General features: G+C 66.5%; 108 protein-coding genes and 1 pseudogene (2 of these 109 running past the window's edge). 59 read left to right on the top strand and 50 right to left on the bottom strand.

Annotated features, from left to right (window positions below):
* On the bottom strand, positions 1-332 hold the 5' portion of the coding sequence (locus tag EOHIBHHM_RS16945; RefSeq protein WP_497252670.1) for a VOC family protein. It extends 418 nt beyond the left edge of the window; the window shows 332 of its 750 coding nt (coding positions 1-332); it begins with the start codon at positions 330-332; its stop codon lies beyond the left edge, outside the window.
* A 211-nt stretch (positions 333-543) separates the two neighbouring features.
* Here EOHIBHHM_RS16945 and EOHIBHHM_RS16940 point away from each other — a divergent pair, with 211 nt between their 5' ends.
* Together EOHIBHHM_RS16940 and EOHIBHHM_RS16935 are read left to right on the top strand one after the other, a co-directional pair.
* A complete protein-coding gene (locus tag EOHIBHHM_RS16940) occupies positions 544-1,233 on the top strand; it encodes a hypothetical protein (protein ID WP_497252668.1) in 690 nt (229 codons plus the stop codon).
* Between the two features lie 96 nt (positions 1,234-1,329).
* Complete coding sequence (locus EOHIBHHM_RS16935) at positions 1,330-3,387, top strand: hypothetical protein (RefSeq protein WP_497252666.1); 2,058 nt, start codon at positions 1,330-1,332, stop codon at positions 3,385-3,387.
* Positions 3,388-3,429: 42 nt separating this feature from the next.
* Here EOHIBHHM_RS16935 and EOHIBHHM_RS16930 read toward each other — a convergent pair whose 3' ends face one another.
* On the bottom strand, positions 3,430-3,564 hold the full coding sequence (locus EOHIBHHM_RS16930; protein WP_497252664.1) for a DUF7503 family protein: 135 nt from the start codon (positions 3,562-3,564) through the stop codon (positions 3,430-3,432).
* Positions 3,565-3,761: 197 nt separating this feature from the next.
* On the opposite strand from EOHIBHHM_RS16930, the pseudogene EOHIBHHM_RS16925 reads away from it, so the two are divergent.
* A pseudogene (locus tag EOHIBHHM_RS16925) lies at positions 3,762-4,172 on the top strand (JAB/MPN domain protein-containing protein); the annotation flags it as partial.
* 49 nt (positions 4,173-4,221) lie between these two features.
* On the opposite strand, the gene EOHIBHHM_RS16920 reads toward EOHIBHHM_RS16925, so the two are convergent.
* Positions 4,222-5,559, bottom strand: coding sequence for an RNA-guided endonuclease InsQ/TnpB family protein (locus EOHIBHHM_RS16920; RefSeq protein ID WP_497252662.1), 1,338 nt, complete (start codon positions 5,557-5,559; stop codon positions 4,222-4,224).
* Positions 5,560-5,730: 171 nt separating this feature from the next.
* On the bottom strand, positions 5,731-5,940 hold the full coding sequence (locus tag EOHIBHHM_RS16915) for a ribbon-helix-helix domain-containing protein (protein WP_497252660.1): 210 nt from the start codon (positions 5,938-5,940) through the stop codon (positions 5,731-5,733).
* An 86-nt stretch (positions 5,941-6,026) separates the two neighbouring features.
* On the opposite strand from EOHIBHHM_RS16915, the gene EOHIBHHM_RS16910 reads away from it, so the two are divergent.
* On the top strand, positions 6,027-6,356 hold the full coding sequence (locus EOHIBHHM_RS16910) for a DUF5789 family protein (RefSeq protein ID WP_497252658.1): 330 nt from the start codon (positions 6,027-6,029) through the stop codon (positions 6,354-6,356).
* Here EOHIBHHM_RS16910 and aglJ read toward each other — a convergent pair.
* Complete coding sequence (gene aglJ / locus EOHIBHHM_RS16905) at positions 6,353-7,354, bottom strand: S-layer glycoprotein N-glycosyltransferase AglJ (protein ID WP_497252656.1); 1,002 nt, start codon at positions 7,352-7,354, stop codon at positions 6,353-6,355. The two genes, EOHIBHHM_RS16910 and aglJ, sit on opposite strands and share 4 nt — an antisense overlap.
* 93 nt (positions 7,355-7,447) lie before the next feature.
* Here aglJ and EOHIBHHM_RS16900 point away from each other — a divergent pair, with 93 nt between their 5' ends.
* Both EOHIBHHM_RS16900 and EOHIBHHM_RS16895 read left to right on the top strand, forming a co-directional pair.
* Entirely contained in the window at positions 7,448-8,590 is a 1,143-nt protein-coding gene (locus EOHIBHHM_RS16900; RefSeq protein ID WP_497252654.1) for a glycosyltransferase, read from the top strand.
* Positions 8,587-9,684: a glycosyltransferase family 4 protein gene (locus EOHIBHHM_RS16895; RefSeq protein ID WP_497252652.1), complete on the top strand. Its 1,098-nt coding sequence runs from the start codon at positions 8,587-8,589 to the stop codon at positions 9,682-9,684. Before EOHIBHHM_RS16900 ends, EOHIBHHM_RS16895 begins: the two co-directional genes overlap by 4 nt.
* Positions 9,685-9,697: 13 nt before the next feature.
* On the opposite strand, the gene EOHIBHHM_RS16890 is transcribed toward EOHIBHHM_RS16895, so the two are convergent.
* Together EOHIBHHM_RS16890 and EOHIBHHM_RS16885 are read right to left on the bottom strand one after the other, a co-directional pair.
* A complete protein-coding gene (locus tag EOHIBHHM_RS16890) occupies positions 9,698-11,143 on the bottom strand; it encodes a lipopolysaccharide biosynthesis protein (protein ID WP_497252650.1) in 1,446 nt (481 codons plus the stop codon).
* Between the two features lie 3 nt (positions 11,144-11,146).
* Positions 11,147-12,580, bottom strand: coding sequence for a sulfatase-like hydrolase/transferase (locus tag EOHIBHHM_RS16885; RefSeq protein WP_497252648.1), 1,434 nt, complete (start codon positions 12,578-12,580; stop codon positions 11,147-11,149).
* Between the two features lie 143 nt (positions 12,581-12,723).
* Between EOHIBHHM_RS16885 and EOHIBHHM_RS16880 the strand changes: the two genes are divergently transcribed.
* Positions 12,724-13,743 carry a phosphatase PAP2 family protein gene (locus tag EOHIBHHM_RS16880; RefSeq protein ID WP_497252646.1) on the top strand — a complete coding sequence of 340 codons (1,020 nt, stop codon included), beginning with the start codon at positions 12,724-12,726 and terminating at the stop codon, positions 13,741-13,743.
* A gap of 90 nt (positions 13,744-13,833) precedes the next feature.
* Here the strand turns inward: EOHIBHHM_RS16880 and EOHIBHHM_RS16875 are convergent, their stop codons facing one another.
* Complete coding sequence (locus tag EOHIBHHM_RS16875; protein WP_497252644.1) at positions 13,834-14,739, bottom strand: alkaline phosphatase family protein; 906 nt, start codon at positions 14,737-14,739, stop codon at positions 13,834-13,836.
* A gap of 156 nt (positions 14,740-14,895) precedes the next feature.
* Here EOHIBHHM_RS16875 and EOHIBHHM_RS16870 point away from each other — a divergent pair, with 156 nt between their 5' ends.
* The 7 genes from EOHIBHHM_RS16870 (at position 14,896) to EOHIBHHM_RS16840 (ending at position 25,033) form a co-directional block, all read left to right on the top strand.
* Positions 14,896-16,272, top strand: a complete 1,377-nt coding sequence (locus EOHIBHHM_RS16870) for an arylsulfotransferase family protein (protein ID WP_497252642.1) — start codon at positions 14,896-14,898, stop codon at positions 16,270-16,272.
* Between the two features lie 60 nt (positions 16,273-16,332).
* Entirely contained in the window at positions 16,333-17,319 is a 987-nt protein-coding gene (locus EOHIBHHM_RS16865) for a hypothetical protein (protein ID WP_497252640.1), read from the top strand.
* A gap of 1 nt (position 17,320) precedes the next feature.
* Positions 17,321-18,817 carry a sulfatase gene (locus EOHIBHHM_RS16860; RefSeq protein ID WP_497252638.1) on the top strand — a complete coding sequence of 499 codons (1,497 nt, stop codon included), beginning with the start codon at positions 17,321-17,323 and terminating at the stop codon, positions 18,815-18,817.
* Positions 18,818-18,932: 115 nt separating this feature from the next.
* Positions 18,933-19,610, top strand: coding sequence for a hypothetical protein (locus tag EOHIBHHM_RS16855; protein WP_497252636.1), 678 nt, complete (start codon positions 18,933-18,935; stop codon positions 19,608-19,610).
* A 108-nt stretch (positions 19,611-19,718) separates the two neighbouring features.
* Positions 19,719-20,639: a glycosyltransferase family 2 protein gene (locus EOHIBHHM_RS16850; protein WP_497252634.1), complete on the top strand. Its 921-nt coding sequence runs from the start codon at positions 19,719-19,721 to the stop codon at positions 20,637-20,639.
* 123 nt (positions 20,640-20,762) lie between these two features.
* Entirely contained in the window at positions 20,763-24,065 is a 3,303-nt protein-coding gene (locus EOHIBHHM_RS16845) for an oligosaccharyl transferase, archaeosortase A system-associated (RefSeq protein WP_497252632.1), read from the top strand.
* A complete protein-coding gene (locus EOHIBHHM_RS16840) occupies positions 24,065-25,033 on the top strand; it encodes a DUF368 domain-containing protein (protein ID WP_497252630.1) in 969 nt (322 codons plus the stop codon). Before EOHIBHHM_RS16845 ends, EOHIBHHM_RS16840 begins: the two co-directional genes overlap by 1 nt.
* 43 nt (positions 25,034-25,076) lie before the next feature.
* Here the strand turns inward: EOHIBHHM_RS16840 and EOHIBHHM_RS16835 are convergent, their stop codons facing one another.
* Together EOHIBHHM_RS16835 and EOHIBHHM_RS16830 are read right to left on the bottom strand one after the other, a co-directional pair.
* A complete protein-coding gene (locus EOHIBHHM_RS16835) occupies positions 25,077-25,232 on the bottom strand; it encodes a rubrerythrin-like domain-containing protein (RefSeq protein ID WP_497252628.1) in 156 nt (51 codons plus the stop codon).
* A gap of 152 nt (positions 25,233-25,384) precedes the next feature.
* A complete protein-coding gene (locus EOHIBHHM_RS16830) occupies positions 25,385-25,945 on the bottom strand; it encodes a class I SAM-dependent methyltransferase (RefSeq protein WP_497252626.1) in 561 nt (186 codons plus the stop codon).
* Positions 25,946-26,086: 141 nt separating this feature from the next.
* Here EOHIBHHM_RS16830 and EOHIBHHM_RS16825 point away from each other — a divergent pair, with 141 nt between their 5' ends.
* From EOHIBHHM_RS16825 to EOHIBHHM_RS16810, 4 genes are all read left to right on the top strand, one after another.
* Positions 26,087-26,593 (top strand): GNAT family N-acetyltransferase, encoded by a 507-nt coding sequence (locus EOHIBHHM_RS16825; protein WP_497252624.1) that lies wholly within the window; start codon positions 26,087-26,089, stop codon positions 26,591-26,593.
* A 50-nt stretch (positions 26,594-26,643) separates the two neighbouring features.
* Positions 26,644-26,850, top strand: coding sequence for an HEWD family protein (locus EOHIBHHM_RS16820; RefSeq protein ID WP_089824561.1), 207 nt, complete (start codon positions 26,644-26,646; stop codon positions 26,848-26,850).
* Positions 26,851-27,045: 195 nt separating this feature from the next.
* A complete protein-coding gene (gene cutA, locus EOHIBHHM_RS16815) occupies positions 27,046-27,351 on the top strand; it encodes a divalent-cation tolerance protein CutA (protein WP_497252622.1) in 306 nt (101 codons plus the stop codon).
* A gap of 122 nt (positions 27,352-27,473) precedes the next feature.
* Entirely contained in the window at positions 27,474-28,034 is a 561-nt protein-coding gene (locus EOHIBHHM_RS16810; protein WP_497252620.1) for a hypothetical protein, read from the top strand.
* A gap of 13 nt (positions 28,035-28,047) precedes the next feature.
* Here EOHIBHHM_RS16810 and EOHIBHHM_RS16805 read toward each other — a convergent pair whose 3' ends face one another.
* Positions 28,048-28,719: a phosphoglycolate phosphatase gene (locus tag EOHIBHHM_RS16805; protein WP_497252618.1), complete on the bottom strand. Its 672-nt coding sequence runs from the start codon at positions 28,717-28,719 to the stop codon at positions 28,048-28,050.
* 144 nt (positions 28,720-28,863) lie between these two features.
* Here EOHIBHHM_RS16805 and dhaK point away from each other — a divergent pair, with 144 nt between their 5' ends.
* From dhaK to dhaM, 3 genes are all read left to right on the top strand, one after another.
* Positions 28,864-29,859 (top strand): dihydroxyacetone kinase subunit DhaK, encoded by a 996-nt coding sequence (dhaK, locus tag EOHIBHHM_RS16800; RefSeq protein ID WP_497252616.1) that lies wholly within the window; start codon positions 28,864-28,866, stop codon positions 29,857-29,859.
* Positions 29,860-29,924: 65 nt separating this feature from the next.
* A complete protein-coding gene (dhaL, locus tag EOHIBHHM_RS16795) occupies positions 29,925-30,623 on the top strand; it encodes a dihydroxyacetone kinase subunit DhaL (RefSeq protein WP_497252614.1) in 699 nt (232 codons plus the stop codon).
* Positions 30,623-31,012 (top strand): dihydroxyacetone kinase phosphoryl donor subunit DhaM, encoded by a 390-nt coding sequence (dhaM, locus tag EOHIBHHM_RS16790; RefSeq protein ID WP_497252612.1) that lies wholly within the window; start codon positions 30,623-30,625, stop codon positions 31,010-31,012. Before dhaL ends, dhaM begins: the two co-directional genes overlap by 1 nt.
* A gap of 85 nt (positions 31,013-31,097) precedes the next feature.
* Here dhaM and EOHIBHHM_RS16785 read toward each other — a convergent pair whose 3' ends face one another.
* The 6 genes from EOHIBHHM_RS16785 to glpK all read right to left on the bottom strand — a co-directional run bounded on the left by EOHIBHHM_RS16785 (position 31,098) and on the right by glpK (position 36,673).
* Positions 31,098-31,523, bottom strand: coding sequence for a DUF7539 family protein (locus EOHIBHHM_RS16785; protein ID WP_497252610.1), 426 nt, complete (start codon positions 31,521-31,523; stop codon positions 31,098-31,100).
* A gap of 81 nt (positions 31,524-31,604) precedes the next feature.
* Positions 31,605-32,402 carry a DUF7537 family lipoprotein gene (locus EOHIBHHM_RS16780; RefSeq protein WP_497252608.1) on the bottom strand — a complete coding sequence of 266 codons (798 nt, stop codon included), beginning with the start codon at positions 32,400-32,402 and terminating at the stop codon, positions 31,605-31,607.
* 44 nt (positions 32,403-32,446) lie between these two features.
* Positions 32,447-32,719 (bottom strand): phosphocarrier protein HPr, encoded by a 273-nt coding sequence (ptsH1, locus tag EOHIBHHM_RS16775; protein WP_497252606.1) that lies wholly within the window; start codon positions 32,717-32,719, stop codon positions 32,447-32,449.
* Between the two features lie 57 nt (positions 32,720-32,776).
* A complete protein-coding gene (locus tag EOHIBHHM_RS16770) occupies positions 32,777-33,946 on the bottom strand; it encodes a Cdc6/Cdc18 family protein (protein WP_497252604.1) in 1,170 nt (389 codons plus the stop codon).
* Positions 33,947-34,061: 115 nt separating this feature from the next.
* On the bottom strand, positions 34,062-35,132 hold the full coding sequence (locus tag EOHIBHHM_RS16765) for a DUF7973 family transport facilitator (protein ID WP_497252602.1): 1,071 nt from the start codon (positions 35,130-35,132) through the stop codon (positions 34,062-34,064).
* A gap of 2 nt (positions 35,133-35,134) precedes the next feature.
* The gene (gene glpK, locus EOHIBHHM_RS16760; protein WP_497252600.1) at positions 35,135-36,673 is read right to left on the bottom strand and encodes a glycerol kinase GlpK; all 1,539 of its coding nucleotides are present in this window, start codon (positions 36,671-36,673) and stop codon (positions 35,135-35,137) included.
* Between the two features lie 301 nt (positions 36,674-36,974).
* Between glpK and glpA the strand changes: the two genes are divergently transcribed.
* From glpA to EOHIBHHM_RS16745, 3 genes are read left to right on the top strand one after another with little or no spacing between them, the layout of a single operon-like run.
* The gene (gene glpA, locus EOHIBHHM_RS16755) at positions 36,975-38,765 is read left to right on the top strand and encodes an anaerobic glycerol-3-phosphate dehydrogenase subunit GlpA (protein ID WP_497252599.1); all 1,791 of its coding nucleotides are present in this window, start codon (positions 36,975-36,977) and stop codon (positions 38,763-38,765) included.
* Positions 38,752-40,017, top strand: coding sequence for a glycerol-3-phosphate dehydrogenase subunit GlpB (glpB, locus tag EOHIBHHM_RS16750; protein WP_497252597.1), 1,266 nt, complete (start codon positions 38,752-38,754; stop codon positions 40,015-40,017). Before glpA ends, glpB begins: the two co-directional genes overlap by 14 nt.
* Positions 40,014-41,291, top strand: coding sequence for an anaerobic glycerol-3-phosphate dehydrogenase subunit C (locus EOHIBHHM_RS16745; RefSeq protein WP_497252595.1), 1,278 nt, complete (start codon positions 40,014-40,016; stop codon positions 41,289-41,291). Before glpB ends, EOHIBHHM_RS16745 begins: the two co-directional genes overlap by 4 nt.
* A gap of 29 nt (positions 41,292-41,320) precedes the next feature.
* On the opposite strand, the gene EOHIBHHM_RS16740 is transcribed toward EOHIBHHM_RS16745, so the two are convergent.
* Both EOHIBHHM_RS16740 and EOHIBHHM_RS16735 read right to left on the bottom strand, forming a co-directional pair.
* On the bottom strand, positions 41,321-41,713 hold the full coding sequence (locus EOHIBHHM_RS16740) for a DUF2267 domain-containing protein (protein ID WP_497252593.1): 393 nt from the start codon (positions 41,711-41,713) through the stop codon (positions 41,321-41,323).
* Positions 41,714-41,777: 64 nt separating this feature from the next.
* A complete protein-coding gene (locus EOHIBHHM_RS16735; RefSeq protein ID WP_497252591.1) occupies positions 41,778-42,998 on the bottom strand; it encodes an FAD-dependent oxidoreductase in 1,221 nt (406 codons plus the stop codon).
* Positions 42,999-43,223: 225 nt separating this feature from the next.
* Here EOHIBHHM_RS16735 and EOHIBHHM_RS16730 point away from each other — a divergent pair, with 225 nt between their 5' ends.
* Both EOHIBHHM_RS16730 and EOHIBHHM_RS16725 read left to right on the top strand, forming a co-directional pair.
* Positions 43,224-43,811, top strand: a complete 588-nt coding sequence (locus EOHIBHHM_RS16730; RefSeq protein ID WP_497252589.1) for a LemA family protein — start codon at positions 43,224-43,226, stop codon at positions 43,809-43,811.
* Between the two features lie 9 nt (positions 43,812-43,820).
* Positions 43,821-44,576 (top strand): hypothetical protein, encoded by a 756-nt coding sequence (locus tag EOHIBHHM_RS16725; RefSeq protein WP_497252587.1) that lies wholly within the window; start codon positions 43,821-43,823, stop codon positions 44,574-44,576.
* Here EOHIBHHM_RS16725 and EOHIBHHM_RS16720 read toward each other — a convergent pair.
* The 3 genes from EOHIBHHM_RS16720 to EOHIBHHM_RS16710 all read right to left on the bottom strand — a co-directional run bounded on the left by EOHIBHHM_RS16720 (position 44,558) and on the right by EOHIBHHM_RS16710 (position 49,371).
* Complete coding sequence (locus EOHIBHHM_RS16720; protein WP_497252585.1) at positions 44,558-45,625, bottom strand: hypothetical protein; 1,068 nt, start codon at positions 45,623-45,625, stop codon at positions 44,558-44,560. The two genes, EOHIBHHM_RS16725 and EOHIBHHM_RS16720, sit on opposite strands and share 19 nt — an antisense overlap.
* An 84-nt stretch (positions 45,626-45,709) precedes the next feature.
* Positions 45,710-48,847 (bottom strand): isoleucine--tRNA ligase, encoded by a 3,138-nt coding sequence (ileS, locus tag EOHIBHHM_RS16715; RefSeq protein WP_497252583.1) that lies wholly within the window; start codon positions 48,845-48,847, stop codon positions 45,710-45,712.
* Between the two features lie 65 nt (positions 48,848-48,912).
* On the bottom strand, positions 48,913-49,371 hold the full coding sequence (locus tag EOHIBHHM_RS16710) for a DUF7992 family protein (RefSeq protein ID WP_497252581.1): 459 nt from the start codon (positions 49,369-49,371) through the stop codon (positions 48,913-48,915).
* Positions 49,372-49,491: 120 nt separating this feature from the next.
* Here EOHIBHHM_RS16710 and EOHIBHHM_RS16705 point away from each other — a divergent pair, with 120 nt between their 5' ends.
* The 3 genes from EOHIBHHM_RS16705 (at position 49,492) to EOHIBHHM_RS16695 (ending at position 51,507) form a co-directional block, all read left to right on the top strand.
* Positions 49,492-49,647 carry a hypothetical protein gene (locus tag EOHIBHHM_RS16705; RefSeq protein ID WP_497252579.1) on the top strand — a complete coding sequence of 52 codons (156 nt, stop codon included), beginning with the start codon at positions 49,492-49,494 and terminating at the stop codon, positions 49,645-49,647.
* A 48-nt stretch (positions 49,648-49,695) separates the two neighbouring features.
* Positions 49,696-50,784, top strand: coding sequence for a S1C family serine protease (locus EOHIBHHM_RS16700; protein ID WP_497252577.1), 1,089 nt, complete (start codon positions 49,696-49,698; stop codon positions 50,782-50,784).
* 69 nt (positions 50,785-50,853) lie between these two features.
* The gene (locus EOHIBHHM_RS16695; RefSeq protein WP_497252575.1) at positions 50,854-51,507 is read left to right on the top strand and encodes a helix-turn-helix domain-containing protein; all 654 of its coding nucleotides are present in this window, start codon (positions 50,854-50,856) and stop codon (positions 51,505-51,507) included.
* 27 nt (positions 51,508-51,534) lie between these two features.
* Here EOHIBHHM_RS16695 and EOHIBHHM_RS16690 read toward each other — a convergent pair whose 3' ends face one another.
* Positions 51,535-51,921 (bottom strand): hypothetical protein, encoded by a 387-nt coding sequence (locus EOHIBHHM_RS16690; protein ID WP_497252573.1) that lies wholly within the window; start codon positions 51,919-51,921, stop codon positions 51,535-51,537.
* Between the two features lie 12 nt (positions 51,922-51,933).
* The gene (locus EOHIBHHM_RS16685; RefSeq protein WP_497252571.1) at positions 51,934-53,073 is read right to left on the bottom strand and encodes an aromatic ring-hydroxylating oxygenase subunit alpha; all 1,140 of its coding nucleotides are present in this window, start codon (positions 53,071-53,073) and stop codon (positions 51,934-51,936) included.
* A gap of 233 nt (positions 53,074-53,306) precedes the next feature.
* On the opposite strand from EOHIBHHM_RS16685, the gene solA reads away from it, so the two are divergent.
* From solA to EOHIBHHM_RS16665, 4 genes are all read left to right on the top strand, one after another.
* Positions 53,307-54,449, top strand: coding sequence for an N-methyl-L-tryptophan oxidase (gene solA / locus EOHIBHHM_RS16680; RefSeq protein WP_497252569.1), 1,143 nt, complete (start codon positions 53,307-53,309; stop codon positions 54,447-54,449).
* Positions 54,450-54,518: 69 nt separating this feature from the next.
* Positions 54,519-57,023 carry a GcvT family protein gene (locus EOHIBHHM_RS16675; protein WP_497252567.1) on the top strand — a complete coding sequence of 835 codons (2,505 nt, stop codon included), beginning with the start codon at positions 54,519-54,521 and terminating at the stop codon, positions 57,021-57,023.
* 52 nt (positions 57,024-57,075) lie between these two features.
* Positions 57,076-58,314, top strand: coding sequence for a threonine ammonia-lyase (gene ilvA, locus EOHIBHHM_RS16670; RefSeq protein WP_497252565.1), 1,239 nt, complete (start codon positions 57,076-57,078; stop codon positions 58,312-58,314).
* Positions 58,315-58,547: 233 nt separating this feature from the next.
* On the top strand, positions 58,548-60,257 hold the full coding sequence (locus tag EOHIBHHM_RS16665; protein ID WP_497252563.1) for a BCCT family transporter: 1,710 nt from the start codon (positions 58,548-58,550) through the stop codon (positions 60,255-60,257).
* 51 nt (positions 60,258-60,308) lie between these two features.
* On the opposite strand, the gene EOHIBHHM_RS16660 is transcribed toward EOHIBHHM_RS16665, so the two are convergent.
* A complete protein-coding gene (locus tag EOHIBHHM_RS16660) occupies positions 60,309-61,283 on the bottom strand; it encodes a hypothetical protein (protein ID WP_497252561.1) in 975 nt (324 codons plus the stop codon).
* A gap of 109 nt (positions 61,284-61,392) precedes the next feature.
* Positions 61,393-62,637, bottom strand: a complete 1,245-nt coding sequence (gene glyA / locus EOHIBHHM_RS16655) for a serine hydroxymethyltransferase (RefSeq protein WP_497252560.1) — start codon at positions 62,635-62,637, stop codon at positions 61,393-61,395.
* Positions 62,638-62,799: 162 nt separating this feature from the next.
* Here glyA and EOHIBHHM_RS16650 point away from each other — a divergent pair, with 162 nt between their 5' ends.
* The 4 genes from EOHIBHHM_RS16650 (at position 62,800) to EOHIBHHM_RS16635 (ending at position 64,897) form a co-directional block, all read left to right on the top strand.
* Positions 62,800-63,180 carry a Rid family detoxifying hydrolase gene (locus tag EOHIBHHM_RS16650; RefSeq protein ID WP_497252558.1) on the top strand — a complete coding sequence of 127 codons (381 nt, stop codon included), beginning with the start codon at positions 62,800-62,802 and terminating at the stop codon, positions 63,178-63,180.
* Between the two features lie 116 nt (positions 63,181-63,296).
* The gene (locus EOHIBHHM_RS16645; RefSeq protein WP_497252556.1) at positions 63,297-63,824 is read left to right on the top strand and encodes a hypothetical protein; all 528 of its coding nucleotides are present in this window, start codon (positions 63,297-63,299) and stop codon (positions 63,822-63,824) included.
* Positions 63,825-63,864: 40 nt separating this feature from the next.
* A complete protein-coding gene (locus EOHIBHHM_RS16640; protein ID WP_497252554.1) occupies positions 63,865-64,320 on the top strand; it encodes an acyl-CoA thioesterase in 456 nt (151 codons plus the stop codon).
* Between the two features lie 127 nt (positions 64,321-64,447).
* Positions 64,448-64,897: a hypothetical protein gene (locus tag EOHIBHHM_RS16635; RefSeq protein ID WP_497252552.1), complete on the top strand. Its 450-nt coding sequence runs from the start codon at positions 64,448-64,450 to the stop codon at positions 64,895-64,897.
* 4 nt (positions 64,898-64,901) lie between these two features.
* Here the strand turns inward: EOHIBHHM_RS16635 and EOHIBHHM_RS16630 are convergent, their stop codons facing one another.
* Positions 64,902-65,378, bottom strand: coding sequence for a bifunctional nuclease family protein (locus tag EOHIBHHM_RS16630; protein WP_497252550.1), 477 nt, complete (start codon positions 65,376-65,378; stop codon positions 64,902-64,904).
* An 82-nt stretch (positions 65,379-65,460) separates the two neighbouring features.
* On the bottom strand, positions 65,461-66,084 hold the full coding sequence (locus EOHIBHHM_RS16625; RefSeq protein ID WP_497252548.1) for an ArsR/SmtB family transcription factor: 624 nt from the start codon (positions 66,082-66,084) through the stop codon (positions 65,461-65,463).
* Between the two features lie 125 nt (positions 66,085-66,209).
* Here EOHIBHHM_RS16625 and EOHIBHHM_RS16620 point away from each other — a divergent pair, with 125 nt between their 5' ends.
* Entirely contained in the window at positions 66,210-66,440 is a 231-nt protein-coding gene (locus EOHIBHHM_RS16620; protein ID WP_497252546.1) for a hypothetical protein, read from the top strand.
* On the opposite strand, the gene EOHIBHHM_RS16615 is transcribed toward EOHIBHHM_RS16620, so the two are convergent.
* Positions 66,437-67,777, bottom strand: coding sequence for a glycerate kinase type-2 family protein (locus EOHIBHHM_RS16615; RefSeq protein WP_497257028.1), 1,341 nt, complete (start codon positions 67,775-67,777; stop codon positions 66,437-66,439). The genes EOHIBHHM_RS16620 and EOHIBHHM_RS16615 overlap by 4 nt on opposite strands.
* 180 nt (positions 67,778-67,957) lie before the next feature.
* On the opposite strand from EOHIBHHM_RS16615, the gene EOHIBHHM_RS16610 reads away from it, so the two are divergent.
* Both EOHIBHHM_RS16610 and EOHIBHHM_RS16605 read left to right on the top strand, forming a co-directional pair.
* Positions 67,958-69,619, top strand: a complete 1,662-nt coding sequence (locus EOHIBHHM_RS16610; RefSeq protein WP_497252544.1) for a TraB/GumN family protein — start codon at positions 67,958-67,960, stop codon at positions 69,617-69,619.
* Positions 69,616-70,233, top strand: a complete 618-nt coding sequence (locus EOHIBHHM_RS16605; protein ID WP_497252542.1) for a zinc metalloprotease — start codon at positions 69,616-69,618, stop codon at positions 70,231-70,233. The genes EOHIBHHM_RS16610 and EOHIBHHM_RS16605 overlap by 4 nt, the downstream gene beginning before the upstream one ends.
* Positions 70,234-70,412: 179 nt before the next feature.
* Here EOHIBHHM_RS16605 and EOHIBHHM_RS16600 read toward each other — a convergent pair whose 3' ends face one another.
* Complete coding sequence (locus EOHIBHHM_RS16600) at positions 70,413-70,664, bottom strand: hypothetical protein (protein WP_497252540.1); 252 nt, start codon at positions 70,662-70,664, stop codon at positions 70,413-70,415.
* Between the two features lie 413 nt (positions 70,665-71,077).
* On the opposite strand from EOHIBHHM_RS16600, the gene EOHIBHHM_RS16595 reads away from it, so the two are divergent.
* Complete coding sequence (locus tag EOHIBHHM_RS16595; protein ID WP_497252538.1) at positions 71,078-72,463, top strand: NAD-dependent succinate-semialdehyde dehydrogenase; 1,386 nt, start codon at positions 71,078-71,080, stop codon at positions 72,461-72,463.
* Positions 72,460-74,067: an acetolactate synthase large subunit gene (locus tag EOHIBHHM_RS16590; protein ID WP_497252536.1), complete on the top strand. Its 1,608-nt coding sequence runs from the start codon at positions 72,460-72,462 to the stop codon at positions 74,065-74,067. The genes EOHIBHHM_RS16595 and EOHIBHHM_RS16590 overlap by 4 nt, the downstream gene beginning before the upstream one ends.
* A gap of 19 nt (positions 74,068-74,086) precedes the next feature.
* On the opposite strand, the gene EOHIBHHM_RS16585 is transcribed toward EOHIBHHM_RS16590, so the two are convergent.
* Positions 74,087-74,326: a DUF8028 family protein gene (locus tag EOHIBHHM_RS16585; RefSeq protein WP_497252534.1), complete on the bottom strand. Its 240-nt coding sequence runs from the start codon at positions 74,324-74,326 to the stop codon at positions 74,087-74,089.
* 350 nt (positions 74,327-74,676) lie between these two features.
* On the opposite strand from EOHIBHHM_RS16585, the gene purM reads away from it, so the two are divergent.
* On the top strand, positions 74,677-75,651 hold the full coding sequence (gene purM, locus EOHIBHHM_RS16580; protein WP_497252532.1) for a phosphoribosylformylglycinamidine cyclo-ligase: 975 nt from the start codon (positions 74,677-74,679) through the stop codon (positions 75,649-75,651).
* On the opposite strand, the gene EOHIBHHM_RS16575 is transcribed toward purM, so the two are convergent.
* The 3 genes from EOHIBHHM_RS16575 to EOHIBHHM_RS16565 all read right to left on the bottom strand — a co-directional run bounded on the left by EOHIBHHM_RS16575 (position 75,652) and on the right by EOHIBHHM_RS16565 (position 77,096).
* The gene (locus tag EOHIBHHM_RS16575; RefSeq protein WP_497252530.1) at positions 75,652-76,071 is read right to left on the bottom strand and encodes a hypothetical protein; all 420 of its coding nucleotides are present in this window, start codon (positions 76,069-76,071) and stop codon (positions 75,652-75,654) included. It lies immediately after the preceding gene.
* Between the two features lie 65 nt (positions 76,072-76,136).
* On the bottom strand, positions 76,137-76,676 hold the full coding sequence (locus tag EOHIBHHM_RS16570) for a CBS domain-containing protein (protein ID WP_497252528.1): 540 nt from the start codon (positions 76,674-76,676) through the stop codon (positions 76,137-76,139).
* A gap of 51 nt (positions 76,677-76,727) precedes the next feature.
* A complete protein-coding gene (locus EOHIBHHM_RS16565) occupies positions 76,728-77,096 on the bottom strand; it encodes a DUF555 domain-containing protein (RefSeq protein WP_497252526.1) in 369 nt (122 codons plus the stop codon).
* A 325-nt stretch (positions 77,097-77,421) separates the two neighbouring features.
* On the opposite strand from EOHIBHHM_RS16565, the gene EOHIBHHM_RS16560 reads away from it, so the two are divergent.
* Together EOHIBHHM_RS16560 and psmB are read left to right on the top strand one after the other, a co-directional pair.
* Positions 77,422-77,595, top strand: a complete 174-nt coding sequence (locus EOHIBHHM_RS16560) for a hypothetical protein (RefSeq protein WP_497252524.1) — start codon at positions 77,422-77,424, stop codon at positions 77,593-77,595.
* 154 nt (positions 77,596-77,749) lie between these two features.
* Positions 77,750-78,475 carry an archaeal proteasome endopeptidase complex subunit beta gene (gene psmB, locus EOHIBHHM_RS16555; protein WP_497252522.1) on the top strand — a complete coding sequence of 242 codons (726 nt, stop codon included), beginning with the start codon at positions 77,750-77,752 and terminating at the stop codon, positions 78,473-78,475.
* 32 nt (positions 78,476-78,507) lie between these two features.
* Here psmB and EOHIBHHM_RS16550 read toward each other — a convergent pair whose 3' ends face one another.
* Entirely contained in the window at positions 78,508-80,052 is a 1,545-nt protein-coding gene (locus EOHIBHHM_RS16550; RefSeq protein ID WP_497252520.1) for a glutamate-cysteine ligase family protein, read from the bottom strand.
* Positions 80,053-80,153: 101 nt separating this feature from the next.
* Here EOHIBHHM_RS16550 and EOHIBHHM_RS16545 point away from each other — a divergent pair, with 101 nt between their 5' ends.
* From EOHIBHHM_RS16545 to EOHIBHHM_RS16525, 5 genes are all read left to right on the top strand, one after another.
* A complete protein-coding gene (locus tag EOHIBHHM_RS16545) occupies positions 80,154-80,327 on the top strand; it encodes a rubrerythrin-like domain-containing protein (protein ID WP_497252518.1) in 174 nt (57 codons plus the stop codon).
* Positions 80,328-80,396: 69 nt separating this feature from the next.
* Complete coding sequence (ligA, locus tag EOHIBHHM_RS16540) at positions 80,397-82,181, top strand: ATP-dependent DNA ligase LigA (RefSeq protein WP_497252516.1); 1,785 nt, start codon at positions 80,397-80,399, stop codon at positions 82,179-82,181.
* 63 nt (positions 82,182-82,244) lie between these two features.
* The gene (locus EOHIBHHM_RS16535; protein WP_497252514.1) at positions 82,245-82,478 is read left to right on the top strand and encodes a hypothetical protein; all 234 of its coding nucleotides are present in this window, start codon (positions 82,245-82,247) and stop codon (positions 82,476-82,478) included.
* A 56-nt stretch (positions 82,479-82,534) separates the two neighbouring features.
* Positions 82,535-83,257 carry an MBL fold metallo-hydrolase gene (locus EOHIBHHM_RS16530; RefSeq protein ID WP_497252512.1) on the top strand — a complete coding sequence of 241 codons (723 nt, stop codon included), beginning with the start codon at positions 82,535-82,537 and terminating at the stop codon, positions 83,255-83,257.
* A gap of 47 nt (positions 83,258-83,304) precedes the next feature.
* Complete coding sequence (locus tag EOHIBHHM_RS16525) at positions 83,305-84,132, top strand: zinc ribbon domain-containing protein (protein ID WP_497252510.1); 828 nt, start codon at positions 83,305-83,307, stop codon at positions 84,130-84,132.
* Between the two features lie 6 nt (positions 84,133-84,138).
* Here the strand turns inward: EOHIBHHM_RS16525 and EOHIBHHM_RS16520 are convergent, their stop codons facing one another.
* Both EOHIBHHM_RS16520 and EOHIBHHM_RS16515 read right to left on the bottom strand, forming a co-directional pair.
* Positions 84,139-85,233 (bottom strand): DNA topoisomerase IV subunit A, encoded by a 1,095-nt coding sequence (locus EOHIBHHM_RS16520; RefSeq protein WP_497252508.1) that lies wholly within the window; start codon positions 85,231-85,233, stop codon positions 84,139-84,141.
* Position 85,234: 1 nt separating this feature from the next.
* The gene (locus EOHIBHHM_RS16515) at positions 85,235-87,655 is read right to left on the bottom strand and encodes a DNA topoisomerase VI subunit B (protein ID WP_497252506.1); all 2,421 of its coding nucleotides are present in this window, start codon (positions 87,653-87,655) and stop codon (positions 85,235-85,237) included.
* A 215-nt stretch (positions 87,656-87,870) separates the two neighbouring features.
* Here EOHIBHHM_RS16515 and gyrB point away from each other — a divergent pair, with 215 nt between their 5' ends.
* Entirely contained in the window at positions 87,871-89,805 is a 1,935-nt protein-coding gene (gene gyrB / locus EOHIBHHM_RS16510) for a DNA topoisomerase (ATP-hydrolyzing) subunit B (RefSeq protein WP_497252504.1), read from the top strand.
* A 77-nt stretch (positions 89,806-89,882) separates the two neighbouring features.
* Complete coding sequence (gyrA, locus tag EOHIBHHM_RS16505) at positions 89,883-92,414, top strand: DNA gyrase subunit A (protein WP_497252503.1); 2,532 nt, start codon at positions 89,883-89,885, stop codon at positions 92,412-92,414.
* 3 nt (positions 92,415-92,417) lie between these two features.
* Here the strand turns inward: gyrA and EOHIBHHM_RS16500 are convergent, their stop codons facing one another.
* From EOHIBHHM_RS16500 to rocF, 4 genes are all read right to left on the bottom strand, one after another.
* Positions 92,418-92,777, bottom strand: coding sequence for a group I truncated hemoglobin (locus tag EOHIBHHM_RS16500; protein WP_497252501.1), 360 nt, complete (start codon positions 92,775-92,777; stop codon positions 92,418-92,420).
* Positions 92,778-92,883: 106 nt separating this feature from the next.
* On the bottom strand, positions 92,884-93,558 hold the full coding sequence (locus EOHIBHHM_RS16495; RefSeq protein WP_497252499.1) for a helix-turn-helix domain-containing protein: 675 nt from the start codon (positions 93,556-93,558) through the stop codon (positions 92,884-92,886).
* 82 nt (positions 93,559-93,640) lie between these two features.
* Positions 93,641-94,990 carry a TIGR00341 family protein gene (locus EOHIBHHM_RS16490; RefSeq protein ID WP_497252497.1) on the bottom strand — a complete coding sequence of 450 codons (1,350 nt, stop codon included), beginning with the start codon at positions 94,988-94,990 and terminating at the stop codon, positions 93,641-93,643.
* A 90-nt stretch (positions 94,991-95,080) separates the two neighbouring features.
* Positions 95,081-95,989 (bottom strand): arginase, encoded by a 909-nt coding sequence (rocF, locus tag EOHIBHHM_RS16485; RefSeq protein WP_497252495.1) that lies wholly within the window; start codon positions 95,987-95,989, stop codon positions 95,081-95,083.
* 115 nt (positions 95,990-96,104) lie between these two features.
* On the opposite strand from rocF, the gene EOHIBHHM_RS16480 reads away from it, so the two are divergent.
* The gene (locus EOHIBHHM_RS16480) at positions 96,105-96,473 is read left to right on the top strand and encodes a hypothetical protein (RefSeq protein WP_497252493.1); all 369 of its coding nucleotides are present in this window, start codon (positions 96,105-96,107) and stop codon (positions 96,471-96,473) included.
* On the opposite strand, the gene EOHIBHHM_RS16475 is transcribed toward EOHIBHHM_RS16480, so the two are convergent.
* On the bottom strand, positions 96,396-97,784 hold the full coding sequence (locus EOHIBHHM_RS16475; protein ID WP_497252491.1) for a DUF389 domain-containing protein: 1,389 nt from the start codon (positions 97,782-97,784) through the stop codon (positions 96,396-96,398). The genes EOHIBHHM_RS16480 and EOHIBHHM_RS16475 overlap by 78 nt on opposite strands.
* Positions 97,785-97,894: 110 nt before the next feature.
* Here EOHIBHHM_RS16475 and EOHIBHHM_RS16470 point away from each other — a divergent pair, with 110 nt between their 5' ends.
* Positions 97,895-99,211, top strand: coding sequence for a TIGR00341 family protein (locus EOHIBHHM_RS16470; RefSeq protein WP_497252490.1), 1,317 nt, complete (start codon positions 97,895-97,897; stop codon positions 99,209-99,211).
* Between the two features lie 3 nt (positions 99,212-99,214).
* Here EOHIBHHM_RS16470 and EOHIBHHM_RS16465 read toward each other — a convergent pair whose 3' ends face one another.
* On the bottom strand, positions 99,215-100,129 hold the full coding sequence (locus EOHIBHHM_RS16465) for an NAD-dependent epimerase/dehydratase family protein (RefSeq protein WP_497252488.1): 915 nt from the start codon (positions 100,127-100,129) through the stop codon (positions 99,215-99,217).
* A 181-nt stretch (positions 100,130-100,310) separates the two neighbouring features.
* Here EOHIBHHM_RS16465 and EOHIBHHM_RS16460 point away from each other — a divergent pair, with 181 nt between their 5' ends.
* Positions 100,311-100,844, top strand: a complete 534-nt coding sequence (locus tag EOHIBHHM_RS16460) for an Rrf2 family transcriptional regulator (protein WP_497252486.1) — start codon at positions 100,311-100,313, stop codon at positions 100,842-100,844.
* A gap of 202 nt (positions 100,845-101,046) precedes the next feature.
* On the opposite strand, the gene EOHIBHHM_RS16455 is transcribed toward EOHIBHHM_RS16460, so the two are convergent.
* The 3 genes from EOHIBHHM_RS16455 to cdd all read right to left on the bottom strand — a co-directional run bounded on the left by EOHIBHHM_RS16455 (position 101,047) and on the right by cdd (position 103,637).
* Positions 101,047-102,228, bottom strand: a complete 1,182-nt coding sequence (locus EOHIBHHM_RS16455) for an NAD(P)/FAD-dependent oxidoreductase (RefSeq protein WP_497252484.1) — start codon at positions 102,226-102,228, stop codon at positions 101,047-101,049.
* Positions 102,229-102,353: 125 nt separating this feature from the next.
* Entirely contained in the window at positions 102,354-103,175 is an 822-nt protein-coding gene (locus EOHIBHHM_RS16450; RefSeq protein ID WP_497252482.1) for a nucleoside phosphorylase, read from the bottom strand.
* A 48-nt stretch (positions 103,176-103,223) separates the two neighbouring features.
* Complete coding sequence (cdd, locus tag EOHIBHHM_RS16445; protein ID WP_497252480.1) at positions 103,224-103,637, bottom strand: cytidine deaminase; 414 nt, start codon at positions 103,635-103,637, stop codon at positions 103,224-103,226.
* Between the two features lie 87 nt (positions 103,638-103,724).
* On the opposite strand from cdd, the gene EOHIBHHM_RS16440 reads away from it, so the two are divergent.
* Positions 103,725-103,976, top strand: a complete 252-nt coding sequence (locus EOHIBHHM_RS16440) for a DUF7520 family protein (RefSeq protein WP_497252478.1) — start codon at positions 103,725-103,727, stop codon at positions 103,974-103,976.
* Between the two features lie 50 nt (positions 103,977-104,026).
* Positions 104,027-104,263, top strand: coding sequence for a DUF8142 family protein (locus EOHIBHHM_RS16435; protein ID WP_089824684.1), 237 nt, complete (start codon positions 104,027-104,029; stop codon positions 104,261-104,263).
* A gap of 16 nt (positions 104,264-104,279) precedes the next feature.
* Here the strand turns inward: EOHIBHHM_RS16435 and EOHIBHHM_RS16430 are convergent, their stop codons facing one another.
* Positions 104,280-104,861: a GNAT family N-acetyltransferase gene (locus EOHIBHHM_RS16430; RefSeq protein WP_497252476.1), complete on the bottom strand. Its 582-nt coding sequence runs from the start codon at positions 104,859-104,861 to the stop codon at positions 104,280-104,282.
* A gap of 112 nt (positions 104,862-104,973) precedes the next feature.
* Here EOHIBHHM_RS16430 and EOHIBHHM_RS16425 point away from each other — a divergent pair, with 112 nt between their 5' ends.
* Positions 104,974-106,989 carry an AMP-binding protein gene (locus EOHIBHHM_RS16425; protein WP_497252474.1) on the top strand — a complete coding sequence of 672 codons (2,016 nt, stop codon included), beginning with the start codon at positions 104,974-104,976 and terminating at the stop codon, positions 106,987-106,989.
* 74 nt (positions 106,990-107,063) lie between these two features.
* Here the strand turns inward: EOHIBHHM_RS16425 and EOHIBHHM_RS16420 are convergent, their stop codons facing one another.
* The 3 genes from EOHIBHHM_RS16420 to EOHIBHHM_RS16410 all read right to left on the bottom strand — a co-directional run bounded on the left by EOHIBHHM_RS16420 (position 107,064) and on the right by EOHIBHHM_RS16410 (position 109,861).
* A complete protein-coding gene (locus EOHIBHHM_RS16420; RefSeq protein ID WP_497252472.1) occupies positions 107,064-108,371 on the bottom strand; it encodes a dicarboxylate/amino acid:cation symporter in 1,308 nt (435 codons plus the stop codon).
* A gap of 107 nt (positions 108,372-108,478) precedes the next feature.
* Positions 108,479-109,084 (bottom strand): GNAT family N-acetyltransferase, encoded by a 606-nt coding sequence (locus EOHIBHHM_RS16415; protein WP_497252470.1) that lies wholly within the window; start codon positions 109,082-109,084, stop codon positions 108,479-108,481.
* Between the two features lie 48 nt (positions 109,085-109,132).
* The gene (locus EOHIBHHM_RS16410) at positions 109,133-109,861 is read right to left on the bottom strand and encodes an acyl-CoA synthetase family protein (RefSeq protein WP_497252468.1); all 729 of its coding nucleotides are present in this window, start codon (positions 109,859-109,861) and stop codon (positions 109,133-109,135) included.
* A gap of 212 nt (positions 109,862-110,073) precedes the next feature.
* Between EOHIBHHM_RS16410 and EOHIBHHM_RS16405 the strand changes: the two genes are divergently transcribed.
* Positions 110,074-110,785, top strand: the 5' portion of a protein-coding gene (locus tag EOHIBHHM_RS16405; RefSeq protein WP_497252466.1) for a glutathione-independent formaldehyde dehydrogenase. 449 nt of this gene lie beyond the right edge of the window; 712 of the gene's 1,161 nt are visible here — the first part of the coding sequence; the start codon lies at positions 110,074-110,076; the stop codon falls past the right edge of the window.

Raw genomic sequence — 110,785 nt, 5'->3', positions numbered from 1 at the left:
ATGCCGCCGATCTCGACGCAGTGATCGTCGGGGTCGTCGACGTACAGCGACCGGTAGGTTCCGAACGTGTACTCCTCCGGGTCGAGATCAGCGAGGTCGGCCAGCCAGTCGTCGTACTCGTCGGCGGGCGTGGTGAACGCGAAGTGCGTGTGGAGACCGCCGCGCGGGACGCCCGACGGTCGGCGGAGCACGAGGCTCGTCTCTCCGACGGTGTACGTGACAGCCGTCTCCGAGACGTCGGCGGGGTCGAGTCCGAGGCGATCCTCGTAGAACGCGCGCGCTCGGTCGAGATACTTGACCTCGAGCCCGAGCCGGTCGAGCGCAGTGAGCATAGTGGGGGTACGGGGCGGCCGACGTATAGTAGCTCGTGCAACTGTTCACACACCCGACCGCACGACATCGATCGGTCAGGTGTGTGATGACGTGCACTCGTTACTATGAAGCCCGTGTGTGGCGTCGACGTCCCCGTCCGTGAGCGCCCCAGACCCGGAGGGATACACCGGGAGACCGCCTTTTAAGCGAACTCCACCCCTACGACCGGTCATGCCGATGAAAGGCTCGGGTCAGAGCGAACTGCGCGAGATCGACCGCTGGGAGGACGGCGTCGGGTGGATCGCCTACCCCGACGAGGGGATGCAGCGGGCGAGTCACGCGTTCGTCGCCGACGACGGCGGCGTGTGGGTGGTCGATCCGGTCGACACCGACGGCGTCGACGACCTGCTCGCGGAGCTCGGCGACGTCGACGGCGTCGTCGTGATGCTCGACCGACACAAGCGCGACGCGGCCGACGTCGCGAACCGCCACGACGTGTCGGTGTACGTCCCCGACTGGATGGCCGGCGTCGCCTCCGAGATCGAGGCACCGGTCGAGCGGTTCGGTCGCGAACTCGCCGACACCGGCTATCGAGCCATCACCGTCCGTGACTCTGCGGTCCCGCCGTGGCAGGAGGTCGGACTGTACCACGAGGAGAGCGGGACGCTCGTCGTCCCCGAGTCGGTCGGGACGGCGGACTACTTCCTCGCGCCGGGCGAGCGTCTCGGCGTCCACCCCATGCTCCGGCTGTTCCCGCCGGAGCGTCAACTGGGACGACTCTCACCGGAGCGCATCCTCGTCGGACACGGCGAGGGTGTGACCGACGACGCGACGTCGGCGCTCCGGGACGCACTCGACGGTGCACGCCGGCGAACGCCCGCGCTGTACGGGAAGACGCTCCGAACGTTGATCTCGGGATAGTTTCAGTCGTCGGAACATTTTTGTGAAGCGAGTGGAAACGGTTGGGCATATGAACACTGTGTCGGTCGACGCCGGACGCGACGGAGGTGCGGAACGGTGACAGTCTCCATCGCGACACGAGAGACCGACACGGGACTCACGGTGTCCGACGCCGTCGAACGCCGCCAGTTCGTCCTCGAGACGCCGACGGACCCGAAGCCGGTCGCAGTCGACACCGACCGGTTCTGGTTCCCCGTCGACCAGGCAGTCGGCGTCGAGACGACGTCGCTCACGCTGCCGAGCGTCGTCGCCACCTACGTCCGCACGGGGGACGGCGAGATGCTCGCGGAGGTCGACCACTTCGACAGTCACGACTTCCCCGCCGGCGAGTACAGCGTCGAACTCTGCGCGCCGATCAAACTCTACGTCTACACGGACGGACCGTTGACCGTCGAGTCGATGGCCGACCGGATGGAACTCCGCTTCGACGACGACGCGGAGGTGCTCGTGGGTGCGCGCTCCCACCACAAGCGACCCGAGGCGACGATCACGACGACGGCGGACCCCCGAGACCAGATGGCGGCCGTCTCGGCGCTGTCGTCGGCGCTGAAGACGACGACCTGCGAGCGCTCCTATCCGACCCTTCGGGGGCATCCGCCGACGATCGAACTCGGCGACGAACTCGACGTTCCCGAGGAACTGTCGCCGCCCGACACCGGCGTGCGTATCGAAATCCCGCCGACGCGTCGCTACCTCTACCCGGCCGCACCGCTGGCGTACTATCTCGGTGCGACCGTCGAGGCCGGTCCGGTCCCACGGATCGTCACGGACAGCGGATTCGAACACCCGCTGGACTCGCCGCGCGGGTACGAAGCGGAGGTCGAGCGCGTCCTGAAGCAGACGTTCTTCTTCGACTGTGTGACGCGGACGGAGGGGTACTACAAGGTCGACCTCCACGAGCGGGCCGCAGTCGAGGAGTTCGTCGCGCTCGACTTCGCCGACCTCTACGACCGTTCGCTGGCGGAGCAGCTGGAGGCGTACCTCGACGTCCCCTACGCCGTCGTCGAGGATCACGTCCCGGAGTGGAAACTGACGACGCACGTCGACCCGACGCCCGAGAACGCCGAACTACTTCCGTTCCTCGTCAACGACCTGGCGGTCGTCCGCCTGCCGCAGGGGCAGTCGGTGTCGCCCTCGGAGGCGCAGATGGCCGCCATCGACGACTTCACGCGCGACGACTTCACCCGGAGCGCGACGGACGGCGGCACCGGCGCACCGGCGCTCGTCCAACCCGAACAGACCGACTCGCTCGAACAGGCGTGGGCCGGCGAGGACGCGCCGGTCGGCGCGAGCAAGGCGTCGGTGCAGGCGTTCCGCAACCGCCTCGACCGCACCGCCTCCGACGGCGACATCGACATCACCGTCGTCTGCAACGACGACGCGATGGGCGAGGAGGGGAACCTCGCCGAGGCGGTGTACGGCTCGCGCGACGATCTCCCGTTCGACGTCACCATCTACCGGAACCTCTCGACGGTCGCCCTCCGGGCAGTGCTGGAGACGGAGATGGACTTCCTGCACTACATCGGTCACATCGACGACGAGGGGTTCGACTGCACCGACGGAAAACTCGACGTCGACGACCTCGACACCGTCGGCGTCGACGCGTTCCTCCTGAACGCCTGCCGCTCCTACGACCAGGGGATGGCGCTCATCGAACGCGGTGCCATCGGCGGCGTCGTCACGCTCACCGACGTCATCAACAGCGGCGCGGTGCGCGTCGGCAAGACGATGGTCCGACTGTTGAACCAAGGGTTCCCGCTGCGAGCGGCGCTCGACATCGCGAAAGACCAGTCGATCGTCGGCGGGCAGTACATCGTCGTCGGCGACGGGAACATGGACGTGGTGCAGGGAGAGAGTCAGATGCCGGTGCTCATTGAGATAGAGACAACCGAGGAAGCGTACCAACTGACACCTCGGATATATCCCAACAGCAGTCACGGGATGGGTGCGATGACGAGCACCTTTATTGGTGACTCACAATATCTGGCATCTGGACGTCTGAGCAAGTGTGAAATCACGGAGTCGAAACTACGGCAGACATTAGCTATCGAGAATATGCCCATCTACTTCGACGACGAGTTTGCTTGGAGCGATGACGTTCTCAATTCGTTGTAGGATATTATCTCACTTGTATCGTCCTGTTACTGATTCCTGAATTCACGGTCCAGCAGTTGCAGTAAGGAACCCTGCCGATGCGTTCCCCGCCTGCGTCAGCAGCAGCATCATCGTGAACAGTGCGCCGATCATTCGTGGGTTCTCCGCCAGGTACGCTTTGAGCGTTGCGTCGGACATTACAACTGGTACGATGCGCCCCAATACTATAAAATTTCCTACACTTTTCTGACAGTATAAAGTAGAATTATACTCGGCCGAGTTGGGGGACACAGGGGTTGTACCTAAGTAAGGGGCGATTACGGGGGGTTCAGGCGGAGTGAGGCGTGCAGAACCGCCGACGGGGTTATGCGGGAGAGTCCCGTAGCTGTGGTGTGGTTTACGTGACACGCGGCCTGCTCGACGTGCTCCTCGACCTCGCGGAGGACGCAGAGCCGAAGGAGTTGGACGTCACGCTCTCGTCGACGCCGGCCGGGAAGTTCGACGCTGACCTCGGACTCGACCCCGAGACGCCGGTGCTGACGCACTTCGACCTCCCCGAGGCGGGGTGGCCCGTCTCCGCGGTGTTCGGGATGGACATCGGCACGCCGGCGGGCCGTGGCCGCGCGCGGTTCATCACTCACCCGCAGGGTCGACTCGAAGTCACCCAGCGCGACCATCTCGCGGCCGTGATGCTCGTGGCGGTACCGCCGTGGGACGAACGGTCCTACGCCGCCTTCGACCGTTCTGGACGACGGCTGGAGCTCGTCGTCCTCGATGTCGAACCGCCACAGGAGTCGTTGGCATGACATCCTCCTCGCCGTGAACGGCGAGGTTTCCTCGCGCTGGGGGTATCGCTTACCGACCCACGGAGGCAACTTGCGGGTTCGTATGCTCCTCGTTGGGAACTGAGCGTGGTGACTCTGACCAATCATGGTCGTCCCACTTGAGGCATACAGGCCGTGCCATCGACCGTGTTACCGTCGTCTGCCGTTGACGAGACACGGAGTGTCTCGTTCGCCAATCAGAACTCTCTGAGTTCTGATGACGTCTCAAGAACGTCTCTGATGCTGTGAGGTCTGCGTGTCCCTCGAAGCCACACGGACACGTCAGCGTATCTCTGTGACGCGTCGTATCCTCTGTCGACCCACAGCTCGGACACTCCTGGCTCGTCCACGCCTCAGACCGAACCTCGACCGAGATGCCGTATTCCTCGGCAGTACACGCCAGCCTGTTCACGAATGCTCGGAACGCCCAGAAGTTGTGCGTCTTCGCGTTCGTCTCCACTGACCAGTGTGTCTCGAGTACGTCCGTTAACGCTCCGACGTACACCGTGGAAACGCCATCATCATACAGGCGCTCGATAAGGTCACGAGCGAGCGCGTCCTGTGCGTGATCACGTCGCTTGGTACGTCGGTCATACATGCGTCGGATACGGTGGCTACTGTATCGACCTTCTTCCAACAGTGATTGGAGTCGAGCTATTTCTCGCGTTGTCTCTCGGAACCGCTCGAACAGATTGCGTCCTTCGTACAGGTATCGCTTTCCGGTCGTGGTTGTACATGCGACGAGATTGTTCGCACCAATATCCAGAGCGGATTCTTCCGAACCCAGTGGTTGTGCCAGTCGAGAATGGTCTTCGCCGATCGTGACTGGCTGAAAGGCTCTGAACGTCTGTGCTTGCTCGTCGTAGAATAACTCCAACCGTCCCTGTTTCTCGTACTCCGTCCAGTTTGGTTCGCCTCGAACTTCGAGCCGGAGACGTTCGTGGTATCCAAGACCGTACTCGTCTTTCAGGTCTTTACCGACGAGAATTTCGAGTCGGGAGTGTTCACCCCACTCGACGGAGTACGACGTGTTTCGGATGTACGTGCGAAGGTCGCGTCCATCTTCTGAGTTGCCCCAGAATCCGGGTTTGCCGTTGGCTTCGCCTTTCTCTTTGAGTGCGAAGAACGATTTCCATGCTTCACGGTTTTTGCGTTCGATTTGTTGAACCGTCGAAGCCCCGAGAACACCACCGTAGCGACCTCGATACTCGCTGATTTCCCACACATCATCGCCAGGGTCGGCGTAATGTTCGCGTCGCTCGTAGTTGATCTCGTTCCAGAGAGCAGCAGAAGCGTCCAACAGGCGTCGAAACAACTCCTCGTCCTCGTCGGACTGAGGAACTACCTCGAACGTATTGGATCGCTTCATGAATCATACGAGTAACTGAACAATTGTAAATCGATCTACACTATGGCATTGATACCCCGGCGTATTAGTCCTCGATGATTGTGACTAGTATGTCGGATTCACGCCCGCGCTAAAGGGCGGGACTCTCTCCTTGTATCAGGTAGGAGTCGTCTCGGCGACGTTCCTGCTCAGCTACTCTAGGTAGCCGAGGTCGGTCAGCTGGTCTGCGATCTCCTCGAACTCCGCTTCGGTGAGCCGACCGGACCGCTGGTGCTGGATGACGATGCTTCGGAGGAGAAAGCGGACGAGGTCGCTCGTGCTGGAGAAACTCGTCCCCTCGATCGTGTCGTCGACGCGTTCGGCGAGTTCCTTCGGGATCGAGACCGTCGTGTACTCGGTCATAGTCGGCCGGAAGGTGTCGTGCGGGATAAGTCCTGCTTCCGGCGGTCACAGGGGGTTTTTGTCGGTCGAGTTCATATCCGGGAGCGATGGGAGTCAGGCCGCCGCAAGGAGGGGACGACTCAGCCCCCGACACGATCGAGTTCGGTATCGCTGCCGTGAACGCCCGCCTCGACGAGACGCAGCTCACGTTCCCTGCGACACGCGAGGAGATCCTTCGGGCCGTCGACGACACCGCCGTCCCGTGTGACGCCTCCGGAAACACCCTCGATCTCGCGAAGGCGCTCGACGAACTCCCGAACGACCGGTTCGACACGGAGACGGAGCTCCTCAACCAGCTGCATCCGGTGTTCGAGGAACACCGCACGACGACTTCGACGAGCGTGGTCGGTCGACTCCGCGGGATGCTCCCGTTCTAACGCTCGTCGTCGGAGAACGTCCCACTTCTCTCGGCCGGCCCCGACGCTTCGAGTTTCTCGAGTCGGTCGACCTGTTCGCGGTGGAGGCTGAGTATCATATCCGAGAGCACGCCGAACATCAACAGCTGGACGCCGAACAGCACCGCGGCGGCCGAGACGACGGCGAGCACTTCGTGTGAGACGCGCGGGACGCGGACGAACCACTCGTAACCGACGTAGCCCGCCACCACGAGACCGGCGAGCGTCGACGCGAGACCGACGCTCCCGAAGTAGAAGAGCGGGTTGTTCGTCTTCGCCCGACGGTAGAGTTCGAGGAAGATGATGCCGCCGTCGCGGATGGGGTGGAGGTTCGTGTCCGACCCGTCGGGTCGCGGGCGGTAGGTGATGGGGACGACCGCCGTCCGAACGTCGTGTTTCGCGCACTCGACGGCCATCTGCGTCTCGATGCCGAACCCGTCTGCGGTGAGGTTCAGTCGCTCGAACGACTCGCGGGTGAACGCCCGGTAGCCGCTCAGGATGTCGCCGTAGTCGTCGCCGTGGATGAGCGAGAACGCCCGGTTGGTGAAGCCGTTGCCGACCTTGTTCAGCCGCGTCATCGCGCCCGCCTCCATGTCCGCGAAGCGGTCGCCGATGACGTGGTCGTACCCCTCCGCCAGCGGTTCGAGCATCCGGATCGCATCCTCCGGACGGTACGTCCCGTCGCCGTCGACCATCAACACGTAGTCGAGGGCGACGTGGGCCATCGCCTCACGGACCGCCTGTCCCTTCCCCGTCCCCGACTGGACAATGACCTGTGCGCCGTGTTCGTGGGCGATGTCGCGCGTCCCGTCGGTCGACCCGCCGTCGACGACGAGGACGTTCGAGAACCCCTCGCGACGGAAGCCGGCGATGACGCCGCCGATCGTCTCGGCCTCGTCGTAGGTGGGAACGAGGACGCACACCTCGTCGGGAGAGATGCTCGTCGCTTCGGCCGCGACCACGGTCTCGACGGGGTCCATTGGCGGCAACTGGACGCGGCGACGGTAAAAGGGCTTCTGAACCACACGAAACATTCCACGGCCTTTATCGCCCGGTGTGATACACTCACCCGCATGAACGTACTCGTCGCCGTCGCGGCACTGTCCGTCGGCGTGACGGCGCTGCCGTATCTGGGGTACGTCGCCCTCTACGCCCTGGTCCGTCCCTCCGGTTCGCCGGCGACGAAACGCGCCTGCGAACCGACCGTCAGCATCGTCCTCCCGACGTACAACGAGGCGGCCATCGTCGAACGGAAACTCGACGACCTCCTCGCGCTCGACTACCCCACCTCGAAACTCGAACTCGTCCTCGCGGACGCGAGCGATGACGGCACCGCCGACGTCGTCCGGTCGTACCTCGCCGACCGCGACGGTCCGTCGCTCGTCGTCCTCCACGACGACGAACGCCGCGGCGTCGCACCGGCGCTGAACGAAGCCTTCCGGAAGGCGACCGGCGACGTCGTCTTCCGTACCGACGCCGACTCCGCGCTCGCGCCCGACGTGCTCCGCGAGGCCGTCGCCAACCTCGCCGACGCCGACGTCGGTGCCGTCACGGGCCAACAGACCGAGGTGCTCGGCGACAGCGAGGTCGAAGCCGACTACCGGGGGATACTCGCGAAGCTCCAGAGTCTCGAGTCGCATCTCGACTCGACGTTCATCTTCCACGGCCCCTGTTTCGCCTTCCGCCGCGAGGCGTTCGACCCCATCGACCCCGAGTCGCTGGCCGACGACACCGAGGTCGCACTCCGCATCCGTCGCGGCGGGTGTCGCGTCGTCATGGACCCGGCGCTGCAGTTCACCGAGTCGGGCGTCTCGGAGTTCCGGAAACGTCGCCAGCGGAAAGACCGCCGAGCGATGGGGCTGCTGAAACTGCTCGTCCAGCACCGCGACATGCTCGGGCGGTACGGCCCGTACGGTCGCGTCGTCCTCCCGTTCAACTGGTGGTTCATGATCGTCTCACCGTGGCTGTTCGTCCTCGACGTGCTCCTCGTCACGGCGGCGGCCGTCTCGCTCGTCGGCCCGTTCGGACTGTTCGTCCCGCTGGCCGTCCTCGGCTTCGGTTACCTCGGCCAGCGCGACGGGCTCGGCCCGCTCCAACCGCTCTACGCCGTCGTCGACTCGCAGGTGTCGCTGCTCGTCGCGAGCGTCAAACTCCTCCGCGGCGAGGGTAGCGGCGTCTGGGAGATCGACCGCGAGTCGCGGGAGGCCTTCGAGTGAGAGTTCTGCAGGTCACGACGCGGTATCCGCCACACACCGGCGGCGTCGAGACGCACGTCGCCGAACTCGCCGAGCGTCTCGTCGCCCGCGGCCACGAGGTGACCGTCCTCACCGCCGACGCCCGGTCCGTGGACGCCCCGCGTCGCCAGCGACGGAACGGCGTCCGCGTCGTACGCCACCGCGGCGTCGCCCCCGGCGGCGCGTTCCACGTCGCTCCGGGCATCGTCCGGTCGGTCCGAGACAGCGACGCCGACGTCGTCCACGCGCACAACTACCACTCGCTGCCGCTGCTGTTCGCCGCCGTCGGCGACGAACTCGGGACGAACCGACGACGCGGCGACGGCGACCGCCCGCTCGTCGCCACCCCCCACTACCACGGGGCGAGCGCCTCGGACCGCCGCGACCGACTGCTCTCGCTGTACCGACCGCTCGGCGGGTGGGCGCTGCGCCGGGCCGACGCCGTCGTCGCCGTCAGCGACTGGGAACGACGGGCGTTGCGACGCGACTTCGGCGTCGACGCCCGGGTGGTCCCGAACGGCCTCGACGTCGAGCGGTTTGCCGACGCGACGCCGGGCGACAGGGAACGGCCGTACCTCCTCTCGGTCGGTCGACTGGAGGCGTACAAGGGCGTTCAGCACGCGATTCGAGCGTTGCCCGCGCTCCCCGACTACGACCTCGTCGTCGCCGGGAGCGGTCCCGGCGCGGACGACCTGCGGCGCGTCGCCCGCGAGGCCGGCGTCGCCGACCGGGTCGAGTTCCTCGGCTACGTCGTCGACGCCGACCTGCCGGGACTGTACGCCGGTGCGTCCGCGTTCGTCACGCTGTCGGGGTTCGAGGCGTACGGGATGACCGTCGCCGAGGCGCTGGCCGCGGGCACGCCCTGCGTCGTCCGCGAGGCCGGTGCGCTCGTCGACTGGGTCGAGCGAGCGGACGTCGTCGGCGTCGCCGACGGAGGGCAGACGGACCCCCGGACCGTCGCCGACGCGGTCCAGCAGGCCGTCCCGCTCGACGCACCGAGCGAACCGTTGCCGACGTGGGAGGACGTGGTCGCGGAGATCGAAGGAGTGTACGAGTCGGTGGTCGCATCGCGGTAGCACTCCGAGCCCGTCACGGCTCGACCGGTTCCAGCATCGGCAACGTGTGTCGGAGCGTCTCGCGGAAGTGCGGACTGACGGCGAGCAGCGTGAGGAAGTAGACCGCCGCCCCGAGGCCGACGTCGACGAGGAGCAGCGGCCACCCCGTGACCGGGAGCAGCGTGCGTTCGACGCCGAAGACGACGAGACACATCAGCGCCCCGGCGGCGAGCTGGTCGGCGATGGGACGGGTGAGGACGACGCCGCCGTAGTCGGTGCGGGCGACGTACTGGTAGGCGACGAGACGGGTCGCTTCGGCGACGACGGTCGAGGCGATGACGCCGACGAGCTGGTACCGGAGGCCGAGGACGACCGCGAGCGGGAGATGGAGGAGGACGGTGCCGACGTTGACGCGGAAGACGACCGCCGGTCGGTCGGTCCCCTCGAGCGTCGCCTCGAACGGGAGCCGATAGACGTTGAACAGCTGGTAGAGCGTGAGGCCGACGAGCGCCGGCGCGGCCCCCCGGAACGACCCCGAGAGCAACGTGACGACGATCTCGGTCGGCATCGCGAGCGACCCGAAGAAGAGGGGGACAGCGATCAGCCCCGCGTAGGAGACGGAGTTCGCGAGGTCCGCGCGGACGCCTTCGCCGACGGAACTCAGCCCGCTCGATTTGACCGTCAGGGCGTCGCGGATGCTCCCCGCGAACATCGCCGCGGGCATCGCCAACTGCGCGCCGGCGCTGTAGAAGCCGACGGCGGTGCTGCCGGCGACCCACTGGACGATGAGCACGTCGGCGCTGTCGTAGAGGTTCTTCAAGAGGGAGTTGGGAACGCTGAACCGCGCGAAGTCGTAGACGCGCTTCGCCGAGCGGACAGTCGGCATCGACGGCGTCACCTTCGCGAGGACGGCGGAGAAGACGCCCGTCAGCAGCGTCGCCGTCGCGAGCCCGAGCGTGAGCCCGAACGCGCTCAGGTTCAGGAGGACGAACCCGAGTTGGAAGCCGAAGGTGAGGACGCTCCGCGCGCCGTCGACCCACGAGGCTCTGGCGGGGTAGCCGATACCGGCGTAGAAGCGGTTGGTGATGTCGAACAGGCCGAGGGAGACGCCGATGGCGACGACGCCGGCGGCGAGTTCGAGCGTCCCGAAGTAGTCGGCGGCGAACGGCCGCAGGAGGACGAACCCGACGACGACGAGCGCGGTGAACCCCAGGTGGACGAGTAGCCCGACGCCGAGATACCCCGAGGGGTCCGAGTCGACCTCGCTGACGCGCTTGCGAAGCGCGAGACCGACGCCGGCAGGGATCTGCACCAGGACGAACGCGGCGGCGACGACGGTCTTGTAGTCGCCCCAGATCTCCGGGCCGAGCCAGTTAGCGAAGAGGAGGAAGCCGCCGAAGCCGACCGCCGCCATGATGGCCTTCGACCCGACCGACAGCAGCGTCTCCCGACCGATGCTCAGCGACTGGGTCTCCTTCATCGCTCAGAGGTAGCCGAGGTCCTGCAGTCGGTCCTGTGTGGCCTCGTCGACGTCCGGACCCTCCCCTTCGGCCTCCTCTCCCCGCCCCGCCCGGCGCTTGTACGCGGCGATCTCCTCGTCGAAGAACTCGGCGTCGAGGTCGGCGTAGGGGACGCCCTCGTCGACGCGCCGCTGCCAACACGGGCGGTCGGGGTCGAGTTCGTAGCGGTCGCTGTCGCCCAGCGAGTCCCACTCGACCTTCGATTCGGCGTCGTCGACGCCGTAGACGCAGCGGAGCATCCGGTTCCAGTACTCGGGGTTCTCCGGGGGACTGGCGATGCTGCTGCCGATCAACTCGGCCGGTATCTGCTCGTCGAAGACGTCCGGCGTCTCTCCGTTGGCGAGGCCGACCACGAGTTCGCCGAGGCGGAGCTGCGAGAAGTAGCCGTGCTCCTCGGCGTCGTAGTCGCACTCGGCGGGCGGGTCGACGAGGAGCAGCGGGACGTGTTGGAGCCCCTCGGAGAGACTGGAGTCGTGACCGAACAGGTAGTCTTCGGCCTCGTAGCCGAGGTTCTCGCCGTGGTCGGCCGTGATGACGAACGTCGTCTCCTCGTCGGTCGCGGCCTGGACGTCGTCGACGAACTGGACGACCTTTCGGTCGAGGTAGTCGATGGCCGCGCCGTAGAGGCCGCGGTGAGTCTGGACGTCGGCCATGTTGCGTTCGAGGCCTTCGCGCCCGTGGAGGTTCAGGTCCCACTTGTCGTAGTCGCCGGAGGACCACGTGTTCGAGGCGTCGTGCAGCGAGCGGTCGTAGCCTCGGACGTGTCGCAGCGGTGCGTGGGCGTCCATGAAGTTCGTGAACAGGAAGAGCGGTTCGGGACTCGTGGAGACGGTCTTGACGCCCTCGCGGGCGATGACGCTCGCGCCCTCGTCGAGCAGTTTGGGGACCGGAAGTTTCGCGAGCGCTTTGTCGAGTTCGACGGCCGCGCCGTTGGCGAGGCTCTTCAGCGGGTGGTCGTGTTCGAGACAGGCCTTCGCGAACGCGACGAACTTCTTCGCGCCCTCGCCTTTGTGTTCGTAGCCGAACCGACCGACGTGGATCCCCTCGGGGAACCGCCGGTCGGGAGAGACGTCGCAGAAGTCGTCGAACATGCGGTCGAAGCCGAACCCCGAAGAGGCGTAGACGTTCGCGGAGACGCCGGTGGCGAAGTGCTCGGGCAACTCCGCGAGGAACGTGTCCTCCTTCGCGATGCCGGAGAAGTCGCGGTTGTGGTCGTGGACGCCGTGCTGGTGGGGGAGCTCCCCGGTCATCATGCTGGCGTGACTCGGGATGGACCACGAACTCGCGGCACGGCACTGCTCGAAGGAGACGTCGGCACGCGCCTGGAGGCGGGGGGCGTACTCGTCGAAGAAGTCCTTGCGGACCGTGTCGAGACAGATGAGGACGACGTTACGCATTACGCGGAGGGTCGGCAGTCGGGCGTATAAATCGCTTGGACCGCGGGTCGGCGTCGACGTTCGGCGGACGGCGTCGCCCGCCACACGCCTCAAGGGGGAGACGGCCGTAGACGAAGATACGGAAACAGCGAGCTTCCCAGACAATGATAGGACGCGAACTCTCCGGCCCCGACGACCCGATCCAACGGCATTGGAAAGCGATCACGGGACTCGCGACCACCACGGTCGTCCTCCTCGTCGCGCTGGTGGTGCTGTTCGACGTCGCGGTCCCGCAGCGTGGTCTCGGTCTGTTCCGGGCGATCTCGGCGCAACTCGGGAGCGTGCTGACGGCCGCGGGGCTGGTCACACAGTTCGGCGATCCGTGGTTCCTCCTCTTGGTCGCCACGCTCGTCTATCTCGCCGGTGTCGACCGCTCGCTCGTGGAGGGGATTCGCGGCGGCGCGTTCGTCCTCGGCGTGACGTTCAGTGCGTTCTCGCTGACGGACCTGCTCAAGAACTTCTTCGCCGCTCCACGACCTCCCGGAGCGGGTACCGCCACCGTCCCGGAGTGGCTCCCGGGTGCTCTCGGTGGCGTGTTCAGGAGTATCACGACCGGAACCGGGTACGCGTTCCCGAGCGGGCACGCTATCGGAACGACAGCCGTCGTCGCCGCGCTGGCGTACACGCTGAACGTCGGGTCGCGAGCCAGCCGGTGGGCCGTGGGAGCCGTCGTCGTCGCGTCCGTCACGGCGTCCCGTGTCGTCCTCGGCGTCCACTTCCTCGTCGACGTCCTCGCCGGTGTCCTCGCGGGACTGAGTCTCTTCGCCGTCGCGGCCGCCGTCGGCACCAGAGAGCCGTCCCGCGTGTTCGCTCTCGGGGTCGGAGTCGGGGTCCTGGCGGTGATCGCGAGTGCGACGTCGCCGGCCGGTGAACTCTGGAAGGCGGGTCAGTGGCTCGGTGCCTCGCTCGGGGCGGGGGCCGCGTGGTACGTCGCGCGCCCGTCTCTCACGCTCGACTTCCGCGGCACGGTCGTCGCCGGCGTCCCCATCGCTGCGCTCTGGATCGGGATCTACGTCACTGAACCGCCGCTCGTCGTGACGATCGTCGGGACCGCACTCGCGGCCGCGACGACGATCGCAGCGCCGACGCTCGTCGGTCGGCTTCGGGGTTCGACGACCGCTTGAACGCCGGACGTGAGCCTCGGCGATCGAAGGCGTCGGTGCCCGCTCGGTCGTCGGCGCGAGCGTCCGCCTGGCGGTCGGTGAGAGAGGCGGTTACTCCATGTAGCCGAGGTCTTTCAGATGTTGGACCGGCGTGTCGGAGGAGGCGGCCGTATCGTCGACGTCGCTCTGACTCGTGTCGTCGAACTGCGCTTCGAGCCACTCGCGGACGTCGTACACCGAGTCGGGGAGCGGGCCGTCGACGCCCTCGGCGGCGACGAGCGCCTCGAAGCTGTGCGTTCCCGGGTTCTCGTCGCCGAGCCACCCGACCTGCATCCCGTGGTCCGAGAGGACGACCAGTCGGTCGACGCGTTCGCGGAGGAACCCGACTTCCCGGTCGATCCACTCGTACGTCTCGCGCAGGCGTTCCTCGCGTTCGGCGTAGGTGTGGCCCATGATGTCGACGACGTGAGAGTGAACGCCGGCGACGGGGACGTCCCACTCGCTGGCGACGGTCAGCCAGCCGAGTTCCTCGCCCGCGAAGCCGACCAGTTCGCGTCGGAGTCGCTCCTCGGTGACGTCGCCGCCGCTGGCCATCGCCATCAGTCGCCACGCCTCGCGGACGTGGTCGGCGGGGGTGATCCCCGGCCAGTAGCGGACGACGCCCGACTCGAAGAGGTGACTCGCGTCGGTCTGCGCCATCGAGCGTTCCTGCCCGGCGCGTTGGAACGGTCGACCCAGCGTCGAGCGAACCTCGCGCGGGAGATACTGCGTCAGCTTGCTCGCGGCCCGGAGCGCCGGATGCTCCCACTCGTTGGCGTCGCCGACGACGCCGTGGTCGTCGGGGCCGAGGCCGGTGGCGACGGTGGGCCAGACCTCCATCGTCCGCGGGAACTCGAGGGTGTAGGCGTACGTCTCCAACTTCGCGTGGTCGTCGAGGAGGAGGTTCGTACAGTCCCACTCGCGGGCGAGACGCACGTCGGCCGCGTCGAGCGCGAGGACCGCGATGGTGTCGGTCATTGCTCGGGGTTCGCCCGCCCGCGGTGTTATATCGTTCGTTCGTCCTCGCCGACCCGAGTCCGTCGCTGCGACCGGCCCTGTCGAGGGGGACGTTCCTTCCGACGGGCAGAACGTCAATCACAACCTACAATTGTCGGTAGCAGAAGGTTCAGGACGATGCCCTCCAGACGCACTTACCGACTCGTCTTCTTGGCGCTCCTCGTCGTCTCCTCGGGGTTCCTGCTCAACGGCTATCTGACCTCCACCGCACGCGGCGGGGAAGCCGAACTCGCCCGACAGGCGTCGCTTCCGGCCGGAGAACGGACGCAGGTCGCTGCCGAACGCGACGGGATGACGGTCGTCACCACCTCGTCGCGACCCGGCAGTCAGGCGGAGCTCGTCGCGTTCAACCCGAACGGGACCGTCGCGTACTACAACAGTTCCTTCCGGAAGTTCTTCGACGTCGACCCGGTCCCGGGCACAGACCGAACCGTCGAGTACGTCGCCTCACGGAACCTCCCGAGTGCCGAGTGTCCCATCGAGGCCGACCGCGAGCAGTGCATCCTCAACGCCGTCGTCCGGGTGAACGTCTCGACGGGCGAGACGAGTCACGTCTACGAGCGCGTGACGCACAAAGACTGGCACGACGTCGACCGTCTCGGCCCGCATCGACTGCTCGTCGCCGACATCGCCGAGGACCGCGTCTTCGTCGTCAACACGACCACGGGGATGCAGGACCTCGCGTGGGACGCACAGGCCGACTACCCGATTCAGGGCGGCGGCTTCTACCCCGACGACTGGACGCACATGAACGACGTCGAGCGACTGGACGACGGCCGCATCATGGTCGGCCTCCGAAATCAGGATCAGGTCGCGTTCCTCCACCCCGAGCGGGGACTGCAGGAGAACTGGACGCTCGGAAGCGAGGACGACCACTCGGTGCTCTACGAACAGCACAACCCCGACTACATCCCTGAGTCGCAAGGTGGTCCCGCCGTCCTCGTCGCCGACTCGGAGAACGGCCGGGTCGTCGAGTACCAGCGGTCGAACGGCGAGTGGACCGCGTCGTGGGCCTGGGCAGACAGCGAACTCCAGTGGCCGCGTGACGCCGACCGCCTGCCGAACGGCCACACCCTGATTACGGACTCCAACGGGAACCGCGTGCTCGAGGTCGACCGAGCGGGCGACGTCGTCTGGAGCGTCGCCGTCGACACCCCCTACGAGGCCGAGCGGTTGAACACGCCCGACGAGAGCGGAGGCGGCGAGAGCGCCCAGCGACTCGGTCTGGACTCCCGCGGCGACACGGGAACGACAGCGTCGACTGGTGAGGAAGAGAACCGTCACACCGACCCCTCGCGGCAGTTGTGGAACCTCATTCAGGGACTCGTCCCGAGTCTGCTGGTCAACGGTGTCGTGTTCGTCATGCCCGCGTGGGTCGGCTTCCGCGACGTGTTGACCGTCGTCGGCATGGGAGCCATCGCGTTCGTCTGGGCGGTCGCCGAGTTCCGGTGGTCGGCGTTGGGGCTCCGGTCGCCGCTCGAGCGCCGCCGATGAGTCAGAGATAGAAGGCTTTTATCCTCACGTCGTGGCCTGTAGAACAATGAGAGGGTCTCGATGGGTCTGACAGACACCGCCTCCTACGTCCTCGACGGCCTGCGCGAGAGCTACGACGACCCGTTCTGGTGGCGAGAGCGCGTCTTCGAGTTCCTCGTCGGCCCGTTTCACACGAACGTCTACCCCACCCGGAAGGGGTCGGTCAGCGTCATGGACGAAGACTGGGACACGCTCGTCGTCCTCGACGCCTGCCGGGCGGACCTGTTCGCCGAGCGGGCGGCCCTGACCGACTACGACGACTACCGAACCGTCACCAGTCGCGGGAGCACCACCCGCGAGTGGGTGCGACAGAACTTCGCCGGCGGCGACTTCGGCGACACGGTGTACGTCACCTCGAACCCCTACGTCTCCCGCGAGGCCGGCGACGCCTTCCACCGACTCGTCGAGTGCTGGATCGACGAGTTCGACGACGAGCGCAAGACCGTCCCGCCGGAGGCCGTCGTCGAGGCGGCCAAGCGCGCCCACGAGGAGTACCCCGACAAACGCGTGATCGTCCACTTCATGCAACCGCACCACCCCTTCGTCGGCGAGCACGAACTCTCGTTCGCCGGGTGGCAGATCGAGGGCGAGACGCACGGCGACGGCGGCGACGGCATCGAACCGGACCACTCGACCGACCGGCAGCGCCCCTACACGCCGTGGGACGCCCTCTGGATGGGAGCGGTCACGAAGGGCGACCTCTGGCGGGCCTACGGCGACAACCTGACGCTCGCGCTCGACGCCGTCGACGACCTGCTGGCCGACGTCGAGGGTCGCGTCGTCGTCACGAGCGACCACGGCAACATGCTCGGCGAGCGGACGTTTCCGCTCCCACTGCGGGTGTACGGCCACCCGAAGGGGATCAGAAACCGCGAACTCGTCGAGGTGCCGTGGGCCGTGAGAGACGTCGGCGAGCGCCGGACGGTCCGGGCCGGCGAGACGCGTTCCGTCACCGACTCGGACGCCGACGACCTCGAAGACCGACTCGCCGACCTCGGGTACGTCTGAGATGAGCGAGAACGACTCGACGCCCCCGACGCGACCGAACGTCCTGCTGGTCGTCCTCGACAGCGTCCGCGCGAGCAACACCTCGCTGCACGGCCACGCCAACGAGACGACGCCGTTTCTCGACGAGTTCGCTACCTCGGCGACGCGGTACGACCAGGCGCGGTCGCCGGGATCGTGGAGCCTCCCGAGTCACACGAGCGTCTTCACCGGCCTCCACGTCGCCGAACACGGGGTGACGGAGCCGACGCACCGACTCGAAGCCGGCAACACGATCTTCGAGGAACTGCAGAGCGAGGGGTACGAGACGGCCGTCTTCTCGGAGAACCCGTGGCTCACGATCATGGACGTCGGGCTGGACGCCGGGTTCGACACGGTCTCCGGCGCACAGAACGTCCTCTTCCCGGAGGCGGCGAACCCGACGGAGTTCACGGCCGCCGAGGGGCAGGGTCAGTACGTGGCGTACCTCAAGCGTTGTCTCGACGACGACCACCCGGTCAAGTCGCTGCTCAACGGGGTGGGGACGAAACTCGCGTGGGACCACCCGGAGTTCGTCCCGGACTGGCTGATGGCGTCGGCCCCGGCGAGCGCCTACGTCGACCGGTTCGTCGACTGGCACGGCGACCGCGAGGGGTCGTGGGCGGCCTGCATCAACCTCATGGACGGCCACGCCCCCTACGAACCCGCGCCGGAACACGACCTGTGGGGCGGCGAGCGGTTGAGAAAGCTCCAGGCCGACCTCGAGAAGCACGTCTGGTCGTTCCACGGCGGCGACGCGCCGTGGTGGCAGTGCCGGGCGTTCGAGGCGCTCTACGACGGTGCGATTCACCAGATGGACGCACAGATTCGGCGAGTCGTGGAGGTGCTGAAACGGCGTGGCGAGTTGCAGGACACGCTGCTCGTGATCACCTCCGACCACGGCGAAGGGTTCGGTGAACTGTCCCGACTGAAGGGAACGAGGCTGGTGGGACACGTCGAGGGAGTCCACGAGTCGCAGTTGCACGTCCCGCTCGTCGTGAAGCGTCCGGGGCAGGAGACGGGCGAGCGGGTGTCGGCTCCGGCCTCGCTGACCAACTTCCCCGACGTCGTTCGGGCCGTCGTCGACGGCGACGACGAGCGGGCGCGAGGCGGGTTCGCCGAGGGGCCAATCGTCGCGTCGTCGGCCGGGTTGACGGAGCCGAACGTGAAGCTGGCGCGGGAGTACTGCAAGGAAGAAGAGCTCTGGCAGTTCCGCGGCGAGATGCGCGCGGTGTTCGAGGCGGATGCAGAGTCCGACGTCGACGGCGCGGTGCTGAAGTACGCCGACTGGGCGGACGAGTCGGTCGGCGTTCGAGTAATCGATTCCCACGCGTCGTACGTGCGCGAGCGGAGTGATGGCGGTCGGGTCGGCGAGGTGTTTGGGACCTTTTCGGATGCTGGTGTTCGCGAGACGGGGACCGACGTCGACGACGTCGACGACGCGACGCGACAGCGGTTGCGGGATCTCGGATACGCCGAATGAGCGAGACGCTGCCGAATACGTCATAGTGAGCGAGACGCCGTCGACGTGACACCGTCGACCGCTGTTGTTTGTCTCGGGCGACGGGACTAAACGAACGACGTGCGAACGGAGGGATATGTCGGAGAGTACGTCCGACGAGCCCGACGTCGAGGCCCTGCGAGCCGCGCGAGAGGAGGCACGGGAGACGCTCGACGGCCAGCTGGCGACGCTCGACGACATCGACGCGAAGGCGCTGTCGGTGTTCCGGTTGAACGTCGCGCTCGTCGGCGTCCTGCTCTCGGCGCTGTCGGTCGCGGCGGTCAGCGACGTCGCCGCGACGGCAGCGCTCGTCAACCCGGCCGTCGGGACGAGCGTCGCGCTGTTCGTCCTCTCGGCGGCGACGGCGGGGCTGACGTACACGACCGCCGGCCGACAGGTCGGTACCGGACCGGCGGGGCTGGAGGACGCCCCCGACCGCTCGGAGCGAGCGTTCCTCGTCTGGCTCGTCGACAGCTACGCCGACTGGATCCGGTACAACGAGCGGGCGAACGTCCGGAAGGCACTGCTTGCGACGCTCGCGGTGCTGGGGACCGTCGCGGGCGTACTCGCGTTCGGCGTCGGCGTCCTGGCCGCGGTCACGGGCGAACTCCTCCTCCCGGGGCTGGCCGCCGTCGTCGTCCTCGCCGTCCTCGCGGCGCTCGCGAACGTTCCGGGACAGCTTCGTCGGCTGGCCAGCGAGCGGGTGACGCGGCAGTCACACGAACTGACGACGACGGGCCAGCGGACGTTCACGGGCGGCGACCACGAGCGGTAGACGCGTTCGAGGGCGGCGACTCGACCCGGACGACCCGATCCGTCTCGCACCGTCCGTTTCGCCCCGGTTCCGTCCCGTTTATCAGGCCGCCGCGACTCACGACGAGTAATGCCGCGGTACAGCGTCGCCGTCTGTAGCTACAACATGGCCGAGACGGTCCAACCCTCCCTCCGGAGTCTGCTCGAACAGGTCGGCGACGACTTCGAGGTCGTCGTCGTCGACGGCGGGTCGACCGACGGCACCGTCGAGCGACTCCGCGAACTCGAAGCCGAAGACGACCGGGTTCGTGTCGTCGCACTCGACCCGGACCCCGACCGGCGACTCGGCGCAGACCGCCAACGCTCCATCGAGGAGTGCGACGGCGAGTACGTCCTCACGCAGTTGGACGTCGACGACGTCTACGAACCCGTCGTCGAGGACTTCGTCTCCATCTACCACGATCTGGAAGAGGGAGTCGACCACGAGTTTCTCCTCTCGGGGACCGGCATCAACGCGGCTCCGAAGTCGCTGTATCTGGAGTTCCCCTACCGTAACCTCGCCAGCTCCGAGGACCGGGACCTGTGGCGACGGCTGTTCGCCGCCGACGCCGTGCTGTGGCTCGAGCACGCGCAGATCCGCGAGCAGATCGGCTACGAGAAGTCGCTCGCGGATCAGCTCCGCCGCGACTGGAGCGGGAAGGTCGCCGACGCACAGGTCGGCATCGACTTCCTGTCGTGTCTGCGCTGGAGCGTGAGCCACCCGCGCTACTACATCCTCGAGGAGCGGCGCGGCCCGCTCGGTCGGGCCGCCAAGAGTCTCTACGACCTCGTGACGTATCCGCTCGCGTACTACACCGCACGTGACCTCCCGCAGTTCGAGACACCGCCCGGACTGCGACGACGCGGGACCGTCGAACGCCTCGTCGCCGAGGCACGAAAGCCGCTCGCCGAGTTGGAGGCCGAGTACGGGGCGTCGGTCGACCGCGAGGCGCTCTCGACGCGCGGTCGACAGCTGTTCTGTCTCGGGGAGTCGTCCCGGACCGACGGGTAGTTCTTCCCGCGAGGACGTCGTCCGCAACGAGGCCAGATATGGCCCAGAGAGCGTCAGACGCCTAAAATCGGCCCCAGTGCGGTTTCACAAGGCTTATGGAGTTTTTTCGAGTCTGTCCGCCCAATGAGTGAGCGTAGCGAGAGTGCCGACGAACGCTCCGTCCTGAACACGGACGGGTCGTTCGTCGACGTTCTTCGAGAGAAGTATCACGTCCCCGCCCTCCTCGCCGTGGTGGCGGTCATGTTGTACGTGCGTCTGATCCCCTACGAGAAGTTCATCGTCGACGGCGAGGTGCTCTTCTCGGGGAACGACGCCTGGTACCATCTCCGCGAAGTGCAGTACACCGTCCGGAACTGGCCGAGCACCATCCCGTTCGACCCGTGGACCTACTTCCCGTTCGGGACGAGCACCGGCCAGTTCGGGACGCTCTACGACCAGATCGTCGCGACGGTCGCGCTGATCCTCGGACTGGGCAGTCCCAGCGAGACGCTCGTCGCACAGACCCTGCTCGTCGCGCCGGCCGTCTTCGGTGCGCTGACCGCGATCCCGGTCTACCTCGTCGGCAAGCGACTCGGCGGGCGGTTCGCCGGCGTCGTCGGTGCCGTCGTCCTGATGCTCCTCCCAGGAACCTTCCTCCAGCGGACGCTCGTCGGCGTCGCCGACCACAACGGGGTCGAGCCGCTGTTCCAGGCGTTCGCCGTCTTCGCCCTCCTCGTCGCCTTCGGCGTCGCAGAGCGCGAGAAGCCCGTCTGGGAACTCGTCGCCGACCGCGACCTCGACGGACTCCGGACGCCGCTGCTCTGGGGCGTCCTCGCCGGTGTCGCCACGGCGCTCTACATGTGGGTCTGGCCGCCGGGCGTCCTGCTCGTCGGCGTCGTCGGCGGGTTCGTCGTCCTCAAGCAGGTGAGCGACACCGTCAACGGCGGCAGTCCCGAGCCGATCGCCTTCGCGAGCGCAGTGTCGATGACCGTCACCGGACTGCTGATGCTCGTGCAGGTCGAGACCATCGGCTTCACGGCGACGCGCTTCTCGCTCATCCAGCCGGGACTCGCCTTCGCCGTCGCCGCCGGCAGCGTCTTCGTCGCGTTCCTCGCCCGCCAGTGGGAACGGCGTGACGTCGACCTCCGGACCTTCCCCGTCGCGGTCTTCGGGCTCATCCTCGTCGGCCTCGGCGCGCTCGCCGTCGTCGCGCCCGACGCGTTCGGGACGATCCGGACGAACCTCCTGCGGACCGTCGGCTTCAACGCCGGCGCGCAGACGCGGACCATCGCCGAGGCGCGCCCGTTCCTCGACCCGCAGCTGCTCGGCAACTCGTCGCCGGCCCAGCAGATCATCAGTGAGTACGGACTGACGCTATTCGTCGCCGTCGTCGCCGCCGGCTCCATCCTCGTCCGACCGCTGCTCCGGAAGGGCGAGACGCGCGAGTACGCCTACGTCGGCGTCAGTCTCGCCGTCGTCGCGCTCGTCTTCCTCGTGCCGGGCATCCTCCGCGCCCTCGCCGAACCGCTCGACGGCACGTTCGCCAACGTCCCGGTGACGTCGCAACTGCTCGGGCTGGTCGTCGTCGTCGCGCTCATCGTCGGAGCGACGCTGTTGACGCGCTACGACGCCGAACAGCTGTTCGTCGTCGTCTGGGCGGCGTTCATCACCGCCGCGGCGTTCACGCAGATCCGCTTCAACTACTATCTCGCCGTCGTCGTCGCCGTCCTGACCGGCTACCTCGTCGCGGAGGCCGTCGGGCTGCTCGACCTGCGGTCCGTGACGACCGACCGGTCGGCCATCGGCGGCTGGCAGGTGATGATCCTCGCCGTCATCGCCCTCCTCGTCTTCGCGCCGCTGGCCGGTCTCGGTGCCGCAAGCGGTGCCGCGTGGGACCGTTCCGAGCGCCACAACCCCGGTTCCATCACGCAGTGGGACGACAGTCTCGCGTGGATGCAGAACGAGACGCCCGCCGAGGGCAACTACGGCGGCGCGGGCAACGAAGCGGAGATGGACTACTACGGGAGCTACGAGGAGGGCCAGGGCAACCACGACTACCCCGAAGGTGCCTACGGCGTCATGTCCTGGTGGGACTACGGTCACTGGATCACGGTCCAGGGTGAACGCGTCCCGACTGCCAACCCGTTCCAGCAGGGCGCGACGACCGCCGCCAACTTCCTGCTCGCACCGAGCGAGGGCGACGCACAGGACGTCCTCGCCGGGATGGACGACCAGCACGTCGACGAGGGGAACCAGACTCGCTACGTGATGGTCGACTACCAGATGGCGACGCCGGGACAGAAGTTCGGCGCACCCATCGTCTTCTACGACGCCGACAACGTGAGCCAGCAGGACTTCTACTACTCGCTGTACCAAGGCAACCAACAGCAGGGGTACCGCCCGGCCGCGACCGTCAACCAACAGCGCTACTACGAGAGCATGATGGTCCGGCTGTACCAGTTCCACGGGAGTTCGGTGAGCCCCCAGCCGGTCGTCCTCGACTACGAGATGCAGACGGTGACGAACCCGAACACCGGCGAGTCGTTCAACATCCGGACGTTCCCCTCGGGCAACGAGAGCGCGCTCAAGCAGTTCGACAACATGAGCGCCGCGCGTAACTTCGTCGCAGAGGAGGGCACCGCACAGATCGGTGGGGTCGGCAACATCCCCTCCGAGCGCGTCCCGGCGCTCGAACACTACCGACTGGTGAAGGCCAGCGACTCCAGCGCTCGTACCCAGCAGGGGTCCGGCCCCGCGTGGGTGAAGACGTTCGAGCGCGTCGACGGAGCCACCGTTGAAGGGAGCGGCGCACCCGCCAACGCGACGGTGACCGCCAGCGTCGAGATGCAGGTTCCCTCGCAGGACTCCACGTTCGTCTACACCCAGCGAGCGCAGACCGACGAGAACGGCGAGTTCGAGATGACCCTCCCCTACTCCACGACGGGCTACGACCAGTACGGTCCGGAGAACGGCCACACCAACGTCAGCGTCCGCGCGAACGGCTCCTACACCTTCAGCACCGGGCTGACAGCCGAAGACGACGGCTCCGTCGTCGCCTACCGCGGGTCGGCCGACGTCTCGGAGGGACAGGTGATCGGCGAGGACGACTCGCCGACGCAGGTCGAACTCGAGTCTCAGGAGTTCGGTAACCAGAGCGCCGCCGAGACCACGACCGACAACGAAACCACAACCGACAACGGAACCGCAACCGACAACGGAACCGCAACCGACAACGGAACCGCAACCGACAACGGAACCGCAACCGACAACGGAACCGCAACCGACAACGGAACCGCAACCGACAACGCCACGACCACCAGCGGCGAAGAGAACACTACCGTGACCGACGACACGACGAACGAGTCGACCGAATCGCTCTCAGCACCGGCGGCCGTCGGTGCCGACGCCACAGCCATCGCCGAACCCGCGGCCACCATCCACCAGTGATGACGACCGACCTCCGCTCGTGGCTGTCCGTCTACCTCAAGGGGCTCTGTATGGGCTCTGCCGACGCCGTCCCCGGCGTCTCCGGCGGCACCATCGCCCTCATCACGGGCATCTACGAGCGGCTCATCGGCGCGGTCACCGGCATCGACGTCGACCGCATCCTGACCATCCTCGGCGGCCTCCGACCGGGCCACCAGCGCGAGGCGTACGACGCGTTCATGGAGATGGACGGCGTGTTCCTGCTCGTCCTCGGGGCGGGCATCGTGTCGGCCGTCGTCGCCGTGACGCGCCTCCTCGAGTGGGCCATCGAAGAGATCCCCGTCCTCACCTTCGGGTTCTTCTTCGGGCTCATCCTCGCGTCGGCGATCGTGCTCTACACCGAGGTCGAACTCGACACGCCGGGACGCGTCGCCGCGGCCGTCGCCGGGTTCGTCGCCGCCTTCGTCGTCTCCGGATCGGCCTCGGCGGCGCTTGACGACAGCCTCGTCTTCGTCGTCCTCGCGGGCGCGGTCGCCGTGAGCGCGATGATCCTCCCGGGCATCTCGGGGTCGCTCCTGCTGCTCATCCTCGGGAAGTACGAGTTCATGGTGACGACGCTCAAGGAGTTCACCGACGGCCTGCTCGACGTCGCGCTCGGTCAGGCGTCGATGTCGTCGCTCGTCGCCGACGGCACCGTCGTCGTCGCGTTCGTCGGCGGCGCGTTCGTCGGCCTGTTCACCATCGCCCACGCCGTCAACTGGGCGCTCGAACACTACCGCGAGGCGACGCTCGCATTCCTCGTCAGCCTCATCCTCGGCGCGCTCCGCGCACCGGTCGGCGAGGCGACGCGACAGCTCGGGACCGGCGAGACGGTCGACTACGGCGTGTGGACGACCGAGCTCGTCGGAGCCTTCCTCGTCGCGGCCGTCGTCGGCGCCGTGTTCGTCCTCGCCGTCGACCGCTACACCGCCGCCGACATCGACTACTGACGGCGAGGTGGCGGACGACACTTCTTCTCTCTCCCTTTCGACGTCACTCGCGAGCGACGCCGATGTTGTGGACTTCCCCGTCGCACTCCGGACAGGTCGCCACGTAAGTCGAACTCGTGGTTCGGTGACCGCACGACCGACACTCGTAGTACCGCCGTTCCGAACTGTACGGGTCGAGTGCCGTGTTGTGAAGTGCCATAGGACAATCTGACGAATCGGATCTGATAAACGTTCTCCTGGAACACCTTACAGAGATACTAGCATATAAGGAACGGTGGTGGCGAGATCGTCGACAGATTTGAACGTACGTCTAATTAATAGGGCCGGTCGGCGGTCGAGTCGACCGTTCCGTCACTCGCTCCGACGGGCGACGCAGACGAACGTCTCGCGACGCGTCTCGGCGTGCGTGACCGTGAACCCGGCGTCGCCGAGCGTCGAGGCGGCGTCGCCGAGCGAGAACCGCTCCTCGCGGGGTGGGCCGTCTTCACCCTCGCCGTCGGCGCTCCAGTCGACCGTCACGAGTCGGCCGCCGGGGCGAAGCACGCGGTGGAGTTCGGCGAGCGACTCGTCGCTGGCGTACTCGTGGTAGGTCATCGTCGAGAAGGCGGCGTCGAGCGCCCCGTCGTCGAACGGGAGGTCCTCGACGTTCGCCGTCGCCGTCTCGACGTTCTCCGGGAGCCCTTTCTCGCGATACAAGTCGTGCATCTCCGACTGGACGTCCACCGCGTAGCAGGTGTCGACGTAGGGAGCGACGTCGTCGGTGTAGAACCCCGTCCCGCTCCCCAGGTCGGCGACGACCGTCGAGGAGTCCAGATCCAGGAGAGAGAGCAGTTCCTCGCGGGAACAGAAACGGTAGCGACTCGGGTCTTCGAGGTCGGCGGCGCGGTCGACGTCGAACGTGTGAAACCCCATGGGGTCGCTTGGGTCCCGCGAGACAAAAGCGCCCACCTCTCGGCACGTCCGGCCGGCTCGGTACGTCTGGCCGACACGTCACGTCCGACCGACTTCGTACGCCGACGGCACCGTTTTGTCCGTCGCGGACGACGGTCGGCTATGCATCTCCGCCTCGCACGCCCTGCCGACGCCGAGGCCGTCGCCGCCGTCGCCCGCGAGTCGTGGCACGCCGCCTACGGCGACTTTCTCTCGACGGTCGCCGTCGAGGAGACGGTCGACGCCTGGTACGACCCGGTCGACCTCCGCGAGCAGATCGACGAGGGAGCGTTCGTCGTCGCCGTCGACGACGACGAGGTCGTCGCCTTCGCGCACGCCGTCGTCGGCGGCGACGGCACTCGGCCGACGCTCACCCGCATCTACGCTCGGGAGGCGTACTGGGGGAGCGGTGTCGGGACGGCGTTGCTGAACCGCGCCGTCGCCGAACTCGATACGGATCCCGACCACGAGTACCTCTCGGTACTCGTCTTCGCGAACAACACGGTCGGGCGGGCGTTCTACGAGTCACACGGTTTCGAGGTGGTCGGCCGCCGGACCGAGGAGTTCGAGGGGAACGACCACGAGGAATTGATCCTCCGCGCCCCGCTCGAACGGTTCCCGGTCGACTGAAATCGGCCGGTGAAGTCACCGTTAAATCCCTCGGGTGCACCCACACGAGTATGACCGACGTACGAATCCGCAAGCCGACCGAGCGAACCTGCGAACGGTGCGGTCGACAGGAGGTCTGGACGGACGACAGTTGGCGCGTCGCCGAAGTCGACGGGGAGCGCGCCACCGGCAGCACCCACTGTATCCACGAGTGGGACATCGACGGCGCGTTCCTCCCGTTCGAGCTGACGGGCGAGAACGGAGAGGCCGACGCCTGAACGCGGGGTCCCGCTGTGGTCGGGTGCGCCGACGACCCACCTCCTCTCGCTGCCCGTTCGGACGAGTGACGCACAGAGACCAGCGTGTCGTATGTGGTTTTTCTAGACATCCACACAGATATCTTTCCATATATCCGAACGGCAGACGCTCCGGACCACCGAAACTGCCAACCGCGCTCGGCGCGAGCGACGCACATGGTCACCGCGTACGTCACCGCACCGCCGGACGAGGCAGAGCGCATCGCACGGACGCTGGTCGAGGAGCGACTCGCCGCGTGCGTCAACCGGGTCGCCTGCGAGTCGGTCTATCGCTGGGAGGGAGAGATCCACGACGAGGAGGAGACGCTGTTGCTCGCGAAGACGACCGACGAGGGGTACGACGACCTGAAGCGGCGCGTCGTCGAACTCCACCCCTACGACGTCCCCTGCGTCGAACGGTTCGAGGAGCGCGACGTCCACGGACCGTTCGCGACGTGGCGCGACGAGGCGGTCGGCGAGTAGCCAGTCGAAGCTACAGTGGCTCGTGCAAGTCATCACACACCCGACTGGCTGCTGTCGTGCGGTCGAGTGTGTAGACAGTTGCACGAGCTACGATACTTGCCGATGTAGCGCGTAGGACCAGTATGCGTCCGACCGCAGTGTTCGTCGCGCTGCTGTTTCTGTCCGGCTGTCTGAGCGGGGTCTCGGGCGGTGGAGGGCCGGAGACGGGCGAGTCGAGCGTGGCGCGCGCCGTCGAGTCGCCGACGACGAGTGTGGGCGGAGCGGACGACGCGCGTCTGCTGTCCCGCTCGGAGCTCCGAAGCAGGCTCGCCGAACGCGGCGAAGACCCCGAGAGGTACGATCTCCGTCTGTTCTACGTCGACGCCGACGGGACGTGGTATCGCGCCGACCCGAACGGTACCGTCGGCGCAGTCGCCCCCGACGGCGACGTCGTCCCCGGCATCGTCGTCGACGACCCGTCGAGAACCCCCGCCAACGAGCGGATCGATCTCGCCGCGGCCGACCGGCCGACGTACGTCTGGAAGGTGACGACGCGGGCCGACCCGCCGACGACCGTCGCCGTCGACGCCGACAGCGGCGAGACGCTGGGCGTGTGGACCGTCCCCGGTCGCGGGCGAGCGCCGCCGTCGACGGCGACAGCGACGGGGATGGGGACGTCGATGGCGACGACCGAGCGGCGTTGAGCGACAGAGCGAGTTACCGGTCGGCGAGCTCGCGCAGCACCGACAGCGTCCCGTCCATGTACTCCTCTTCGAGGACGACGTCGGCGGCCGCACGCGCCTTGTCGTCGGCGTTGGCGACGGCGTAGGACTCGTCGACGACGTGGAAGGTGGAGACGTCGTTCTCGCTGTCGCCGACGGCGACGAAGTCGGCGGCGTCGAGACCGAGGATCTCCGCGACCTCCTGCAGTCCCACGCCCTTCTCGACGCCGGGCGATTTGACGTGGTAGGCGTAGCCGGTGTCGACGACCTCCATGTCGTACTCGAGGGCGACTTTGCGGAGCAGTTCCTCGTCGCTGTCGACGTGAACGGCGATCTCGGTCTCCCGCCAGCGGTTGATCGTGTCGGCCGCCCCCCACCCGAGGTCGCCGCCGCGGGCCTCGAACTCCTCGGCGACGGCCACCGCTCGCTCGCGGTCGCCCGTGAACGACACCTGCTGGTCGGCGAGGACGACGCCGCCGTTCTCGGCGACGACGGTCTCCGGGATGCCCAGGAAGTGACAGAGCGTCACCGGGTACGGAAACGACTTACCGGTCGCGAGGACGACGGGAGCGTCCCACGCCGGCAACACGTCGAACGCGCGGGGGTCGATCGTTCCCTGCGGCGTGGTGAGCGTCCCGTCGATGTCCAGCGCGAGCGGCGGTGTCATGGTCGACCCTTCGCGGCGGAGCACGTAAATCGGCCGGCCACGGGCGCGGGGTCGACTCGGCGAGGTGGGTCGGCGTCTGTCGCTGATCGGATACGTTTCGCTACAAACGTTTTTGCGGTATCACACCGAGTGTCACAGTGAACCATGAAGAAACTCATCAACGACCCGGCGGACGTGGTCGACGAGATGCTCGACGGGATGGTCGCAGCGTATCCGGAGCGTCTACGTCGACTCGACGGCAACGAGGTACTCGTCCGGGCGGACGCACCGGTCGACGGGAAGGTGGGCGTCGTCTCCGGCGGCGGTAGCGGCCACGAACCGACACACGCCGGCTACATCGGTGACGGGATGCTCGACGGCGCGGCGGCGGGCGAGGTGTTCACCTCGCCGACGGCCGACCAGTTGAACGAGATGGTGCAGGCCTGCGACGCCGGCGAGGGCGTCCTCTGTGTCGTCAAGAACTACGAGGGCGACGTGATGAACTTCGAGACGGCCGGCGAGATGGCCGCGATGGAGGACGTCGAAGTCGAACAGGTCGTCGTCAACGACGACGTCGCCGTCGAGGACTCGCTGTACACCTCGGGTCGTCGCGGCGTCTGTGGGACCATCCTCGTCCACAAGGCGGCTGGAGCCAAAGCGGTCGAGGGTGCAGAGCTGTCGGAGGTCGCGCGCGTCGCCGAGAAAGTCGTCGACAACGTCGGCACGATGGGGATGGCGCTCACCTCCTGTGTCACCCCCGAGAAGGGCGAACCGACGTTCGACCTCGGCGAGGACGAACTCGAACTCGGCATCGGCATCCACGGCGAACCCGGCACCGAGCGGGCCGACATGATGAGCGCCGACGAGATCACGGAGCATCTGACCGAGAAGGTGCTCGACGATTTGGACCTCGATTCGGGGCAAGAAGTCGTCACCGTCGTCAACGGGATGGGCGGGACGCCGATGATGGAGCTGTTCGTCGTCAACAGACGCCTACAGGAGCTGATGGACGACCACGACCTGCAGGTCCACGACGCGTGGGTCGGCGACTACATGACGTCGCTGGACATGATGGGCTGTTCGGTCACCGTCTGCGCCGTCGACGACGAACTGAAGCAACTGCTCGACGCGCCCGCCGACACGCCAGCATTGAAGCGCTGACGCGCTGACGCGCCGAGCGCCGACCGCGGCACAAACGCTTTCACTTTTCGCGCCGCCTGTAGCCTATGGTAGACGAGGACACGCAGCGCGAGGCAGTGCTGGCCGCCGTCGACGCGGTCGCCGAGCGCCTCTCCGACGAGAAGAAGTATCTCACCGACCTCGACTCGGCCATCGGCGACGCCGACCACGGGTCGAACATGAGTCGCGGGTTCGGGAAGGTCGCCGAGAAGGCCGACGAGATGGACGGCGAGATCGACGAGATCGTCAAGACCGTCGGGACGACGCTCATCGCGGAGGTCGGCGGAGCCTCGGGACCGCTCTACGGCGGCTCGATCATGTTCGCGAGCCAGGAGCTGGAGGGCGGGATCACCGCCGAGTCCAGCGTCGCCTTCGCTGAAGCCTACCTCGAGAAAGTACAGGACCGCGGCAACGCCGAGGTCGGCGCGAAGACGATGGTCGACGCGCTCACGCCGGCCGTCCACACCTACAAGAAGTCAATCGAGCAGGACGACCTTCCGCCGCTGACCGCGCTGGCGAAGGCCGTCGACGCCGCCGAACGCGGCGTCCGCTTCACCGTCCCGCTGAAGGCGCGGAAGGGACGTGCCTCCTACCTCGACTGGCGCTCCGTCGGCCACCAGGACCCCGGCGCGACGAGCACGCTGTTCATCGTGGAGGAGCTGCTCGACGTCGCGAGCGAGTATCTGGAGGGCGACACCGACGTCGACGCCACGGCCCCCGAGTCGGTCGAGCGAGGGGACGACTGATGGTCGGACTCGTGGTCGTCTCTCACAGCGCGAAGGCGGCCGAGGGGATCTGCGAGGTGGCCGCCGAGATGGGCAGCGCAGAGGCCGAGATCGTCCCCGCCGGCGGCGACGACGACGGCGGGATCGGCACGAGCGCCCAGCGCATCAACGAGGCGATCGAACGGGCGAGAGACGACGACGGCGCGGTCGTGCTCGTCGATCTCGGCAGCGCGGTGATGAACGCCGAACTCGCCATCGAGATGCTCGACGCCGACGACGTCCGCATCGCCGACGCGCCGATCCTGGAGGGGACGCTGAACGCCGCCGTCACCGCAGCCGGGTCGAAGGCGACGCTGGGCTCCGTCGTCGAGGCAGCCGAGGACGCACGGGACTACCGGAAGCTATCGTGAATGTCTCGCGGCGGTCGGTGTCCGTCCCCAGTCACACGGCGTCGGGGAGAACGCAACGCCACCCCGACGCTCGTCGCGGCGGCCGTCACTGCTGACGACGACCGACGTATTCGTCGAGTTCGTCGCCGATGAGTTCGGCGACGCGCTCGCTGTATCGCCAGAGGGCAGCGTTGAGTCGTTCTTCGGTCTCGTCGTCGAGGTCGGGCCCTCGGAGGACGGAGTTACTGGTGATCTGTGGGTGGTGGACACAGACGACTCCGATGGAGCTGTCGGTACTCGTGGTTCCACCAGTGTGGATCCCGTACTGATCAGTTCCCCAGACACCGTCGGTTCCCTGTCGTTCCATCGCCGAGTCGATCGCGTCCAAGATTCGAACTTCCTCGGGGGTGAGGATCGGGTCGTCACCTTCGAACAGTTCGGCGTACGCTTCGGTTCGGGCACTGTTCGTCCATTCGCTCAACTGGGACTGGACCTCCAAGACAAGCTGTCGTTCGTCTGGGAACTCGACCATACGTCGAGGACGACGGCTACGTCAATGAACGTTCGCGTGGGTCCTCCGACCCGGACGATGCGGGGTCAGACCATCGAACGGTCAGCGAAGGCGGTCCGCCGTCTCCGCCAGCGCCTCGTCGACCCACTCGGGCCGCGGGACGGTCGTCTCGCCGACGCCGCCGACGCGCATCGTTCGGGTGACGCGAACCGTCTCGCCGCGGACCTCGGTCGTGTACGACAGTTCGTAGTGCCGGAGCACGCCGTCGCCGTCGACGGCGGCGGCGAGCGTCGCGTTGCGAGCCGGATGCACGCCGAGTCCGAACGCGTTCGTCTCGACTGGCTCCGCCGTCGCGAGGTGGTAGCGCGTCTCCGTGCCGACGCCGGTGTGACCGGTCGTCACGAGGTCGAGCGACCCGAGGACGGCGTAGACGACGCTGAACGACGCCGGGCCGCGGCGTTCGACGCCGCGCTGGTACGTGCTCCCGTCCGCCGTCGTGATCTCCGAGACCGAGACGCTCCCGTTGGTCCACGTCTCGATCCCGCCAGCGACACCACCGAGGAACAGCGGCCGCGCGCCGTCGACGCGCATCGTCGCCCACTCTGTCCCGTTCGAACCGATCCGGTGGGTCGCGTTCGTCCGCGAGTAGACCGTCCCGTTCTCGTAGCGAACCGTCCGCCGGAGGTCGGCCGTGTACGAGTTTTCGTCGAGGGCGTCGCGGTGGCTCTCTGCGAGCGTCCGCGCGTCGGTGACGTTGTCTGCGGAGAGTCCAGCGGGGGGCGGGACGGGCGTCGGCGTCGACTCCTCGGCGGTGGGTTGGGCTGGGCCGGGACCGGTCGAACCGCCACAGCCGGCGAGGACGACGAGCGCGACGAGCGCGAGGTGGAGAGCGAGTCGCATGCGACGGGGTTCAGACGGCGAGGCGAAAAATGTTCGGTAGGTGACTACTCGCCGTCTTCGGGCGTCGAGAGCACTTCCTCGAGCGCGTCGAGTGCGGCCTCGGCGTCGTCGCCCTCGGCAATCAACCGTACGTCGGTCCCCGAGGGGACGCCGAGCGCCGTGACGGCGAGCATGCTGCTGGCGTCGACCGGGTCACGACTCCCGTCGGCGGGGGCGATGGTGACGTCGGCGTCGAACTCGCCTGCGGTCTCGACGAACTTCGCGGCCGGACGGGCGTGGAGGCCCGCCTCCGGGACGACGGTGACGATCCGTTCCATGGGGGTGAGAAGAGCGACGCCGACTTCACTCGTCCGGTCGCGGCGAGCGAGCACGCCTCACTCGCGGCCGCCGTTCAGCGAGAACAGGCGCTCGAACACGGCCGTCGGGAAGCGCGGTTCGAGTCGACTCGGCGGGCGACCCTTGCCTTCGGCCTCCTCGACGGTGACCCGCCGGGTGATGCCGCTCTCGGCGAGTTCGTAGAGGATGCGCTTGACCGTCGCCGCCGAGAGGTCGACCGTCCGCGAGATCTGCTCGCTCGCGGCCTGTACCGAGCTACGTTCGTCCGCGTTCAGTTCGAGCAGTCGGCGGAGTACTCGCTGGCGGTTCGTCGGCAGCGCGAGGACGCGGCCGAGCGAGACACACGGCCGGGGGACCGCGTCCATCCCGGCGTCGAGATCAGCGGTCAGGACGCTGTTGTGACCGGCGACCATCGCCCGGTCGGCCGCGCCGAACAGTGCGGCGAGCGCGTCGTGGGCGTCGCCGTCGGCCCACTCGGCGACCTCGCGGACCTGTTCGTGCGTCACCGCGTGGCGGGCGAGTCCGTTCGAGACCCGGCTGGTCAGGATGTCGACGAGCGCGTGGTGGCGATACGGCGGGAACCGGACGGCGGCGACGTCGGTGTCGATTTCGGAGGGGCGTCGCCGGCCGACGCCGACGATCGAGAGCGCGTCGTCGACGGGAGCGAACAACTCCGCGATCGCCCCGAACGAGTGCGTCTCTGGTTCGTCGAGGTGGTCGACCGCGACCAGCACCCGACGGTCGCCGTTCGCCAGTTCGCGCCGAAGTCGCGTCCGGAGCTCCGCGGTGCCGACGCCGTGTTTCGGAACCGACTCCTCGACCAGCGCGTCGAGGACGGCGTGCGAGAGCGCGAAGTCGCTCGCCGCGTCGCGCGTGTCGAGGTAGACGAACTCCGTCGGCCGCGGCGGTTCCGCCCGCGTCGTGGTGAGGATCACCGACTGCGGACGGCCGGACAGTTCGTCGAGGTGGGAAAAGAGGGCGGTGACGACGGCCGACTTCCCGGTCCCCTTCGGTCCCCAGACGTAGAAGTTCGGCGGGAGCACGCCTTCGAAGACGGGTTCGATGTGGTCGAGCAACTGCTCGAGCACCGGCCCGCGGCCAGTCGGCTCGTCCGGGTGGACGACGGGGTTCACGGCGTCGTAGTCGTGGACCAGCCGCGGCTCGTGCTCCGTCCGTTGTCGACGCGCAATGCGCTCACGTAGGTTCATCGGTCGTCGTTGGTCACTCTCTCGACAGTCGGCCTGTAACGGTGACTATCGTCGGTCGTCTGTCGGCTCTCTCCACACTCGACGCGGTCCGAACGTCCCCGAAAGGGGAGGCGCTTCAGAACGGCATCGGGATCCACACCGCCGTCGAGAACACGCCCGCGAACGTCAGGAGCGCGATGATGAACGTCGCGATGACGATGGCGAACGCCGGCGGGTCGAGGTGAGTGTCCGCGTGCGCGTAGAAGATACGCTGGACGACCTCGCCCGCGAGTGCGCCGACGATACCGAACACGCCGGCGACGAGCAGCGGTGCGACGCCTGCGGCCGCGAGCGACTCGGGTGCGGTCCCGCCGACGACGGCCAGTGCGGCCGTGCTCGCCGGGAGCGACATGTGGTGGGTGACCGGGATGTTCGCGACGCCGAGGTTCAAGAACAGCAGCGTCGCCGCGCTGATACCGAACGCGAGGAACGCGCTGCCGGTAACGAGCGCGATGAAGCCGCCGAGGATGCCGACGACGAACCCGATCATCGTCACGTTGGGCCACTTGTACTGGTGTGGGAGCCACGGCTCGACGAGGAACCGGGCGGGCTCGCCGCCGTCGGTGGCGGTGTCACCCATGACGCGACGCTCCTCGTTCTCGAAGGGAGCCATGTTCAGGAGCCCCTTCCTCGCGTCGCCGATGATGTCGTAGCCGAAGGCGAGTCGGTGGGCGAACGCCGAGAGCACGACCGCGACGGCGATCGGGTCCCACGGAGCGGCCAGCACCGTCCCCGAGATCAGCGTGATGAAGTAGCCGAGGATACCGAACACGCCACCGACGGCGAGCACGTCCGGCTTCGTCCCTTGGGCGTACGTGATGTTCTTCGCCTCGTGGAAGTCGAATCCGGTGTCCATGTAGCCCTTCTTCGCGGCGTAGGCGGCCGCCGCCGCACCGCCGGCGAAACTGATGTGCGGGCCGAAGACGGCACCGAACCCGATCGAACCGGTGATCGAGCCGAGGATCGCGGCGTCGGCTGCGCCGGCGTCTCCGATCGCTCGACTGACTAAGTTCGCCGACTCACCGGCGATCACCATGAAGCCGGTGAAGATGAACGCCGGGAGCGCGCCGAGCGCCGCACCGAACGCTCCACCTGCGAACGCTGCGATGACGTTGATGACGATGACTTCGGTTGCTGGAAGCGCCATCGTTACTCACCACTGTCACGCGCCCAGTCTTTCGACCGCTCGACCGCCTCGTTCCAGCGGCCGTACCGTTCGTCGACGCCGGTCGCGCCGTCGTCGGGTGTGAACTCGCGGTCGACCTGCCAGTTGTCGCGGAGTTCGTCCAGGGTCTCCCAGTAGCCGACGGCGAGGCCGGCGGCGTAGGCCGACCCGAGCGCCGTCGTCTCGTCGACCTGCGGTCGGACGATGTCCGAGTCGATGATGTTCGACTGCAGCTGACAGAGGAAGTTGTTCTTCACCGCACCGCCGTCGACGCGGAGACTCTGCATCTCGATGCCGGAGTCGGCCTCCATCGCCTCGGCGACGTCCCGCGTCTGGAACGCGATGGACTCGAGGGTCGCCCGGACGATGTGTTCTTTCCGCGTGCCGCGGGTCATCCCGACGATGGTGCCGCGTGCGCGCTGGTCCCAGTGTGGCGCACCGAGGCCGGTGAACGCCGGGACGAGATAGACGTCGTCAGTCGAGTCGACGCTCCGGGCGAGCTCTTCGGTCTGACCGGGGTCGTCGATGAGGTCGACGTCCTCGAGCCACTGGATGGCCGCGCCCGTGACGAAGATCGACCCCTCCAGGGCGTACTGGACGGGTTCGCCCGACCGCTGGAAGCCGATCGTCGTGAGCAGCCCGTGCTCGGAGTCGACGGCCTCCTCACCCGTGTTCATCAGGAAGAACGACCCCGTTCCGTAGGTGTTCTTCGCGTCGCCCTCGTCGAAGCAGGTCTGCCCGAACAGCGCGGCCTGTTGGTCGCCGAGTGCGCCCGCGACGGGGACCTCCGCGTTGAGGAACCCGCTCGCGCTCGTCGACCCGTAGGTGTCGTCGTCGCTCGAGGGGCGTACCTCGGGGAGCATCTCGCGGTGGACGTCGAACTCGTCGAGCAGTTCGTCGTCCCAGTCGTTCTCGTGGATGTTGTACAGCATCGTCCGCGAGGCGTTGGTGACGTCCGTGATGTGGTTACCCGTCAGTTTGTAGATGAGCCACGTGTCCATCGTGCCGAAGAGGATCTCGCCCTCGGCGGCGCGGTCACGGATGTCTTCGGGCCGCGAACGCTGGAGTTTGATCGGATCGGAGTTGTCGAGGAGCCACTCGGCCTTCGTCGCCGAGAAGTACGCGTCGGCCTCGAGGCCGGTCTTCTCGCGGATCATCTCGACTTTGTCCTCGTCGCGGAGCGTCTCGACGCGGTCGGTCGTCCGGCGGTCCTGCCAGACGATGGCGTTGTGGATCGGTTTGCCCGTCTCGGCGTCCCACAGCACCGTCGTCTCGCGCTGGTTGGTGATGCCGATGGCGGCCAGTTGATCCGGGCCGAGGTCGGCGTTCGAGAGCGCCTCCTCGATGACCAGCTTCGTCTTGCGCCAGATCTCGAGCGCGTCGTGTTCGACCCACCCCGGTTCCGGATAGATCTGTTCGTGCTTCTCGTACGCGTTTGCGACCACCTGACCGCTGTGGTCGAACACCATGAATCGCGTACCGGTTGTACCTTGATCGATCGCGCCGACGTATTGTTCTGCCATAGAGTCTAACCACTCCCAGAGATGGTGCAGCCACGGACGGCCAACATTCTTTATCCGTAGTTGCGAACCACACGTAAACAAAATGGAGTATCATTATAAAACTTACCCCAGTATAAAAATATAGTGGGTAGGAGTAACACGGTCGGCGTGGAGACACTGCCGAATTCGGGGGCAAAACGGACGGATAGAGAGAATTACCAAAAACTCTATCCTTCTGTCCGGCTCTCGAGGCGGATTGTTTACTTGTGAACCCCAGCGAGGGGTAAAGTAAAGTGTCCACGGACCGAGTTCCACACGACCGATGACAGAGACACCGTCAGTGCTCGTCGTCGGCGGCGGTTCCACGGGCTGCGGTATCGCCCGTGACCTCGCGATGCGCGGGGTCGACGTCACACTCGTCGAGAAGGGGAACCTGACGCACGGAACGACCGGGCGCATGCACGGCCTCCTTCACAGCGGTGGACGTTACGCCGTCTCCGACCAAGCCAGCGCGAAGGAGTGTATCGAAGAGAACCGAGTGCTGCGGGAGATCGCCAGCCACTGCGTCGAGATGACCGGCGGGCTGTTCGTCCAGCGTCCCGAGGACTCCGACGACTACTTCCAGCAGAAACTGGAGGGCTGCCGCGAGTGCGGCATCCCCGCGGAGGTGCTCTCGGCCGAGGAGGCACGCGAGATGGAACCCTACCTCGCGAAGGACATCAAGCGGGCGATCCGCGTGCCGGACGGCGCGGTCGACCCGTTCCGGCTCTGCGTCGCCAACGCCGCCAGCGCCGAACAGCACGGCGCACGCATCGAGACCCACGCCGAAGTGATCGACGTGCTCGTCGACGACGGCGATGGCGAGGCGCAACGCGCCTCGGGGGAGGCGAGCGGGCATGGCCCGCGAGGCCGAGTCGTCGGCGTCGAGGTTCGACACGACTCCGGGCCGGGGAAACGCACGCACAGGACGCCGGGGTCGACCGAGAAACTGTACGCCGACTACGTCGTCAACGCGACGGGCGCGTGGGCCGGGCAGCTCGGCGACATGGCCGGCGTCGACGTCGAGGTCCGCCCCTCGAAGGGCGTGATGACCATCATGAACACCAGACAGGTCGACACCGTCGTCAACCGCTGTCGGCCGAAGGGCGACGCCGACATCATCGTCCCCCACGAGACGACCTGCATCCTCGGGACGACCGACGAGGAGGTTGAAGACCCCGAGGACTACCCCGAGGAGGGGTGGGAGGTCGACCTGATGATCGACACGCTGTCGGAACTCGTCCCGATGCTGAAAGATGCGCGGACGATCCGCTCCTTTTGGGGCGTCCGCCCGCTCTACGAACCGCCGGGGACGGGGACGGAAGATCCGACCGATATCACCCGCGAGTTCTTCCTGCTCGACCACGCCGAGCGCGACGACCTGCCGGGGATGACCAGCATCGTCGGCGGCAAACTCACCACCTACCGGATGATGGGCGAACAGATCTCCGACCACGTCTGCGAGCAACTCGGCGTCGACGCCGAGTGTCGCACCGCCGACGTCCCGCTGCCGGGCAGCGAGGACTTCACCGTCCTCCGCGACTACATGGAGGAGTTCGGTCTGCGGTCGCCCATCGGTCGTCGGAGCGCCCAGCGACTCGGGTCGCGGACGGACGAGGTGCTGAAGACCGACGGTCCGAACCCGGTCGTCTGCGACTGCGAGGCCGTCACGCGCGCGGAGATCCAGGACGGCATCGAGGGGTCGGGGTCGGACCTCAACGCGGTCCGCATCCGCACCCGCGCCTCCATGGGCAACTGTCAGGGGGCGTTCTGCTGTCAGCGGATGGCGAATGAACTCGCTCCCGAGTACGACGAGGCCGTCGCCCGCGAAGCGTACCACGAACTCTACCAAGAGCGCTGGAAAGGCGAACGCCACGCGCTGTGGGGGACGCAGTTGTCGCAGGCGATGCTGAAGTACGCGCTGCACGCGACGACGATGAACCAGGACGGCGACCCCGCCGAGTTGGAGAGCGACGTCGACTTCGGCGCGTTCGACTCGGGCGTCGACGACGCCGGTGACGAGAGCGTCGGAGAGAGAGCAGCAGCCGACGGAGGCACCCGTGCCGATCAGTGAGGACGTCCTCGTCGTCGGCGGCGGACTCGCCGGCGCGACGACTGCCCTCGCCGCGGCCGAGACGGACGCGTCGGTCCGTCTGGTCACCTACAAGAAGTCCACGATGCGCTTCGCCAGCGGGCTGGTCGACATCCTCGGCTACACGCCCGACGGGGAGGGCCCCGTCGCGAACCCCTACGACGCGCTCTCGGCACTCCCCGACGACCACCCTTACAGCGTCGTCGGCGAGGACGCGATCCGCGAGGCGTTCGGCCTGTTCGACGAGGTCGCCGGCGACCTGTATCGGGGAGAGCACACCGACGCCAACGCGCTCCTCCCGACTCACGGCGGAACGGTGAAACCGACGGCACGCTACCCGAAGTCGGCCGCGAACGGCCTCGCCAGCGACGGTCGAGACGCGCTTCTCGTCGGGTTCGAGTCGCTGACGGACCTCGACGCGCCGCTGGCGGCCGACCACATGACCGCGGCTGGCGTCCCCTTCTCGGTTCACGGCGTCACCCTCGCGTTCCCGGTCGAACTCCGGGCGGACGCGAAGGTGACGCGGTTCGCGAAGGCGCTCGACGCCGACGAGAACCGGGCGCGACGGCGACTCGCCGACGCGGTCGAACCCCACCTCGACGGAGCCGAACGCGTCGGGTTCCCCGCGCTGCTCGGCGACGAGCACGGCGAGGAGGTCCGCGCCGACCTCTCGGCCGCGCTCGGCGTCGACGTGTTCGAGATCCCGATGGGGCCGCCGAGCCTCGCGGGACTCCGACTGGAGGACCGGTTCTTCGCGGCGCTCGACGAGGCGGGGGTCCGCATCTCGTCGGGCAACCCCGTCGTGGACTTCGAGACCGACGAGGCGGGCGAGCGAATCGAGGCCGTCTTCGTCGACCGGAAGGGTCAGCGGGTGCCGTACCACGCCGAGCAGTTCGTCCTCGCGACGGGCGGTCTCGTCGGGAAGGGGATCGACTCCTCGCGGGAGCGCGTCGAGGAACCGATCTTCGACTGTCACGTCCCCCATCCCGGAGACCGCTACGCGTGGTCCGACGACGACGCGTTCGGCGACCACGCGTTCGCGACGTTCGGGGTCGTGCCGGACGAGGAACTCCGGCCGACGGAGCCGGACGGCGACGTCGAGTTCGAGAACCTCCGGGCCGCGGGCGGCGTCGTCGGCGGCGCGGACTTCGCGGCGGAGAAGAGCGGTAGCGGCATCTCGCTCGCCACGGGGCTCGTGGCCGGGCGGAACGCCGGAACGGAGGCCAGTCAATGAGTGACGCAGAGAACCCAAGTGAGTTCGAGCCGGTACAGGTGTTCCCGGAGACGGAGGAGATGGACCTCCGGCCGGGCGCAGACAACTGCTACAAGTGTACGACCTGCGATACGGCGTGTCCGGTCGCAGAGGTCGACGACGACTTCCCGGGGCCGAAGTTCCAGGGGCCGGAGCAGTGGCGACTGAAGCGCAAGGAGGACGAGGCCGTCGACGACTCCATCATGTCGTGTTCGAACTGCATGCGGTGTGACGACGCCTGTCCGTCGTCGGTGCCGCTGTCGCAGATGCACAACACGGCTCGGGGCGAGTACGTCGACGAGCAGATGGACAAACTCTCGCGGGAGTATCTTCGAAACCGGATCCTCGCGAACTACAACACGCTCGCGATGCTCGGCAGCAAGGTGCCGCGACTCACGAACGCCGTGATGGGCAACTCGCTCGTCCAGCGGGTGAACGAGAAGCTACTCGGCATCACCGGCGAGCGCGAGTTCCCGGCGTTCGCCGAGCAGACGTTCCGCGAGTGGTGGGAGGAACGCGGCGGCCCGCAGGTGCGCTCCGAGGAGAAACGCGTCGCCTACTTCCACGGCTGTTACTCCAACTACAACACCCCCGAGGTAGGGAAGGCGATGGTCCGCGTCTTCGAGTCGTTCGGCTACGAGGTCGTCGTCCCCAAACAGCGCTGTTCGGGGACGCCGATGTTCGCGAACGGGATGCTCGACGACGCGAAGCGCGCGGCGGGCATCAACGCCGAGAACTTCAAGGGGCTCATCCCCGAGGGGTACGACATCGTCGCCTCCTGTACCTCCTGTTCGATGTCGCTCCGACAGGAGTATCCCGAACTGTTCGACGTCGACGGCGTCGAGGACATCTCGAATCACACCTACGAGGCCGTCGAGTATCTCCGCATCCACGAGGATCTCCGTGAAGCCGTCGCCGACGCGACGGTGTCCGACCAGTCGTTCGCCTACCACGCGCCGTGTCACGCCCGAAACCAGGGGCTCGACCGACAGGCGGTCGAACTCTTTCGGGAGCTCGACGGCGTCACTATCGAAGACGTCGGCGACTCCTGTTCCGGGATTTCGGGAACCTACGGCTGGAAGGAAGAGAAGTACGAGACGTCGATGGCCATCGGCGAGGAGATGTTCGACCACATGCACCACGCCGAGGGCGACGTCGGCATGACCGAGTGTCCGACCTGCTCGATGCAGATGAACCACGGGACGGGCTACGAGATCAAACACCCGTTACAGCTGCTCGAAGAAGCGCTCGTCTGAGAGACTGCACTACGTTTTCACGTCGACCGTCACTGCGCCGGCGTCGTCAGGAGGTCGCCGTACCCTTCGTTCTTCGGCAGCTGCGAGACGACGTTCTGGAACTCCTCCGTCCCGATTGCCTCAACGAGCACGCTCACGACGGCGTGCGTCGCGTTCTCGGGGTCGTCGGAGACGGCGTCGAACTCGCCCGCGTCGGCGACTCGCTCGCGGAACTCCTCGGCGTCGAACTGCTGGGCGTGGGTCGCCTCGGTGAGGTGACGGTCGATCTCGGGGGGGAGCTGGGAGGCGAAGTTCTCCGCCTCGTCTTCGGTGATCCGCTCCCCGAACGCCGTCAACACGGCTCGTGTCGCACTCACGGCCTCGCCGCGGGACGCGTAGTCTCCACGATCCTGGACGTTACCGATGAAGGTATCGTGCTTCATGGGTGTCGCGGGGCTACTCGCGTCTCACTTGTGTGTGTTCTGGCCAGTCTGAACGGCACCGCGGTCACGTCGCGTCGACGACGTCCTCGTCTGCAGGCGACCGGGCGTCGTACCGCTCGACCAACTGGTTCAGAACCGACGGGTCGTCGGCACCGGGGAGCGTCGAGTCGGCCGTGCGGCACTCGGCGTCGACGCCGAGGGCGTCACAGACGTGGTCGGCCGTCGCCTCCGCCATCGTGCGATAGGTGGTGAGTTTGCCGCCGACGATGCTGGCGAAGTTGTCGACGCCGTCCTCGGCGTGGTCGAGCAGGAAGAACCCACGTGAGATGCCGCGAGAGCCGTCTCTCGAATCTTCGTCCGGCCCGTAGAGCGGGCGGACGCCCCAGTAGGTGCGCGAGACGTCGAGGTCCCTGACGGGGGGAAGCAGCCGTCCACACTCCTCGAACATCTTCTGGATCTCCCACGCCTCCTCGTCGTACTCGTCGGGGTCGTCGACGTCGACGCTCGTCGTCCCCAACACGACCTGCTGGTCGTGCGGGACGACGATGTCCCCGTCGGACGGATCGCGACAGCGGTTGAGTACCGGTCCCAACTCTTCGTAGTCGACGGCGACCATCACGCCCCTGTTCGGGCGCATCTCCACGTCGACGCCGGCGAGTGCGGCACACTCGCCGGCCCACGCGCCCGTCGCGTTGACGACGTAGTCGGCTTCGACGGTGTCGTCGACGCTCCCGCCGACGGCGGCGGCGACGATCTCGCCGTCTTCGACGTAGAGCTCCTCGAGCGGTGCGTGGGTGAACACGTCCGCACCGTGCTCCTCGGCGCTGGCTGCGTTCGCGACGACGAGTCGCGACGGGTAGATGACGCCGTCGGGGACGGACATCACGCGGGCGACGTCGTCGGCGAGCTCCGGAACCTGCTCGCGGGCCTCCGTAACCGAGATCTCCTCGGCGGGGATGCCGTATTCGTGGCACGCCGCCAGTTTCTCCTCGAAATACTCGGGGTCGTCGTCCTCGAGCGAGACGAACAGGCCGCCGGTGTCGCGGACGGCGTCGCCGGCGATGTCGCGGAGGATCTCGTTCTCGCGGATGCACTCCTGTGCGCCGAGGGCGTCGGCCTCAGCGTAGCGGGCGCCGCTGTGCAACAGTCCGTGGGAGCGTCCGGACGTCCCCGACGAGAGCCCGCCGCGTTCGACGAGCGTGACGTCGACCCCGCGCATCGCGAGGTCACGGGCGACGCCGACGCCGGTCGCGCCGCCGCCAACCACCAGAACCGTGGTCTCCATACGTCCACTGGAGGCCCAGAAGGGCCTAACGCTCGTGGTCACGGAGTGAGCTTCCGGCAACGAGGGTGTCAAGTGCGTACGGGCCTACCACGGTGGACTCGTCGGATTCGTCGCTGGAGACTCGTGTGACTCGACGAGACTTCGAGAGAGGCGACATTCTACACTGTATCAATAATCAGAATATTCAGAAGAAATATATGTTGGGCAGTGAGAAATCGGGCAGAGATGGTCGAGCTGTTCACGCTCCTCGGCGGGTTCGTCGTATCGGTCGTCGGCTACAGTACAGTCAGATATCTCGGAACCGCACACAACACGCTCGTCGAGTCACGCGAGGAGTGTTCCCGTGCGTGGGCGAACGTCGAAGTCATGCTGGAACGGCGGCAGGACGAACTCGGCGCACTCGTCGACGTCACTAAAGAGCACATCGACTACGAGCGTGACGTCCTTCAAGCCGTGGTCGACGCTCGGCAGGCGGCGCTGGAAGCGGAATCACCCTCGGACGTCGCCTCCGCAGACGTCTCCATCCGGAGTTCGCTCTCGGACCTCCAGTCGCTCTCGGCGGAGTATCCGGACCTGCAGGCCGACGACCGGTTCGACGAGTTGACGACGAGTGTCTCCACGCTCGAAACCAGACTGGAGAACCGACGCGAACAGTACAACCAGACCGTCGCGGCCTACAACGCCCGTCGGAACCGGTTCCCAGAACGGTTGTTCGCTCGACTCCACGGGATGCGGCCGAAGACGCCGTTCGTCGCCTCACCGGAGGCCCACGAGAAACTCGACCTCGGTGCCCAGTTCGGGAGCGACGACTGAGGCACTGACGTGATATTCGGACTCGTCCTGTGGCTGGCTCTCCTCCTCGGGTCTGCCATCGCACTGCTTGGTGGTCTGCTCCAGATTAGTGAAGGGTTCGACCGGTACGCACAGGCGACGGCCATCCGCGACAGACCCGTCTCTTCACTCGACTCCTTCGCACTCGGTAACGTGGCAGTCCGCGGCACCGTCGTCCCGGACGAGCCACCCATCGCGCGGCCGATAGGAGAGGGAGAGTGTGTTGCGTACGACCTCCGCGTATACGACTCGACGTTGTCGGAGGGGTCGTTGGTGCGTGAACAGCGGGTCGTCCCGTTCTTCGTCGAGACGGACACCGGCCGAATCCGCGTCGCCGGCGACGACATCGACTTCGAGATGAGCGACGAGCGCTCGGGGGAACGCGTCCTCAAGAGTTGGCGAGACACCCCCGAAGACGTCACTGCCTTCGAACGCAAGTGGGAACTCTCACGACCGGACATGGGTGACAAGCGGACGTACGAGCAGTCGACAGTCGACGTCGGCGACACGGTCTCAGTGTACGGACGGGCAACACAGGAGAGGTCTGACGGGAGAGACGCGGACGACAAAGGAGCGGTGCTGTCCGGCGACGGTGACCTCTTTTTCGTCTCCGATAAGTCCCCAGACCAGTTACTCCGCGAGCGTCGTTACGCCGTCGGGAAGGCGGTGGCAGTGGGGACCGCCATGTCCACGCTCGGACTCGTCGGCTTGCTCGTGCTCACCGGGGCTTACTCGACACTACTCTGACGACGTGCCTCGCGTTTCGCGGCACCGAGACCTGAGAGGATTCCCGTGAGGACGAAATACTCGACGACGCCGAGGATAGGTGCGATGACGAAGACACCGAGACTGGCGGCGAGAGACGACGCGAGTTCCGCCCCCGTCAGGAGCGGATACAGTTCGAGTTCGGCTTGGAGCGTCGCCAAGGTGAGGACGGCGAAGACGCCGAGTTTGACCCAGAACGACAGTGCACCGACCGTGCCGTGGACGAGTCGTCGAGTCTCTTCCGGTCGTTCGTCCAACCACTCACGGAACGTCGGGGTACGAACCCACGCCTCGTAGAGCCAAACGAGCGGCGCGAGGAGGAGACCGAGGATGGCGACGACCCACTCTCGGAGCGTGAGCGAGACCGGTACGGGATCGACTCGTCGTCCGACAACCGGTAGTCGGCTACACGCGCGTCGGAGCCACAAGAACGGTGCGAGTGCGACACCACCCACTCCCTGTCGCCACTCGGCGAACGTCAGTCCGGACACGTCTGGAGAGACGTCTACGGGTGCGGCCCCGCCTCCGAGGTCGGGGGGGAACATCGCGTGGCAGTCCGCACAGAACCGCTCCGGTCGACGGTCTAGTTCGTGGACGGTCGGCGAGAACTGCATGACGCACTCGTTGTCGCACTGTTCAAGTCCGACCGAGTGTGCGACCTGTTTGATCGCCTGTCGCCGGATTCGGTTCCGTCGTTCGGGGCCGGGTGGTCCGAGTCGGTGTGTCGAAAACACCGCACGACCAGAGTCGAGATAGCTGGAGCCGAAGACGAACCTCCGGCGTCTGTAGAACACGTCGGCGTCCGTAATGCCCAGTATCGCGTCGACGTCGCCTCCAACTGCGTCAAGGCCGACGTCTAAGAGTATCCCGACGTCGTACTGGTCTCGGTCGGGGTCGTACCCTACCTCGGGACGTGGCCGTTCGTCGAAGGGAACCGCCCGGACACCGTAGGTATCTTCGAGTGCGTCGCTCGCCGTCTGGATATCCTCCGCAGAGACGGGACCAACTGGAACCACCGCAATTCGAATCACTTCGCTGCCAACTCCATAGCTTCGGTGTCAACCGAGACGAGAAAAAGGTTCGCACGACGACAGAAGCGTCGGCGGCAGTTCAGCCTACTCGTCGGTCCGCGCGATGCCGATGGTCACCTCGACGCCCTCGACGTCCCACTCCTCGACGAGGTCGAACACCGCTTCGTCGCCGTCGACGAACTCGGCCGTTCGCGTCTCTTCGGCGATGAACTCGCGGTGCTGGTCGACGAAGCCGGCGATCCGGTCGTCGACGACGTCGAGTCGCGTCCGGATGGTCTCCTCGACGTCGAGGTCGAGTTGCTTGCGCATCTCTTGGACGCGTCGGACGATGTCGCGAGCGTAGCCCTCGGCTTCGATCTCCTCGGTCAGCGTCGTGTCGACGTAGACGCTCCCGCCTTCGAAGTCGGCACCGGAGATCCCCTCCGGCGGTTCGGCGTGGTACTCGACCATCTCGTCGGTGAGTTCGACCGTCTCGCCGTCGACGTCGACGCCGGCCTCGACCTCGGCGCGGGGCTTGCCTTCGACGGCCTGCATGATCTTCTGCGCCTGGCCGCCGAACTCCGGCCCGATGACGCTCATCTTCGGATCGGCGTGTTCGACGAGTTCGTCGAACTGCTCGACGACGTCGAGCGAGCGCGAGTTCACGCGGTCGAGGAAGAGCTCTTCGAGCGACCGCATCGCGTTCGCGACGTCTTCGTCGTCGCTCTCGACGACGACCCGCGTGACGGGCCAGCGAAGCTTTCGGCCGCCCTGTTGGCGGGCGTTCGCGGCGGCCTCCTCGACCTTCCGGAGGACGGCCATGTTGGTCTCCAGTTCGGGATCGTGGAAGTCGGCGTCGACCTCAGGATAGTCGAGCATGTGGACGGTCGTGTCGCCCCCGTCGAGATGCTGGTACATCTCCTCGGCGAGGTACGGCGTGAACGGCGCGATGAGCTTGACAGATTCGAGGAGTACCGTCGACAACGTGGCGTACGCGCCGCGCTTCGAGGCGGAGTCCTCCTCCTCCCACATCCGCTCGCGGATCGCCTTCACGTAGAAGCGCGAGACGTCCTGCGTCACGAAGTCCAAGAGAGCGTTGAGCGCCTCGTGGACCTCGTAGTCGGCCCACGCGTCTGCCATCTCGTCTTTGACGCTCTGAAGTCGCGAGAGCACCCACTCGTCGACGACGGTGAGCTCCCCGTCGTCGAGATCTGCCTCCGACGGGTCGTAGCCGTCGAGTCGCATGTACGGGAGTGGGAAGCGGAACACGTTCCAGAAGATGTTGAGTCCCGACTGCATGTCGGCGAGCCCCTCCCACTCGAACGAGAGGTCGACGCCCTGTTGGTCGTGACTCAGGAGGTACGCACGGAGCGGGTCGCGGCCCGCACGCTCGATTGCCTCCTCGGGCGTGACGATGTTGCCGACGGACTTGGACATCTTTCGACCGTCCTTGTCGTTGGCGAACCCGTGCATGATGACCTCTTTGTACGGGACCTCGCCGACCGCGGCGGTTCCCATCCCGAGCTGTGACCAGAACCAGCCGCGGGTCTGGTCGTGGGCCTCGATGATGAGGTCGGCGGGCCACAGTTCGTCGAACTGCTCGGTCTCGCTGGGGTAGTCGAGCGTCCCCCACGAGGCGACCGAGGAGTCGATCCAGACGTCGAAGACGTCCGGAACGCGCTCGTAGGTGACGCCGTCCTCGGTGATGGTGAGGGGGTCGACAGCCGGGCGGTGGAGGTCCATCTTCTCGGGGTCGACGTCCTGGTCGACGCGCTCGGCGAGTTCCTCGCGCGTGCCGACGACGACGAGGTCCTCGGGGTCCGGTGTGGACTCGCCCTGCGGCTTCCAGATCGGCAGTGGGATTCCCCAGTAACGCTGTCGGGAGACGTTCCAGTCGGGTGCGTCCTCGACGAAGTTACGGAAGCGGTTGTCGCGAGCCCACTGGGGATGCCACTCGCTGTCCTCGATGTTGTCCAGCAGCTCGTCTTTGACGTCCGTGATCGTGATGAACCACTGGTCGGTCGCGAGGAAGATGATGTCCGTATCACAGCGCCAACATTGCCCGTAGCGGTGGGTGTGGCGACCGCTGTGCAGGAGCAGTCCCTTCGCGTCGAGATCCTCGATGATGGCGTCGTTGGCGTCGCGGACGAACGTCCCCTCGTACTTGCCAGCCTCGGCGGTGAAGTCGCCGTTGCCGGCGACGGGCGAGAAGACGTCGAGACCGAGTTCCTGCCCGCGCTCGAAGTCCTCCTGCCCGTGACCGGGGGCGGAGTGAACCAGACCCGTGCGGTCGGCCTCGACGTAGTCGCCGGTGTAGACCTGTCCGGCCCCCTCGAAGGCGGCGTGGTCGGGCACTTCCTCGGCCAGCGGGTGGTCGTATTCCCAGCCGACCATCTCGCTGCCGGCGACCTCGTCGAGCACTTCGTAGTCGTCGTAGCGGCCCTTCTTCAGGACGTCCTCGACGCACGGTTCGGCGACGTAGAGCACTTCGCTCTCGCCGTTCTTTGTGGCCTCGACCTTCTGGTACGTCATCTCCTCGGCGACGGCGACGAACGTGTTGGCCGGGATGGTCCAGGGCGTCGTCGTCCAGATGACGAGGTTCCCCTCCTGGCTCTTCAGGGGGAACTTCACGTAGATGCTGGGGGACTCGATCTCGTGGTACTCGACCTCGTTGTCGGCGATGGCCGTCTCACACCGCGGACACTGGTTGATGGCGCGTTTGCCCTGCTTGACGAGGCCGTTCTCGTGGACGTTCTGGAACGCCCACCACGTCGCCTCCATGTACTCCGGCGACATCGTCTTGTAGGGGTCGTCCCAGTCCATCCAGGCGCCGATGGACTGGAAGTCGTCGTCCATGTTCTCGCGGTTGCGCTCGGCGAACGTCTTACACTCCTCGATGAACTTCTCGACGCCGAACTCCTCGATGTCCTTCTTCGAGTCGAAGCCGAGTTCCTCTTCGACTTTCACCTCGATGGGGAGGCCGTGCATGTCGTAGCCGGGGCGGTCGGTCACCCGGTGGCCGGTCATCCGCTTGTACCGGATGATCGCGTCCTTCAGCGTCTTGTTCCACGCCGTCCCCAGATGCATCTGTCCCGAGGTGTACGGCGGCCCGTCGACGAAGAAGAAGGCGGGGTCCTCGGCGTGTGCCTCCTTCGTCGCCTCGTAGGCGTCGTGTTCGTCCCAGTACGACTCCGCCGAGGCCTCGACGTCCTCGGGAGTGTACTGGTCGCTGATATCCTCCATAGTGGTGGGGACTGCCTGTGCGTATATCAAAACGGTGGTGTTGCACGCGCGGGTGTCGAGTCGCGTCAGTCGAAGTCGGGCAGATCGTCGGGTGCCTCGTACTCCGCCTCCCAGTCGATGTACTCCGCCTTCAGCGTCTCCGAGACGACCTGTCCCAGTTCGGTCAGCCCGGCGTTGATCGAGGAGACCTGCCCCCAGCTCGTGAGCTTCGGATGGAGCTTACGCTCCTTCCAATCTTGCGGGAGACCCGGTGCGTGGTAGCCGACTCTGTCGGCGAAGTCGTCCCAGAAGAAGTCGAACTGCGGGAGCAAGTCCAGATCGAGGACGATCTGCCACTCCTCGGCCGTCACGTCGGTGTGGGCGGCCCACTCGTCGAACGCCTCCTCCCACGCACCCTCTCGGAGGAAGGCGTCCAGTTCGTCTCGACGGTAGTCGGTGTCGCCGAGGATCTCGGCGTCTTCGTACTGGTTGGGGTCGATCTCCTCCAACTCCGGCGGTGCGGGCGTCTCGACGTCGAGGGACATATCCCGACCAGACGACAGCCAAGAGTAAAGTCCCGTCGGGAGGCGGTCGACGGCGAAACGGAAACCACGACGACGAGGACGACCCGACCACTATTACGCTTCGCCCGGATAGTCAGATCGATGATAACGAATCGCGACATCAGCTCCGTCGAACTCTTCGAGCAGGCGCTCGACGAGGTCGTCGAGAGCGCACGGGAGAGCGGCGTCTCCGACGCGGCGCTCGCCGAGACGCTTCGAGCCCACGCCGTGGAACTGGACGCCGCCGAGAGGGAGTGACACCCGACAACGCACGATGTTTACGTGTGTGACCCCTACCCACGACGCATGAAGGCGAGTCGACGTCGGTTCCTCGCAGGACTCGGAAGCGTCGTCCTCGCCGCCTCCGCTGGCTGTTCTTCCCCGCGGAGTCGAGCGCCGACAGCGTCGCCGACGGGAGACGACGCTGCCTCGCAGACGACCGCCGACGAACCGTACACCCGTGCCTACCAGTCGGTCGTCGCCTCCGTCGTCCTCGTCCGCGTCTACGGCACCGACAGTCGCGCCGGACAGGGGTCGGGGTTCGTCTACGACGATCGGCATCTCGTCACGAACGAGCACGTCGTCCGTGGCAGTTCGGAGGTACGGGTACAGTTCCGCGAAGGGGAGTGGACCGTCGCCGACGTCGTCGGGACCGACGTCTACAGCGATCTCGCAGTACTGCGCGTCTCCGACCGTCCGAACTACGCGACGCCGCTGTCGTTGGTCGAGTCGGAACCGCCCGTCGGTACCCGGGTAGTCGCGGTCGGCGCTCCGTTCGACCTCGGCGGCTCGGTCTCCGCCGGCATCGTCAGCGGGCAGGACCGCGCACTCCCGAGCGCTGCCGGATTCACCATCCCCGACGCAGTCCAGACGGACGCCGCCGTCAACCCGGGGAACAGCGGTGGCCCGCTCGTCACGCTCGACGGCGACGTGGCGGGGGTCATCAACTCCGGCGGCGGCGACAACATCGGCTTCGCCATCTCGGCGGCGCTGGCCCGACGCGTGGTTCCGGCGCTCGTCGCCGACGGAGGGTACGACCACTCGTTCGTGGGCGTCCAGTTACAGGAGGTGTCGCCGCTCGTCGCGGAGGCCAACGACCTCGACCGTGCCCGCGGCGTCGTCGTCGTCAGCGTGATTCCGGACGGGCCGGCGGCGGGCGTGCTCCGAGGCAGCGACGGACGGACGGTCGTCCAGGGGACACAGGTGCCTGTCGGTGGCGACGTCGTCGTCGACGTCGACGGGACGGCGATCCGGACACGGGCGGACCTGGGTACGTATCTCGCCTTAGAGACGAGTCCGGGCGACACCGTGACGCTGACGGTTCTCCGGGGTGGCGAACGTCGGCAGGTGGCGGTGACGCTCGGGTCGCGGCCAGCGGCGGAGTCGGAGTCGTGATAAGAACTAACATCCCCCCAGTCGTTGGTTGGCACACGACGGCAGTAATTAAACGCCGAAAGCATAGCTATGAGTTTGATTGCGATCGCAGATATCCAGCACGCCGACCTCGCGTTGGTACCGACCATCAGAGAGTGTTCGTACGTCACTATCAGAGTAGTTCCACACTCCGGGACAGACCCCGAGACGGACCTCTTCTTCTTCCACGTCGAGTGTGACGACCGCGGGTTCGACGACTTCGACCGGACGATCGAGGCCGACCCGACCGTCGCCGAGGCGATGCGCGTCGCGGACTCGAAGGACACGCGCATCTACCGCCTCCGGCACACGGACGACACGATACTCCTCTCTCCCATCGTCGCGAGACTCGGCGGGCTGATGCTCGAGGCCGAGAGCACGCACGGCGCGTGGCGGGTCCGACTCCGCCTCCCCGACCGCGAGGCCGTCGCCTCGCTCTGGGAGTTCTGCGAGGAGGAAGGGATGTCGTTCGAGTTGGTCCAACTGTTCCGTCAGGACGGCCACGACCTCGGCATCCAACCCAACCTGACGGAGGCCCAGCGCGTCGCACTGGTGACCGCCCACCGGGAGGGGTACTTCGAGGAACCGCGGGAGACGTCGCTGGAGGAGTTGGCCGACGAACTCGACATCTCGCCGACGGCCGTCGGCGGCCGCCTCCGGCGAGGGATCAGCCGACTCATCGAGGTGAGCGTCCTCGACGAGTAGAGCGTCGTCGTCGAACGGGAGAAGCAGCTACACCGGACGCAGGTGGTCGTCTCGCGGCTCGTACAGCCCGCCCGACATCCGCAACTCCTCGATCTCGTCGAACGTCTCGTACATCGGGACGCCCTGTTTACTGCGGACGGCAGTGACGATACCGGTCGGGATTCCGTCGTCGTACTGTTCGTCCAACTCCCACATCACCTCTTTGAGGCCGCCGTCGGTCGGGACGTCACCCACTTCGCCGGGGTCGAGGTCGGCGCGCTTCCACTCGACCTCGTGTCCCGTGAGGCTGTGGTGGCGGCGCGCGAACTCGATCGCCCCGTTCGGTCGGTCGACCGCCTTCGACACCTCGCAGTCGGGACAGGTGACGACCAACGGCGTCTCGCTCTGCTCGTGCTCGTCGTGTGCTTGGCTCATCGGTCTCAGTTCTCAGGCGTTGTACGCTTCCTGCGCCAGTCGGTGGAGCTTGTGGACGGTGTGTTCGTTCGGGCCGAGCTGCGCTTGCGAGAGCGCGCCCATCTTCAGCCCGGCGAACTGTCGCTCGACGAGCTCGAAGTCCTCCTCCTGGAGCTGTCGACTCGTCCGGATGAACTCCTCTTCTTCCTCGCTCAGGTCGGGGTCGGCGAAGAAGTAGTCGGCGATCAGGTTGAACCGGTTCTCGTCGATGGGATCGATGATGTACGTGCCGTAGCCGTCGGCCGTGCCGTACATGTTGACCGTGAAGTTCGGCCAGAAGTAGTAGAAGCGCGCCTCGTGCTCGTCGTGCAGCGACATGTCCGACTCGATGTCGGCCTCGTGGGTGTAGTGGAGCACCCAGTGGTAGTCTTGGACTTCGAGTTCGGATTTATTGAGCGAGATGCCCTTGATCCAGTCTTGGTGGTTCGCCTGACAGTGGTCACACTCCGAGTAGTTGCCGCCGAACACCTTCCAGTTGCACTCGACCTCCGAGACGATGCGGCGGGCGTGTTCGTAGTCGCCGAGCGGCAACTGGTCGAGTTCCTCCTTCATCTTCCCGGCCTGGTCGGCCAGCGGCATCGGGTCGTCCTCGAAGTTGACGAACAGCAGCGGGCCGATGCTGTCGAGGTTCACCTCCATCAGGGCGTTCTCCTCCGAGTCGACGCCCGGGACGTCCTCGTCTTCGAGATCCGGGTTCAGACTCGCCTCCTCGAAGCTCTTGGGCGTGCTCCGGAGGTCGCCGTCTAAGTCGTACGTCCAGAGGTGGTACGGACACTGGATGCGCGAGGCGTTGCCGGGGTCGGTCATCGGCGTGTCCTCGACCATCTTCGACCCCCGGTGGGCACAGACGTTGAAGAACGCCCGCACCTCGTCTTCGTGGTCGCGGACGACGATGATCTGCTTGTCGCCGACGGTCCGGGTGAAGAACTCGCCGGGCTCTTTGATACAGTTCGCGTGTCCCGCGTACACCCAGTACTTCGAGAACACCTTCTCCTTCTCCATCTCCCAGACTTCCGGGTCGGTGAAGTAGTTCGCCGGGAGTGCGTTCGTCTCCTCGGTGATGTCTGGACTGACTGCGCTGACCTGATCCGTGCCGTTGTTCCACCGCGTCATACGATAATGCTACACAGACTCATGGGTAAACGTTCGTCGCAGATAGTTAGACCGTTGAAGTGGGGGCGCGAGTTTCCGAGAGCTGGCGAATCCAACCGCACGAGGTTCCGAGCGACGTCTCGAATCGGGAGCGACGCCGCCGCGACCGGCTCGCAGAAGCGACCCCCCACTTGAACCTCCGTGATAATGCGTCCCAACTGTAATGTGGGGGGGTTCCGAACCCCTCGGCGACTATGAGTGTAAGCGACGAGCGCCACGACGTCATCGTCGTCGGCGTCGGCGGCATGGGGAGTGCGACGGCGTACCACCTCGCGCGGCGCGGACTGGACGTGCTCGGTCTCGAGCGGTTCGACATCCCGCACACGCAGGGGTCGTCGCACGGGATCACGCGTATCATCCGACGCGCGTACTACGAGCATCCGTCGTACATCCCGCTCATCGAGCGCGCGTACGAGCTCTGGGACGACCTCGCCGAGGAGACGGGACGGGACGTCATCCACCGAACCGGCTCGATCGACGCTGGCCCGGAGGACAACATCGTCTTCCAGGGGTCGAAGGAGTCCTGCGAACAGTACGACATCCCGCACGAGGTGCTCACGGGCGCGGAGTTGAACGAGCGGTTCCCCGGGTACAACCTGCCGGAGGACTACAGAGGCGTCTACCAGCCGGACGGCGGTTTCGTCGTCCCCGAGCAGGCTATCGTGGGCCACGCGGAGGCGGCGATGGCTGAGGGGGCGGAGATTCGCGCCCGCCAGCGCGTGCAGGGCTGGGAGGAGACGGCCGACGGCGGCGTCCGTGTGGAGACCGCCGAGGGGAGCCACGAGGCCGACCGACTCGTGCTCGCCGCGGGCGCGTGGAACTACAAGTTCGCCGACGCGCTGGAGGGGCTGGCGACGCCGGAGCGACAGGTGCTCGCGTGGTTCCAACCCGAGACGCCACGGCTCTACCAGCCCGACGAGTTCCCCGTCTGGAACCTCAGCGTCCCCGAGGGACGGTTCTACGGACTCCCCGTCTACGACGTCCCGGGGATGAAGCTCGGGAAGTACCACCACCGCGACGAGGACGTCGACCCCGACGACTGGGACCGCGAACCAAACGCCGAGGACGAACGACTGCTCCGGGAGTTCTCCGAGAAGTACTTCCCCGAGGGGACGGGCCCGACGATGCGACTCGCCACCTGTATGTTCACCAACTCGCCGGACGAACACTTCATCCTCGATACGTTGCCCGAACATCCACAGGTGACGGTCGGTGCGGGGTTCTCGGGACACGGGTTCAAGTTCGCCAGCGTCGTCGGCGAAATCCTCGCCGACCTCGCCGCCGACGGCGACACTGACCACCCCATCGAGATGTTTCGACTCAGCCGGTTCGAGTGAAGGTATAAAAACACCACCACTAAGTCACCCGGAGGCTTTTGCTCGATTCTCCGGGATTGTTGTACAACTATGAGTGGTAATGACACACTCCCGTCGTCGGCGGGGACGGTCATCGTCGGCGCCGGTTGTGTCGGTTGTAGTGCCGCGTACCATCTGAGTCGACTCGGCCGAGACGACGTCGTCGTCGTCGAACAGGGACCGCTGTTCGAGACGGGTGGGTCGACGTCCCACGCGCCCGGACTAGTGTTCCAGACCGCCGGCGACAAACTGATGTCGAAGATGGCGTCGTACACGCGTGATCTCTACACAGAACTCGACAGTTTCCGCAGCTGCGGCGGCATCGAGGTCGCCTACACCGAGGAACGCTGGGACTTCCTCAAGCGCAAGCGTGAGTGGGGGCGGTCGTTCGGCGTCGAAGACGGCGAACTCCTCTCACCAGAGGAGGTCGAAGCGAAGATTCCGCAGGTGAACGCCGACGTCGTTCACGGCGGCTACTACGTCCCCACCGACGGGAAGGCTGACGCCGTCGGCGCGTCCGCGGCGATGGCCGAGCGCGCCCGCGAGAAGGGTGTGGAGTTCTACGGCGACACGAAGGTGACCGACCTCGACGTCGAAGACGGGGAGATTCGCGCCGTCGACACCGAGAAGGGTCGCATCGACGCCGACGAGGTGCTCGTGGCGACCAACATCTGGGGGCCGCTGTTCGGCGACATGGTCGACGTCGACGTCCCGCTGATGCCGTGTGCCCACCAGTATCTCGTCTCCGACGAACTGGACGAGTTGGCCGGCGCAGACCGCGAGATCGAGCAGCCGCTGCTCCGCCATCAGGACGCGTCGCTGTACTTCCGGCAGCACGGGGAGTCCTACGGCGTCGGCTCGTACAACCACGAACCGCTGCTCGTCGAACCCGAGGACATCTACGGACCAGAGAAACTCGACGACCTCGGGCTGGAGTACCCCTCGCTCCGGGAGTTCACCGAGGAACACTTCTACGAGAACACCCACCCGGACCACGACCGGGCGGCGTACGACTGCGCGAAAGAGCTCGTCCCGGCGTTCGAGGACTGCGACTGGGAGACGGAGATGAACGGGATGTTCTGCTTCACCACCGACGGGATGCCGGTCCTCGGCGAGACCGAGGACATCGACGGCCTGTGGTGGGCGCTCGCCGTCTGGGTGACCCAGTCCGGCGGCGTCGGCAACGTCGTCGCCGAGTGGATGGAGAACGACGTCCCCCGACTCGACGGCGACCTCGTCGACGTCACCGACGCCCACATCTCGCGGTTCCAGGACCACGCCGGGTCCCACGAGTACGTCCGCGACCGCGCGGCCCAGCAGTACCAGGAGGTGTACCAACTCATCCACCCGCGCGAACAGCCGGAGGGGAAACGCGGGCTGCGGCGGAGTCCGTACCACCCGCGACAGGAGGAACTGGGCGCGGAGTTCTACGACAGCGACGGCTGGGAGTCCGCCCAGTGGTACGCGGAAAACGAGTCGCTCGTCGAGGAGTACGACGTCCCCGACCGCCCCGAGTGGCTCTCGCAGAACTGGTCGAAGGCGCACGGCGCGGAACACCAGGCCGTCCGCGACCGAGTCGGGATGTACGACCTCACCTCCTTCACTCCCATCGAGGTGACCGGCGACGGGGCCGCGGAGTTCCTGCAAGGGCTCCTCGCCAACGACGTCGACGTCTCGCCGGGCCGCGTGCGCTACACGCCGATGCTCAACGAAGCTGGAGGGTTGCTCGCGGACCTGACCGTCTCCCGGTTGGCGGAGGACCGGTTCCTCATCCTGACCGGCGGCGGTCGCTCCGGCAGCGAGCAGGGGCGGTGGATCCGCGAGCACGCCCCCGACGACGTCACCGTCACCGACCGGACCTCGGGACTGTGCGGTCTCGGGGTCTGGGGGCCGAGCGCCCGCAAGACGCTGGAGGACCTCGTCGAGACCGATCTCTCTCACGACGAGTTCTCCTTCTTCAGCGTCCAAGAGACCCACCTCGGGAGCATCCCGGTCATCATGCTCCGCGTCTCATACGTCGGCGAACTCGGCTGGGAACTGTACGCGCCGATGGAGTACGGCGCAGAGCTCTGGGACCAGGTGTGGGAGGCCGGCGAGGAGTACGGCGTCGTCGCGATGGGCGACGCGACGCTCAACTCGATGAGTCTGGAGAAGGGGTTCCGACTGTGGGGGACGGACATCACCCCCGAGTACAACCCCTACGAGGCGGGTATCGGCTTCGCCGTCGACCTCGACACCGACTTCGTCGGCAAGGAGGCGCTCGTCGAGGCGAAAGAGGAGGGGATCGACCGGAAGATCGTCCCCATCACGCTCGACGAACCGGGCGACGTCGTCGACACTGGTCGGCCAGTCGTCGCCGACGACGAGGTGATCGGATACACGGCGCGCGCCGACTACGGCTACAGCATCGACGCCGGCATCGCCTACAGCTACCTGCCGGTCGACTACGCCGAGGCGGGGCAGTCCGTCGAAATCGAGTACGAGAACCGCGTCTACCCGGCGACCGTCCGAGACGAACCGCTGTTCGACCCCGACCGTGAGCGAATATTGCGGTAACCACAAGCAACCAGAAACGTTCTCTGTACCCACCCCAAATTTCACACCAACGATGAGCCAGAACCGCCCCGCGACAGTCGACTTCGAGGCGATCGAACAGGCAGCAGAACGACTCGACGACCCGAGCGTGGTGAAGCGGACGCCCGTCGAGCGGAGCACGTCGCTCGACGAAGTGACGGGCGGTGAGGTCCACCTGAAGATGGAGCATCTCCAGTGGACGGGGTCGTTCAAGACGCGCGGGGCGTACAACAAGATCCGGCAGTGCGTCGAGGCCGACGACGTCGAACGGACCGTCGCCGCCAGCGCCGGCAACCACGCGCAGGGCGTCGCGCTCGCGTCGACGAAACTCGGCGTCGACTCCACCATCGTCATGCCGAAGACCGCCCCGCAGACGAAGGTCGACGCGACCCGTGGCTACGGAGCGGAGGTGGAGCTCGTCGGGAGCAACTTCCAGGAGGCGATGTCGTTCGCGAAGGAACTCGTGAGCGAAAGCGACGCCGAGTTCGTCCACGCCTACGACGACCCCGCTATCGTCGCCGGCCAGGGGACGCTGGGCGTCGAGATGTACGAGGACCTGCCGGACGTCGACACCGTCGTCGTCCCCATCGGCGGCGGCGGTCTCATCTCCGGCATCGCGACGGCGTTCTCGGAGCTCTCGCCCGACACGCGCATCGTCGGCGTGCAGGCGGTCGGCGCGTCGACCGTCCCCGACAGCCTCGACAAGGGGATCCCGCAGACGCTCGACTCGGTCGACACCATCGCCGACGGCATCGCCACCGGCGGCATCTCCGAACTCACGCTCTCGCTCATCGAAGAACACGTCGACGAGGTGGTGACGGTCACCGACGGCGAGATCGCCCGAGCCGTCCTCTATCTGCTCGAACGTGCGAAGCAGGTCGTCGAGGGCGCGGGCGCGGCCTCCGTCGCCGCCGTCATGAGCGACGAACTCGACGTCCGCGGCGAGACGGTGATGCCGCTGCTCTGCGGCGGCAACCTCGACATGACGATGCTGAAGACGGTGCTCGTCCACGCGCTGACCGAACGCGAACAGCTGCTTCGCCTGCGCGTCCGGATCGACGACCAACCAGGCAAGATGGAGGAGGTGTCGGGCGTCATCGCCGACCACGGCGCGAACATCCAGACGATCCGCCACGAACGTTCCGCGCCGGAACTCGACGTCGGCGAGGCCTATCTCGTCTTCCAGATCGAGACGAGCGGGGCCGAACACGCCCGGCGCATCATCCGGACCATCCGCAGTCACGGCTACGAGGTCCGCCACATCAACGCCTGAACGTGGTCTCCTCGCGGCCCGAGACGGTCGCTTCTTCGCCCTCACTTCACGACCCTACTTAACGAGGTTAGTCGAGCAAACCTGCATTTTTATCCGGCATTAGGAGACACCATGGAGTAGTCGTGGCATGAATTGTCATACCACGTATCTCGCGGCGGAGTCGGCCGACGGTGGCATCCGTTCGCGGTGAACTGACGCAGTACGACCAACACAGGACGAAACAGCAGAATACAATGAGTCAAGAGCAAAAGCGAGGGCAGCTTGGGGAGTTCGTCGACGAGATCGACCCGCTCGTGTTCGGGTTCGGTGTCCTGACGGCCGTCGGGTTCCTGATCTACGTCGCCGTCGTCGGCCCGGAGCAGGCCGGCACCCTCATGAGTGGCATCAACAACTGGTTATGGACGAACTTCTCGTGGTTCTATCTCTCGGCGATGTTGATCTTCGTCGGGTTCACCACGTTCCTCATCTTCGGGCCGTGGGGGAAGATCAAACTCGGGCCCGAGGACGCAGAGCCGAAGCACAGTTTCGCGACCTACTTCGCGATGTTCTTCTCGGCGGGTATCGCCGCCGGGATCGTCTTCTGGGGCCCCGCAGAGTCGATCTTCCACTACGGCTACGGCACCCCGTTGACGGGTGAGAACGCAGGCGACACGGCCAAGATGATCGGCTCGCTACAGTACACCTTCTTCCACTGGGGCATCTCGGCGTGGGCAGGGTACCTCATCGTCGGCGTCCCGATCGGCTACTTCGCCCACAAGAAGGGGGCACCGTTCAAGTTCTCGACGGTCATCGCCCCGCTCGTCGGCGTCGACAACCTCGACGACAGCTACGCGGCGAAGGCCGTCGACCTCGTCGCCGTCTTCGGGACGATGGGTGGGATCGCCACCTCGCTGGGGTTCATCGGCCAACAGTTGCTGATGGGGATGGACTACCAGTTCGGGTCGGTGACGTCGCCGAACCAGGAGGCGTCGGCGCTCCCGCTCGACATCTTCGGGATGCCGCTCGGCGACGTCGGCGTCATCGTCGTCATCGTCGGCGTCACGACGGTGTTCACGCTCTCGGTGGTGAGCGGCGTCGAGAAGGGGATCAAGCGGCTCTCACAACTGAACGTCATCGTCTTCCTGTTGCTGGGTGTCGCCACGTTCGCCATCGGATTGCTGAACGGCCTCGGCTCGTTCGTGCTCAACATCGGGACGCAAGCCATCGGCGAGTATCTCGGTAACTTCATCCAGATGAGCCTGTTCACCGGGGCCGGCGGCGGCGGCGAGTTCGTCGGTTCGTGGACCGTCTTCTACTGGGCGTGGTGGTTCTCGTGGGCACCGTTCTCGGGCATCTTCCTCGCGAAGATCTCGAAGGGTCGGACCATCCGCGAGGTGACGTTCGTCGGCGTCATCGCGACGACGCTGGCGACGGTACCGTGGTTCATGGTGATCGGCGGGATGTCGATGCGACTCCAGCAGCTCGGGCGGGCAGACATCCTCGGGGCGCTCACCCGCTACGGCGGGAACGAGGCCGTCTCCGGCTACCCGCTTTTCGGCGCACTCGAACCGTTCGGTGCGCTCCTCTCGGGGCTGTTCTTCATGCTCGTCATCACCTTCTTCGTCACCTCCGCGGACTCCTCGACGCTCGGCATCGCGATGCTGACCACCGGCGGGAAGGAGGACCCCTCCGAGATCAACCGCCTCGTCTGGGGTGTCCTGCAGGGTTGCGTCGCCGCCGTGCTCATCGTCATCGGCGGGACGAACGCGCTCCAGCAGGCCGCAATCATCACCGGCGGGCCGGTCGCCGTCGTCGGTCTCGTCGGCATCTACGGGATGATCAAGGAGTTCAGCAGCGTCCACGGACGGGTGCTCGTCCAGGAGGGCGCGGACGTCCGCGGCGACGACATGCTCGTCGGCGGACGGCGAAGCGGCGGTGGTGTGAACGCCTCTGAAGACGACTGACCCCGTCGCGCTCACGCTGTTCTCCGATCTCGCTTTCTTTCTCGACGCCCGTCACGTCGCTGTCGCAGACACGTCCGTCGCTGTCGGTGGCTCCGAAACGTGGATTCGCGTCCAGTACACCTCGTCGTCGTACCGGACGAGATACGTCCCGTCGACGGCAGGCGCTTCCGCCCGTTCCTCGCTTCCGGCGTACTCGACGTCGTCCTGCGGTCGGAAGCGGTCACCCAACCGCTGCATCGCCTCGGGGAGCGACTCCTCGGTCGGAACGACGTAGCCGTGTTCCGCCTCGATCGCTTCCGCGACGATCTCCTGCTCGTCGGGAGCGAGCCCCGACAGCGTGAACTCGTACCGGTCACGGAGGTCGCGGCCGAAGCTCGCCGCGGAGTCGGCGACGACCGAGGCCGTGTACTCGTAGGTCCGCAGCGGCGTCTCGCGCGACCCGTCGACCGAGAACTCGCCGCGCGTCTCCGCGTCCCAGACGACGACCGAGTACGCCGGGTCGGGGACGAGCGCGGAGTCGGGGACGTTCGCGTCCAGGTAGCGGACCGACGTCCCGAAGCCGAGAAAGCCGGGGTCGTCCCAGCCGCGCCGTTCGAACACCGCTCTGTCCACCTCCGGGAGGTCCGCGTACGCGACCGACTCGTCGTCCGCGACGTCTCCCTCGGCCGGGTCCAAGACGACGAAGAACGTCGTCGCCGGTCGCGAGTCGACGACGTCGACCGAGAGTTCGTACACCGCGTCCTCGAAGACGAACGGGCTGTCTGCGGGGAACGGCGGTTCAGTGTCGTCGACTCTCGTCGGCCCGTCGTCGACGGCGGCGCGCACGAGGTCGTACTCGGGACTCCCCTCGTCGACGCCGCGTCCGTAGGTCCGCCGTTTGGCGATCGTGGGGTCGGAGACCGGCTCCATCCGGAGTGAGGCGGTCGGGAGGGTTCCGACGGCAGTCTCAGCGCCGAAGCCGAGACAGCCGGTGAGTCCGGAGAGCGTGAGGGCGGCACCGGAAGCGAGGAGGGTACGGCGGTGCATACCCGAGAGAGCACCGTCCGGAGAGAAAAGTGTCGGGGTGACTGAAAGATCGGCTGTACCTACCGTTCCGGAGAGGGCCGAAGCGAAGACCGACGGTTCGGCGGCGACGCTACTCGTAGACGGGGAACTCGTCACACAGTCGTTCGACGCGCCAACTCGCCTCCCGCTTCACCTCGTCGTCGGTGGGGTCGTCGAGCACGTTCGCGACGACTTCGCCGACCGCCTCCATCTCCTCCTCGCCGAACCCGCGGGTCGTGACCGCGGGCGTCCCGATGCGGATGCCGCTCGTCACCATCGGCGAGCGCGTCTCGCCGGGCACCGTGTTCTTGTTGATGACGAGGCCGACGTCGTCGAGCGCCGCCTCGGCCTCCTTCCCCGTGAGCTCCGGATGCGACTCCCGGAGGTCGACGAGGAGGAGATGTTTGTCGGTGCCGCCGGAGACGAGCGAGAGCCCGTGGTCCTGCAGTACCGACGCGAGCGTCTTGGCGTTGTCGACGACCTGCCGGGCGTACTCCTCGAACGCCGGTTCGAGCGCCTCGCCGAAGCCGACGGCCTTGCCCGCGACGTTGTGCATCAGCGGCCCGCCCTGCGAGCCGGGGAACACCGCGCTGTCGACGTCGTCGGCGTGCTCCTCGGTGCACATGATGATGCCGCCGCGACCGGCGCGGATGGTCTTGTGCGTGCTGCCGGTGACGAAGTCGGCGTGCGGAACCGGGTTGGCGTGGGCGCCCGCGGCGACCAGTCCCGTGATGTGGGCGATGTCCGAGAGGTGGTAGGCGTCGACCTCGTCGGCGATCGACTCGAAGCGCTCGAAGTCGAACTCCCGCGGGTACGCCGACGAGCCGCTGACGACGAGGTCCGGATCGAACTCGTGGGCGTGCTGAGCCAACTCGTCGTAGTCGACGTAGCCCGTCTCGGGGTCGACCTCGTACTGTTCGACGTCGTACAGCTGCCCCGAGAAGTTGACCGCGTGGCCGTGGCTGAGGTGGCCGCCGTGCGAGAGCGACAGCGAGAGGATCTTGTCGCCGGGTTCGAGCACGGAGAAGTAGACGCCCATGTTCGCCTGCGTGCCGGAGTGCGGCTGGACGTTGACGTGCTCTGCGCCCCACAGTTCCTCGGCGCGCTCGATGGCGAGGTTCTCGACCTCGTCGACGTGCTGACAGCCGCCGTAGTAGCGTGCACCGGGGTAGCCTTCGGCGTACTTGTTCGTGAGCACCGAGCCCTGCGCTTCGAGCACCGCCTCCGAGACGTGGTTCTCCGAGGCGATCATCCCGAGCGCCGACTCCTGTCGTTCGCGTTCGTGGTCGATCGCTTCGCTCACCTTCGGATCGGTCTGCTGTAGTTCCCGTGCCATATGTTGACAGATTGCGACCGGGTCGGATACCGTTCCGGGTGTTTCACTGAGGGTGTTTTTGACGGGCGACCGAAGCGGGTGCCGGCGGCGACCGTCGGCGTTCAAAGAGGGGTTGACTGATACAGACGCACGCTTACCCGTGGCCGTGTGCACGTTCGGAGTATGCCAGGAATCGTCGAGACCGACGACGCACCCGCCGCAGTCGGCGCGTACAGTCAGGCGACCACGACCGACTCGCTGCTGTTCACCGCCGGGCAGTTGCCGTTGACGCCGGACGGCGACCTGCTCGACGACGAGTCGGTGGCGGTCCAGACCGAGCGCTGTCTCGAGAACGTCGAGGCCATCCTCGCGGCCGAGGGTGCGGAGATGACGGACGTGCTGAAGGTGTCCGTCTTCCTCGACGACGTCGACGACTTCGAGGAGATGAACGACACGTACGCCGAGTTCTTCTCGGAGTCGCCGCCCGCGCGGAGCGCGGTCGAGGTCGGCGAGGTCCCGAAGGGGGCGGCCGTCGAGATCGAAGTCGTCGCCGCGCTCGGCTGAGAGGGTATCGGCGACGACCCGATGACGCTGTGACGGCACCCGACGGGAGGGCGTTGAAAACCACCTTTCGCTCTGCACCTACACCGACAAGTGTGTCCCGTGCGTAGACGCTGCTGATGGTTCGTTGTCAACGGTGTCGACTCGACTGCGCCGAGACGGACGGGCCGCTGTCGGGCGGAGCCGACGGTCGGGAGCCGGCGCTCTGTCCCGTCTGTCGACTCGAACGGTCGTCGCCGGAGGAGACGCTCCCTCTAGCGATCTACAGACGAGCGCGACTCCTCCTCGGGTTCGAGACGTCTGCGACGGTCCGGTCGCGACTGGTCGACGCCGTCGAACCGGAGACCCCGTCCGAGTCGGTCGCGGGGGGAGCAGCGACCACGCTTCGCGTCGACCGGCTCCGCCGGATCGGGCGAGTGCTCGGCCTGCAGGCGCAGGAGGCGGAGCGACTCACCGCACGCGAACTGCGTCGGTACGTCGCCGACGCCGCCGACGTCGACGACAGTCCGGCCTCCTCGTTCCGCAAGGAGACGCTGGTGGAGGTGACGGTCCACGTCGCCGACGCTGTCACCCCACCCACGGATCGAGAGAGCGACGAGGAGCGTCCGGAGACCGACTCGCGTGAGGGTGTCGATCTCCCGCCGTAACCCAACACGCTCATCCCCGCCGGCGGAGAACCGCCGTACAATGAGTGATCTGATGGACACCTACATCGAGAACCGTCATCTCGTCCAGCCGAACCACACCAACAACTACGACGTCGCTCACGGGGGGAACGTGCTGAAGTGGATGGACGTCGTCGGCGCGCTCTCGGCGATGCGGTGTGCGGAGATGACCTGCGTCACTGCGCGGATGGAAGAGGTGAACTTCGTCCAACCAGTCCCCCGCGGCGACACGGCGCTGATTCAGGCCTACGCCTACGAGACGGGGCGGACGAGCGTCCGCGTCCGGATCAAAGCCTACCGGGAGGACCCCCAGACCGGCGAGCGCGAACTGACGACCGAGTCGCACTTCGTCTACGTCGCCATCGACGACGAACTCGAACCGACGCCCGTCCCCGAACTCACCGTCAGTACCGACGAGGGTGCGGAGCTCCAGCGGGAGGCCCAGGCGGACGCCGAAGAGCTCTACAACGGAAAGTGAGTGCGGGAGCGTCAGGGGCCGGACAGCGTCGAACGAGTCCAGAACCCCGACAGTCACCCACGAGAGACGATTCTGCGACCGCTATCGTCTTGTATCGGTAGCCGTTACCGCGTCACGTACAGACTGCATGAGCCACGAGTCGCGACAGCTTCGACAGTACGTTGGAATCGGTGCAGGCGTCGCCGGACTGCTCCTCGCCGCCGTTCTCGGTGTGAGCCAGTATCCGAGTCTCGACGCCGTCTCGACGATGTATCTCAACGTCGGCATCCTCAGCAGTGGCGTCACGTTCGTCAGTGCCTGTTTTCTCTCCTACGAGGCCGCCCGTCGGCTGTTGAGACGACTGCTCGGCGTCGCCGTCGTCGGCGCAGGCGTCGCGCTCGTGAGTTACGGACTACCGGTCGTCGAGGGACTCACCGTCGTCTCGGGTGCGACACTCGCCGTCGGCGCGGCGGCGCTCAGCGTCGCCATCGCGACCGGACTCTCCCGACTCGACCGCGAACTCGGGTTGGAGACGACGCCGGAGCAACGCATCCTGACCGCAGAAGAGTATCTCGCCGCCGGGTTCGACGACGGCTGAACCGTCAGACGTCCCACTCGTCCGGCTCTTCGTCCGCTCTCCTGCCACCGCCGAGGTCGACTGCCGACGGCGGACGGCCCGCGCTGTCGAGAATCTCGTCGGAGACCGCGATCGGGCAGTCGACGCGGACGGCGAGCGCGACGGCGTCGCTCGGGCGGGCGTCGAAGACGAACTGGCGCGCCTGGCCGCTCTCGTACCGTTCGGCGTCGATCTTCGCGTAGAACGTGTTGTCCGCGAGGTCGTCGATTCTGACGCCGTCGATCGCGCCGCCGAACTCGGTCACCATCTCGACGAGGAGGTCGTGCGTGAGGGGTCGCTCGAACGCCTCGCCGGAGAGGCCGAGTTGGATCGCCTGTGCCTGATCGCCGGTGACGAAGATGGGGAGGTACTCGCCGCGTGCCGACAGCACCACCGCCGGAACGTTCGCCCCGTCCGGACCGATTCCGACGGCGATGCCCTCCACTTCGGCAGTGTGGTCCATGCTACCGTGTTCGTCTCGCGGGTATGAATAGCTAGCCCCGACCCCGTCGACGGGCGTGGTGTCGCCTCCGCGTAACCGCACCTCACCGTCGGACGTACCAGACGGCGAACGCCAGACAGAGCATCAGCGCTCCGCCGAGGAAGAAGACCAGCCCCGGTGGGAGCGCGACCGCCGCCGACGTCGTCGCGGCGGTGTCGGCGGCCACCTGGACGCTCTCCGTGGTCGCCGCGTCGCCGCTCCCGGTCGACGCGAGGCCGAACCACGGGCCGTCGGTGAGCAGGTACTGGACGATCAGACTGCCGAATCCGAGGATGCCGAGTCCGCCGAGCAGGCGTTTCAGCGCCGCCTTGAGACCGGTCGAGTCCTCCTCGCGGCCCGCGAAGACGACGAGCGGGCGGTTCGAGGGGGCGTACACCTTCATCTCGCGTCCCTTCTCGGAGTAGACGGTGTCGGCGACGGTGACGAGCTCCGCGGCTTCGAGTTTCCCCAGGTGGTACTGGACGTTCTGCAGCGAGGTGTCGAGTCGATCGGCGAGCGAGGACGGCGAGTCGGGGTCCTCGTGGAGCGCCGAGAGGAGCTTTCGCGCCGTCGACGAGGAGAGCGCCGACAGCATCTCGTCGGCGTCCTCGCTGTCGACGCCGATCACCCGCGGTTCGGACGCCTCGACCGCCGACGTGTCGGGACTGGAGGGCAACAGCTTCGCCATACGCCCCCATACAGCGCAGGGGGAGACAAACCTGTTGCTCGACGTGATTCTCTGGTGATATCTCTGCGCCCCGTCGAGGCGTCCGGGTTCGAGAGGTTTTTCACCGGCAGTTCGTTGGTACGCCTGTGTTCGACGAACTCGGACGCGGCGAACTGCTCGTCGCCGCGACCTACGTCTGTTCGGGACTGCTCGTCGCGCTCAGTTCGGTCACGGACCCCGCCGTCCCCCTCGGCGGCGGACTGCTCGCGTCGGTCGCGCTCGTCTCGGTCCCGCCGGTCGTCCTCCGAGAGATCGTGGCGACGAAGCGGCTCGCGGACCCCCAGTTCGGCGACGACGTCGCACTCGCGGACGACTAGTTCTCAGGCTCCTCGTCGACGACCAGCAGCCGTAGGTCGTTGACGTTCGTCCCCGTCGGCCCCGTCCGGACGACGGCGTCTCGCTCCTCGAGATACGGGAAGGCGTCGTTGTCGGCGAGCGCCTCGCGCGCCGCGACGGCGTCCGTGTCCGAGACGGTCTCGCCGTCGACGAGCGCGCCCGCGACGTCGACGCCACCGTCGCGTCCGTCGGTGTCGACCGCCCCGAGCACCGTCCCCGAACCACCGAGTTCCAGCGCCGCCGCGAGCGCGAACTCCTGGTTCGGCCCGCCGCGGCCGTCGCCGCGGACGGTGACGGTCGTCTCGCCACCGGCGAGCACGACGGCGGGCGTCGAGACGGGGTTGCCGGTCGCTCGCATCTCCTCGCCGACGGCGACGTGGCTCTTGGCCGCCTCGCGGGCCTCGCCGCGAATTCGCGAGGAGAGAATGCAGGTCTCGTAGCCGCGGTCTCGCGCCACCGACCGGGCCGCATCGAGCGCGGTGAACCCGTCGGCGAGCACGTGGTTCGTCACGCGCTCGAACACCGGGTCGTCGGCGCGGGGCGTCTCCGGGACGTCGCCCGCGACGCCCGCTTCGAGTCGCTGGCGGACCGACTCGGGGGCGTCGATTCCATATCTTTCGAACACTGCCAGCGCCTCCGCGAACGTCGAGTCGTCGGGAGCGGTCGGCCCGCTGGCGATGACGCTCAGGTCGTTGCCGACGACGTCGCTGAGCACGAGCCCGACCACCGTCGCCGGCGACGCTGCGCGGGCCAACTGGCCGCCCTTGACCGCCGAGAGATGTTTCCTGACCGCGTTGATCTCGTCGATCTCCGCCCCCGACTCCAGGAGGTCGGTCGTCGTCCGCTGGAGGTCGTCCAGCGAGACGCCCTCCACGGGCGCGGCGAGCAACGCGCTCGCACCGCCGGTGACGACGCCTAACACGAGCGTCCGCTCGTCGGCGTCGGTCAGGAGATCGAGGACGCGTCGCGCACCCTCGACGCCCGCCTCGTCCGGGACGGGGTGCGAGCCGACGACGACGTCGACGTGCTCGGTCTCCTCGGGGTCGCGCGTGACGACGACGCCGTCGGTGATGCGGTCGCCGAGCACCGACTCGAGCGCCGTCGTGACGCCGCCGCCGGCCTTGCCGCCGCCGACGACGAGGACGCGGTCGTAGTCCACGAGGTCGTACGTGGCGTCCCGAATCGTGAGCGTGTCGCCGTCGAGCGAGACGGAGTCGCGGACGACCTGTTCGGGGTGTGCGGCGTCGATGCCCGCCTCGATGCAGGCGAGCGCGGTCTCGTGGGCCGACGTCTTCGCCAGCGCGTCGGCGTCCTCGATCTCGGTCATACCGGTGGGTCACGGTCGACCGGGAAAAACGCACCCGCTCCGGTGGAGATTGCGAGCGGGCGCCGCTCGTCCGACGTCTGCTTCGGGAGAGTGCGAGCGGGCGTCGCTCGTTTCGAGTTCTGTTCGCCAGTCCGACAACGGTAAACCCCGGGGGAATGTAGCGACTCGTCAATGAGTAACCGTGCGGAGTCTGCCCCGCAAGAGGGGAACGTGCGCGTGGTCGGGACGGCGCACGTCTCGGCGGACAGCGTCCGCGAGGTCGAAGAGACCATCGAGGCGGAGCGTCCCGACGTCGTCGCCGTCGAACTCGACGAGGGGCGATACCGCCAGCTGCAGGGCGAGACGCCCGACGACCTCGACGCGGGCGATCTGCTGCGAGGCAACACCGTCTTCCAGTTCATCGCGTACTGGATGCTCTCCTACGTGCAGGCGCGGATGGGCGAGAAGTTCGACATCCAACCCGGGGCCGACATGCTGGCCGCCGTCGAGACGGCCGAGGAGTACGGCCTCGACGTCGCGCTCGTCGACCGGGACATCCAGACGACCATCCAGCGCTTCTGGCGACGGATGGGGTTCGTCGAGAAGTTGCGGATGGTCGGCGGACTCGCCTTCGGCGTCACCGACAGTCGCGTCGTGGGACTGCTGTTCGGCCTGATGGTCGGCATCGTCGTCGGCCCCGTCATCGGCCTGTTCGGCGGGGCGTTCGGCGTCACCGACGCGCTGCTCGCGCGGGTCGCCGGCGGAGCCGTCCTCGGCGCCGGTGTCGGACTCGCGCTGAGTTTCGTCGGCGACCTGTTTCTCGACGGTGACGACAGCCTCCTGCTCGCCGTCGGCGGCGGCATCACCGTCGCGATGGTGAGTGCGACGCTCGGCGTCGGCAGCGGTCTCGTCGGCGGGTTCGTGGCACAGGCCGTCGGCAGCATGGCGCTCGGGCTGTTCGTCGGCGCGCTGGTCGGCGTCGTCGCCGGGAGCGTCTTCGCCGTGACGGGGCTCGACGTCGAGGACGACTACGAGGAGCTCGACATGTCCGAGCTGACCGACAAAGACGTCGTCACCGTGATGATGGAGGAGTTCCGCGAGTTCAGCCCCGGCGGGGCCGAGGCGCTCATCGACGAGCGCGACGCCTACATCGCCCACCAGCTCGTCGCGCTGCGGTCGCAGGGTCGGAACGTCGTCGCCGTCGTCGGCGCGGGCCACCGCGAGGGGATCGAACGCTACCTCGCGAACCCCGAGACGCTCCCGCCGATGGAGTCGCTCGTCGGGGAAGCCGAGAGCAGCGGCGTCCCGTGGTTCAAACTGTTCGGCGCGGCCATGTCCGTCGGTTTCCTCGCCTTCTTCGTCCTCCTGGCGATGGCGGGGGTCCGAAACGAGTTCCTCCTGCGACTGTTCGCCGCCTGGTTCGTCGTCAACGGCGTCTTCGCGGCCGGGCTCGCCAAACTGGCCGGGGCGCGCTGGTCGTCGGCCGCCGTCGGCGGCGGCGTCGCCTGGATGACGTCGGTCAACCCCCTGCTCGCGCCGGGGTGGTTCACCGGCTACATGGAACTGCGACACACGAACGTCAACGTCACCGACATCGCGACGCTGAACGAACTGCTCGCCGACGAACAGCGACCCATCCGCGACATCGTCAGTGATATGTTCGACGTCCCGCTCTTCAAACTCATCATGGTCGTCGCGATGACCAACATCGGCAGTCTCGTCGCCAGCATCCTCTTTGCGACGTACATCCTGCCGCTGTTCGGAGCCGAACTCGGGGGCGTCGACGGTGTCACACGCCTGATGGTACAGGGTGCGACGCGGAGCTTCGACCTCATCGTGGGGGGGCTGACGTGAACCTGAGTTTCAGCGCCCGCGAGATGGGCGACCTCGTCGTCGCGTGGCTGGCGCTGGGTCTCGCCTTCGCCATCTTCTTCGAACGCGGCGCGACGGGCTTTCTCCAGTCGGGTGTCGTCTACCCCCTCGTCGTCAGTCTCCTAACTGCTGGGGTCGGCTTCCTGCTTCACGAACTGGCCCACAAGGTGGTCGCGGTCCGCTTCGACCAGGTCGCGGAGTTCCGCGCCGACTACAGCATGCTGTTCGTCGCCGTCATGAGCGCCGTCGTCGGCTTCCTGTTCGCCGCCCCCGGTGCGGTCCACCACCGCGGCTACCTGACCGAACGGGAACACGGGCTCATCGCCTTCGCCGGGCCGGTGATGAACCTGCTGTTGGCGGGCGTCTCCGTCCCGCTGCTCGTGTTCGGCGTCTCGGCCGGTTCCGACCTGATCACCGAGATCGGCGCGAAGGGGCTCGCCATCAACCTCTTCTTGGCCGCGTTCAACCTCATTCCGTTCGGCGGCCTCGACGGGAAGACGGTCGTCGGCTGGAGCAAGCTGGTGTGGTTCGTGAGCTTCGTCGTCAGCGCGGCGCTCGCGTTCTTCGTCGTCTTCGTGCTCAGAATCGGGTTCTGACGCTCCTCACTACTGTTCGCTTCGGAAAAGCTGTCGAGTCGGTGTCGGAGACGCTCCCCACTGATAGGGAGTATCGTAGCCAACCGCTGCCCTCCGTTTAGCCTCACGACTCATGTGAATCGATCCCCGGACGAGGGATCTCTGAACCCCTACGATAATCCCTATGAGAGCGGCGGTCGCTATCGGCTCTCCGGTCGGTTGGAGACGACGCGGAGACCCCCGCAGATCTGCTCGACGGACGGGTCCGACGAGGGGCGCTCCGAGAGCGGGACGAGACTCAACAGCTCCTCGTCTTCCGTCTCCACCCACTCGATGCCGGACTCCGTATCCCAGAAGCAGGGTGTCCACGACCCCGACTCGAACCGTTCCCAGATGTCTACGTCGCCGTAGTAACAGCCGTCACTGCCTCGATAGACGGTCCCTTCTCCCATGGGAGACAACAAGGGTTCTCCACCCGAATAAGAGTTGTCACTATATTTGAATATTACACAAATTGAACTGTCGATGAAAATATGATATATCGTTTTTAGAGACCGTCCGACACGTCGACTGGCCCCTCTCCGTCCCGGTGGTGGAGAGGGGCCGTTCGACCCGCAACCGAACGAGAACTCGGGATAGGCGTTTCGAGTCGGCCCACACCCGAGTGTGGCACTCCGGCGATCGCCCGCATACAGATGCAGGCGACTAGAAATAGATACATTGATATATCAATATTTTTGTGAAAATCCGAGTGGTCTGGCAGAGTGAAACGAACGGTCGCCTCGAGAGCCGGTCCGGCCGTCAGTGAGTCCGTCCGAGAACGGCGAGTACGCATTTGTGCGATGGGCGCGACAACCGTACCGAGATGGAGTCCATCAATCCGGCGACCGGCGAGCGGATCGACTCGTACGAGGAGTACACCGAGAGCGAGATCGACGACGCGCTCGACCGCGCCACCGAGACGTTCGCGGAGTGGCGTGAGACCTCCTTCGCACACCGGCGGACGCTGATGGCGAACGCCGCCGACGTGCTCCGCGAGAACGAGGAGCAGTACGCCTCCCTGATGACCGAAGAGATGGGCAAACCGATCGAGCAGGCCCGCTCGGAGATCGAGAAGTGTGCGTGGGTCTGCGAGTACTACGCCGAGACGGCCGAGGAGCACCTACAGGACGAGGTCCTCGGCGCGGAGTCCGACGCTCACGCGTTCGTGAGCTACGAGCCACTGGGGCCGGTGTTGGCGGTGATGCCGTGGAACTTCCCCTTCTGGCAGGTGTTCCGCTTCGCCGCCCCCAACCTCTGTGCCGGCAACGTCGGCCTGCTCAAACACGCCTCGAACGTGCCGGGCTGTGCGAAGGCGATCGAGGAGGTCTTCGAGAAAGCGGGGTTCCCCGAGGGAGCGTTCACGTCGCTTCTGGCCGGGTCCGACGAGATGAACGACGTCATCGACGACGAGCGCGTGAAAGCCGTGACGCTGACTGGTAGCGAACCCGCGGGGCGTGCCGTCGCGGAGCGCGCCGGCGGGAACCTGAAGAAGACCGTCCTCGAACTCGGCGGGAGCGACCCGTTCGTCGTCCTCGACGACGCGCATCTGGAGGAGACGGTCGAGAAGGCCGCACAGGGACGGCTCCAGAACTCCGGACAGTCCTGTATCGCCGCCAAGCGGTTCATCGTCCACACGGACGTCTACGACAAGTTCGTCGAGCGGTTCGTCGAGGAGATGGAGTCGTGGACCGTCGGCGACCCCAGCGACGAGGAGACGGAGGTCGGCCCACAGGCCCGCGAGGACCTGCTTGAGGACCTCCACGAGCAGGTACAGGACACCGTCGACGCCGGAGCGGACTGTCGACTCGGCGGCGAACCGATGGACCGCGAGGGTGCGTTCTACCCGCCGACCGTCCTCGTCGACGTCCCCGAAGACTCCCCGGCGGCGACCGAGGAGACGTTCGGTCCCGCGGCGGCCGTCTTCGAGGTCGAGAGCGAAGAGGAGGCGCTGCGACTCGCCAACGACACCTCCTTCGGCCTCGGCGCGAGCGTCTGGACGAGCGACCTCGAACGCGGCGAGCGGTTCGCCCGCGGGTTCGAGGCGGGCTGTTGTTTCGTCAACGAGGTCGTCAAGTCCGACCCGCGCGTGCCGTTCGGCGGCGTCAAGAACTCCGGCTACGGCCGTGAACTGGCGGCGGAGGGGATCCGTGAGTTCGTCAACCGGAAGACCGTCTGGATCCAACACGGCCTGAGCGGTGAGGTCGAATGAACGGCGCGGAGCTCCTCGTTACCTGTCTGGAGGCCGAGGGCGTCGACCACGTGTTCGGCCTCCCCGGCGAGGAGTTGGAGGACGTGCTGTTCGCGCTCCGGGACTCGTCGATCGAGTTCGTCCCCGTCCGCCACGAGCAGGGGGCGGCGTTCATGGCCGACGTCCACGGACGGCTGACGGGCGATGCAGGCGTCTGTCTGGCGACGCTCGGCCCGGGCGCGACGAACCTGCTGACGGGCGTCGCCGACGCCCACCTCGACAAGTCGCCGCTCGTCGCCGTCACGGGCCAGGGGAGTCGGGAGCGACTCCACAAGGAGAGCCACCAGGCGCTCGACGTCGTCGACGTCTTCGAGTCAGTGGTGAAGTGGAACACCCAACTCGACGACGTGGCCGTCGTCAACGAGTCGGTCCGCAAGGCGTTCAAACTCGCCGAGTACGAGAAACCCGGCGCGACGCATCTGGAGATTCCCGAAGACGTCGCCGCCGAGGCGGTCGACGACGAACCGCTCCCCGCACGCGACCCCGTCCGTCGACCGGACCCCGACCACCAGTCGGTAGAGCGAGCGGCCCGCCACCTCACCGACGCCGACAGACCCGTCGTGCTCGCCGGTAACGGAGCCGTACGAGCGGACGCCTCGGCGTGTCTCCGCGAGTTCGTCGAGTCGACCGGACTGCCGGTCGTCGCGACCTACATGGGGAAGGGAGCCATCTCCGACAGACGGGCGCAGTCGCTGATGACGCTCGACTCCGGGCCCGACGGCGAGGCCGCGGACGTCGTCGAGCGCGCCGACTGCGTGCTCGCGGTGGGCTACGACATCGCCGAACACGACCCCGAGGGGTGGAACCCGAACAAGGAGACGACGGTGCTGCATCTCGACCACGAACCCGCGGAGGTGTACGAACACTACAACCCCGAGGTGGAGATCGTCGCCGACCTCTCCCGCGGGCTAGAACGACTCACCGAGTCGGTCGACCGGACGAGAGAGACGTGGTGTACCGACGTCCACGAGACGGTGCTGGACCACGCGCTGACGAAACCCGACGCGAACGACCCGACGACGGTCGCCGGCGTACTCCCGTATCTCCGAGAGGCGATGGCCGACGAGGACGTGCTGCTCTCGGACGTCGGCAGTCACAAGATGGCGATCGCCAAGGGGTTCCCCGTCTACGAACCGAACACCTGCATCGTGTCTAACGGCCTGGCGAGCATGGGTATCGCCGTCCCAGGTGGCGTCGCTGCCGACCTCGCCGTCGACTCGAACGTCGTCGTCGCGACGGGCGACGGCGGCTTCCTGATGAACGCCGCAGAGTTGGAGACCGCGGCGCGGCTCGGACTCGGCTTCACCGTCCTGCTGTTCGTCGACGACGACTACGGACTCATCTCGGAGAAACAGGAGTCCCACACCGGCGAGTCGTTCGGGACCCGGCTGTCGAACCCGGAGTTCGTCGGGTTCGCGGAGAGTTTCGGCATGACGGCTCACCGCGTCGAGACGTGGGAGGAACTGTCGTCGGTGCTCGCGGCGGCGGTGCCGTCCGACGAGTTGACGCTCGTCGAAGTTCCGCTCGACGGGGAGCCGTCGAGCGACGGTACTCCAACGGAGTAGTCGTGGAGAGCGGTCGACGCTACGCTCGACGGTAGTCGTGCCCGACGCGGAGTGCGACGACGTTCGCGACGAGCAGGCCGAGGAAGACGATCGCTCGGCTACCGTCGATGCCGTCGAACAGGAGGGGCACGTACAGGAACGGGAGGGCGATTGCGGCCCAGAACCCGACGAACCTGATCGGACCCAGCGCCATTTGGAGGGCAGTAGACCCCGCATCGAGCGAGGAGTGGTCGTTGGCTGTGGTTGACGCGCCTGACATCTGGAGCACCTACATTCTGAGAAGTCTGAGAGACTCATATAACGAAGAGACTGTTCACACGAGTTCACCACTTCTGAGACAGCCTACTACCGGCTTAGAGGGCCCAAGAGTCGATATAATACGTTCTCTGGTCGTCTTTTTCGTTCGACAGAGAACCACGCTGCAAGGATGTTGCTAAGCCGTCACGAACCGCGAAACCGGGCGTTTAGGCGGTTGGTAGTGGGTCACTACGGTTCGTTAGGGCCGTGTTATACATTGCCACTCACGCAGTCGGTCGCGAGTTAGTATCCACCCAACTGGACGGGTCGGCGAACGGTGGGCTTTTCTCCCCCCATTACGCGGGTTCGCACATGAGCGAGGACGCCGAAGCGGAACTCACGTACGCGGAGTCGGGAGTCGACATCGAGGCCAGCGAGGCGGCCACGGCGGCGCTCGTCGGCGCGGTCGGCGAGAGCGAGGGCGACTACGCGGGGCTGTTGGACATCGGGGACCGGTATCTCGCACTCGCGACCGACGGCGTCGGGACGAAACTGCTCGTCGCCGAGGCGCTCGGCGACTACTCGACGGTCGGCATCGACTGCATCGCGATGAACGTCAACGACCTCGTGGCGGCAGGAGTCCGCCCGGTCGCGTTCGTCGACTATCTCGCCGTCGACACGCCGAACGAGGCGTTCGCCGAGCAGGTCGGGACGGGACTCGCCGCCGGCGCTGCGGAGGCCGACATCGAACTCGTCGGCGGCGAGACGGCGGTGATGCCCGAGGTCGTGAAGGGGTTAGACCTCGCTGGCACCGTCGCCGGACTGGCCGCGAAAGACGCCATCTTTCCCGCCGAGGCCGAACCCGGCGACGCGCTCGTCGGCTTCCGCTCCTCCGGCGTCCACTCGAACGGGCTGACGCTCGCCCGCAAGGCAGCCACCCGGAGCCACGAGTACACCGACGAGTACCCGTTCGACGACTACGAGACGGTCGGCGAGGCGCTCTTAGAGCCGACGAAGATCTACACGCATCTGCTCGATCCGATGCGCGAACACGGGGTCCACGCCGCCGCTCACGTCACCGGCGGCGGGTGGACGAACCTCGAACGGATGGGCGACTACCGCTACGAGATCGACGACGCCTTCGAGCCGCAGTCGGTCTTCGAGTTCATTCAGTCGGAGGGCAACGTCTCCGACGAGGAGATGCACCGGACGTTCAACATGGGGACCGGTTTCGTGGCGGCGCTCGCTCCCGCCGACGCCGAGGCGCTCGCCGACGCGACCGACGGCCGCGTCGTCGGCCACGTCGAGGAGGGCGAGGGCGTGTCGATCCGCGGACTGAGTCTGTAGTCAGACCGACCGGGGGTCGTCGGTGCCGGAGCGGCGGTAGCCGAACCGCGACCAGAGGCGTTCGACGCCGACAGCGACGAGGAGAACTCCGCCGACGGCGGTGAGATACCAGCCGACGGCCGGAACGTAGCCGTCGACGGCCGTGTTCTGCCAGTAGATAGTCACGGCGACGAGCGACAGCGCGCCGACGACGAGGGTCGCGGTCTCGGAGACGACCCGCGAGGCGAACCCGTGGAGCGCACCGACGACGAGAACGGCGGGGAGCAACAGCGCCCCCCAGGTGTCGAGCCCCGTTCGGAGGCCGGGGAGAGCCATCAACCAGCCGCCCGACGCGAGCCAGGGAGACAGCGACCCCGTAGCGACCAGCGCCGACGCGAGGAGCGTGATCGCAGACCGGGTAGTAGACGACAGGCGGCTCATTGTCAGTCGTTGACAGCCGTCCGATATCCGCCTTTCGCTCGGTGCAAAAACGAACGAGAGGACAGTCAGGAGAGCTGTCGAGCGATGTCGGCTTCGGTGATGATGCCGACCGCCTCGCCGGCCTCCGTCACCATCACGGCCTTGTAGTGGTCCAGCAAGTTCCGCACTTCGTCGACGGTCGCGTCGGGCGACACCGACGGGAACGACTCGCTCATGATCTCGCTGACCGGGAGGGTGCCGACGTCGTCGCCCGCGCGGATGATGTCGCTGTGACTGATCGACCCGACCGGGATCCCCGCCTGGATGACCGGGAGCTGCGAGTACGCGGCGTCGTCCATCTGCTGTTCGGCCTCTCGAACCGACTCGTCGGGCGCGACGCTGACGATGGTCTCGTGCATGATGTCGTCGGCGCGGACGACGCTCCCCTCCGCCTCGTCGAGCGCGTTGACGATGCGTCGGAGCGTCGACAGTCGCGGATCGACGTCACCGCCCTCGATACGGGCGATGAGCGGCTGTGAGACGCCGGCCATCTCGGCCAGTTGACTCTGCGTCAGTTCGAGCGACGTCCGTCGCTCTCTGAGGTCTTGCGGCGTGGGGAGTTCCATACCACCTCATAACCCAGGGTTATTAGAAAATCTTTCGACGCGGTGAGCGTGTCAGTTCCGTTCGTCGTCCTCGTCGCCCTCGGTCTCGACGATCTCGATGACCGACAGCGGGACGTCGCGGAGCGCACCGCCGACTTCGCTCTTGGCGATGCGGGAGGCGTGTTCCTCGTTCTCGGCGTTGAAGATCTCGATCTCCATCAGCAGCCCGACGAGCGCCGTGTCGGCGGCGATGAACGCCGAGTCGAACGGTTCGCCGCAGGCCGGACAGCCAGTGACGCCGACCTCCACCTCGACGTACTCCTTGTTCTTCTGGTTCAATCGCTTGCCGGCCTCGCTGACGGCGACACCGATAGCGTCGTCGATATCGTCGACGTCGCGGACGAGCCACGCCGCCTCCATCGCGACGAGATAGTTACTCATACCCCCAGAGATGGGGTGGAGGGTTTCGTGCTTTGTGGTTCGCGCGCCACCGCGAGAGACGTCACCTTGGGAGACGAGACCACGACACACGGGACGTCTCGACGCCGAAACCGGCCGTTCGATGTGCGCATCACCAGCCGATTATTCTCGTAACTTACGAGAATCACTGCCGTCAGCGACGGAGTAATTTTCCGAATCTCTCCAAGAGTTCCAGTTCAGTTTCGTCTGTGACAACTTCAGTTGAATCGCAAGACTGGAGCGGGGTAGACTCGTCCACCGGGCGGGAAAGCTTATATAGGCCGACGTCGCCCCCACAGGTAAGTCGATGATCGAAACGGCGTCTCGGATCACCCTGTTCGCACTGTACCAGCTCACCGTCGCGCTGGGAATCCTCCTGTTCCCCGTCGCGCTCCTCGCCCGCCGCGTGGGGGTAGAACTCCCGCTCGGTCGCGTCGTCGCCCGCCTCGGGACGGCGTACGAGAACGTGAACGCTCGCTGATCGCCCCGTTCACCCCCCGTCTACTCGTTCTGCGTCGTTCGGTTCCACCAGTGACTCCGTCGACGAACCGCTCGGGCCGGAAGTGGAGTGCCGGCAGGGGCAAGCCGGGAGGGAAGGGTGGCATTTATCAGCGCGCCGGGCCAAGTGGGGGCTAATGCGTACGCCAGGCGACTTCTCCAGCAATCTCGACGCGCTGAACGGCGACCACTCCAACGTGTTCGGCCCGGAACTCGGCGAGTTCCCGGAGACCGAGCGCCGCGCGGAGTCGTCGCCCGACGAAGAAATGAAGACGGGAACGACGACGGTCGGCCTCAAGACCAGCGAGGGCGTCGTCCTCGCGACCGACATGCGCGCCAGCATGGGCTACATGGTCTCCTCGAAGGACGTCCAGAAGGTCGAGCAGATCCACCCGACGGCCGCGCTCACCATCGCCGGATCGGTCTCGGCCGCCCAGTCGCTCATCCGCTCGCTGCGCGCGGAGACGAGTCTCTACGAGACCCGTCGCGACAAAGACATGAGCATGCGCGCGCTCGCGACGCTGCTCGCGAACTTCCTGCGGTCCGGTGCGTTCTTCGTCGTCCAGCCCATCCTGGGCGGCGTCGACGACGAGGGACCGCACGTCTACAGCATGGACGCACTCGGCGGGATGAGCGAGGAGGACTACACCGTCACGGGCTCCGGCAGTCAGTACGCCCTCGGTGTGCTCGAGCAGCACTACGACGAGGAACTCTCCATCGAAGAGGCGAAGACCGTCGCCGCGAAGGCGATCCAGAGCGCCGTCGAGCGTGACCTCGCCTCCGGCAACGGGATCAACGTCGCCGTCGTCACCGACGAAGGCGTCGACGTCACCCGTCACAAGGACTTCGCGGAAGTTCTCTAGCGGAGAGAAAGCACTCGTTTCCGTACCGTTTTCTACACCGACACCCAGTCAGCGAAGCTTCCGTCGAGCAGCGTCTCCGCCTGTTTTCGGATGTACGCCTGCTGCATCCCCGTGATCGCCGTTTCGAGGTCGTCGCCGTCGGCGAGTCGGGACTCCACTCGCTCGCGTTTCCAACTCGCCGGCGTGCGCGCCGCCTCGACGCGCGCCTGCAGCGGGGCGACGTACCGTTCGGCCTCGGCGGCGCTGCAGCCCGCGGACTTGAGGCCGTCGGCGGCGTGCGCCAGCAGGTCGTCGTAGACCTCGACCGGGTTGGTCGTCTCCTGGCCGTCGTTGGTCACCCACCGTTGACCGCTGTCGAGACCGTCGCGCATGGCGGCGTAGAAGTTCTCTCTGGCGACCATCCAGTCCATGTCGGCGACGGGGTGCCGACGCTGGGGGAGACTCTCCATCAGCCCCGCGAACGCCGCCTGGAACGCGATGGAGTCTCTGACCGTCGGCTGGGCGGGGATCGGACGGAACTCGACGCGGGCGTTCGCCGACGAGCGCGTCGCGCCGCCGAACACCGGACGAACCCACCGCCAGTAGGTGCCGTGTTTCATCCGGAGCGTCGCGAACTTGTCGTCGAAGCGGTCGCCGTCGCGGGCGACGGGCATCGGGACGAACGTCTCGTCTTCGACGACGCGGTCGACCGCCTGGTCGACGCTCTCGAGGTCCTCCGGAAACGCCACCTTGTCGCTCTGTGTCGCCGTGTTCAACACCGACTCGAACACGCGGATCCGGTGTTCGTCCCACGCTTCGGCGAGCACCGTCTCGGGGTCGACGTCCTCGTCGTAGAGATCCGGCGGGAAGAACGGCGAGTTGACGCCGAGTGCGAGCAGCGGGCCGGCGACGCGGGTAGCGTAGTTGAAGTACGTCGGCAGGTCGGCCGCGTGCGACATCTGGTAGTGGGGTTGGATCGAGGTGATGAGGCTCTCGGGCATCACCGTCGGCGCCTCGTACGAGACGTTCGGTGCCTCGACGGCGAACGTCTCGGGTGCGTCCGGCCCGTTCGCCATCGCGTGATACCGGACGGCGTCGCTCATGTTGGTCGCGATGTCGACGCCGTCGTCGTCGACGCTCCCGCCGAGGTACTCGCGGGCCGTCTCGCCGGCGGGCGGAATCGTCCACAGCGCGTCGCTGACGAGACGCATCCCCTCCGACCGCGTGCAGTCGAGGGCGGCGCTCAGTCGTGCGAGGACCTCCGACTCCTGTGCCCGCAGTCCGTGGGGGTTGAACGGCTGTGGACTCGTACTCATCTCGGCGTTGTGGAGGCCCAGTTCCTTCTCGAACCCGATGAGTTCGAGCAGTCGTCGGGGGACGCGCATCAGCGAGCACGCCAGATCCTCGTCGCCCGACCATCGGCCGTCGTCGACGGCGTAGAACTCGTACTCGAAGCCGACGATGGACTGGTGGTTGTCGAACGTCCCGTCTCTGAGTTCCTCTTTGACGACTTCGGCGTCGGCCTCGGCTTCCGACCGGAACGCCTCGACGTCGATGGCGAGAACGTCCCGAACGGCCCCCGCGAGGTCCTTGCTCATACCCCTACTGTGCGACGACTGTTCTTGAAGCCGTTGGCTCGGTCACAGCGGCGGGGCGAACCGGAGAAAGAGTTAGTGTCTTGTGACACCATACCACGCGTATGGCGAAGAACTCTGCCCCACCCTCCGAGTCGACGGAGACAAGTCTGGAACCGCTGTCGACCTACGAGTGTCTCGAGTGTGGCGAACGAACGGAGGCCGCCCACCACCCCCCGATGTGTGAACGCTGTGGCGGCGAACTGCAGAACATCAGCGTCACCCGCGAACAGGGATAACACGAGAGAGCGGCATCTCGTCCCGGCGCTTCGGCGGTCTTTTGAGCGACGGGTGACAACCCCGGCGTGATGGAGTTCGCCGACTTCGCCGCCCGCGCAGCAGCCATCGAAGCCGAACCCGCCGACCTCGAGACGACGGCGCTCGTCCGCGACCTGTTCGAGGCCGCGGACGAGGACCTCCCGGTCGTCGTCCGGTTCGTCCAGGGGCGGGTGTTCCCGGCGTGGGAGTCGACGACGATCGACGTCGGGCCGAGCCTCTGTTACGCCGCGATCGCCCGTGCGGCGGGTCAGAACGTCTCCGCCGCCGACGTCGAGGACCGACTCGCCGAGACCGGCGAGATCGGCGCGGTCGCAGCCAGTTTCGACTTCGGCGGACAGCAGGGGCTCGCCGCGTTCGGAAGCGGCGGACAGACCGACCTGACGGTCGCGACCGTCGACGAGGAGCTACGGGCGCTCGCCGCGGCCGCCGGTTCCGGGAGCCAGGACCGCAAACTCGACACGCTGTTCGGCCTGTTCAACCGCTGTTCGCCGGACGAAGCGCGCTACCTCGCCCGACTCGTCCTCTCGGAGATGCGCATCGGCGTCGGCGAGGGCACCGTCCGCGACGCCGTCGCCGAGGCGTTCCTCGTCGACCCGGCTGACGCTGCGGCTGTTCGCGACGACGCGCTCGACGAGGCGGAGACGACCGCCGCACGCGAGCGCCGCGAGGCCGCCGTCGATGCGGTCGAACGCGCGCTGCAGGTGTCGAACGACTACGGCCGCGTCGCCGTCGTCGCCCGCGACGAGGGGACAGCGGGACTGGACGACATCGACCTCACCGTCGGCAGACCCGTCCAGGCGATGCTCGCACAGGCAGGGACCGTCACCGACGCCGTAGACGAGTGGGAGACGGTCGCCGTCGAGACGAAGTTCGACGGGGCGCGGGTGCAGGTCCACTACGACGGCAGAGCGGCGTCGCTGTTCTCGCGGAACATGGAGGACGTCACCGACGCGCTTCCGGAGGTCGTCGAGTTCGTCGAACGCGAGGTCGACGTGCCGGCCATCCTCGACGGCGAGGTGGTCGCCGTCGACGACGACGGGTCGCCGCTCCCGTTCCAGGAGATCCTCCGGCGGTTCCGACGGAAACACGACGTCGACCGGATGCGCGAGGAGGTGACCGTCGAACTCCACGCGTTCGACTGTCTGCACGCCGCCGGCGACGACCTGCTCACCGACCCGGTGACCGACCGCCACGAACGACTCCGGGACGTCCTCGGCCACACCGACGCCGTCTCCGAGCTCCTGCGCTCGGACGACGCCGACGAGATCGAGGCGTACGAGGCCGACGCGCTCGAGGCGGGCCACGAGGGGGTCATGCTGAAGAACCCCGAGGCACCCTACTCGCCGGGGAAGCGCGGGAAGAACTGGCTGAAGCGCAAACCCGACGTGGAGACGCTCGATCTCGTCGTCACCGGCGCGGAGTGGGGAGAGGGCCGCCGGGCGGAGTTCCTCGGCACGTTCCTCCTGTCCGCACGTGTCGACGAGAGCAGCGACGGCGGGAGCGTCGACGACGGCAGTAGCGACGAGGGAACCGAGTTCCGGACGATCGGGAAGGTCGCCACGGGGATCACCGACGAGCGACTCGCCGAACTCACCGACCTGCTCGAACCCCAGATCGTCGCCGAGGACGGGACCGAAGTCGACCTACGGCCGACGACCGTCTTCGAGGTGGGGTACGAGGAGATCCAGCGGTCGCCGACGTACGCTTCGGGGTACGCGCTTCGGTTCCCCCGGTTCGTCGAGGTCCGCGAGGACAAGACGCCCGAGACGGCCGACTCGCTGGCGCGGGTGGAGCGACTGGCCGAACGGCAGTGACACCTGGGATGTGTGAACAGCCCCACAGAAGCCTTTTCCCCGTCACTCCGATACGTCGGGACCATGTCAGGGACAGACCGCCACGCAACTACCGTCGTTCGCCGCGAACCCGGTGACGGCGGAGTCACGTCTCGCTCGTCTCGGACGTTGACGCGGACCACGTCGCTCTGTACCGACACCGCCGTCCGGACCTCGAAAGCGCCGCCGTCGTTCACGAAACTCGGGACGCTGCTGGCGCTCTTCGCGCTCGTCACGCTGGTGGTGGTGGCCGTCGACGGCGTCGGCGGTCTCCACTGACACCCGGCGTCGACCGCGACCGTGGGATTATAGCCCGTCGCCCGAGCAGGGACAGTATGACGATCAAACACGACGGACTCTCCGTGACGTGGCTCGGCTACGCGACCGTCCGCATCGAGACGACCGACGGCTTCGTCGCCTACCTCGACCCCGGCCGCTACGGCGTGCTCGACGACTACCACGCCCGCGACGGGGACCTCGTCTGTGTCACGCACAACCACCACTACGACACCGACGGGATCGCGAGCGTCGCCAAGGACGACGCCACGGTCGTCGTCTTCGAGGGCGTCGACGCGAGCGGTATCGACCGCGACGTGACGCCGGTCGACGACCTCCCGTACGACGTCGTCCGCGTCGGCGAGGAGGACCACCTCACCGTCGGCGACCTCGGCCAAGTCGACCTCTGGTCGCTGCCCGCCTACAACGAAGCCGACGGCCCGCACGCAGACGAGGACGGCGACGTCGTCCATCCGCGCGGGTTCGGTTGTGCGTTCCTGCTCTCGATCGGCGGTCGCACCGTCTTCTGGCCCGGCGACTCCGACGCGCTCGACGGGTTCCGCGAACTGGAGGTGTCGCTGTTCCTCGCCAACATCGGCGGCAGCGTCGTGATGGACCGCCACGAGGCCGCCGACCTCGCGGAGGCGCTGGACCCCGACCTCGTGTTGCCGATCCACTACGACACGATCGAACTGCTCGAAGCCGACGCCGAGGCGTTCGTCGTCGACGTCGCCGAACGAGGGATCCCCGTGGTGCTCGACGAGCGGTCGGCGAATCAGTAGCCTCCGTCGACCGTAGATACTTGTTGGTTGGACAACTGTTGTGTGACATGGGTTCCTCCGCCTCGCGGTTCTGCCGCGCTTGCGGCGACACCCTCTCGCCGAGCGCGACGTTCTGTCCGGCCTGTGGCACCGCCGCCGACACTCCGTCCACAGCGAGAGACGACCCGTTCGGCCGGGCGACTGGCGGACACGACGGGACGTTTCGCCGACGGCTCACACACTACCGCGTCTCGGGGTGGACGGTCGAACGCGAGTTCGACGACCGGGTCGTGCTCGTCGACCGGGGGATCGGTTCGCCGGCTCTCCACGTCGCGCTCCTACTCTGTACGGGCGGAGTCGGCAACGTCGCCTACGCGTGGTACTGTCACGGACCGGGCGCGCCGCGCTGCGAGTTGCAGACCGACGGCACGGTCCGACGGGTCGGCGACGCGACCAGCGGGGCGACCAGTCTCGACTACCCGACGCTCGCCGGCGTCGTCGCCTGCTTCATCGGGTTCGCGCTCGTCACGACGCTGGTCAGACAGGGGTCGTTCGTCCTCCTCGCCGCTCTACTGCTGGTGACGACGCTCGCGTCGGTCGGTGCCCTCGCCGCGCGGCGAGTGGACGACCGCCAGTCGCCGACCACGTTCGGTCGGAAGCGGACGCTCACCGAACGGGAGGTGAACGACCGCTCGCTGTCCTGTGCGGTATGTGACAGCCCTCTGTCAGACGGCGTCGAGCGGACGTTCGCCGAGCGGACGTATCTCACGGGGATCCCGGTTCGGACGCACGAGTCGGGGACGAACCGCTACTGCCGCCGCTGTGCGACCGGCGAGGAGCGTGCTCGCGACGCCGACGGTGACCGCGAACGGGACCGGGACCGGGAGTTCGCCTGAGCCGAATCAGATGACGCCCATGTCCGTCAGCCGCTCGGGCAGATAGGTGTCGGTGACGAAGTCCAGCCCCCGAGAGGCGAGCGCCTGCTGTTCGGCCTTCTTGCCGATGTCGAGTTGGAGTTCGATCTGCTCGGTCCAGAACTCAGACTGGAAGCGCGGGTCGGTCAGCTCCGACTCCAGTGCGTTGACGTCGGAGTCGCTGAGTGGGTCGGTCGGCAGGTCGTAGTCGACGATGTCCTGCGGCCGGATGCCGACGTACTGTGCCTCGGGCGTCGCGAGGTACTCCGAGAGGTGTGCGGACTTGATCGAGCCGTAGGCGACCGAGCCGTAGATACGGTAGGACCACGGGTCGCCGTCGGTGAACACCACGACGGGCAGGTCGAGTTCGTCGTGGAGTCGCTTCGTGATGCGGCGGGTCGCTCGCGCGGGTTGACCCTTCAGGTGGACGACGAGCACGTTGTACTCCTCGTCGAACCCGTTCTCGACGAGTCGGTCGCGCATCCCACCGGTCTCGACGCAGAGCACGAAGTCGATGTCGTGGTCGAGAAACTCGATCGTGTCGGGGTTGTTCGGGATCTGGTAGCCGCCCTCGCCGACGTCCTCCTGGCAGTGGATCTCGCGCTCGCCGCGTCGGGTCTGTTCGCGGAGTTCGAGCGGTCCCATCAGCGTCGCCCCGGACTCCTCGGGGCGCATGTGGAAGTCCTCGCGGGTGACCTGCGAGACGATCTCGAGGTCCTCGACCAGCTGGTTCGACTCGTCCTGGTCGGAGAACTGTGCCTCCTCGTTGTCCCACGACTCCGAGAGGTAGTACAGCTCACGGAGGGTCGACGAGCGACCCTCTTCGAGCTGCTTCGAGAGGAAGTCGATGGTGTAGACGGCCTTCAGCAGTTTGCGCGCTCCGCGGACGGAGTTGGCCGACCGCGTCGAGGTGCGGTCGCCGTAGACCCACACGTCCGACTCCTCGTCGAAGACGATGTTGCTCTTCGTCCGAGTGGGTAGTTCCATCTCGGGAATCTGCCCGCCGGCGAACTGGTCGTAGAACTCCGCGGCGAGGTCGATGAGTCGCTCGCGGGCTTTCTCGTCTTGTGTCTTCGAACTCATGTTAGTCTTGCACCGTCAGTTTCTCGGTCTCGACGCCGTCGACGTTGATGTCGAAGTCGGCGTCGTCGGTCACTTCGTAGCTCAGTTTCGCCGTCTCGCCCGCCGACACCGACGGCGACCACTTGACGAACCACTCGTCGTCGAGGTCGACGACCGTCGCCTCGCCGTTCAACCCCTGGGGTTCGACGGAGACGATGTCGGTGATGTCGGGTTGCTCCGTCCGGTCGGAGTAGTTCTCGACGACGAGCGTCACCTCCCCGTCTCCGATCTCGCGTTCGACGCTGACGTTGTTCATGATCCGCGCCAGCGCGCCGTCGATGTCGGGGCGCGGTCGACCCGTCACCTCGGACACCTTGTCGGCCATCTGCGGGAGGATCTTCCCGAGGACGTCCTGTTTCTGTCGGCGCTTCTGCATCGAGCGCCGCTTGTTGAGGTAGGACTTCAACTCGCGGGCCGCCTCCCGAATCGCGAGTTCGATCTCGTCTTCGATCTCGGGGATGTTCGCGAGTGCGTCCTTCGACTCGCTGGTGAACGGGACGTTCGTCGAGGCGACGTGGATCATGATGACCGCGGGGCCGTTCGGCATCCCGCTTCCACCGGGTTGATCCAGGCCGTAGTTCCGCCAGCCGATCTGTTTGACGACGTCCGTCGTCGCACACGCCCCGCGCTGGTAGACGAGCGGGACGCGGTTGGCGAAGCGGAGCAGGTCGACGCTCCCCTCGGCCTTCAAGTCGCCGCCGTAGGCGATGCCAGCCTCGACGATGAACGGGTCGCCGCCGTGGACCTCCGCGTCGCGCGTCGCGGCGGCGTAGAAGTCGGCGTCGAACTCCTTGCGGAGGCCGGCCTCGACGAGCTCGGCGGTGATGGGTGAGAGACAGTTCGTCGGCGGCGAGAGGATGTCCGTCTCGCGCATCGCATCCAACAGCTCCGAGGAGACGTCGCGGCTGGCGGCGACGTCGTTCACCTTCGGCACGTCGTCGGGGACGGTCCGCATGACCGCCCAGAACGCCTCGGTGACGTTCTCTCTGGCAGTGTCACCGACGGTGGCGTCGTCGTACTCGACGGTCGCGTCGGCCGCGCTGTCGACGGACGTGCGGAGCTGTTTGTAGGTCGCCCGGTGACGGTGGTCGTCGGCGTGGCCGAACTTGCGAGCGAGACGCTCGGCGAGCGCCTGTACCGTCGCATCGTCCTTCCGCGTGCTCGTGGCGTCGTCGACGAGCGCGTAGACGTCAGACGTGAGTCGGTCGGTCTCACTCTCCTCGTCGTACCCCGAGAGCACCGCCCACGCGGCCTCGACAGCGTTGTCACGGACGGTCCGACCGAACGTCTTGCCGAACTCCTCGGCGGCGGCGTCGGCGGCGTTGTCGACGATGTGGCGGAGTTCGTGGTGGGTCGTCCGCTCGCGCTCGCGGAGCGTGTCGGCGACGTTCTCGGCGAAGGCGTCGGTCGCGTCGGCTCCCTTCCCGGAGACGGCGTCGACGATTGCGGCTTCGAGGTCGGCGTCCTCGTGTGCTTCGGGGGCGGACCAGCCCATCTCGCGACCGAAGTGGCGGTCGCGGAAGTTGTCGACGACCTTGTCGGCGGTCTTCTTGCCGACGCGCGTGAACTCCTCCTGCAGGAACCCCGAGACCGAGTACGACTCGGTCGCCTGCAGCATCTTGATGAGCGTCCCGAGTTCGACGCCGTGTGGATGGGGGCGGATCTCTTCGGTCTCGGCGGGGAGTTGGTCGGTCGCCCGCTCGAACTTCAGCGGTTCGTCGAGCCCCGGTTCCCGGAGTTCGAGCCGTGCGTGGGGGTTGACGACGGCGGTGTGTTTGATGTAGTCGTGGAGCTGTTGGCGGGCACGCATGTTCGCCTCCATCTCCAGCTCGATACGAGTGCCGTGGGAGCGGTCCCACGAGGTCTCGCGGGCCTCCTTGATCTCGGGCTCGTTGGTGTCGGTGTCGATGATGAGCTCGAAGTACTGCGCCTCTGCGGAGCCCTGCGTGCGACTCGTGATCTTGGCTGCCTTCCCGCTGGTGAGCTGCGAGTAGAGGACGGCCGCGGAGATCCCGATCCCCTGCTGGCCGCGCGACTGTTCGCGGGCGTGGAAGCGAGAGCCGTAGAGCAGCTTCCCGAACACCTTCGGGAGCTGTGCCTTCGTGATGCCCGGACCGTTGTCTTCGACGATGAGACGGTAGTAGTCGCCGGCCTCGGCGATTTCGACGTAGATGTCGGGTGCGAGACCCGCCTCCTCCGTGGCGTCGAGCGCGTTGTCCACCGCCTCCTTCACGGCGGTCACAAGCCCTCGGGCCCCGGAGTCGAACCCGAGCATGTGCTTGTTCTTCTCGAAGAACTCGGCGATGGAGATCTCCCGCTGGTTCTGCGCCAGCTCGTCGGCGATCCCCGACTCCTCGCCGAGTGTCGACTGGAACGAGGTCATTCGTTGGAAAGTTACCCGACGGACGCATAAAACCTCTCCGTCGGCGCGGTGAAAGTGAAAGTGGACGACTGCGTCGGGTTTGTGACAGTGTGACGCGGACTTGACGGCTCCGAACGGACGTCGAGGGTCGGCTAGGACGTACACTATACCGTCCTACGCGCGTGCCCGCGTGCGAGGGTTTAAGGTGGGGACTATCCTACGTGGAAGCAAGTTCTATGTCACACGAAAACGAGTACAGTGCCGGACAGATCCAGGTCCTCGAGGGCCTGGAGGCCGTCCGAAAGCGTCCGGCGATGTACATCGGGTCCACGGACGCCCGTGGGCTCCACCATCTCGTCTACGAGGTCGTCGACAACTCTATCGACGAAGCCCTCGCGGGGTACTGCGACAACATCGACGTCACCATCCACGAAGACGACTCCGTCTCCGTCGAGGACGACGGACGTGGCATCCCCGTGGACACGCACGAACAGTACGGCCGCCCGGCGGTCGAGGTGATCATGACCGTGCTCCACGCCGGGGGGAAGTTCGACAACAAGTCCTACCAGGTGTCGGGCGGACTCCACGGCGTCGGCGTCTCCGTCGTCAACGCGCTCTCGACGGAACTCGAAGTGGAGATCAAACGCGACGGCTCGGTCTGGAGACACCGCTTCGAGCGCGGCGAACCCCAGATCGAGGCCTTCGAGGAGGTCCGAGAGATGCACCCCGACGAGGAGACGGGGACGAAGATCCGCTTCTGGCCCGACGACGACATCTTCGAGCAGACGGAGTACAACTACTCGACGCTCGCGAACCGTCTCCGCGAACTCGCCTTCCTCAACTCCGGCGTCGAGATCACGCTCACCGACGAGCGCGACACCGACGACGAGGGCGAACCAGTCAACGAGGTCTTCCGCTACGAGGGCGGCATCAGAGAGTTCGTCGAGTACCTCAACGAGACGAAGACGCCGCTGCACGACGACGTCGTCTACTTCGAAGACGAGGAAGACGACATCCAGGTGGAGGTCGCGATGCAGGCGACCGACGAACTGCAGGGCTCGATCCACTCCTTCGCGAACAACATCAACACCCGCGAAGGCGGCACTCACCTCACGGGGTTCAAGACGGCGCTCACGCGCGTCGTCAACGACTACGCCACCTCCAACGGGATGCTGTCGGAACTCGACAACAACCTGAAGGGCGAAGACGTCCGTGAGGGGCTCACCGCCGTCATCTCCGTGAAGCATCCCGATCCGCAGTTCGAGGGGCAGACGAAGACCAAGCTCGGCAACTCGGAGGTCCGCGGCATCACCGAGAGCGCCGTCCACGAGGGGCTGAAGACCTACTTCGAGGAGAACCCCGACACCGCCCAGGCGATCATCATGAAGGCGGTCGAGGCCGCGAAGGCCCGACAGGCCGCGAAGAAGGCCGAGGAGCTCACGCGTCGGAAGTCGGCGCTGGAGTCCTCGTCGCTGCCGGGGAAACTGGCGGACTGCCAGACGCGTGACCCCGAGGAGGCCGAACTGTTCGTCGTCGAGGGGGACTCCGCCGGCGGCAGCGCGAAGCAGGGCCGCGACCGGAAGAACCAGGCGATCCTCCCCCTCAAGGGGAAGATCCTCAACGTCGAGAAGAACCGACTGGATCGCGTGCTGGAGAACAACGAAGTTCGCGCACTCATCACGGCTATCGGTGCCGGGATCGGCGAGGAGTTCGACATCGAGAAGGCGCGCTACCAGAAGATCATCATGATGACGGACGCCGACGTCGACGGCGCGCACATCCGGACGCTCCTCTTGACGCTGCTCTATCGGCACATGAAGCCGCTCATCGAGGCGGGCTACGTCTACGCGGCCCAGCCGCCGCTGTACCGCGTCCGCTACCGCGGAGAGACCTACGACGCGATGACCGAGGCGGAACGCGACCGCATCGTCGAGGAGAAGTGCGACGGCAACCCGACGCAGGTCCAACGGTTCAAGGGGCTCGGCGAGATGAACCCCGACCAGCTGTGGGAGACCACGATGGACCCCGAGAACCGCATCCTCAAGCAGATCACCATCGAGGACGCCGCGGCCGCAGACCGCATGTTCAACGTCCTGATGGGCGATGCGGTCGAGCCGCGCAAACAGTTCATCAAGGAGCACGCGACGGACGCCGAGTGGGTGGACATCTGAATGTCGGGTCACAGCTCCAGTAGCGACGACGGTAGCACCGGCGCCAGTTGGAGGCTCACCCAACAGACGGAGACACGATGAGTTCAGAGATCCCGAACCCCGAAGACGACGTCGAGGCAGCACAGGTCACGACCGCACGCATCGAAGACGAGATGGAGCAGTCGTACATCGACTACGCGATGAGCGTCATCGCCGGACGCGCCCTCCCGGACGTCCGCGACGGGCTCAAACCGGTCCACCGGCGCATCCTCTATGCGATGAACGAGGCGGGCGTCACCGCCCGCTCCTCACATCGGAAGTCCTCCTCGATCGTCGGCGACACGATGGGTGACTACCACCCACACGGCGACTCGGCCATCTACGACGCACTCGCACGCATGGCGCAGGACTTCTCGATGCGCTACCCCCTGGTCGACGGCCAGGGGAACTTCGGCTCCGTCGACGGCGACCCGCCGGCCGCCATGCGGTACACGGAGGCTCGGATGTCGCCCATCGCCGAGGAACTCCTCGCCGACATCGACAAGGACACCGTCGACTTCAAGTCGAACTACGACGACCGGCTGACGGAACCCGACGTGCTCCCTGCGGCGTTCCCGAACCTGCTCGTCAACGGCTCCTCCGGCATCGCAGTCGGCATGTCGACGAACATCCCGCCGCACAACCTCGGCGAGGTCATCGACGCGACGATCCACCTCATCGACAACCCCGACTGCACCGTCGAGGACCTGATGGACCACGTCAAGGGGCCGGACTTCCCGACGGGAGCGAACATCGTCGGTCGCAACGCCATCCATCAGGCGTACAAGACCGGCCGCGGACGCATCCGCGTCCGCGCCGAGATCGACGTCGAACGGGACGCGAAGGGGAACGACGAGCGCATCGTCGTCACCGAACTGCCGTATCAGGAGAACAAGGCGCGACTCATCGAGCGTATCGCCGACGACGTCAACGAGGGGAAGATCGAAGGGATCCGCGACCTGCGCGACGAGTCCGACCGTGACGGCATCCGCGTCGTCGTCGAGCTCAAGCGCGGTGCGAGCGCCGACATCGTCAAGAACCAACTGCTCGACAACCACCTCGAGTCGACGTTCGGCGTCATCAACCTCGCGCTGGTCGACGGCCAGCCGCAGGTGCTCGACCTGAAGGAGACGCTCCAGGAGTATCTCGACCACCGCCGCGAGGTCGTCCGCCGGCGCAGCGAGTACGACCTCGCCGAAGCCGAGGACCGCGCACACATCCTCGAGGGGCGGCTGACGGCGCTGGAGAACGCTGACGACGTCGTCGAGCTGATCCGCGACTCCGAGAGCCGCGACGACGCGAAGGCGGCGCTGATGGACGCCTACGACTTCTCGGAGGCACAGGTCGACCACATCGTCGCGATGCAGCTCGGGTCGCTCACGTCGATGGAGGCCGCGGCCATCGAAGACGAGTACGAGGACGTCCAGGCGACCATCGAGCGCCTGAACGAGATCCTCGACGACGAGCGTGAACTGCTCGGCGTCATCAAAGACGAACTCCGCGAGGTCAGAGACGAGTACGCCGACGAGCGGCGGACGCGCATCGTCGAGGACACCGGGTCGATCACCCGCGAAGAGCTGATCCCGCAGGAGGACGTCGTCGTCGTCGTCACCGAGGACGACTACATCAAGCGGATGCCGGCGACGACCTTCCGCGCACAGAACCGCGGCGGGAAGGGGATCATCGGCACGGACCTCAAAGAGGGAGACCGGGTCTCCTCGGTGTTCTACGCGAACACGCACGACTACCTGCTCTGCTTCACCAACCACGGGCAGGTCTACCAGCTGAAGACCTACGAGATCCCGGAGATGTCCCGCACGGCCCGCGGGAAGTCGGCGGTGAACGTCGTCGATCTCGACGACGGCGAGGAGATCGAGGCCGTCGTCAACACCGACGAGATGGACGAAGAGGAGTTCTTCACGATGGTCACGCGCGACGGCTACATCAAGCGGACCGCCGTCGACGACTTCTCGAACATCCTCTCGACGGGGATCCGGGCGATCCGCCTGGAAGACGGCGACACGCTGGTCGACGTCGAGGTCACCGACGGCAGCCACGACCTCATCGTCGCCACCGAGGGCGGGATGAGCATCCGGTTCGACGAGAGCGAGGTTCGGCCGATGGGTCGGTCCGCCCGCGGGGTTCGCGGCATCCAACTCACCAGCGACGACACGGTGGCCGGGCTCGCCGCCGTCGGCGAGAGTCACCAGTGGCTGTTGACGGTCACCAAGAACGGCTACGGCAAGCGGACGAGCATCGACAGCTATCGGACGCAGTCGCGCAACGGGAAAGGGCTCATCGACATCAAGACCGCCCGACGCAACGGGCCGACCTGCGCCATCGAGACGGTCGCACCGGGCGACCACCTGGTCGCGATGAGCGAGAGCGGTCAGATCATGCGCACTCGCGTCGACGAGATTTCTACTGTGGGTCGCAACACGATGGGCGTCATCGTGATGGATCTCGGCGACGGCGACCACGTCGCCGCCGTCGACGTGGTTCCAGCCGAGCGCGTCGGTGAGAAAGAAGACGAGAAAGTCGACGAGTCGTCGTCTGCAGAGACTGCCGACGCGGTCGCGGACGCAGAGTAACTCTTACTCTCCGATCACCGGCGCTTTCAACGCGGCGACCTCGGACATGATGGCCTCGACGTTCTCGTCGTCGACGCCGTTCGTCCGGAGCGCCTCCTCGAGATACACCGCGACCGTGTCGAAGTCCTCTTCGGTGATGCCGAGGTGGTCGTGGGCCTCACGCATGTCCCGGCCCGAGTAGTCGACCGGGCCGCCGGCGACGGCGCTGATGAACTGCACCTGGTGCGCCCGCAGCTCGTTCATGTCGTACGGTTCGAAGTAGTCGACGAGGTCGTCGTCCGAGAGCACGCGGTCGTAGAAGTCGTCGACGACCGCTTCGACCGCCGCCTGTCCGCCGATCTCGTTGTAGACTGTCTGAGCCATCGATGTAGTTCTACGTCGGGGCGACAGCCGCATAGCCCCTCTCACTAATATGGATGGGTTTATTTAAGGCCCTCATTGCGTGACAGTATCTGACAAGAGCGCCCGTTCAGACGGCGAGCAGTTGGTCCAACAGCTTCTGCTGGCTGACCGCGAGATGTTCGCTGAACGTCGGCACCGAGATGTCGAGACGGTCGGCGACGTCGGCGGAGGTCGCCTCCTTCGGTTGGGCGAAGTAGCCCATCTCGTGGGCCGTCTGGAGCACCTCGTACTGCCGGTCGGTGAACTCGGTGCGGTCGACGACGAGCAGCGACTGTCGGTCGTCGGCCGTCGAACGGGTCAACCGACGGACGGTGACCGTCTCACAGCACGACCGCAGGTCGGTGACGACCGTCTGGAGCGTCTCGACGTCCGGAGCGATGAAGGAGACGACGACCGTCCCCGAGTCGGCGTAGACGTTCCGGATCGGACAGCCGTGGCTCGGCAGTCGACCGCAGGGACAGTCGTCGCCGTCGGTCGTGTAGCGGTAGACGGAGTCGGCGCCGTCGGAGAAGACCACGTCCGCGACGTCGGCGGCGGGGTTCTGGCTGTCGTTGCCGTCGCCGTCGGCGGCAGCGCCGGCGTCGGCGTCGGAGAGCGTGAACTCGCCGACGACGGAACTCCCGTCGGCGGTCGCCTGTCGACTGGTGACGATCGAGTCGAGTTCGGCCTGTTCGCTCAGCGACGAGACGGGACAGCCGGAGACACCGTCGACCTCGAGTTGGACGTGGATACCGCGGTCCATACGGGCCGTTACGGGTCGAGACGTATAAGCGTCGATAGTTCGCGGTCGGCAGTCGACGAGGGACGTCCCGCTGTTCCCGTGGCTATCTGGCGACGTCGTGAGCGTCCGTTCCCGTCGGGAGAGGATGCGCCTGAAGCGACGCACTCGGTGGGAGTTGCGTCTGGGAGTAGTCCTCGAACCGAACCCGAACGACGGGTGATTCGCCCGTCCGTTCGCGTATCTCCATGGCGAGATCGGTGGCGAGCGACGGGTACGATCGGTCGGACGTTCGAACGAGGGTGACGGTGACGGTCCGGGATTCGGCGAGAGCGGGCGGGTAGTCGTACTCGACGGTGATGCCTGTGACGCCGAGCGAATCGTAGTGGGGTCGCTGCAGGACGTCGGAGACACCGCGTTCGGTCTGCTGTTGGAAGGTGACCTGTTGAGCGGTCGCGACACCGGTTCCGAGGACGACCACGAGGACGAGGAGTCCGACGAGAGCGAACTTTGCGGTCTGTGTGGAGTCGCTCCGACGTACCGTGTCGAGCGAGACCGACGACCGGTAGCCCAGCAGCCACAGGGAGACGAACAGCGAGAGGTTGATCGCGAGTACCGTCGCAGCGAGGAGGAGGAGTGACCCGAGTGCGATGAGCGGCGACCCCCACGCGATACCGATACCGACCGCGGCGGCCGCCGGGATGAGCGCCGCGGCGATGGTCACGCCGATGAGCGCGAGCGGTCCCTTGGTCGTGACGCCGAAGGCGGCGGCGGTGCCGGAGGCGACACCGACGAGGAGAGCCGTGGCGGTCGGCGTGAGTCGCATCGAGAGCAACTCGACGTTGCTCGGTTCGAGGAGCGGCGAGACGAAGTAGAGGTGCTGTAGGGCGAACGCCGTGGCTGCCGAGCCGACGATGGCCAACGCGACCCCTACCGCCTGATGCCGGACTCCCGACCGGAACATCCGCCAGTTGCCGACCGACGCACCCACGTTCGTCGTGAGCATCGGGCCGACGATCGGAGCGATGACCATCGACCCGACGACGATGGCAGGAGAGTCGACCAACAGACCGACTGTGGCGATGACGGCGCTGAGGAGTATCATCCAGAGATACGAGTAATCGTCCCGAGCGAGCGACCGCGCCTTCGACTGGAGTTCGAACTCCGCAATCGGGGTGTAGTCCTCCGCGTGTCGGTCGATCAGTTCCTGGATGTTCGGCGTCATGGCGCTCTCGGCCGAGCCGACGACGGTGTAGTCGTCTTCGTCGAGTCCGGCCTCGTGGAGGGTCTCGAGCACCGAGCCCACCGCGTCGGTCGGAAGCGGGAACTGGACGAGTGTGTGGTCTGTGTGCTCGTCGTCGCCGCTGGTCACCACGTAGTCGACGTTCTGTTCTTTCAACGCCTGCTTGACCGAGGGAAGATCCCGGTCGGAGACGAGAATGTGGACGAGGCGCACGTCTGAGACGGACGGAACAGAGGTCGGAAAGCACAGTGCCTGTAAGCGCAGGCACCGATCGTACCGCCGTCGGAGAGGGGTCCGGCTCGGCTACAGGATCCGCTTGCCGAGCGCGCTCGCGGCGAGCTCCGTCGCCAACTCCGCCGTCTCGTTGTGCTGGTCCAGGATGGGGTTCACCTCGACGAGTTCGAGCGATCGAAGCACACCGGACGTGGCGACCTGCTCCAGCGCGGAGTGGGCCTCGCGGTAGGACGCGCCGCCGCGGACGGGCGTGCCGACGCCCGGTGCCTCCTTGGGGTCGAGCCAGTCGAGGTCGAGGCTGACGTGGACGCCGTCGGTGTCGTCGCCGGCGACGGCGAGCGCCTCGTCGACGACGTCGGTGATCCCCCGTTCGTCGACGTCGGACATCGTGTAGGCCGTCACTGCCGACTCGCGGATGACCGTCCGTTCGGTGTCGTCGAGGTCGCGCAGTCCGACGAGTGCGACGTTCTCCGGCTTCAGCCCGCGGGCGTTCGCCCACTCGACGCCCTCGAAGTCGCCGACGCCGAGGGCTGCGGCGAGCGGCATCCCGTGGACGTTGCCGGACGGTGAGGTGGAGGGCGTGTTGAAGTCGCCGTGGGCGTCGAACCAGACGACGCCGACGTCGGCGTCGCGGGCTGAGCCGCCCATCGACCCGATGGCGACGGAGTGGTCACCGCCGAGGACGACCGGCGTCACGTCGTCTGCGAGCGCCGTGGCGACTGCATCGGAGAGGAGCGTGCTCACCTCCTCGACCTCGCGGACGAACTTCGCCGTCCCCTCCGAGGGTTCGGCGGCGTCCGGGTCGCGTTCGTCCGCGAGCGGGACGGCGAGGTCGCCGGCGTCCTCGACGTCGATCCCCGCGCTCCGCAACTCCGCTGCGAGTCCGGCGTAGCGGATGGCGGACGGTCCCATGTCGACGCCACGTCGGTTCGCGCCATAGTCTGTCGGTGCACCGATGATACGGGCGGTTCGGGTCATAGTCGACTCTCGGACCGGCCGACACTTAGCGCGTGTGGTCGACCGGAACGGCCGACGTCCACCGTGGACGGCGACCGGAGGTAGACTTTTGTCACGATCCGTGTTACACAGCATCATGTCGTCGAACTCACACGAGACGCCGATTCCGCGACGGGCGGTCGTCTGGCTGGTCGGCGTCGTCGTCACCGGTCGCGTGGTCGACGGCCCGACCGAGTACGAACTCCGACAGTTGAGTCGGACGCAGCTCGCCGCGTCGCTCGTCGCGTTCGGAGCGTCGATGGCGCTGTTCGGGTGGGTCGGAGTCGTCATGCACAGCGGAGTCCGGACGGCGGTTCTCACCTACGCCGGAATGACCGTCGGCGTCGCGAGCCTCCCGTTCGTCGTGCAGGCGTGTGCCGCCCGTCTCCTACACTACGTCGAAGACCCGTCTCGGCGCGGCGCGGTCACCGACCCCGTCGACGGCGACGCTCGGACGCGGCCGTAGGTCGTCTGCGTCCGTCTCCGACTGTCGCTCCGCCGTCTGGTACTCGAGGAACCGAACGTTCACCGTCACCTCCCGCCCGCTTCTGACGCTGATGCTGCGTTCGATGGCCTCTGCGAGCAGCGGGTAGTCGTCGTCGGACGACCGTGCGACCGTGACCGTCACCGACTCGACGCGGCCGAGGGCGTTCATGTCGTTGTACTCCGCTTGCACGCTCATGAGCTCGAGACCGTCGTAGGTCGGGCCGTCGACGACGGCCTCGACGTCCTCTTTCGTCTGGTGTTCGAACACGATGTACTGCGCCGTCGCCCCCACCGTCGCCGCGAGGACGACGGCGAACACGAGGAGCAGAACGACGTACGCACCGGTTCGGACGCTGGGCTGGAAGTTCGTCCAACTGTCTCTGATGAGCGACGACCGGTAGCCGAGCCCCACGAGCGCGAGGTACGCGGTGAGATTGATGAACACGATGTTCATCGCCAGCAGGACGACCGCCCCGAACGTCACGAGCGCGTCTCCCCAGACGACGCCGATGGCGGCGGTCGCGACCGACGGGACGATGGCCGCCGCGATCGCGACGCCGGCGATGGAGACCGGGAGGTCGGTCGCCAGCGCGAGCGCACCCGCCGCACCGGCACAGACCGCGATCGTCAGCGCGAGGAGGTTCGGCGTGAGGAACAGGCCGACCTGTTCGATACGGCCGATGGCGACGCCGGAGGGGACGAAGGAGGTCTGTCTGAGTCCGGCCGTCACGGTGAGCGCACTGACGAAGCCGACGACCAGTCCCAGCAGTTGGGAGTTGACGCTCTCGACGAGCATCCCCCGGTCGTCGATGACGGCACCGACGCTCGCCGAGAGCGACGAGCCGGCGAAGGGGGCGATCACCATCGCGCCGACGATGATTATCGCGGAGTCCAACAGCAGTCCCGCCGTCGCGACGACCGCACTCAGCGCGGCCAACGCGACGTACGTCGGACGGTTGGGCTGGAGATCGAGCGCCCGCTCTCTGATCTCGGGGTGAGAGACACCGGCGGCTCCCTTCGGTCCCTCGACGAATCGGTCGGCCAACTGCTGGTTCACCTCGCGTGGACTCGTCGCGTCCGTCACGACGGTGTACGCGTCGTCGCCCAACCCGGCGTCGCCGAGATGCGCCAGCAACGCGTCGGCAGCACCGTCGGGGACCGGAACTTGGACGATCGTGGTGTTGAGGTCCGTCGCCTCGTCGACGACGGCGTACTCCGCGTCGAGCGCGTCGAGCGCGTCCAGTATCGCCTGGCGATTCGCGTCGGTCACCCGCATCTGGACGAGTCGCACGTGTCACTCGTCTCTGACAGGATTCTTCAACGTTCGGGCCGTCCCGTCTCCGGGTCGCGACAGCGACCAGCCGCCACATCCAAGCATCCTCGTGGTGTCGGATGCAGACAATGCGGTTGATAAAGCTGCTCGTCTCTGACGACTCTCTGGAGTCGGCGCTCGACGTTCTGGAGTCTGAGAACATCGACCACGTGGTGACCAAGGAAGCAAGCGAGCGGAAGGACACGGCGCTCGTCGAGTTCCCCCTTCCGACACAGGCGGTCGAGTACGTGATGAACGAACTCCGCGAGGCAGGACTCGACGACCGCGAGTACACCGTCATCGCCAGCGCCGAGACGGCGAAGACGAGGAACTACTCGGAGCTCGAAGACCGGTTCGTCGCGGGCGTCGAGGAGGACGACTCGGTCGCCCCCGAGGAGATCCGCGCGAAGGCGCTCGACATGCACCGGACCGCCTTCACCTACTACGCGATGACGATCTTCAGCGCCATCGTCGCGGCGGCGGGACTGCTGTTGGACTCGCCTGCGGTCGTCGTCGGCGCGATGGTGATCGCCCCGCAGGTCGGATCGGCGCTCATCGCCAGCGTCGGAATGGCGCTGGACGATCGCCGGATGATCTGGCTGGGCTTTCGCGACCAGTTCGTCGGCCTCGGTCTCGCCATCGTCGGCGCGTTCGTCTTCGGCATCTCGTTGAAGAACGGCCAGATCGTCACGTCGGTGCTCGACGTCTCGACCGTCGGGCAGATCAGCAAGCGCATCTCGCCGGGACTGCTGTCGATGTCCGTCGCCTTCTGTGCCGGTGCGGCCGGAGCGTTCGGGCTGGCGACGGCGCTGCCGGTGTCGCTCGTCGGTGTCATGATCGCGGCAGCACTCATCCCGGCCGCCGCGGCCGTCGGTATCGGGTTCGCGTGGGGACTCCCGAGCGTCGCCCTCGGTGCGCTCGTCTTGCTCGTCGTCAACGCCGTCGCCGTCAACCTCGCCGGCTTCCTCGTCCTGTGGTACTTCGGCTACCGACCGATCGACTGGGAGGACGACGCCGCCGACGACATGATCAGCACGCTCCGCCGCTACACCCCGACCATCGTCGGCCTCCTCGTGCTCGTCACGACGTTCTCCGTCGCCGGGGGCCTCGTCGCCGCCGAGATCTCGTTCACCAACGACGTCAACACGGCCGTCGAAGACGTTCTGGAAGAGGATCAGTACAACGAACTCGAACTGACTCAGGTACAGGCGGAGGTGCAGCTCTCGCGACACGTCGGCGAGACGCCACAGGTGTCAGTCGTGCTCAGTCGTCCGGCAGACGCGCCCTACCCCGGTCTCGCAGACAGGCTCAAACAGCGGATCGTCGCGGAGACGGAGCGGCAGGTAGAGGTCCAAGTCGAGTTCGCCGACGTCCAGCGGACGGAACCGCCGGAGCAACGGGAGTAGGGGCTACTTCTTGTAGGGTTCACAGACCCGCTCGACGCCTTCCTCGAAGCTGATCTGTGGCTCCCAGCCGGTCTCGGCTTTGATCTTGCCGATGTCGGCCATCGTGTCGTGGACGTACACGTCGAACGGGTTCTCGACGTAGACGGGGTCGACGTCCGTGCCGAGGACGTCGTTTATCATCTCGACCATCGTGTTGAAGTCGTAGCTCTCGCCGGTGCCGAGGTTGTAGATGCCGTCCAGTTCGTGGTCGGCCGCGAGTTCGAGTCCGCGAACGACGTCGTCGACGTGGGTGAAATCGCGGGTCTGCGTCCCGTCGCCGAACAGTTCCGGCGACTCCCCGCGGGCGATCTGGTCGGCGAACTGCGCGACGGTGTTGGCGAACTCGCCTTTGTGTTCCTCGTTTCCGGCGAACCCCTGATAGACCGAAAAGAAGCGCATCCCGGCGAGGCTGAGGTCGTAGTGGTTGTGGAAGTACTCGGCGTAGCGTTCGCGGGCGAGTTTCGACGCCTCGTACCCCGTGCGCGCTTCGACCGGCATGTCTTCGGGGGACGGGTCGGTTCGACTGCCGTAGATAGAGGAGGTCGACGCGTAGACGACGGTGTCGCAACCGTCCTGTCGGGCCTGATCGACCGTGTTGACGAACCCTTCGACGTTGACGCGAGCGCCGGTCGTGGGGTCCTCCTCGTGCATCTTGTAGGAGGAGAGCGCCGCGAGGTGGAACACGACGTCGACGTCGGTCGGGAGGTCGTCGTCGAGGACGCTCGCGTCGACGAACTCGACGTCGTCGTGGAGGTTCTCGGGCGTCCCGAGATACAGGTCGTCGACGGCGACGACGTCGTTGTCGGCCGCGAGATAGTTCGCGAGGTTCGACCCGATGAACCCCGCACCGCCGGTGACGAGGACACGTTTTCCGTTCATGTACGTAGGCCCCGTGGGGAGGGGGAAAGTGTTGTCGCTCCGTCCGGTCGGTCGGGTGCGTCACCGCAGAGATGTCAAATACATTGTCTGTCAAGTTAGAGGACGGTTACGGGTGTCGAGAACTCAGTCGCTCACCGTGGTATCCATCGCATTTAAGAACATCAATCCCGAATATGACCGTATGTCATCAATCGAACTGACACCGAGTCAGAAACAGATTCTCACGGCCCTGATAAATCTCTATCGGGAGTCCGAGTCCGCGGTCAAGGGGGAGGACATCGCCGGCGAAGTGAACCGCAACCCCGGGACGATCCGCAACCAGATGCAGAGCCTGAAGGCGCTCCAGCTGGTCGAGGGCGTCCCCGGTCCGAAAGGTGGCTACAAACCGACCGCGAACGCCTACGAGGCGCTCGACATCCAGGAGATGGACGAGCCGGCGACCGTCCCACTCTACCACGAGGGCGAACTCGTCACCGAGGCGAACGTCGAGGGGATCGATCTCTCCAGCGTCCACCACCCCGAGAAGTGTCGCGCGGAGATCCACGTACAGGGCTCCGTTCGCGACTTCCACGAGGGCGACAAGGTGACGGTCGGGCCGACGCCGCTGTCGAAGCTCGTCATCGAGGGCGTCCTCGACGGCAAAGACGACACCAGCAACGTCCTCATCCTCATCATCGAGGACATGACGGCTCCGACCGAAGAGCCGGAACACTGAACTGACTCGCGTTCTCGAAGCGATTCTCTCTTCTCTCTCCTCCGAGCGGTGCGTATCGCCGTCGGCCGGAGCGGCCGACGACCGAGAGCAGACTCGGCGTCCAGTGTACCGAGAGCGGCGTCGCGAGGTGAGATGCAGAGCGATCGAAGCGAACTGAGAAAGAGAGAGAGAGAACAGCGAACGGGGTGGTCTACGAGTCGAGTTACAGGTCGTCCCAGGCGTCGAACGCACGCTTGGCCGAGGAGACGTCCGCGATCCAGCGGGCGGCGATACCCTTCTTCAGCAGTTTCGCGCCGGGTCCGCCGAAGGTGTTGATCGGGACGCCCTGGACGTCGTGGGCGACCGCCTTGTCGCCGACGGAGATGACAGTCCCCTTGTCGTTGTGGGTCCACGTCTTCAGCGGCCCACCGCGGACGGAACGGACGAGGTTCTGCCCGGCGATCTCGGCGGCCTGCCAGGCGGCCTGCGCGGTCGGCGGGGCGACGGTGTCGTCGCCCTGGTCGACCAGCGCGGAGTCGCCGATGGCGAAGACGCGGTCGTCGCTCGTCTGGAAGTCCTGGTCGGCGAAGATGCGGTTCGAACGCTCGTCTTTGTCGACGTTGGCCTCGGCGACCTCCTCTTGACCCGTGATACCGCCGGTCCAGACGAGCACGTCGTAGTCGAGTTCCTCGGGGGCTTCGTCCTCGCCGCCGCCGAGGGAGATGGTCTCCTCGTCGACCTTCGAGATGAAGTCGCCCGTGAGGATGTCGACGTCGGCGTCCTGCAGACGCTTCCGGAGCGCACCCTGTACCTCGGGGTCCTGTCCGGGGAAGATCTCGTCGAGACCCTCGACGATCTTGATGTCGACGGGTGCGCGGTGTTTGTCGCGGAACGCCGCGATCTCGCCGGCGCACTGGATCCCCGAGAGACCCGCGCCGCCGACGACGATCTGCGCCGGTTCGCTGCGGGAGGCCTCTTCGGCGGCGGTCTTGACCGACTCGTGGATCTCGCGGGCGTCGTCGAGGCCCTTCAGCGTGAGCGAGTACTCTTCGAGGCCCTCGATGCCGTAGAAGGCGGTCGCGCTCCCGAGGGCGACGAGGAGGTAGTCGTAGTCGACGGCGGTGTCGTCGGCGAGTTCGACGGTTCGCTCGTCGGTGTCGACGTTCTCGACGTGTCCCTCGACGAAGTTCGTCGACGGCGACTTGATCTCGTCGACCGGGATGGCGATGTTCGACTCGACGGACGGCTTCCGGATCACCCGGTGGACCTCGTGGAGCACGAGGTGGTAGTCCTGCTCCGAGATCCAGGTGAGTTCGGCCTCGTCGTCGTCGATCTCCTTCTCGAACGATCGTACTGCGCCGGCCCCAGCGTAGCCCGCACCGAGGACGACGACCTGCGTAGTCATACGCGACAGTCCGAAGGCATGAGATAAATGGGCTTTGGAACCGGCCGCCGGAGAGACGGCAGATGTTGCCGTACGCGCCCGAAAACGGTCGATTTGTGTGGTAACGAGTGTCGTGGTCTACCGGCTCACTCCAGCGAGAGACCGGCGTGCCAGTGGTCGACGCCCGCCTCGCGTTTCACCTCGTCCATCCGGGCGAGCAGTTTGACGGCGAGACTCGCCGTCTCGGCCGCGTTCGACTCGCCTTCGGTCCGGAACTCGCCGGTGACGCGGTTCGCGTAGACGGAGCAGACCGCGCCGGCCCGGAGGCCGTAGACGTTGGCGACGGTGAGCAGCGCCGACGCCTCCATCTCGATGTTCTTGACGTTCGCCTCCCGTAACTCCTCGACGAGCGACTCGCTGCCGGCGGCACGGAACCCCTCGAACCCGGGGCGGCCCTGTCCGGCGTAGAAGGAGTCGGCGCTCATCGTCAGCCCGACGTGGTAGTCGTGACCGAGTCGTTCGGCGGCGGCGACGAGCGCGGAGACGACCTCCTGGTCGGCGACGGCGGGGTAGTCCTCGCGGACGTAGGCCTTGCTCGTCCCCTCCTGTCGGACTGCACCGGAGGTGATGACGAGATCGCCCACCGCCATGTCGGGCTGGATGGCACCGCAGGAGCCGACGCGGATGAACGTGTCGGCGTCGACGCGGGCGAGTTCCTCGAGCGCGATGGCGGCGGAGGGGCTGCCGATCCCCGTCGACGTGACCGAGATGGGCGTCCCCTCGTAGCTCCCCGTCGCGGTCCGGTACTCGCGGTGGTAGGCGACCTCCTCGTAGTCGTCCCAGAGTGCCGTGATCTTGTCGACGCGCTCGGGGTTCCCCGGGAGCAGGACGGCGTTCGCGACGTCGCCGGGTTCGAGTTCGACGTGGTACTGGAACTCCTCGTTCGGGTCTTCGCTGTCGTCGACCATGATACAGAAGGTGACGAAAGACGATGTAAAAGCGTTTGGCTCTCGTCGCTACTCGCGTTGCTCCTTGGCCGCCTCCAGCGTCCCGAGCGAGATGGTGTTCGGGAGCAGTTCTCCCAGCGTGTACTCGGTCGTCTCTCCGTCTCCTTCGTCGCAGACGACGGGCAGATCCTCGTCGCAGAACTCCGCGAGCGTCTGTCGACACATCCCGCAGGGGGTGACGCCGTCGCGGACGCCGGAGGTGACCGCGAGACGGTCGAACTCGGTGTAGCCGTTCTTGACGGCCTCGGCGACGGCGACCTCCTCGGCGTGGAGGCTGTTGCTGTAGTTGGCGTTCTCGATGTTGCAGCCGACGAAGACGGTGCCGTCGGTCGTTCGGAGCGCCGCCCCGACGCGGTACTCGGAGTACGGAACGTGAGCGTTGTCGAGGGCGTCGCGGGCCTGCCGAATCAGGTCGTCGGTCATGGCTGGGCGTTCGCACAGGGACGGTTTATAGGCCCCGACGGAGGACAGAGAGAAAGAGTCTATACCGGTCGGTCCCGACTCCGAGACGTGAACGACGAACGTACCGGACGGGAGGTCCTGCTCGTCGTCGGCGGCGTCGTGGTAGGGTTGGCGGGTCTCATCGGCTTCTTCATCGGGTCGAACAGCGCGGCGTCGTCGCCGACGTTCGAGGTGTTCGAGACGGTGGCGTTGCCGACGACGCCCGTGAGCGTCGCGCTCTACGGGATGCTCTTCACGGGTCTCGTCCTCGGCGGACTGTTCGTCGCGGTCGAGGCCGCCTCGCGCTACGACGACCCGTAACCGAGCGCGTCAAGCGCGGTCCTTTTGTCACCGGAGCACGGAGTCAGCGTATGGCCACGCCTGCGAGCGAGCGGGACGCACCTCCACACGAGAGCGAGAACCGGAACCGCAAGCGCGCCGCGCTCGCCGTCTTCCCCTTCCTCGTCATCGGCGTCGGGAACGTGATCCTCATCCTGCTGATGGGGATGGAGAAGCTCTGGGGGTTCGCGCTGCTCCCGCCGGTGCTGTTCTGTTCGGTGCTCGCGTGGATCGTCTTCAGCACCGACTTCCTCGACGACCGGACCTGAGCTCCGCCGACGGGGCTCAGCGGCCCGTGTCGTACTTGTAGGTTGCCCGTTCGGGGTCGATCCCGAAGTCCTCGGCCGTCTCCTCGGGTTCCGCCGTCTCCTCGATCGGCGCGGCGTCTTTGAACGCCTCCCTGAGTCGCGGCGGCATCTCGAACTCGTCGACGTCGACGACGGTCCCGACGACCCCCTCGTCGACGGTCTCCCGTTTCTCCGAGAACCGTTCGCGTAGCCTGGGAGGCAGGTCGGCCGACTCGACGGGGTCGAAGCCGAACTGGACGAGGTAGTTGGGCTGGTCGGTGATCGAGTAGACGTGGTCGAACCCCTCGGCGCTGGCCTTGTCGACGAGGCGTTCGACGACGTGTGCGCCGACGCCCTGTCCGCGCCAGGCCTCTAGAACGCCGATGCCGGTCAGCTCGCAGACGTCGCTCTCGTCGGATTTGTGAATACGGATCCGTCCGAACCCGGCCCGCTCGTCAGTCTCCTCGTCGACCGCGATGACGTAGTCCCGCGAGCGGAACGCGACGTCGTCGAGACCCATCGCCTCGATGTGGTCGAGCAGCCAAACCTCGTCGCGGTTCTTGGCATCACGGACGTACATGCCACCTCTTAGCACCCAAACCGATAAAAAGTGTTTGCCGGACGGCGATTCGTCGACCTACACGGACGTTCGTGCGGAAAGTTACTTGATACGGGGGAGAAAAGACCTGGACATGACGACGGTGCCAGACACCGACGAGATCGTGCACGAACCGAGCCGGGAGTTCGTCGAGTCGACGAACGTCTGGCAGTTCATGCAACAGTACGGGATCGACGACTACGAGGAACTGATCGCCCGTACCTGTACGGACGTCGAGGGCGTCGAGGACAGCGGCGTCGAGTGGTTCTGGGACGAGTTGGTCGACTATCTCGACGTCGAGTTCTACGAGGACTACGACAGCGTCCGAGACGACTCTGAAGGGCCGCAGTTCTCCGATTGGTACCCCGGCGGGAAGATCAACGTCGCCCACAACACGCTCGACAGGCACGCCGCCGTCGACAGCGAGAAACGGAACAAAGTCGCCTGCATCTGGGAGGGCGAGGACGGCGACGTCCGGGAGGCCACCTACCACGAACTCCACCGCCAGGCCAACAAGGTCGCGAACTATCTGGAGTCCGTCGGCCTCGACACCGGCGACACCGTCGGCCTCTACATGCCGATGGTTCCCGAAGTCATCTCGATCCTCTACGGCTGTTTCAAAGTCGGAGCCATCGCAGTACCCATCTTCTCCGGGTTCGGCGTCGACGCGACGGCGACACGTATCGCGGACTCCGAGTGTTCGGTGCTGTTCACCGGCGACGGCTTCCAGCGCCGCGGCAGCGAGGTGTTCCTGAAAGGTGCCGCAGACGACGCCATCGAGGAAGCGGACTACGTCGAGCACACGGTGGTCTTCGACCGGTTAGGCGCGAGTGACGACGCCAGTGACACAGAAGTACCGTGGGACGCCGACCGCGACGAGTGGTGGTCCGAGGCGGTCGAACCGCAGGACGACGCCTACGACACCAAGGAACTCCCCTCCGACCAGGAGTCGATGCTGCTGTACTCCTCGGGGACGACAGGGAAACCGAAGGGTATCGTCCACACCCACGCGGGCGTCCAGCTGCAGACGGCCAAGGAGATCCACTTCGGCTTCGACCAGAAGCCCTCGGACCGTTTCTTCTGGGTATCCGACATCGGCTGGATGATGGGACCGTGGACGCTCATCGGCAACCACACCTTCGGCGGCACCATCTTCATGTACGAGGGCGCGCCCGACTACCCCGAACCGGACCGCTTCTGGGCGATGATCGACCGCCACAAGCTGACGACGTTCGGCATCTCGCCCACTGCCATCCGCGCGCTCCGGAAGTACGACGACGAGTGGGTCGAGAAACACGACCTCTCGTCGCTTCGCTTGCTCGGGTCGACCGGCGAACCGTGGGACCCCGAGTCCTGGCAGTGGTTCTACGAGAAAGTGGGACGAAGCGAAGCGCCGATCATCAACATCTCCGGCGGTACCGAGATCTGCGGCTGCTTCCTCATGCCGATGCCGACCCAGCCGCTGAAGCCCTGCTCGCTCGGCGGACCAGGGTTGGGAATGAACATCGACGTCGTGAACTCACAGGGCGAGTCAGTCGCCGACGACCACGAACGCGGCTTCCTCGTCGCCCGCGACTCCTGTCCCTCGATGACGAAATCGCTGTGGGAGGGCGACGAACGCTACCTGAACACCTACTGGTCGACGTTCCAAGACCCGCCGATGTGGGACCACGGCGACTGGGCCCAGAAAGACGCCGACGGCTTCTGGTTCCTGCACGGCCGCGCCGACGACGCGCTCAACGTCGCCGGACGCAAGGTCGGCCCCGCCGAGGTCGAGGGCGCGCTCATCGAACACGAGAGCGTCAACCAGGCCGCCGCCGTCGGCGTCCCCGACGACACCACCGGCACCGCCGTCGTCGCCTACGTCGTCCTCGAAGATGGCGTCGACGAGAGCGACGACCTACGGGAAGAGCTACGGGCGCTCGTCGGCGAAGAGTTGGGCAAACCGTTCCGCCCGCGCGAGGTACTGTTCGTCGACGAGTTCCCCAAGACCCAGTCGGGGAAGATCATCCGTCGGGCCATCTCCGCGCTCTATCAGGGCGAGGAACTCGGCGACATGAGCAGCATCGAGAACCCCGAGGCGTTAGAGAAGATCGAGAACGCGAAGTAGAACCCGAACGGGCTTGATGAGGTTGTCCGTTCGGGCAGTCAGTGACGAGCAGTCAGCCGATCAGTGACGACCGTTCAGTCAGCCAGCGGCGACCCCACGCCGTCGGACCAGACGCCGGTCGTGAAGTCGACCGCGCCGTTCCACTTCGCGACGGCGGTCGTCACCGCGAGGTCGCCGGTGACGTTGACCATCGTCCGGAGACGGTCGAGGATGGGGTCGACGCCGGCGACGACGCCGACGATCTCCAGCGGCAGTCCCAGTTGCGTGAGCACGAGCGTCAGCATGATGAGCCCCGATCCGGGGACGCCCGCGGTGCCGATACTCGCGAGGACGGCGACGGAGACGACGGCGAACTGGTCGGCCAGCGTGAGGTTGACGCCGACGACGTTGGCCGCGAAGACCGCCGCGACCCCCTGATACATCGCCGTGCCGTCCATGTTGATCGTCGCACCGAGCGGAAGCGTGAAGCCGTAGACGCGCTCTGCGACGCCGAGGTTCTCGTCGGCGTCCGACATCGTCACCGGGAGCGTCCCGCTCGACGAACGGATGCTGAGTGCGGTGACCATCGCCTCGCGAGCGCCCGAGAGGAACGAGAGCGGCGACTGGCCGAGGATGCCGACGACGAACCCGCCGAGGTAGACGACGCCGATGTGGACGACGGCGGCGACGAGCATCGTCACGATGAGCAGTGCGAACGGGACGATGGCGTCGACGCCGGCCGCCCCGAAGACGCTCGCCATGAGCGCGAAGACGCCGAGGACGCCGAACTCCATCACGCCCCAGACGACCTTGAACATCGCCTCGGCGCCCGCCTCCGCGAGATCGAAGAAGCTCTCGATACCGCGGGAGACCGCCGGGTCGTCGGTTTCTTCCTGGACGAGCGCCAGGGCGAGGCCGAAGACGACGACGAAGAAGATGGTCGGCAACACCGACCCCTCGGCCATCGCGCCCAGCGGGTTCGTCGGGACGATGTTCAGGACGACCTCCGTGGCCGACGGCGCCTCCGCGCTCTGTGGCTCCGCCTCGGCGAGCAGGCTCTCCAGCCCTCGCGACCCCGGCTGGATCGCGTTGGAGACGGCGAGGCCGACCGCGACGGCGACGGCGGAGGTGACCGCGTACAGCGCGACGACCTGCCCGCCGAGTTTCCCCAGCGTCGACGGCGTCAGCTGTCTGACCCCCATCAACAGCGTGAACACGACGATGGGGACGATGAGCATCGTCAGCAGTCGGACGAACAGGTCGCCGATCGGCTGCAGGACGGTCGCGGGCTCGCCGACGGCGAGCCCGAGAAGCGATCCGAGTACGAATGCGATCCCGATGCGGTAGACGATACCGACAGAGCGGTACGTCTTCCACGTCGAGACAATGGGATTAGATGTCATAACACGGTCTGTCGTACGGTTCGACAAACCCTGCCATAAGTATTAATACAGAATTCGAGTCGAAAATCGTGATACAACGCGGCGGTCTTCGGAGAGGAGAGCCCAGTTCAGGAGCCGTCCCACTCCTCGCGGAGCAGTCCGTAGACGACGACGTCCTCGTAGTCGCCGCGGACGAACCGGTGGCCGCGCATCGTCCCCTCGTGGGTGAACCCCAGTGACTCGAGCAGTCTCCACGAGGCGTCGTTGTACTCGTACGCCTGCGCCCAGAGCCCGTTGACGGCGTACGTCTCGAAGACGTAGTCGACGAGTAGTTCCAGTGCCTCGACGGCGTACCCCTGGCCCTGAAAGTCGGGCGCGACCCAGTAGGAGAGTTCGGGCCGGGTGTACTCGATGTTCTTCGCGCTGACCGCGCCGATGGGTTCGGGGTCGGCGGCGTCGGTGTCGTGACCGCCTGCTTCAGCTTCGCTGCCGTCGCCTCCGCGGACGTCGCTCTCGTCGTCCCCGTCGAGGCAGACGAGCAGGTTGACGCTCTCGTCGCTCTCGAACCAGTTCTCGAAGCTCTCCTCGACCTGTGTCTCGTTTCTGGGAGCGTCCATGCCGAGCGGGACGCGGACCCGAGGGTCGTTGTGCCACCGCTCGAAGAACGACGCGTCGTCGCGGTCGATGGCTCGGAGGGTCAGACGGTCACCACGGAGGAACGCAGAGCCTGGCATCACTCTCCAGACGGACAGAGTTATAAAATAGTTCGTTGAGACGTGGTATCACGGGACAGTCGACGCGCCCACGAGACGACCCTCGGGGACACAAGCGTCGTCGGCGTCAGCGTCGGTGACGGCGAGGGTACCCTGTGAGTCATCGTCGTCGGGATCCGGAAACACGACCGTCGCACCGACCGAGAGCGGCGCGAGGACACCCGCCACGACGGTTCCCGGGTCCGCGAGCGACGCGCGGACGACGACCTCGTCCGCGTCCGTGAGTTCGAAGTCGGCGACGACGCGGTCGGCAGCGTCGAGGAGCGTCCGGTGAGTGTAGGTGTCGTCGCCGACAGCGAGGACGGCGGTGTCGGAGTCGACGTCGGTCGGCGGAAATGCGGGGTTCTCGCTCCAGACCTCTTTCTCCCAGTGCGAGGTGCCGGGGTCGGTCGGCGGGCCGCCGTAGACGACGCGTTTCGTGCCGGGGACGTCGGCGAACTCGCTCTCGCGTCGCTGGGGGACGACGACCGCCCGGACGTCGCCGTCGCTAGGGTCGAACGTGGTCGTCGCACCGTGGAGTGCGGCTCCGAAGAACGTCAGGAGCGGCTCGGGGAGCGAATCCGGTTCGATGGCGACGCGCCCGCCGCCGCGGACGCCGAGGAAACTCAGGAAGTTGCCCGCCTTCCACGCCGTGGTACAGAAGTCGTGGTAACTGTAGTCTCGCTCGAGCGACGGGACGCGGAGTGCGAGCGCCGACGACCGACGGTCGCGGGCGACGAGGTCACCGAGGGTGTTCACGGCGCACGCTACGGGAGAGCGACGCAAAAGACCGCCGGACTCGAGCGGAGGCCGGCGGACCACCTGTTTCCTCGCAGAACGGGACAGTCTTCGAGACCGTTCTCTCGTGCGTTCGTGGCATTACTAGTGATTCACAAAATCGGGGCGAATAGTTAACAGTCAATCATTTACATCCCCTCCCCAACACAGTTGATGGGTGTGCACACATACCAATGAGAGCAGTTGTCTACCAGGGACCGAAGGAAGTAGCGATCGAAGACGTCGACGAACCGGAGCTCCAGCATCCGAACGACATCGTCGTCGACATCACGACGAGCGCCATCTGCGGCTCGGACCTCCACATGTACGAGGGCCGGACCGCCGCCGAGGAGGGGATCGTGTTCGGACACGAGAACATGGGGATCGTCGAGGAGGTCGGCGACGGCGTGTCGACACTCGAGGAGGGCGACCGCGTGGTGATGCCGTTCAACGTCGCCTGCGGGTTCTGTCGGAACTGTGAGAACGGCTACACCGGCTTCTGTACCAACGTCAACCCCGGGTTCGCCGGGGGTGCCTACGGCTACGTCGCCATGGGACCGTATCAGGGGGGACAGGCGGAGAAACTCCGCGTCCCGTACGCGGACTTCAACGCGCTCAAACTCCCAGAGGGTGACGAGCACGAGGACTCCTTCTCGCTGCTGGCCGACATCTTCCCGACGGGATGGCACGGCACCGAACTGGCGAACCTGAGTCCGGGCGAGTCCGTCGCCATCTTCGGTGCCGGACCGGTCGGCCTCATGGCTGCCTACAGCGCGAAGATCAAGGGTGCGGCGGAGATCTACGTGGTCGACCGCGTCGAGAGCCGTCTCGACCTCGCGGAGGAACACTGCGACGCGACGGCGATCAACTTCGAGGATTCGGACCCGGTCGAACAGATCAAACAGG

This window comes from Halogranum roseipondis (assembly GCF_059695585.1).
The sequence above is the reverse complement of the archived record's forward strand: the minus strand, read 5'-3'. Positions and strand labels throughout refer to the sequence as shown.

What these genes read in the sequence shown, in the direction of transcription:
- EOHIBHHM_RS16940 (WP_497252668.1), top strand. Translation starts at nt 544, where the DNA reads ATGCCGATGAAAGGCTCGGGTCAGAGCGAACTGCGCGAGATCGACCGC.
- EOHIBHHM_RS16930 (WP_497252664.1), bottom strand. Translation starts at nt 3,564, where the DNA reads ATGTCCGACGCAACGCTCAAAGCGTACCTGGCGGAGAACCCACGAATG.
- EOHIBHHM_RS16920 (WP_497252662.1), bottom strand. Translation starts at nt 5,559, where the DNA reads ATGAAGCGATCCAATACGTTCGAGGTAGTTCCTCAGTCCGACGAGGAC.
- EOHIBHHM_RS16915 (WP_497252660.1), bottom strand. Translation starts at nt 5,940, where the DNA reads ATGACCGAGTACACGACGGTCTCGATCCCGAAGGAACTCGCCGAACGC.
- EOHIBHHM_RS16910 (WP_497252658.1), top strand. Translation starts at nt 6,027, where the DNA reads ATGGGAGTCAGGCCGCCGCAAGGAGGGGACGACTCAGCCCCCGACACG.
- aglJ (WP_497252656.1), bottom strand. Translation starts at nt 7,354, where the DNA reads ATGGACCCCGTCGAGACCGTGGTCGCGGCCGAAGCGACGAGCATCTCT.
- EOHIBHHM_RS16900 (WP_497252654.1), top strand. Translation starts at nt 7,448, where the DNA reads ATGAACGTACTCGTCGCCGTCGCGGCACTGTCCGTCGGCGTGACGGCG.
- EOHIBHHM_RS16890 (WP_497252650.1), bottom strand. Translation starts at nt 11,143, where the DNA reads ATGAAGGAGACCCAGTCGCTGAGCATCGGTCGGGAGACGCTGCTGTCG.
- EOHIBHHM_RS16885 (WP_497252648.1), bottom strand. Translation starts at nt 12,580, where the DNA reads ATGCGTAACGTCGTCCTCATCTGTCTCGACACGGTCCGCAAGGACTTC.
- EOHIBHHM_RS16880 (WP_497252646.1), top strand. Translation starts at nt 12,724, where the DNA reads ATGATAGGACGCGAACTCTCCGGCCCCGACGACCCGATCCAACGGCAT.
- EOHIBHHM_RS16875 (WP_497252644.1), bottom strand. Translation starts at nt 14,739, where the DNA reads ATGACCGACACCATCGCGGTCCTCGCGCTCGACGCGGCCGACGTGCGT.
- EOHIBHHM_RS16870 (WP_497252642.1), top strand. Translation starts at nt 14,896, where the DNA reads ATGCCCTCCAGACGCACTTACCGACTCGTCTTCTTGGCGCTCCTCGTC.
- EOHIBHHM_RS16865 (WP_497252640.1), top strand. Translation starts at nt 16,333, where the DNA reads ATGGGTCTGACAGACACCGCCTCCTACGTCCTCGACGGCCTGCGCGAG.
- EOHIBHHM_RS16860 (WP_497252638.1), top strand. Translation starts at nt 17,321, where the DNA reads ATGAGCGAGAACGACTCGACGCCCCCGACGCGACCGAACGTCCTGCTG.
- EOHIBHHM_RS16855 (WP_497252636.1), top strand. Translation starts at nt 18,933, where the DNA reads ATGTCGGAGAGTACGTCCGACGAGCCCGACGTCGAGGCCCTGCGAGCC.
- EOHIBHHM_RS16850 (WP_497252634.1), top strand. Translation starts at nt 19,719, where the DNA reads ATGCCGCGGTACAGCGTCGCCGTCTGTAGCTACAACATGGCCGAGACG.
- EOHIBHHM_RS16845 (WP_497252632.1), top strand. Translation starts at nt 20,763, where the DNA reads ATGAGTGAGCGTAGCGAGAGTGCCGACGAACGCTCCGTCCTGAACACG.
- EOHIBHHM_RS16840 (WP_497252630.1), top strand. Translation starts at nt 24,065, where the DNA reads ATGACGACCGACCTCCGCTCGTGGCTGTCCGTCTACCTCAAGGGGCTC.
- EOHIBHHM_RS16835 (WP_497252628.1), bottom strand. Translation starts at nt 25,232, where the DNA reads ATGGCACTTCACAACACGGCACTCGACCCGTACAGTTCGGAACGGCGG.
- EOHIBHHM_RS16830 (WP_497252626.1), bottom strand. Translation starts at nt 25,945, where the DNA reads ATGGGGTTTCACACGTTCGACGTCGACCGCGCCGCCGACCTCGAAGAC.
- EOHIBHHM_RS16825 (WP_497252624.1), top strand. Translation starts at nt 26,087, where the DNA reads ATGCATCTCCGCCTCGCACGCCCTGCCGACGCCGAGGCCGTCGCCGCC.
- EOHIBHHM_RS16820 (WP_089824561.1), top strand. Translation starts at nt 26,644, where the DNA reads ATGACCGACGTACGAATCCGCAAGCCGACCGAGCGAACCTGCGAACGG.
- cutA (WP_497252622.1), top strand. Translation starts at nt 27,046, where the DNA reads ATGGTCACCGCGTACGTCACCGCACCGCCGGACGAGGCAGAGCGCATC.
- EOHIBHHM_RS16810 (WP_497252620.1), top strand. Translation starts at nt 27,474, where the DNA reads ATGCGTCCGACCGCAGTGTTCGTCGCGCTGCTGTTTCTGTCCGGCTGT.
- EOHIBHHM_RS16805 (WP_497252618.1), bottom strand. Translation starts at nt 28,719, where the DNA reads ATGACACCGCCGCTCGCGCTGGACATCGACGGGACGCTCACCACGCCG.
- dhaK (WP_497252616.1), top strand. Translation starts at nt 28,864, where the DNA reads ATGAAGAAACTCATCAACGACCCGGCGGACGTGGTCGACGAGATGCTC.
- dhaL (WP_497252614.1), top strand. Translation starts at nt 29,925, where the DNA reads ATGGTAGACGAGGACACGCAGCGCGAGGCAGTGCTGGCCGCCGTCGAC.
- dhaM (WP_497252612.1), top strand. Translation starts at nt 30,623, where the DNA reads ATGGTCGGACTCGTGGTCGTCTCTCACAGCGCGAAGGCGGCCGAGGGG.
- EOHIBHHM_RS16785 (WP_497252610.1), bottom strand. Translation starts at nt 31,523, where the DNA reads ATGGTCGAGTTCCCAGACGAACGACAGCTTGTCTTGGAGGTCCAGTCC.
- EOHIBHHM_RS16780 (WP_497252608.1), bottom strand. Translation starts at nt 32,402, where the DNA reads ATGCGACTCGCTCTCCACCTCGCGCTCGTCGCGCTCGTCGTCCTCGCC.
- ptsH1 (WP_497252606.1), bottom strand. Translation starts at nt 32,719, where the DNA reads ATGGAACGGATCGTCACCGTCGTCCCGGAGGCGGGCCTCCACGCCCGT.
- EOHIBHHM_RS16770 (WP_497252604.1), bottom strand. Translation starts at nt 33,946, where the DNA reads ATGAACCTACGTGAGCGCATTGCGCGTCGACAACGGACGGAGCACGAG.
- EOHIBHHM_RS16765 (WP_497252602.1), bottom strand. Translation starts at nt 35,132, where the DNA reads ATGGCGCTTCCAGCAACCGAAGTCATCGTCATCAACGTCATCGCAGCG.
- glpK (WP_497252600.1), bottom strand. Translation starts at nt 36,673, where the DNA reads ATGGCAGAACAATACGTCGGCGCGATCGATCAAGGTACAACCGGTACG.
- glpA (WP_497252599.1), top strand. Translation starts at nt 36,975, where the DNA reads ATGACAGAGACACCGTCAGTGCTCGTCGTCGGCGGCGGTTCCACGGGC.
- EOHIBHHM_RS16745 (WP_497252595.1), top strand. Translation starts at nt 40,014, where the DNA reads ATGAGTGACGCAGAGAACCCAAGTGAGTTCGAGCCGGTACAGGTGTTC.
- EOHIBHHM_RS16740 (WP_497252593.1), bottom strand. Translation starts at nt 41,713, where the DNA reads ATGAAGCACGATACCTTCATCGGTAACGTCCAGGATCGTGGAGACTAC.
- EOHIBHHM_RS16735 (WP_497252591.1), bottom strand. Translation starts at nt 42,998, where the DNA reads ATGGAGACCACGGTTCTGGTGGTTGGCGGCGGCGCGACCGGCGTCGGC.
- EOHIBHHM_RS16730 (WP_497252589.1), top strand. Translation starts at nt 43,224, where the DNA reads ATGGTCGAGCTGTTCACGCTCCTCGGCGGGTTCGTCGTATCGGTCGTC.
- ileS (WP_497252583.1), bottom strand. Translation starts at nt 48,847, where the DNA reads ATGGAGGATATCAGCGACCAGTACACTCCCGAGGACGTCGAGGCCTCG.
- EOHIBHHM_RS16710 (WP_497252581.1), bottom strand. Translation starts at nt 49,371, where the DNA reads ATGTCCCTCGACGTCGAGACGCCCGCACCGCCGGAGTTGGAGGAGATC.
- EOHIBHHM_RS16705 (WP_497252579.1), top strand. Translation starts at nt 49,492, where the DNA reads ATGATAACGAATCGCGACATCAGCTCCGTCGAACTCTTCGAGCAGGCG.
- EOHIBHHM_RS16700 (WP_497252577.1), top strand. Translation starts at nt 49,696, where the DNA reads ATGAAGGCGAGTCGACGTCGGTTCCTCGCAGGACTCGGAAGCGTCGTC.
- EOHIBHHM_RS16695 (WP_497252575.1), top strand. Translation starts at nt 50,854, where the DNA reads ATGAGTTTGATTGCGATCGCAGATATCCAGCACGCCGACCTCGCGTTG.
- EOHIBHHM_RS16690 (WP_497252573.1), bottom strand. Translation starts at nt 51,921, where the DNA reads ATGAGCCAAGCACACGACGAGCACGAGCAGAGCGAGACGCCGTTGGTC.
- EOHIBHHM_RS16685 (WP_497252571.1), bottom strand. Translation starts at nt 53,073, where the DNA reads ATGACGCGGTGGAACAACGGCACGGATCAGGTCAGCGCAGTCAGTCCA.
- solA (WP_497252569.1), top strand. Translation starts at nt 53,307, where the DNA reads ATGAGTGTAAGCGACGAGCGCCACGACGTCATCGTCGTCGGCGTCGGC.
- EOHIBHHM_RS16675 (WP_497252567.1), top strand. Translation starts at nt 54,519, where the DNA reads ATGAGTGGTAATGACACACTCCCGTCGTCGGCGGGGACGGTCATCGTC.
- ilvA (WP_497252565.1), top strand. Translation starts at nt 57,076, where the DNA reads ATGAGCCAGAACCGCCCCGCGACAGTCGACTTCGAGGCGATCGAACAG.
- EOHIBHHM_RS16665 (WP_497252563.1), top strand. Translation starts at nt 58,548, where the DNA reads ATGAGTCAAGAGCAAAAGCGAGGGCAGCTTGGGGAGTTCGTCGACGAG.
- EOHIBHHM_RS16660 (WP_497252561.1), bottom strand. Translation starts at nt 61,283, where the DNA reads ATGCACCGCCGTACCCTCCTCGCTTCCGGTGCCGCCCTCACGCTCTCC.
- glyA (WP_497252560.1), bottom strand. Translation starts at nt 62,637, where the DNA reads ATGGCACGGGAACTACAGCAGACCGATCCGAAGGTGAGCGAAGCGATC.
- EOHIBHHM_RS16650 (WP_497252558.1), top strand. Translation starts at nt 62,800, where the DNA reads ATGCCAGGAATCGTCGAGACCGACGACGCACCCGCCGCAGTCGGCGCG.
- EOHIBHHM_RS16645 (WP_497252556.1), top strand. Translation starts at nt 63,297, where the DNA reads ATGGTTCGTTGTCAACGGTGTCGACTCGACTGCGCCGAGACGGACGGG.
- EOHIBHHM_RS16640 (WP_497252554.1), top strand. Translation starts at nt 63,865, where the DNA reads ATGAGTGATCTGATGGACACCTACATCGAGAACCGTCATCTCGTCCAG.
- EOHIBHHM_RS16635 (WP_497252552.1), top strand. Translation starts at nt 64,448, where the DNA reads ATGAGCCACGAGTCGCGACAGCTTCGACAGTACGTTGGAATCGGTGCA.
- EOHIBHHM_RS16630 (WP_497252550.1), bottom strand. Translation starts at nt 65,378, where the DNA reads ATGGACCACACTGCCGAAGTGGAGGGCATCGCCGTCGGAATCGGTCCG.
- EOHIBHHM_RS16625 (WP_497252548.1), bottom strand. Translation starts at nt 66,084, where the DNA reads ATGGCGAAGCTGTTGCCCTCCAGTCCCGACACGTCGGCGGTCGAGGCG.
- EOHIBHHM_RS16610 (WP_497252544.1), top strand. Translation starts at nt 67,958, where the DNA reads ATGAGTAACCGTGCGGAGTCTGCCCCGCAAGAGGGGAACGTGCGCGTG.
- EOHIBHHM_RS16600 (WP_497252540.1), bottom strand. Translation starts at nt 70,664, where the DNA reads ATGGGAGAAGGGACCGTCTATCGAGGCAGTGACGGCTGTTACTACGGC.
- EOHIBHHM_RS16595 (WP_497252538.1), top strand. Translation starts at nt 71,078, where the DNA reads ATGGAGTCCATCAATCCGGCGACCGGCGAGCGGATCGACTCGTACGAG.
- EOHIBHHM_RS16590 (WP_497252536.1), top strand. Translation starts at nt 72,460, where the DNA reads ATGAACGGCGCGGAGCTCCTCGTTACCTGTCTGGAGGCCGAGGGCGTC.
- EOHIBHHM_RS16585 (WP_497252534.1), bottom strand. Translation starts at nt 74,326, where the DNA reads ATGTCAGGCGCGTCAACCACAGCCAACGACCACTCCTCGCTCGATGCG.
- purM (WP_497252532.1), top strand. Translation starts at nt 74,677, where the DNA reads ATGAGCGAGGACGCCGAAGCGGAACTCACGTACGCGGAGTCGGGAGTC.
- EOHIBHHM_RS16575 (WP_497252530.1), bottom strand. Translation starts at nt 76,071, where the DNA reads ATGAGCCGCCTGTCGTCTACTACCCGGTCTGCGATCACGCTCCTCGCG.
- EOHIBHHM_RS16570 (WP_497252528.1), bottom strand. Translation starts at nt 76,676, where the DNA reads ATGGAACTCCCCACGCCGCAAGACCTCAGAGAGCGACGGACGTCGCTC.
- EOHIBHHM_RS16565 (WP_497252526.1), bottom strand. Translation starts at nt 77,096, where the DNA reads ATGAGTAACTATCTCGTCGCGATGGAGGCGGCGTGGCTCGTCCGCGAC.
- EOHIBHHM_RS16560 (WP_497252524.1), top strand. Translation starts at nt 77,422, where the DNA reads ATGATCGAAACGGCGTCTCGGATCACCCTGTTCGCACTGTACCAGCTC.
- psmB (WP_497252522.1), top strand. Translation starts at nt 77,750, where the DNA reads ATGCGTACGCCAGGCGACTTCTCCAGCAATCTCGACGCGCTGAACGGC.
- EOHIBHHM_RS16550 (WP_497252520.1), bottom strand. Translation starts at nt 80,052, where the DNA reads ATGAGCAAGGACCTCGCGGGGGCCGTTCGGGACGTTCTCGCCATCGAC.
- EOHIBHHM_RS16545 (WP_497252518.1), top strand. Translation starts at nt 80,154, where the DNA reads ATGGCGAAGAACTCTGCCCCACCCTCCGAGTCGACGGAGACAAGTCTG.
- ligA (WP_497252516.1), top strand. Translation starts at nt 80,397, where the DNA reads ATGGAGTTCGCCGACTTCGCCGCCCGCGCAGCAGCCATCGAAGCCGAA.
- EOHIBHHM_RS16535 (WP_497252514.1), top strand. Translation starts at nt 82,245, where the DNA reads ATGTCAGGGACAGACCGCCACGCAACTACCGTCGTTCGCCGCGAACCC.
- EOHIBHHM_RS16530 (WP_497252512.1), top strand. Translation starts at nt 82,535, where the DNA reads ATGACGATCAAACACGACGGACTCTCCGTGACGTGGCTCGGCTACGCG.
- EOHIBHHM_RS16525 (WP_497252510.1), top strand. Translation starts at nt 83,305, where the DNA reads ATGGGTTCCTCCGCCTCGCGGTTCTGCCGCGCTTGCGGCGACACCCTC.
- EOHIBHHM_RS16520 (WP_497252508.1), bottom strand. Translation starts at nt 85,233, where the DNA reads ATGAGTTCGAAGACACAAGACGAGAAAGCCCGCGAGCGACTCATCGAC.
- EOHIBHHM_RS16515 (WP_497252506.1), bottom strand. Translation starts at nt 87,655, where the DNA reads ATGACCTCGTTCCAGTCGACACTCGGCGAGGAGTCGGGGATCGCCGAC.
- gyrB (WP_497252504.1), top strand. Translation starts at nt 87,871, where the DNA reads ATGTCACACGAAAACGAGTACAGTGCCGGACAGATCCAGGTCCTCGAG.
- gyrA (WP_497252503.1), top strand. Translation starts at nt 89,883, where the DNA reads ATGAGTTCAGAGATCCCGAACCCCGAAGACGACGTCGAGGCAGCACAG.
- EOHIBHHM_RS16500 (WP_497252501.1), bottom strand. Translation starts at nt 92,777, where the DNA reads ATGGCTCAGACAGTCTACAACGAGATCGGCGGACAGGCGGCGGTCGAA.
- EOHIBHHM_RS16495 (WP_497252499.1), bottom strand. Translation starts at nt 93,558, where the DNA reads ATGGACCGCGGTATCCACGTCCAACTCGAGGTCGACGGTGTCTCCGGC.
- rocF (WP_497252495.1), bottom strand. Translation starts at nt 95,989, where the DNA reads ATGACCCGAACCGCCCGTATCATCGGTGCACCGACAGACTATGGCGCG.
- EOHIBHHM_RS16480 (WP_497252493.1), top strand. Translation starts at nt 96,105, where the DNA reads ATGTCGTCGAACTCACACGAGACGCCGATTCCGCGACGGGCGGTCGTC.
- EOHIBHHM_RS16470 (WP_497252490.1), top strand. Translation starts at nt 97,895, where the DNA reads ATGCGGTTGATAAAGCTGCTCGTCTCTGACGACTCTCTGGAGTCGGCG.
- EOHIBHHM_RS16465 (WP_497252488.1), bottom strand. Translation starts at nt 100,129, where the DNA reads ATGAACGGAAAACGTGTCCTCGTCACCGGCGGTGCGGGGTTCATCGGG.
- EOHIBHHM_RS16460 (WP_497252486.1), top strand. Translation starts at nt 100,311, where the DNA reads ATGTCATCAATCGAACTGACACCGAGTCAGAAACAGATTCTCACGGCC.
- EOHIBHHM_RS16455 (WP_497252484.1), bottom strand. Translation starts at nt 102,228, where the DNA reads ATGACTACGCAGGTCGTCGTCCTCGGTGCGGGCTACGCTGGGGCCGGC.
- EOHIBHHM_RS16450 (WP_497252482.1), bottom strand. Translation starts at nt 103,175, where the DNA reads ATGGTCGACGACAGCGAAGACCCGAACGAGGAGTTCCAGTACCACGTC.
- cdd (WP_497252480.1), bottom strand. Translation starts at nt 103,637, where the DNA reads ATGACCGACGACCTGATTCGGCAGGCCCGCGACGCCCTCGACAACGCT.
- EOHIBHHM_RS16435 (WP_089824684.1), top strand. Translation starts at nt 104,027, where the DNA reads ATGGCCACGCCTGCGAGCGAGCGGGACGCACCTCCACACGAGAGCGAG.
- EOHIBHHM_RS16430 (WP_497252476.1), bottom strand. Translation starts at nt 104,861, where the DNA reads ATGTACGTCCGTGATGCCAAGAACCGCGACGAGGTTTGGCTGCTCGAC.
- EOHIBHHM_RS16425 (WP_497252474.1), top strand. Translation starts at nt 104,974, where the DNA reads ATGACGACGGTGCCAGACACCGACGAGATCGTGCACGAACCGAGCCGG.
- EOHIBHHM_RS16420 (WP_497252472.1), bottom strand. Translation starts at nt 108,371, where the DNA reads ATGACATCTAATCCCATTGTCTCGACGTGGAAGACGTACCGCTCTGTC.
- EOHIBHHM_RS16415 (WP_497252470.1), bottom strand. Translation starts at nt 109,084, where the DNA reads ATGCCAGGCTCTGCGTTCCTCCGTGGTGACCGTCTGACCCTCCGAGCC.